The sequence below is a fragment of the Chromohalobacter sp. HP20-39 genome, from assembly GCF_033052815.1.
In the GTDB taxonomy this organism is placed as follows: Bacteria; Pseudomonadota; Gammaproteobacteria; order Pseudomonadales; family Halomonadaceae; genus Chromohalobacter.
Genome location: NZ_JAWHTP010000004.1, coordinates 55,146 through 170,488 on the forward strand (window position 1 = coordinate 55,146; position 115,343 = coordinate 170,488).

At 60.3% G+C, this 115,343-nt stretch carries 95 protein-coding genes, 1 pseudogene and 1 riboswitch (2 of these 97 cut by a window edge); of the genes and pseudogenes, 62 read left to right on the top strand and 34 right to left on the bottom strand.

Features of this window, described 5'->3' with window-relative positions:
• A protein-coding gene (gene pncB, locus RVY79_RS09870; protein ID WP_317463969.1) for a nicotinate phosphoribosyltransferase crosses the window boundary here: on the bottom strand, positions 1 to 580 show its 5' portion. 593 nt of this gene lie to the left of the window's left edge; the window shows 580 of its 1,173 coding nt (coding positions 1–580); it begins with the start codon at positions 578 to 580; its stop codon lies beyond the left edge, outside the window.
• A 102-nt stretch (positions 581 to 682) separates the two neighbouring features.
• The gene (locus tag RVY79_RS09875) at positions 683 to 982 is read right to left on the bottom strand and encodes a DUF4190 domain-containing protein (protein WP_317463970.1); all 300 of its coding nucleotides are present in this window, start codon (positions 980 to 982) and stop codon (positions 683 to 685) included.
• Between the two features lie 77 nt (positions 983 to 1,059).
• Between RVY79_RS09875 and RVY79_RS09880 the strand changes: the two genes are divergently transcribed.
• The 3 genes from RVY79_RS09880 (at position 1,060) to RVY79_RS09890 (ending at position 5,009) form a co-directional block, all read left to right on the top strand.
• The gene (locus tag RVY79_RS09880) at positions 1,060 to 2,202 is read left to right on the top strand and encodes a GNAT family N-acetyltransferase (RefSeq protein ID WP_317463971.1); all 1,143 of its coding nucleotides are present in this window, start codon (positions 1,060 to 1,062) and stop codon (positions 2,200 to 2,202) included.
• A gap of 65 nt (positions 2,203 to 2,267) precedes the next feature.
• Positions 2,268 to 4,097 (top strand): monovalent cation:proton antiporter-2 (CPA2) family protein, encoded by a 1,830-nt coding sequence (locus RVY79_RS09885; protein WP_317463972.1) that lies wholly within the window; start codon positions 2,268 to 2,270, stop codon positions 4,095 to 4,097.
• Positions 4,098 to 4,175: 78 nt separating this feature from the next.
• Positions 4,176 to 5,009, top strand: a complete 834-nt coding sequence (locus RVY79_RS09890; RefSeq protein ID WP_317463973.1) for a fructosamine kinase family protein — start codon at positions 4,176 to 4,178, stop codon at positions 5,007 to 5,009.
• Here the strand turns inward: RVY79_RS09890 and RVY79_RS09895 are convergent.
• Both RVY79_RS09895 and RVY79_RS09900 read right to left on the bottom strand, forming a co-directional pair.
• Positions 5,006 to 5,914, bottom strand: a complete 909-nt coding sequence (locus tag RVY79_RS09895) for an alpha/beta hydrolase (RefSeq protein ID WP_317463974.1) — start codon at positions 5,912 to 5,914, stop codon at positions 5,006 to 5,008. The two genes, RVY79_RS09890 and RVY79_RS09895, sit on opposite strands and share 4 nt — an antisense overlap.
• Before the next feature lie 62 nt (positions 5,915 to 5,976).
• Positions 5,977 to 6,594 carry a TetR family transcriptional regulator gene (locus tag RVY79_RS09900; RefSeq protein WP_317463975.1) on the bottom strand — a complete coding sequence of 206 codons (618 nt, stop codon included), beginning with the start codon at positions 6,592 to 6,594 and terminating at the stop codon, positions 5,977 to 5,979.
• A 130-nt stretch (positions 6,595 to 6,724) separates the two neighbouring features.
• Here RVY79_RS09900 and RVY79_RS09905 point away from each other — a divergent pair, with 130 nt between their 5' ends.
• The 10 genes from RVY79_RS09905 to cyoE all read left to right on the top strand — a co-directional run bounded on the left by RVY79_RS09905 (position 6,725) and on the right by cyoE (position 20,479).
• Positions 6,725 to 7,999: an efflux RND transporter periplasmic adaptor subunit gene (locus RVY79_RS09905; protein WP_411161721.1), complete on the top strand. Its 1,275-nt coding sequence runs from the start codon at positions 6,725 to 6,727 to the stop codon at positions 7,997 to 7,999.
• A gap of 3 nt (positions 8,000 to 8,002) precedes the next feature.
• On the top strand, positions 8,003 to 11,206 hold the full coding sequence (locus tag RVY79_RS09910) for a multidrug efflux RND transporter permease subunit (RefSeq protein ID WP_317463976.1): 3,204 nt from the start codon (positions 8,003 to 8,005) through the stop codon (positions 11,204 to 11,206).
• 133 nt (positions 11,207 to 11,339) lie between these two features.
• Positions 11,340 to 13,625: a mechanosensitive ion channel family protein gene (locus RVY79_RS09915; RefSeq protein WP_317463977.1), complete on the top strand. Its 2,286-nt coding sequence runs from the start codon at positions 11,340 to 11,342 to the stop codon at positions 13,623 to 13,625.
• Between the two features lie 154 nt (positions 13,626 to 13,779).
• Positions 13,780 to 14,790: a J domain-containing protein gene (locus RVY79_RS09920; protein WP_317463978.1), complete on the top strand. Its 1,011-nt coding sequence runs from the start codon at positions 13,780 to 13,782 to the stop codon at positions 14,788 to 14,790.
• The gene (locus RVY79_RS09925) at positions 14,783 to 15,205 is read left to right on the top strand and encodes a hypothetical protein (RefSeq protein WP_246921622.1); all 423 of its coding nucleotides are present in this window, start codon (positions 14,783 to 14,785) and stop codon (positions 15,203 to 15,205) included. The genes RVY79_RS09920 and RVY79_RS09925 overlap by 8 nt, the downstream gene beginning before the upstream one ends.
• Positions 15,206 to 15,742: 537 nt before the next feature.
• Entirely contained in the window at positions 15,743 to 16,648 is a 906-nt protein-coding gene (gene cyoA / locus RVY79_RS09930; RefSeq protein ID WP_224113643.1) for a ubiquinol oxidase subunit II, read from the top strand.
• A 4-nt stretch (positions 16,649 to 16,652) separates the two neighbouring features.
• Positions 16,653 to 18,632, top strand: coding sequence for a cytochrome o ubiquinol oxidase subunit I (gene cyoB, locus RVY79_RS09935; protein WP_035411125.1), 1,980 nt, complete (start codon positions 16,653 to 16,655; stop codon positions 18,630 to 18,632).
• 2 nt (positions 18,633 to 18,634) lie between these two features.
• A complete protein-coding gene (cyoC, locus tag RVY79_RS09940; RefSeq protein ID WP_035411122.1) occupies positions 18,635 to 19,252 on the top strand; it encodes a cytochrome o ubiquinol oxidase subunit III in 618 nt (205 codons plus the stop codon).
• The gene (gene cyoD, locus RVY79_RS09945; protein ID WP_035411119.1) at positions 19,252 to 19,581 is read left to right on the top strand and encodes a cytochrome o ubiquinol oxidase subunit IV; all 330 of its coding nucleotides are present in this window, start codon (positions 19,252 to 19,254) and stop codon (positions 19,579 to 19,581) included. Before cyoC ends, cyoD (RVY79_RS09945) begins: the two co-directional genes overlap by 1 nt.
• Before the next feature lie 10 nt (positions 19,582 to 19,591).
• On the top strand, positions 19,592 to 20,479 hold the full coding sequence (gene cyoE, locus RVY79_RS09950; protein ID WP_246921625.1) for a heme o synthase: 888 nt from the start codon (positions 19,592 to 19,594) through the stop codon (positions 20,477 to 20,479).
• A gap of 128 nt (positions 20,480 to 20,607) precedes the next feature.
• Here the strand turns inward: cyoE and RVY79_RS09955 are convergent, their stop codons facing one another.
• On the bottom strand, positions 20,608 to 21,363 hold the full coding sequence (locus RVY79_RS09955) for a ZIP family metal transporter (protein WP_246921628.1): 756 nt from the start codon (positions 21,361 to 21,363) through the stop codon (positions 20,608 to 20,610).
• The gene (gene lnt / locus RVY79_RS09960; protein ID WP_246921630.1) at positions 21,356 to 22,852 is read right to left on the bottom strand and encodes an apolipoprotein N-acyltransferase; all 1,497 of its coding nucleotides are present in this window, start codon (positions 22,850 to 22,852) and stop codon (positions 21,356 to 21,358) included. The genes RVY79_RS09955 and lnt overlap by 8 nt, the downstream gene beginning before the upstream one ends.
• A gap of 169 nt (positions 22,853 to 23,021) precedes the next feature.
• On the opposite strand from lnt, the gene RVY79_RS09965 reads away from it, so the two are divergent.
• Positions 23,022 to 25,376, top strand: a complete 2,355-nt coding sequence (locus tag RVY79_RS09965) for a heavy metal translocating P-type ATPase (protein ID WP_317463980.1) — start codon at positions 23,022 to 23,024, stop codon at positions 25,374 to 25,376.
• A gap of 100 nt (positions 25,377 to 25,476) precedes the next feature.
• Here the strand turns inward: RVY79_RS09965 and thiC are convergent, their stop codons facing one another.
• Positions 25,477 to 27,411, bottom strand: a complete 1,935-nt coding sequence (thiC, locus tag RVY79_RS09970; protein WP_317463981.1) for a phosphomethylpyrimidine synthase ThiC — start codon at positions 27,409 to 27,411, stop codon at positions 25,477 to 25,479.
• Positions 27,412 to 27,493: 82 nt separating this feature from the next.
• Positions 27,494 to 27,623, bottom strand: a riboswitch (TPP riboswitch).
• Positions 27,624 to 27,709: 86 nt separating this feature from the next.
• Between thiC and RVY79_RS09975 the strand changes: the two genes are divergently transcribed.
• Positions 27,710 to 28,627, top strand: a complete 918-nt coding sequence (locus tag RVY79_RS09975; protein ID WP_317463982.1) for an NAD(P)-dependent oxidoreductase — start codon at positions 27,710 to 27,712, stop codon at positions 28,625 to 28,627.
• 11 nt (positions 28,628 to 28,638) lie between these two features.
• Here RVY79_RS09975 and RVY79_RS09980 read toward each other — a convergent pair whose 3' ends face one another.
• The 3 genes from RVY79_RS09980 to RVY79_RS09990 all read right to left on the bottom strand — a co-directional run bounded on the left by RVY79_RS09980 (position 28,639) and on the right by RVY79_RS09990 (position 31,337).
• Entirely contained in the window at positions 28,639 to 29,817 is a 1,179-nt protein-coding gene (locus RVY79_RS09980; RefSeq protein ID WP_317463983.1) for a sugar dehydrogenase, read from the bottom strand.
• A 63-nt stretch (positions 29,818 to 29,880) separates the two neighbouring features.
• Positions 29,881 to 30,816 (bottom strand): lysophospholipid acyltransferase family protein, encoded by a 936-nt coding sequence (locus RVY79_RS09985; protein ID WP_411161722.1) that lies wholly within the window; start codon positions 30,814 to 30,816, stop codon positions 29,881 to 29,883.
• A gap of 101 nt (positions 30,817 to 30,917) precedes the next feature.
• Complete coding sequence (locus RVY79_RS09990) at positions 30,918 to 31,337, bottom strand: VOC family protein (RefSeq protein WP_317463984.1); 420 nt, start codon at positions 31,335 to 31,337, stop codon at positions 30,918 to 30,920.
• A gap of 184 nt (positions 31,338 to 31,521) precedes the next feature.
• On the opposite strand from RVY79_RS09990, the gene RVY79_RS09995 reads away from it, so the two are divergent.
• Together RVY79_RS09995 and RVY79_RS10000 are read left to right on the top strand one after the other, a co-directional pair.
• On the top strand, positions 31,522 to 32,121 hold the full coding sequence (locus RVY79_RS09995) for a class I SAM-dependent methyltransferase (protein ID WP_317463985.1): 600 nt from the start codon (positions 31,522 to 31,524) through the stop codon (positions 32,119 to 32,121).
• A 341-nt stretch (positions 32,122 to 32,462) separates the two neighbouring features.
• On the top strand, positions 32,463 to 32,750 hold the full coding sequence (locus RVY79_RS10000; RefSeq protein ID WP_317463986.1) for a hypothetical protein: 288 nt from the start codon (positions 32,463 to 32,465) through the stop codon (positions 32,748 to 32,750).
• A 102-nt stretch (positions 32,751 to 32,852) separates the two neighbouring features.
• Here RVY79_RS10000 and RVY79_RS10005 read toward each other — a convergent pair whose 3' ends face one another.
• From RVY79_RS10005 to folB, 4 genes are all read right to left on the bottom strand, one after another.
• Positions 32,853 to 33,536 carry a response regulator gene (locus tag RVY79_RS10005; protein ID WP_317463987.1) on the bottom strand — a complete coding sequence of 228 codons (684 nt, stop codon included), beginning with the start codon at positions 33,534 to 33,536 and terminating at the stop codon, positions 32,853 to 32,855.
• Positions 33,533 to 35,035: an ATP-binding protein gene (locus RVY79_RS10010; RefSeq protein ID WP_317463988.1), complete on the bottom strand. Its 1,503-nt coding sequence runs from the start codon at positions 35,033 to 35,035 to the stop codon at positions 33,533 to 33,535. Before RVY79_RS10010 ends, RVY79_RS10005 begins: the two co-directional genes overlap by 4 nt.
• A 137-nt stretch (positions 35,036 to 35,172) precedes the next feature.
• Entirely contained in the window at positions 35,173 to 35,691 is a 519-nt protein-coding gene (gene folK, locus RVY79_RS10015) for a 2-amino-4-hydroxy-6-hydroxymethyldihydropteridine diphosphokinase (RefSeq protein ID WP_317463989.1), read from the bottom strand.
• Positions 35,688 to 36,041, bottom strand: a complete 354-nt coding sequence (gene folB / locus RVY79_RS10020) for a dihydroneopterin aldolase (protein WP_317463990.1) — start codon at positions 36,039 to 36,041, stop codon at positions 35,688 to 35,690. Before folB ends, folK begins: the two co-directional genes overlap by 4 nt.
• Before the next feature lie 153 nt (positions 36,042 to 36,194).
• On the opposite strand from folB, the gene RVY79_RS10025 reads away from it, so the two are divergent.
• Entirely contained in the window at positions 36,195 to 36,812 is a 618-nt protein-coding gene (locus tag RVY79_RS10025) for a glycerol-3-phosphate acyltransferase (protein WP_317463991.1), read from the top strand.
• Here the strand turns inward: RVY79_RS10025 and tsaD are convergent.
• Positions 36,793 to 37,824 (bottom strand): tRNA (adenosine(37)-N6)-threonylcarbamoyltransferase complex transferase subunit TsaD, encoded by a 1,032-nt coding sequence (gene tsaD, locus RVY79_RS10030; RefSeq protein ID WP_317463992.1) that lies wholly within the window; start codon positions 37,822 to 37,824, stop codon positions 36,793 to 36,795. The genes RVY79_RS10025 and tsaD overlap by 20 nt on opposite strands.
• Before the next feature lie 233 nt (positions 37,825 to 38,057).
• Between tsaD and rpsU the strand changes: the two genes are divergently transcribed.
• The 3 genes from rpsU to rpoD all read left to right on the top strand — a co-directional run bounded on the left by rpsU (position 38,058) and on the right by rpoD (position 42,329).
• The gene (rpsU, locus tag RVY79_RS10035) at positions 38,058 to 38,273 is read left to right on the top strand and encodes a 30S ribosomal protein S21 (RefSeq protein WP_040244373.1); all 216 of its coding nucleotides are present in this window, start codon (positions 38,058 to 38,060) and stop codon (positions 38,271 to 38,273) included.
• 151 nt (positions 38,274 to 38,424) lie between these two features.
• Complete coding sequence (dnaG, locus tag RVY79_RS10040; protein WP_317463993.1) at positions 38,425 to 40,266, top strand: DNA primase; 1,842 nt, start codon at positions 38,425 to 38,427, stop codon at positions 40,264 to 40,266.
• Positions 40,267 to 40,484: 218 nt separating this feature from the next.
• Positions 40,485 to 42,329, top strand: coding sequence for an RNA polymerase sigma factor RpoD (gene rpoD, locus RVY79_RS10045; protein ID WP_317463994.1), 1,845 nt, complete (start codon positions 40,485 to 40,487; stop codon positions 42,327 to 42,329).
• A gap of 74 nt (positions 42,330 to 42,403) precedes the next feature.
• On the opposite strand, the gene RVY79_RS10050 is transcribed toward rpoD, so the two are convergent.
• Positions 42,404 to 43,045, bottom strand: a complete 642-nt coding sequence (locus RVY79_RS10050; RefSeq protein WP_317463995.1) for a hypothetical protein — start codon at positions 43,043 to 43,045, stop codon at positions 42,404 to 42,406.
• 176 nt (positions 43,046 to 43,221) lie between these two features.
• On the opposite strand from RVY79_RS10050, the gene RVY79_RS10055 reads away from it, so the two are divergent.
• Together RVY79_RS10055 and RVY79_RS10060 are read left to right on the top strand one after the other, a co-directional pair.
• Complete coding sequence (locus RVY79_RS10055) at positions 43,222 to 45,129, top strand: DUF294 nucleotidyltransferase-like domain-containing protein (RefSeq protein ID WP_317463996.1); 1,908 nt, start codon at positions 43,222 to 43,224, stop codon at positions 45,127 to 45,129.
• 7 nt (positions 45,130 to 45,136) lie between these two features.
• Positions 45,137 to 45,862 (top strand): 3'-5' exonuclease, encoded by a 726-nt coding sequence (locus tag RVY79_RS10060; protein ID WP_317463997.1) that lies wholly within the window; start codon positions 45,137 to 45,139, stop codon positions 45,860 to 45,862.
• Positions 45,863 to 45,976: 114 nt separating this feature from the next.
• On the opposite strand, the gene RVY79_RS10065 is transcribed toward RVY79_RS10060, so the two are convergent.
• Together RVY79_RS10065 and RVY79_RS10070 are read right to left on the bottom strand one after the other, a co-directional pair.
• A complete protein-coding gene (locus tag RVY79_RS10065; RefSeq protein WP_317463998.1) occupies positions 45,977 to 47,620 on the bottom strand; it encodes a BCCT family transporter in 1,644 nt (547 codons plus the stop codon).
• A gap of 175 nt (positions 47,621 to 47,795) precedes the next feature.
• Positions 47,796 to 48,719 (bottom strand): LysR substrate-binding domain-containing protein, encoded by a 924-nt coding sequence (locus tag RVY79_RS10070; protein ID WP_317463999.1) that lies wholly within the window; start codon positions 48,717 to 48,719, stop codon positions 47,796 to 47,798.
• A 138-nt stretch (positions 48,720 to 48,857) separates the two neighbouring features.
• On the opposite strand from RVY79_RS10070, the gene RVY79_RS10075 reads away from it, so the two are divergent.
• The 3 genes from RVY79_RS10075 to RVY79_RS10085 all read left to right on the top strand — a co-directional run bounded on the left by RVY79_RS10075 (position 48,858) and on the right by RVY79_RS10085 (position 53,071).
• Positions 48,858 to 50,237 (top strand): L-serine ammonia-lyase, encoded by a 1,380-nt coding sequence (locus RVY79_RS10075; protein WP_317464000.1) that lies wholly within the window; start codon positions 48,858 to 48,860, stop codon positions 50,235 to 50,237.
• Between the two features lie 517 nt (positions 50,238 to 50,754).
• On the top strand, positions 50,755 to 52,143 hold the full coding sequence (gene ltrA / locus RVY79_RS10080) for a group II intron reverse transcriptase/maturase (RefSeq protein WP_317464001.1): 1,389 nt from the start codon (positions 50,755 to 50,757) through the stop codon (positions 52,141 to 52,143).
• Between the two features lie 190 nt (positions 52,144 to 52,333).
• The gene (locus RVY79_RS10085) at positions 52,334 to 53,071 is read left to right on the top strand and encodes a Crp/Fnr family transcriptional regulator (protein ID WP_317464002.1); all 738 of its coding nucleotides are present in this window, start codon (positions 52,334 to 52,336) and stop codon (positions 53,069 to 53,071) included.
• 28 nt (positions 53,072 to 53,099) lie between these two features.
• Here the strand turns inward: RVY79_RS10085 and RVY79_RS10090 are convergent, their stop codons facing one another.
• Positions 53,100 to 53,984 (bottom strand): LysR family transcriptional regulator, encoded by an 885-nt coding sequence (locus RVY79_RS10090; protein WP_317464003.1) that lies wholly within the window; start codon positions 53,982 to 53,984, stop codon positions 53,100 to 53,102.
• 146 nt (positions 53,985 to 54,130) lie between these two features.
• Here RVY79_RS10090 and RVY79_RS10095 point away from each other — a divergent pair, with 146 nt between their 5' ends.
• From RVY79_RS10095 to RVY79_RS10140, 10 genes are all read left to right on the top strand, one after another.
• Positions 54,131 to 55,240 (top strand): S-(hydroxymethyl)glutathione dehydrogenase/class III alcohol dehydrogenase, encoded by a 1,110-nt coding sequence (locus tag RVY79_RS10095; protein WP_317464004.1) that lies wholly within the window; start codon positions 54,131 to 54,133, stop codon positions 55,238 to 55,240.
• Positions 55,241 to 55,351: 111 nt separating this feature from the next.
• Entirely contained in the window at positions 55,352 to 56,209 is an 858-nt protein-coding gene (gene fghA / locus RVY79_RS10100; protein WP_317464005.1) for an S-formylglutathione hydrolase, read from the top strand.
• A gap of 225 nt (positions 56,210 to 56,434) precedes the next feature.
• Complete coding sequence (locus RVY79_RS10105) at positions 56,435 to 57,568, top strand: GlxA family transcriptional regulator (RefSeq protein ID WP_411161723.1); 1,134 nt, start codon at positions 56,435 to 56,437, stop codon at positions 57,566 to 57,568.
• Between the two features lie 193 nt (positions 57,569 to 57,761).
• Positions 57,762 to 58,739 carry a dipeptidase gene (locus RVY79_RS10110; RefSeq protein ID WP_317464006.1) on the top strand — a complete coding sequence of 326 codons (978 nt, stop codon included), beginning with the start codon at positions 57,762 to 57,764 and terminating at the stop codon, positions 58,737 to 58,739.
• Positions 58,740 to 58,852: 113 nt separating this feature from the next.
• The gene (locus RVY79_RS10115) at positions 58,853 to 59,398 is read left to right on the top strand and encodes a DUF5943 domain-containing protein (protein WP_317464007.1); all 546 of its coding nucleotides are present in this window, start codon (positions 58,853 to 58,855) and stop codon (positions 59,396 to 59,398) included.
• Between the two features lie 10 nt (positions 59,399 to 59,408).
• Positions 59,409 to 61,493, top strand: a complete 2,085-nt coding sequence (dgcA, locus tag RVY79_RS10120) for a dimethylglycine demethylation protein DgcA (RefSeq protein WP_317464008.1) — start codon at positions 59,409 to 59,411, stop codon at positions 61,491 to 61,493.
• 104 nt (positions 61,494 to 61,597) lie between these two features.
• Positions 61,598 to 63,649, top strand: a complete 2,052-nt coding sequence (locus tag RVY79_RS10125) for a (Fe-S)-binding protein (RefSeq protein ID WP_317464009.1) — start codon at positions 61,598 to 61,600, stop codon at positions 63,647 to 63,649.
• Complete coding sequence (locus RVY79_RS10130) at positions 63,646 to 64,914, top strand: electron transfer flavoprotein subunit alpha/FixB family protein (RefSeq protein ID WP_317464010.1); 1,269 nt, start codon at positions 63,646 to 63,648, stop codon at positions 64,912 to 64,914. The genes RVY79_RS10125 and RVY79_RS10130 overlap by 4 nt, the downstream gene beginning before the upstream one ends.
• Positions 64,904 to 65,707, top strand: coding sequence for an electron transfer flavoprotein subunit beta (locus RVY79_RS10135; RefSeq protein ID WP_317464011.1), 804 nt, complete (start codon positions 64,904 to 64,906; stop codon positions 65,705 to 65,707). The genes RVY79_RS10130 and RVY79_RS10135 overlap by 11 nt, the downstream gene beginning before the upstream one ends.
• A 155-nt stretch (positions 65,708 to 65,862) precedes the next feature.
• Positions 65,863 to 66,789: an ABC transporter substrate-binding protein gene (locus RVY79_RS10140; protein ID WP_411161726.1), complete on the top strand. Its 927-nt coding sequence runs from the start codon at positions 65,863 to 65,865 to the stop codon at positions 66,787 to 66,789.
• A 15-nt stretch (positions 66,790 to 66,804) separates the two neighbouring features.
• On the opposite strand, the gene RVY79_RS10145 is transcribed toward RVY79_RS10140, so the two are convergent.
• Both RVY79_RS10145 and RVY79_RS10150 read right to left on the bottom strand, forming a co-directional pair.
• The gene (locus RVY79_RS10145) at positions 66,805 to 67,626 is read right to left on the bottom strand and encodes an alpha/beta hydrolase fold domain-containing protein (RefSeq protein WP_317464013.1); all 822 of its coding nucleotides are present in this window, start codon (positions 67,624 to 67,626) and stop codon (positions 66,805 to 66,807) included.
• A 25-nt stretch (positions 67,627 to 67,651) separates the two neighbouring features.
• Positions 67,652 to 68,836: an MFS transporter gene (locus RVY79_RS10150; protein WP_317464014.1), complete on the bottom strand. Its 1,185-nt coding sequence runs from the start codon at positions 68,834 to 68,836 to the stop codon at positions 67,652 to 67,654.
• A gap of 269 nt (positions 68,837 to 69,105) precedes the next feature.
• Between RVY79_RS10150 and fdhA the strand changes: the two genes are divergently transcribed.
• The 9 genes from fdhA to RVY79_RS10195 all read left to right on the top strand — a co-directional run bounded on the left by fdhA (position 69,106) and on the right by RVY79_RS10195 (position 82,009).
• The gene (fdhA, locus tag RVY79_RS10155; RefSeq protein ID WP_317464015.1) at positions 69,106 to 70,299 is read left to right on the top strand and encodes a formaldehyde dehydrogenase, glutathione-independent; all 1,194 of its coding nucleotides are present in this window, start codon (positions 69,106 to 69,108) and stop codon (positions 70,297 to 70,299) included.
• A gap of 158 nt (positions 70,300 to 70,457) precedes the next feature.
• Positions 70,458 to 72,176, top strand: coding sequence for an NAD(P)H-dependent oxidoreductase subunit E (locus RVY79_RS10160; protein ID WP_317464016.1), 1,719 nt, complete (start codon positions 70,458 to 70,460; stop codon positions 72,174 to 72,176).
• 12 nt (positions 72,177 to 72,188) lie between these two features.
• On the top strand, positions 72,189 to 75,050 hold the full coding sequence (gene fdhF, locus RVY79_RS10165) for a formate dehydrogenase subunit alpha (RefSeq protein WP_317464017.1): 2,862 nt from the start codon (positions 72,189 to 72,191) through the stop codon (positions 75,048 to 75,050).
• Between the two features lie 141 nt (positions 75,051 to 75,191).
• A complete protein-coding gene (locus RVY79_RS10170) occupies positions 75,192 to 76,442 on the top strand; it encodes a sarcosine oxidase subunit beta family protein (RefSeq protein ID WP_317464018.1) in 1,251 nt (416 codons plus the stop codon).
• Between the two features lie 176 nt (positions 76,443 to 76,618).
• Entirely contained in the window at positions 76,619 to 77,029 is a 411-nt protein-coding gene (locus tag RVY79_RS10175) for a sarcosine oxidase subunit delta (protein WP_317464019.1), read from the top strand.
• The gene (locus RVY79_RS10180; RefSeq protein ID WP_317464020.1) at positions 77,026 to 80,085 is read left to right on the top strand and encodes a sarcosine oxidase subunit alpha family protein; all 3,060 of its coding nucleotides are present in this window, start codon (positions 77,026 to 77,028) and stop codon (positions 80,083 to 80,085) included. The genes RVY79_RS10175 and RVY79_RS10180 overlap by 4 nt, the downstream gene beginning before the upstream one ends.
• Positions 80,078 to 80,752: a sarcosine oxidase subunit gamma gene (locus RVY79_RS10185; RefSeq protein ID WP_317464021.1), complete on the top strand. Its 675-nt coding sequence runs from the start codon at positions 80,078 to 80,080 to the stop codon at positions 80,750 to 80,752. Before RVY79_RS10180 ends, RVY79_RS10185 begins: the two co-directional genes overlap by 8 nt.
• The gene (gene purU, locus RVY79_RS10190) at positions 80,739 to 81,605 is read left to right on the top strand and encodes a formyltetrahydrofolate deformylase (protein WP_317464022.1); all 867 of its coding nucleotides are present in this window, start codon (positions 80,739 to 80,741) and stop codon (positions 81,603 to 81,605) included. Before RVY79_RS10185 ends, purU begins: the two co-directional genes overlap by 14 nt.
• 155 nt (positions 81,606 to 81,760) lie before the next feature.
• On the top strand, positions 81,761 to 82,009 hold the full coding sequence (locus RVY79_RS10195; RefSeq protein ID WP_317464023.1) for a hypothetical protein: 249 nt from the start codon (positions 81,761 to 81,763) through the stop codon (positions 82,007 to 82,009).
• A gap of 84 nt (positions 82,010 to 82,093) precedes the next feature.
• On the opposite strand, the gene RVY79_RS10200 is transcribed toward RVY79_RS10195, so the two are convergent.
• On the bottom strand, positions 82,094 to 83,380 hold the full coding sequence (locus tag RVY79_RS10200; RefSeq protein WP_317464024.1) for an aromatic ring-hydroxylating dioxygenase subunit alpha: 1,287 nt from the start codon (positions 83,378 to 83,380) through the stop codon (positions 82,094 to 82,096).
• Between the two features lie 288 nt (positions 83,381 to 83,668).
• Between RVY79_RS10200 and RVY79_RS10205 the strand changes: the two genes are divergently transcribed.
• Complete coding sequence (locus RVY79_RS10205) at positions 83,669 to 84,775, top strand: hybrid-cluster NAD(P)-dependent oxidoreductase (protein ID WP_317464025.1); 1,107 nt, start codon at positions 83,669 to 83,671, stop codon at positions 84,773 to 84,775.
• Positions 84,776 to 84,860: 85 nt separating this feature from the next.
• On the opposite strand, the gene RVY79_RS10210 is transcribed toward RVY79_RS10205, so the two are convergent.
• The gene (locus tag RVY79_RS10210; RefSeq protein WP_317464026.1) at positions 84,861 to 85,514 is read right to left on the bottom strand and encodes a cation transporter; all 654 of its coding nucleotides are present in this window, start codon (positions 85,512 to 85,514) and stop codon (positions 84,861 to 84,863) included.
• Positions 85,515 to 85,680: 166 nt separating this feature from the next.
• Here RVY79_RS10210 and RVY79_RS10215 point away from each other — a divergent pair, with 166 nt between their 5' ends.
• Complete coding sequence (locus tag RVY79_RS10215) at positions 85,681 to 87,984, top strand: CehA/McbA family metallohydrolase (protein ID WP_317464027.1); 2,304 nt, start codon at positions 85,681 to 85,683, stop codon at positions 87,982 to 87,984.
• Positions 87,985 to 88,316: 332 nt separating this feature from the next.
• Positions 88,317 to 89,048 carry a tellurite resistance TerB family protein gene (locus tag RVY79_RS10220; protein ID WP_317464028.1) on the top strand — a complete coding sequence of 244 codons (732 nt, stop codon included), beginning with the start codon at positions 88,317 to 88,319 and terminating at the stop codon, positions 89,046 to 89,048.
• A 12-nt stretch (positions 89,049 to 89,060) separates the two neighbouring features.
• Here the strand turns inward: RVY79_RS10220 and RVY79_RS10225 are convergent, their stop codons facing one another.
• Entirely contained in the window at positions 89,061 to 89,699 is a 639-nt protein-coding gene (locus tag RVY79_RS10225) for a LysE family translocator (RefSeq protein WP_317464029.1), read from the bottom strand.
• 272 nt (positions 89,700 to 89,971) lie between these two features.
• Between RVY79_RS10225 and RVY79_RS10230 the strand changes: the two genes are divergently transcribed.
• Positions 89,972 to 91,693, top strand: a complete 1,722-nt coding sequence (locus RVY79_RS10230) for a thiamine pyrophosphate-dependent enzyme (RefSeq protein ID WP_317464030.1) — start codon at positions 89,972 to 89,974, stop codon at positions 91,691 to 91,693.
• A gap of 136 nt (positions 91,694 to 91,829) precedes the next feature.
• On the opposite strand, the gene RVY79_RS10235 is transcribed toward RVY79_RS10230, so the two are convergent.
• Together RVY79_RS10235 and fdhF (RVY79_RS10240) are read right to left on the bottom strand one after the other, a co-directional pair.
• A complete protein-coding gene (locus RVY79_RS10235; protein ID WP_317464031.1) occupies positions 91,830 to 92,321 on the bottom strand; it encodes a DUF1641 domain-containing protein in 492 nt (163 codons plus the stop codon).
• Positions 92,321 to 95,287, bottom strand: coding sequence for a formate dehydrogenase subunit alpha (fdhF, locus tag RVY79_RS10240; RefSeq protein WP_317464032.1), 2,967 nt, complete (start codon positions 95,285 to 95,287; stop codon positions 92,321 to 92,323). The genes RVY79_RS10235 and fdhF (RVY79_RS10240) overlap by 1 nt, the downstream gene beginning before the upstream one ends.
• A 486-nt stretch (positions 95,288 to 95,773) precedes the next feature.
• Here fdhF (RVY79_RS10240) and RVY79_RS10245 point away from each other — a divergent pair, with 486 nt between their 5' ends.
• The 4 genes from RVY79_RS10245 to cyoD (RVY79_RS10260) are packed head-to-tail and all read left to right on the top strand — an operon-like array spanning position 95,774 to position 99,742.
• On the top strand, positions 95,774 to 96,676 hold the full coding sequence (locus RVY79_RS10245; RefSeq protein ID WP_317464033.1) for a ubiquinol oxidase subunit II: 903 nt from the start codon (positions 95,774 to 95,776) through the stop codon (positions 96,674 to 96,676).
• Positions 96,673 to 98,778 carry a cbb3-type cytochrome c oxidase subunit I gene (locus RVY79_RS10250; RefSeq protein WP_317464034.1) on the top strand — a complete coding sequence of 702 codons (2,106 nt, stop codon included), beginning with the start codon at positions 96,673 to 96,675 and terminating at the stop codon, positions 98,776 to 98,778. The genes RVY79_RS10245 and RVY79_RS10250 overlap by 4 nt, the downstream gene beginning before the upstream one ends.
• Positions 98,775 to 99,398 (top strand): cytochrome c oxidase subunit 3, encoded by a 624-nt coding sequence (locus RVY79_RS10255; protein WP_317464035.1) that lies wholly within the window; start codon positions 98,775 to 98,777, stop codon positions 99,396 to 99,398. Before RVY79_RS10250 ends, RVY79_RS10255 begins: the two co-directional genes overlap by 4 nt.
• The gene (cyoD, locus tag RVY79_RS10260) at positions 99,395 to 99,742 is read left to right on the top strand and encodes a cytochrome o ubiquinol oxidase subunit IV (RefSeq protein WP_317464036.1); all 348 of its coding nucleotides are present in this window, start codon (positions 99,395 to 99,397) and stop codon (positions 99,740 to 99,742) included. Before RVY79_RS10255 ends, cyoD (RVY79_RS10260) begins: the two co-directional genes overlap by 4 nt.
• A gap of 252 nt (positions 99,743 to 99,994) precedes the next feature.
• Here the strand turns inward: cyoD (RVY79_RS10260) and RVY79_RS10265 are convergent, their stop codons facing one another.
• From RVY79_RS10265 to RVY79_RS10280, 4 genes and pseudogenes are all read right to left on the bottom strand, one after another.
• A complete protein-coding gene (locus RVY79_RS10265) occupies positions 99,995 to 100,831 on the bottom strand; it encodes a Crp/Fnr family transcriptional regulator (RefSeq protein ID WP_317464037.1) in 837 nt (278 codons plus the stop codon).
• A gap of 60 nt (positions 100,832 to 100,891) precedes the next feature.
• Positions 100,892 to 101,095: a hypothetical protein gene (locus tag RVY79_RS10270; RefSeq protein WP_317464038.1), complete on the bottom strand. Its 204-nt coding sequence runs from the start codon at positions 101,093 to 101,095 to the stop codon at positions 100,892 to 100,894.
• Between the two features lie 520 nt (positions 101,096 to 101,615).
• Positions 101,616 to 101,960 (bottom strand): hypothetical protein, encoded by a 345-nt coding sequence (locus tag RVY79_RS10275; RefSeq protein ID WP_317464039.1) that lies wholly within the window; start codon positions 101,958 to 101,960, stop codon positions 101,616 to 101,618.
• A 29-nt stretch (positions 101,961 to 101,989) separates the two neighbouring features.
• Positions 101,990 to 102,681 (bottom strand): annotated as a pseudogene (locus RVY79_RS10280) (transposase).
• An 85-nt stretch (positions 102,682 to 102,766) separates the two neighbouring features.
• Between RVY79_RS10280 and RVY79_RS10285 the strand changes: the two are divergent.
• From RVY79_RS10285 to RVY79_RS10295, 3 genes are all read left to right on the top strand, one after another.
• Positions 102,767 to 103,087, top strand: coding sequence for a DNA polymerase ligase N-terminal domain-containing protein (locus RVY79_RS10285; protein WP_317464040.1), 321 nt, complete (start codon positions 102,767 to 102,769; stop codon positions 103,085 to 103,087).
• 84 nt (positions 103,088 to 103,171) lie between these two features.
• Positions 103,172 to 103,327 (top strand): hypothetical protein, encoded by a 156-nt coding sequence (locus RVY79_RS10290; RefSeq protein ID WP_317464041.1) that lies wholly within the window; start codon positions 103,172 to 103,174, stop codon positions 103,325 to 103,327.
• 229 nt (positions 103,328 to 103,556) lie between these two features.
• Positions 103,557 to 104,768 (top strand): zinc-dependent alcohol dehydrogenase, encoded by a 1,212-nt coding sequence (locus RVY79_RS10295; protein WP_317464042.1) that lies wholly within the window; start codon positions 103,557 to 103,559, stop codon positions 104,766 to 104,768.
• Between the two features lie 251 nt (positions 104,769 to 105,019).
• Here the strand turns inward: RVY79_RS10295 and RVY79_RS10300 are convergent, their stop codons facing one another.
• Entirely contained in the window at positions 105,020 to 105,877 is an 858-nt protein-coding gene (locus RVY79_RS10300; RefSeq protein WP_317464043.1) for a LysR family transcriptional regulator, read from the bottom strand.
• Between the two features lie 98 nt (positions 105,878 to 105,975).
• On the opposite strand from RVY79_RS10300, the gene RVY79_RS10305 reads away from it, so the two are divergent.
• The 3 genes from RVY79_RS10305 (at position 105,976) to gstA (ending at position 108,571) form a co-directional block, all read left to right on the top strand.
• Entirely contained in the window at positions 105,976 to 106,938 is a 963-nt protein-coding gene (locus tag RVY79_RS10305) for a permease (RefSeq protein ID WP_317464044.1), read from the top strand.
• A 172-nt stretch (positions 106,939 to 107,110) separates the two neighbouring features.
• Entirely contained in the window at positions 107,111 to 107,920 is an 810-nt protein-coding gene (locus tag RVY79_RS10310) for an MBL fold metallo-hydrolase (RefSeq protein ID WP_317464045.1), read from the top strand.
• 45 nt (positions 107,921 to 107,965) lie between these two features.
• Positions 107,966 to 108,571 (top strand): glutathione transferase GstA, encoded by a 606-nt coding sequence (gene gstA, locus RVY79_RS10315; protein WP_317464046.1) that lies wholly within the window; start codon positions 107,966 to 107,968, stop codon positions 108,569 to 108,571.
• A 28-nt stretch (positions 108,572 to 108,599) separates the two neighbouring features.
• Here the strand turns inward: gstA and RVY79_RS10320 are convergent, their stop codons facing one another.
• Both RVY79_RS10320 and RVY79_RS10325 read right to left on the bottom strand, forming a co-directional pair.
• Entirely contained in the window at positions 108,600 to 109,766 is a 1,167-nt protein-coding gene (locus RVY79_RS10320) for an HlyD family secretion protein (RefSeq protein ID WP_317464047.1), read from the bottom strand.
• Positions 109,767 to 109,829: 63 nt separating this feature from the next.
• On the bottom strand, positions 109,830 to 111,383 hold the full coding sequence (locus RVY79_RS10325) for a DHA2 family efflux MFS transporter permease subunit (protein ID WP_317464048.1): 1,554 nt from the start codon (positions 111,381 to 111,383) through the stop codon (positions 109,830 to 109,832).
• A gap of 495 nt (positions 111,384 to 111,878) precedes the next feature.
• On the opposite strand from RVY79_RS10325, the gene mtgA reads away from it, so the two are divergent.
• Both mtgA and RVY79_RS10335 read left to right on the top strand, forming a co-directional pair.
• The gene (gene mtgA, locus RVY79_RS10330) at positions 111,879 to 112,583 is read left to right on the top strand and encodes a monofunctional biosynthetic peptidoglycan transglycosylase (protein ID WP_317464049.1); all 705 of its coding nucleotides are present in this window, start codon (positions 111,879 to 111,881) and stop codon (positions 112,581 to 112,583) included.
• A gap of 55 nt (positions 112,584 to 112,638) precedes the next feature.
• Complete coding sequence (locus RVY79_RS10335; protein WP_317464050.1) at positions 112,639 to 113,565, top strand: Gfo/Idh/MocA family oxidoreductase; 927 nt, start codon at positions 112,639 to 112,641, stop codon at positions 113,563 to 113,565.
• Between the two features lie 36 nt (positions 113,566 to 113,601).
• Here RVY79_RS10335 and RVY79_RS10340 read toward each other — a convergent pair whose 3' ends face one another.
• The gene (locus RVY79_RS10340; protein ID WP_317464051.1) at positions 113,602 to 114,540 is read right to left on the bottom strand and encodes a LysR substrate-binding domain-containing protein; all 939 of its coding nucleotides are present in this window, start codon (positions 114,538 to 114,540) and stop codon (positions 113,602 to 113,604) included.
• Between the two features lie 157 nt (positions 114,541 to 114,697).
• On the opposite strand from RVY79_RS10340, the gene RVY79_RS10345 reads away from it, so the two are divergent.
• Positions 114,698 to 115,343, top strand: the 5' portion of a protein-coding gene (locus RVY79_RS10345) for an arabinose ABC transporter substrate-binding protein (RefSeq protein ID WP_317464052.1). The gene runs 362 nt beyond the window's last position; the window shows 646 of its 1,008 coding nt (coding positions 1–646); its start codon is at positions 114,698 to 114,700; the stop codon falls past the right edge of the window.

Here is a 115,343-nt window from a genome sequence, read left to right on the forward strand (position 1 = left end):
TGCTCGAGCCGGAAAAGGTATCGCCACCGTGGTGGCATAGCGATGCCACGACACGGTCGTGGACGTCATAGGAATAGCGCCGACGGGTGCCGAACTCGGCAATCTTGAGGCCCAGGCGCTTGTAATGCTCGATCTTGTCGCGGGTGCGGGTATCGATGAGCGCATCGGAATCGCGCTGACCGTCCCCCATCTGATACCAGATCTCGCTGATCAGCGCCATTAGGGGCACCTCCCACAGGATGGTGCGGTACCAGAGTCCTTCGATGCGCAGCGTAAAGTGCCCGCCTTGCTGGACGATCTCGACCTCGCCGGGGTCGTAATGAAACCCCGAGAGGAAATCGAGGTAGGTTGGGTCGAGATAAGGGCAGGTACGTTCCAGGTAATGCTTTTCCTCGAGGGTCAACGATAAATTCGCCATGGCGTCCACTGCCTCGCGCAGTCGCTCGGCAAAGCCGGGGGGGAAGGCATGGTCGCCCCGGTTGATGAACGCATAGCGAGCTCGCGCATAGGGAAAGCGCTTGATGACCGCGCTTTGCATGGTGAACTTGTAAAAGTCGTTGTCGAGGAGCGAATCCAGCATCGTGCATCCTATACGGCGAGGTTCCGGAACAGGGGCGCCAGCTTAGCGCAGCTACGCGGCAGGCACCACTGTTGCCAGGCTGGACGTCGGTCGGAGAGGTGTCTACATGAGGGCCATGACACCGAACATGGTGATCATGAAACCACCGAACAATAACAAGCCTGCGATCGATAGCAGAAGCAGCAAATAGCCGAGGATGAGCGCCGCCAGGGCCCAGGCGTCGCCCTGTTCGCCCGTGCGACGGATCTGCCGGCGTGCCAGATGGCCGCAGACGACGCCCCCCAGTACGCTAGGCAGCACGAAGATGCCCAGCACGCTGAGCGCAAAAGCGGCGATAGCCATAGTATTGAGTTGTGGCGGCGTTGGGGGCGGCGTGGATGGCATGGGCGTGTCGCGGGGCATCGCTTGCTCCAGAAAGGGGTTGGCCTCACCCTAGCATGAGCCGTGATGTTCGGGAATCCGCTTCGGGAGACGTGACGATGGGCTTGACGATACGGGAGCTGCAGCGGGTTGCCGACATTCCCTGTGAGACGTGGAATGCGTTGGTGGGCAGGCAATATCCCTTCCTGCGTCATGAGTTTCTGGATGCCCTGGAGTGTACCGGCTGTGTGGCCGCCGAGAATGGATGGATAGCGCGTCATCTCGCGTTGTGGCAAGACGAGCGGCTGGTCGGTGTGTTGCCGCACTATCTCAAGACACATTCCTTCGGCGAATATGTCTTCGACTGGAGTTGGGCCGATGCCTGGGAGCGTGCCGGTGGCCGATATTACCCCAAACGGCTGAGTGCCATTCCCTTCACCCCAGCCGTTGGGCCGCGCCTGGCCGTGGCATCCGACACTTCGTCCGCCCAGGCCATACAGGCGGTGGCGGCTTTTCTCGAGGAGCGGGGCGACGATTTGTCGAGCTGGCATTTGCTGTTCGCCGATGAGCGTGAAATCACACAGTGGCAAGCACAATGGCCGGCCTTGCTGCGGCGTGAGGCAGTGCGCTTCGAGTGGCGCGATGCCAGCTACGGCGATTTCGAGGGCTTTCTGGCGTCGATGGTGGGGAAACGGCGCAAGGAGATTCGCCGTGAACGCCGCAAGGTCGCTGAACAGGGGTTGAGTCTGCACCGACTGAATGGGAGCGACATCGATGCCGCTGCATTGGCCCACTTCTATCGCTGCTACCGTATCACCTATCTCGAGCGCGGGCAGATGCCCTATCTCAGCGAAGCGTTCTTTACCCGGTTGTGCGCGACGATGGGGGAGTCGCTCATGCTGGTGCAGGTGCGACAGGGCGAAACGCCGGTCGCCGCGGCACTCTATTTGCGAGGCGGTGATACGTTGTATGGACGCTACTGGGGCAGTGAAGTCGTTGCCGACTGCCTACACTTCGAAGCATGTTATTACCAAGGCATTGAATACTGCCTGGAACAGGGCCTGCAACGTTTCGACCCCGGTACTCAGGGTGAGCACAAGTTGATTCGCGGCTTCTCACCTGAACTGAGCACTTCGCTGCATTATTTGCCGCATGCGGGGTTTCGGGAGGCGGTAGAGCGGTTCTGCGTCGAAGAGCGCCAGGCCATGGGTGCGTATCGAATGGCATGCCGCGAGCGTCTGCCGTTTCGCCATGCGCAATGAACGGGCATAGCGTCAAGGGTTGACCATGGGGGCGACCGGAAATGTGACATGAGGAACGCTAGCGAATGAATTTTTTCCATGAGGCAGCGGTACTGCTAGGCGTAGCCATCATCGCTGTGCCGTTGTTTCAACGTCTGGGATTGGGCTCGATACTCGGCTATCTGGCGGCGGGGCTACTGCTGGGGCCGTCCGTGTTCGGCTTCATTTCAGAGCCTGAAGAGGTGCTGCATTTCTCCGAGTTCGGCGTGGTGATGTTGTTGTTCCTCATCGGTCTCGAGATGGAACCCGCGCGTTTGTGGCGCATGCGCAAGAAGCTGTTCGGGTTGGGGGTCTTGCAGCTACTGGGGTGTGGCGTGCTGTTGACGCCCATCGGGCTGGCATTGGGGCTGACATGGGAGCTTGCGGTGCTGCTGGGGCTGATCCTGGCGTTGTCTTCCACGGCGTTCGCCCTACAGCTTCTCAATGAACAGCATCGTCTGGCGACACCTCACGGCCAGACGGCGTTCTCCATCCTGCTCTTCCAGGATCTGGCGGTCATCCCGTTACTCGCCTTGTTGCCGTTATTCGCCGGCGACCTGAGTGGCCACGGTAGTGCGGTATGGCTCGATATCGGCAAGGCCGTGGGCATGGTGTTGGGCGCGATTGTTTTCGGGCGTCTGGTCTTTCCGCGCGTGTTGGCGCTCATCGCACGCAGCGGTGTGCACGAGGTATTCACCGCCGCGGCGTTGTTCTTGGTGCTGGCCCTAGCCCTGGTCATGGAATGGGCGGGTCTTTCCATGGCGCTGGGGGCCTTCCTCGGGGGCGTCATGCTGGCGGATACGGTTTATCGGCACGAGCTCGAGGCCAACATCGAGCCCTTCAAGGGCATCCTGCTGGGGCTGTTCTTCATTGCGGTGGGCATGTCGGTCGATCTGACGCTCGTCTTCGACAACGTAGGGTGGGTGCTGGGCATTACCTCCGGGCTATTAGTGGCCAAGCTGGTCGTCATCACGCTGGTGGGCATGGTGGCACGTCTGCCGCGTCAGGAGATCCCGCGCTTGGCGACGGTGATCGCCCAGGGTGGCGAGTTCGACTTCGTGTTGCTCAGCGCGGCGGTCAGCGCGGGAGTGTTCGATCAACGCATCGCCAGCCTGTGTATCGCAGCGGTGACTCTGAGCATGGCGCTCACGCCGTTTCTCTATCGTGGCGGTAACCGGCTCGCCTCCCGCATGGGGGAGAGCCGCCCCTACGACAAGGACTTTGGCGACGAGACGCCGCCGGTCCTGATCGCGGGGCTCGGGCGCTTCGGTCAGATGGTGGCGCGCGTGCTCAAGTTGCAGGGCATCAACTTTACCGCACTCGATCCCAATATCACCCAGGTGGAATTCATTCGCCGCTTCGGCTCGCGCATCTATTATGCCGACGCCGCGCGTCTCGACGTCCTGCGCTCAGCGGGCCTCGGCCAAGCCAAGGTGCTTGTGATCGCCGTCGATGACGAGGAGGCGGCACTGACCATCGCGCGGATGGTGCGTAACCATTACCCGCAGATCAAAACTTTCGCCCGCGCGCGCAATCGTCATCATGCCTGGCAGTTGATGGAGCTTGGCGTCGATACCGTCGTGCGTGAGACGTTTGCCTCGAGCATGGAAATGAGCGTGGAAGTACTCAAGGGCTTGGGCTATCCCGGTTCCAATGCGTTGGAGGCCGTGCGCACCTTCCGAGACTTCGACAACCAATTGCTGGCAACGTCCTACACGCATCGCCATGATGTGGAGACCTTGAGGAAGACCGAGCATGAAGCCATTGCTGAATTCCAGGCCCTTTTTCAGCAGGAGTTGAAGCAGCGCCGAGGCAAGGAAACAGGCGCCGATACGGCATCGGACACGGCAAGCACATCCACGTCGGACGAACGTTGATTACGCGCCGCCCTCCATGGCGTTACGGGCAGGGCGTGCGCGGTTCAGGAAAGGGACACCGGTTAATGGGAGGTCAATATGCAGGAGTCGCTGCGTGCCCTGCTGGCATCGCAACATCTCGTCGCTCGGGGTGAGCCTCGGGCTTTGGCGGGGGGCGATATTGCCGAGGTCGCCTGGCTGGAAACCGATCAGGGTGCAGTGGTGATCAAACACGACGCCCCCGAGGCCTTGGCCGCCGAAGCCGAAGGTTTGCGCGCCCTGCACCGGGCGAACACAGGGTTGAAGGTGCCGACGGTGATCGTCCAGGAAGGGGAATGGTTGATCATGGAAGCCTTGGCATCGGGCGGTAAGCGCGATGCGGCGAGGTTAGGTGCAGGCCTGCGCGCGTTGCACGCCGTTCACGGCGAGCATCATGGATGGCCGAGTGATAACCGCTGCGGGCCCACGGCGCAATGCAACACGCCCTGTGATGATGGTCGCGTGTTTCAGCGCGAGCAGCGGCTGATGCCGTTGGGCACGGCCTGTGTTGAACGCGGCTTGCTGCCCGCTACGATGTTGGACGCCCTGGGTGATGTCGCTGGTCGGCTCGAGACATGGTTGCCTGACGTATCGCCACGCCTCGTGCATGGCGATCTGTGGTCCGGCAATGTGTTCACCACGCCCGAGGGTCCGGCCATCATCGATCCTGCTGTCTATTACCATTACCCGGAGGTCGATCTGGCGATGCTGACGCTGTTCGGCGCGCCGGGCGAAGCGTTCTTCGAGGCATATTGGGATGGCGCTCGCCCCCATGATTGGGAGCGCCGCGAGACCTTGTTCCAGTTGTACCCATTGCTCAATCACTTGCTGCTGTTCGGTGGTGCCTACCGGGCGGGGGTCGAGCGGGCTATTGCGCGCTTGCAATCGACTTAATGCCGTCGGGACCACATGCGTTGCCACCATGTGATGCCAGCAGGAGGCGGGACACACCGTTCACGTACCCGACGCGTGTCGAGAAACGCGGCGATCGGGGCGCTTTGGGAAGGCTTGTCGAGCATGGGGGCATGGCCGCACCCAGGCACTTCGAGGATACGGGTGCTGGGTTGGTGGTGACGCATGATCGATAGTGTCTGGCGCGACAGGATATCGGATTGCATGCCACGTATCGTCATCAAGGGACAAGTCAGAGCTTTCCAGGCGGCCCACAGGTCGCGGGGTGTGTCGTGCACGAATTGCTCGGCGATACGCGGATCGAAATGGTGACTCCAGCTACCATCGGGTAAACGCCGAGCACTGTCCAGGAGCAGGCGTTGCCATACCGCTTCGCTGTCGATGCCGAAGCTTTGGTAGTGATCGCGGAGTTCCGACTCCAGCGCCTTCAAGGTCGTGAAGCGCTGCGTCGAGATGAAGTGATTCGCCAGGCGTTGCAGGCCCTTGGTTTCGATGGTGGGACCGACATCGTTGAGAATAAGGGCCGCTACGCGGTTGCCGTGCGACGCGTCGGCGGCCAATAGTAGCCCCAGTAGCCCACCCATCGACGTGCCTAGCCAAGGAACGCTCGTGAGTTCGAAGTGATCGAGGACGGCGATGGCAATACGCATGTAATGTGCGTAGAGATAATCGTAGGCAGGAAAGAGCGACCAACTGGAAAGGCCGCGCCCTGGCGTATCGGGAGCGATCAACCGCCAACGGGGGCCCAGCAGGCGCGCCAGGAACTCGAAGTCACCGCCATGGCGCGACAGGCCATGCCAGGCGATCAGTGTCCGAGGGGCGTCGGGATGCCAGACGCGCACGGCGATCTCGAGTTCACGGTGCTGGAGCAGAACAAGCTCATCCACGGCATGGTCCTGAAAATCGACACGTCACCAGTATAGACGTGATGCTGCAATGCAGCAGGACCTTAGGCGTGCCGCGTGATGAGGTAGAACAAACTGTCTATGGCCTCGCCACCGCTTTCGCGCAGCGAGAAACTATCGGGCGCTCGGAGCCAGTCGTGTACCAGACCGCCGATCATCGAGTGCAGCATCAGGGTGGCAACGTCCGGTGCGATCGCGTCGATGAGTAGACCCTCGTCGTGGGCCTGCTGAAAACAGCGCCGCACGACCTCACGGCAATCCGAGGCCAGCCGGTTCTGAAGCTCCACCGGGTTGATGTCGCTGATGAATTCGCAGCGATGGATCAAGATGGTGTGAACACGACACGAGCGAGGACGCTCGAGCATATCGAAAGCGTGCAGTGTGGCAAGACGCAGCGTATCCAGCGGCCCTGTGGCCTGGCGCTCGGCGGTGATGTCGTCGATGATCTGCTGGAGCGGCATCTTGACCCGGTCGAGCATGGCATGGAACAGGTCGGCCTTGTTCTTGAAGTGCCAATACACGGCGCCGCGCGTCATGCCGGCATGGCGCGCAATATGCTCGAGGGAGGTGCGTGAGACGCCCTTTTCGAGGAAGACGTCTTCGGCGGCATCGAGCAAGGCTTCTCGTGTGGCCTCGGCTTCGGCTTTGGTTCTGCGGGGCATGGCGTGATCTCGTTGATGAATCCAGCTAGACGATGGGGTGTAAGCACCGAAAGGCGAGACTTTTTAGTCATCATACCCCAAGTGAATGGCATTTACATTCATGTATGTATGCGTGTAGTCTTGGCCATCATTGATCTCGATCAAACAAGGTAAAATACCAATGGTATCCACGACAGGGAATGAGCGCCGGGGCCTTGTGGCCGTGGCGTTGGCGGGTGTTCTGTTGATGGGCTGCGGCAGCGATGACGCCGGCCAACAGCAGGCGAAAAGCGCTTCCCCTCCGCCCACGAAGGCTCAGGTCATGGAAATGACCAAGCGCGATATCACGCTCGAGAAGTCCTATCCCGCCATGTTGCGTAGCGATCACGATGTCACCGTGGTGGCGCGGGTAAGTGGGATGTTGGAGGAGCGCCACTTCGAGCCTGGCGAGCAGGTAGAGAAAGGCCAGAGTCTTTACACGATTGAGCCAGAAGTCTATGAGGCCATCGTGCGACAACGTGAGGCGGACCTGGCGAGTGCCAAGGCCAATGCCGAGTTGGCACAAGCCAATGCGAATCGCTATCAGCGTTTGTTGAAGCAGAATTCGGTCAGTGTCCAGCAGCGCGATCAGGCGCTCGCTGACCTGAAGGTCGCGCGTGCCAATGTTGCGCAAGCCCAGGCGGCTTTGGATAGCGCACGTATCGATCTCGACTACACGGATGTTGAAGCGCCGACATCGGGCATGATCAGTCTGAGCGAAGTAAACCTTGGCAATCTCGTCAACGATGGTACCGAGCTGGCGACGATTACGCCGCTTGATCCTCTCGAAGTGCGTTTTCAGCTTCCCCAGGAAGAAGCCTTCCAGCTTCGTCGTCAGCGACATGAAAATGGTCAGCAGACGGTAACGGCCAACCTGCAAATTCCTGGATTGCCGAAAGATAGCCTGACCGGACGCATCCAGTTTTTAGGTTCTCGTGTCGATGAGAACACTAGCACCGTCCAAGCCAATGCTTTTTTCGATAATCCCGATGGGTTTTATCTGCCCGGCCAGTTCGTGCGCGTCACGCTGGAAGGTTTGAAGCGCTATAACGTGTTCGCAGTACCCGAAATTGCCGTGACTCAGGGGTTAATGGGCCCTCAAGTCTATGTACTGGGCAAAGATAACAAGATACGCACACGTACCGTTCAGTTGGGTGATACCGCAGGGGCGTGGATGATCATCAAATCCGGCCTCGATTCAGGTGACCGTGTCCTGGTGAGTGATATTGGTAACCTTAGCCCGGGAGCGGCCGTCGATCCCCAGCCTTTTGATGGCGAAGCTGAGACAGTTCCCGGCACCAGTGGCGAGTCGCAGGCAGCTCAGAAACAGTCGAATGCCAAGTCTTCGTCCTCGACGAGCCAAGCCAAGCAGGCGAGCGGAGCCTGACGGATGAATATTTCCAATTTCTTCATCAAGCGACCGATCTTCGCCACGGTCATCTCGATCATCATCGCGCTGATCGGGATAATGGCGATGCGTGTCTTGCCCATCGAGCAATATCCCAGTGTGGTGCCACCGACGGTATCGGTACAGGCAACCTATCCTGGGGCCGATGCCGAGACGGTTTCTAAGACCGTTGCTGCGCCGCTCGCCGAGGCGATCAATGGTGTCGAGAACATGATCTACATGACCTCGACCAGTGCCGATAATGGCTCGATGCAGATGAACGTTTCATTCGAGATCGGTACCGATGGCGATATCAATACCATCAATGTCAATAATCGCGTTCAGCAGGCGTTGTCCCAGTTGCCCGAGTCGGTGCAGTCGCAGGGCGTTACGGTCGAGCTTAGCTCGAGCAGTATCCTGATGTTGGTGGCGTTGACTTCGCCGAGTGGTGAGTACGGCAGCATTTTCATGCAGAACTATGCCACGCTCAACATTCTCAATGAGCTGCGCCAGGTGCCGGGCGTGGGGTCGGCCGAGGTGCTGGGCGGTGGCGAATTCGCCATGCGTATCTGGCTTCAGCCGGGTAAATTGGCGCAATACGATATCACCACCGCCGAGGTCACGAGCGCCATTCGCGCACAGAATACCGCGACCCCGGCGGGCGCCTTGTCGCAGGCGCCCCAAGATGATCCGCGTGCCTATACCTATACGGTGACGGCACCGGGTCGGCTTTCTACGGCGGATGAGTTTCGCAATATCATCCTGCGCACCAACGCCGACGGCTCGACGTTGCGCCTGAGTGATGTGGCACGTGTCGAACTAGGGGCATCCTCCTATTCGATCAATGCCAACATGAACGGCAATACGATGACGCCGATCATGATCAATCAGCAGCCGGGCGCCAATGCGCTGGAAACCGCCGAGGCCGTCAAAAGCAAGATGGACGAGCTGTCCAAGCGTTTCCCGCCGGGGCTCAAATACGAAGTGCCCTATGACACGACATTGTTCATCAGTGCTTCGGTAGATTCGGTATTCCATACGTTTATCGAAGCCTTGTTGATCGTGGCGGTCATCGTGTTCATCTTCCTGCAGAACTGGCGCACCACGATCATCGCCATGTCGGTGGTGCCGGTCTCGGTGGTGGGGACCTTCGCCGGACTGTACATGTTCGGTTTCTCGATCAACCTGCTATCGCTGTTCGCCATGGTATTGGCGATCGGTATCGTGGTCGATGACGCGATATTGGTAGTGGAAAACGTCGAGCGATTATTGGAGGAAGACCCCAATATATCCATACGCAAGGCGGCCATTACGGCCATGAAGGAAGTCAGTGGCCCTGTTATTGCGACCTCGTTCATCATGGCGGCGGTATTCATTCCCGTAGCATTCTTGGGCGGGTTTACCGGGCAGATCTATCAGCAGTTCGCGTTGACGATCGCGATTTCCGTAGCGATCTCGGCAGTCGTGGCGTTGACCTTTACGCCGGCGATGAGTGCGCTTTTCGTCAAGCACAAGTCAGAGATAGGCACTTCCAAGCTCGCGCGTGCTGTCTCGACGCCCTTTCGGTTGTTCGATCGCTTCTTCGATTGGGTGACGCGGGGTTACATGGCGGTCGTGCGTTTGCTGGTAAAGGCCTGGGTACTGACGCTGGTGTTGACGGCGCTAATCATTGGTTCTTCTTACTGGCTGTACCAAAGCAATCCGTCGACATTGGTGCCGGAAACGGACCAAGGGATTGCCATTGCCAGTGTGAATTTGCCTGCGGGAGCTTCTCTGGCGCGCACGACGGCCTTCATGGACAAATTGAGCAACAAGATCGAGCAGGATCCGGCAGTGGCGTATTCCACGGCGGTCGCGGGCTACGACATGCTGACCAGTGCGGTCAATACGTCGAAGGGCGTGATGTTCATCACCATGAAACCATGGGGCGAGCGTCAGGAAACCGTCACGGAGATGATCGCCAAGATCAACCGGATCGCTGCCGGGCTAGAGGGCGGTACCGCCATGGCTTTCAATATGCCGCCGATCATCGGGCTATCGACCACCGGCGGCTTCACTGCCTATCTGCAATCCTACGGCGGAGCCGATTCCAAGGAACTGATGCAGGCGGCGGGCAAGATCATGCAAGCCGCCAACCAGCGCCCGGAACTGGCCCGTGTGTTTACGACGTTCAGTGCCTCTACACCCGTGTATCGCGCTCAAGTGAATAGAGAGAAGGTACTTAGCTACGGCGTGTCTCTCAGCGATCTCAATACGACGCTGTCGAATACGCTGGGTAGTGGTTTCGTGAACTATTTCACGTATCAGAACCGTAACTTCCAAGTTTACATGCAAAACGAGGACGAATATCGCCAGACACCCGATGATCTTGATCAAATCTTCGTGCGTGGCGGCGATGGTCAACGCATCCCGATCTCCGAGTTCGTGACCCTGGAGCGGCAATCGGCGGCATCGGTGGTAACGCGTTACGGTGTGTACCCGTCGGCACAATTTCAGGGCCAGCCTGCGCCGGGCTATAGCTCGGGCCAGGCGATTGCCGCGATGCAAGAAGTGGTGCAGCAACAGCTCGGCAACGAGTGGGGCATGGGCTGGACGGGTACTTCCTTCCAGGAAGTCAATGCCGGCAATGCCGCGTTGATTGCCATTACCTTCGGTATTTTGATGGTCTTCCTGATCCTCGCGGCGCAGTACGAAAGCTGGGCGCTGCCGCTGGCGGTCATCACTGCAGTGCCATTCGCCTTTATCGGGTCCATTGGCGGGATCGTGCTGCGTGGGTTGGATACCAGTGTCTATGTCCAGGTAGGTATGCTGGTGGTGGTCGGGTTGGCGGCCAAGAATGCCATCCTGATCGTCGAGTTCGCCGAGTTGCAGCGGCGCGAACTCGGCAAGTCGATCAGAGAGGCCGCGATCACCGCTTCCGAGCTGCGTTTCCGGCCGATCGTGATGACCTCGCTGGCGTTCATCTTCGGCACCTTGCCACTAGCCATCGCGAGTGGCGCCAACGATACCAATAGCCATCACATCGGTACCACGGTGGCGATGGGCATGGTCTCGGTGGCCGTGTTGGCGAGCTTCTTCGTGCCGGCGTTCTACACGATGATCGCCAATGTGCAGGAGTGGCTGCAGCGCAAGCGGGGTGTATCCTCCCATCACGAGGATGACGACGAGGCGTCGGCGGCGTCCGCACCACCGGCCAGCCGCCACTGATCGCCGATTGAATCGTATTATGGCCAGGGCCTCGCGCCCTGGCTTTTTTTATGCGCTTGGTTGAGGTCTGTCGGTTGGTTGCAACGTTCGGTTAGGGCACTCTGTGACGATGGAAAGACAAGGCGAGGTGAGCATGACGAACAGAGCGGCGCATTGGGGCCGATGGCTCGTACTCTTATGTGCGCTACTGGTGTTTTCCGGCGCGGCGTGGGGGCAAAGTGCATCGCCGCTGGCGGCATTGTCCGGGGGTGGCAGTAGCCCAGGTGAGCAAGGAACGACGCCATCGAAAGAGCAGGCACGTGAATCGCTGGATAGTGTTATCGCGCTGCTCGAGGATCAAGGGCGTCGAGAGGCCTTGCTCACGCAGCTACGTGAATTGCGGGCCTCGTTGGAAGTCGCCGGTGCTGATGCGAAGCCCGAGTCACCGCGTGGATTGCTGGGTGCCATCGCCGACTCGCTGACCTCGCTGAGTGACTCCGGCGAGGTCATGACTCCGCTCGAGTATTGGCAGCACTTGGGTGAGCGGGCAGGCGATACCCTGATGCAACGCGTCGCATCGCTGGAGTCGCTGCTGCACCTCATCGGCGACTTCGCCTGGGTGCTGGGGTTGTGGGGTGGTAGCGCGGCGCTGATGGTGGTTGGCGGGCGTCGTTTAGCCAAGCGCATGGACATGCAGCTCACGCTCAGCGCTGAACCGAGCACCTGGATGCTGGTGCGTCACATGCTGCGGCGCCTGCTCCCTTGGGGGCTCGCTTTCGGGATAACCCTAGGCGTCGTGCATGGCATGACGACGTCCACGTTGGGGATGACGCTGGCGATGGTGATCGCTTATATCACTCTGTGCGGTATTTTGTTCACCGCCGTCTGCGAAGTCGTCTTTTCGTTGTTCGCCAATGGCCATCGTCGTGTCGCCCTGCGTATTCTGCATCGCCGCGCCGCTCGATGGCTGTTCATCATTGGCGCGCTGGTCGCGTTGGGCGATGCCGCGAATTCTGCGGAACTGCGCTCGGCTCTGGGGGCATCATTGGCTGAGATGATATCGATGCTGGCCAACGTCACGGCGGCCTTGTTGACAGGGGCATTCGCGATCCGTTTCAAGCGTCCCATCAAGCATCTGATCCGCAATCGGCCCTATCGTTACCGGCGTGATAAGCGTGCCAGCAGTGAGTTGATTCGAGTGATCGGTACATTGTGGCATGTGCCGGTCCTGTTCATGGTCGTGGTTTCGCTTATTGCCATCTTGACCTCCGAGGGGGATTCGCGCAGCGCCTTTGCCAAGGCCATCGTGACCGCCGGCTTGCTGGTGGTGACCCTGATCGTCAATGGCTTGATTCATCGTCATGCCGAACAGCCTTCCAAGCAGCGTCGACAATCGCAGTATCAACGCCGCCTGGTGCGCTTTGGCTATACCTTGGCGCATCTGATCAGTTGGCTGGCTTTCGCCGAGTTGGCGATGCGCGTCTGGGGGTTGTCGTTGCTGGCTTTTGGCGGGGACGAGGGGATCAGTCAGCGTATCGGGCAATCGCTGATCAGCATCGGCATGACGTTGTTGCTGGCATGGTTGATATGGATCCTTGTCGATACCGCGATCGAGCGCGCGTTACTGTCTTCGAAACGGGGGCGTGGCGCGCGGGCGCAGAGTACGCGGGCTCAGAGCACGCGTGCGCAGACCATTACCCCGCTGATTCGCAAGGTGGTCTTCGCCACTATCGTGATCATCGCGGTTATCGTCGCGTTGGCCAATCTGGGGGTCAACGTCACGCCCTTGCTGGCCGGTGCCGGGGTGATCGGTCTGGCGGTGGGCTTCGGCGCTCAGACGCTGGTACAGGACCTGATTACGGGGCTGTTCATCCTGATCGAGGATTCGTTGGCCATCGACGATTTCGTCGACCTGAGTGGGCACACAGGAACGGTCGAGGGGTTGAGTCTGCGCACCGTGCGCTTGCGTGACCTGGATGGCATCGTGCATACGCTCCCCTATAGCCAGATCAAGGGAATCCAGAATTTTTCACGGGAATTCGGTGTCGCCCTGATGCGCATTCGCGTGGCGCATCACATGAAGATCGATGAAGCGATCGCCATCGTACGTGAAGTAGCCGAGGAGCTGCGCCGCGATCCAATGATGCGGCATTACATCTGGTCGCCGCTGGAACTCCAGGGGGTCGAAAGTTTCGATGCCGGTGCGGCGATTCTGCGCATGCGCATGCGTACGGCACCGATCATGCAGTGGGACGTGGCGCGGGCCTTCAACCTTCGGCTCAAAAGGCGTTTCGATGAGCTGGGTGTGGAGCTCGCCATGCCGCGCATGAGCGTGAGTCTCGAGCAGGCAACTGGTGAGGCCGCGAATTTGCCGACTGCGACCGGGCGTGCCACGACAGCCAGTGGTGATGCCAGCGATGCGCCATCCGATACGAACTGATGGCGCCTGTGGAGATGGTTATCTAGCAATAAGGGGATGACTCATGTCATGGCGTTGCCGTTAAAGGTATGCAAAAAGCGGCCGATGCTCATAGGATGCTCGCACACCACGCGGCGATCACCTATAACGAACAACCCGCAAGCCAGGAGCTGGCATGGCATCATCGCGTTTTACGCCTTTCGAGCGCTTGTTGCTCAGCAGCCGTAACGAGGCCGATACGGCCGCGTTGTTGTTACTGGCCTGGCTGGCGATGAGCGATGGTCAAGGTACGTTGAGCGACCGCAAGCGCGCCTTGCTCGATGAGCTCACCGGGGACTTTCGTCATGACCATGGCTATCAGTTGATCGTCGATCTGGCGAGTGCACCGGATTTCGTGGCCTTGCAGCTCGCAGCGGAAGTGCTGCAGCGCTATTATCGTGGGCCGCGCCGAGAAACCTTTCTTCGCCAGGCGATTCATGTGGCAACCCACGAAGGGGCATTGGCGGCTGGCCAGCATCATGTACTGCGTTTTCTGGCTGACCTGTTGAGCGTAGCGCCTGAGAGATTCGAGGTCTTGTTTCGGGATGTCGCCGGTTACCCGCTGGCGGTGCCCGAGGATCCTAGTGCCGCGCATTACTGGCGGGCTCGCGAGAGTGCCGATCATCGGCATTCTTCCCGACAAGATCATGACGGTGCGCGTGGCGCACATTCGCGAGAACGCACGACCGGGGAGGAGGGCAATGCGCAAGGCTCGCGAGAGCATCACCGGCAGGAGCGGCGCTATCGTCAGAGTGAGCATGCCAAGGAAGAGCGTGAAGAAACTCGGCGACGTCGCTGGCGTTGGCGGCGTGAGGACACCGGGCAGCGTGAGCAGACGAATGACGGTCAGCATTCAGGCGAGGAAAAGCGGCACCGCGAGGGCTTCTCTCATGAGGGCTTTTCCCACGAAGGTGCACATGCCAAGGGGCATGCTGCGGGTAATGAAAAGGCCCAGCGGGCATTGGCTGTGCTGGGGTTGATGGAAAACGCACAGAAGAGCGATATCAAGCGCGCTTATCGGCGTCTAGCTCAAAAATACCATCCCGATCGCTATCATGCGCAGAGTCAGGAGGCGATGGTCACGGCCTCGCTGCGCTTTCAGCGAATCAAGAACGCCTATGATTATTTGATGCGCCAACATGCGTGATCTTTATCGACGATTGGATATCCACGTCTCGGCGAGTGACGCGGACATCGCACGGGCCATTGCGCGTTGCGAGAATCAAGCCGTCAAGACGGATGCCGAAGACGTCCTGCGCGTCGAGTCCCGCAAGCGTGAATACGACCAACTCTATGGCACTTTGACGGGCATCGGGCTGCTGCGCGCACGCATGGGGTTGAGTCATGCGCCGTATTGGAACGGTAGCGTGGCCAATGACTTCTCGATCAGCGCCGATGATGAGTACGCCCGCTACGCTGAGCTAAAGGTCAAGGTGGCGCGTGCCGTACGCGTCCACGATACCTGGCAGCAAGTGCGCAGGATGATGCTATGGAGCGGCGGAATTTCGCTGGTCACGGGCGCTGGCGTGGCGTTGCTGGTGTTTGCGCCGGATCTTTTCTGACTGCATGCCATGGTGTCGTTGAGCGCCCCCGTGCTACCCCCTACAATCGTATGAGCGTCTGCTCAGTCAAGAGGCTTAATGTGCGACATGGCTGCGGCAATTGGTCGCTTCTATTTCGCCTGATTTTGCTTCAGAATGCCGCCCCGTCGGTACTCCCTGCCTGCTGCTCGTGTTCGACCGGGTGGCGGTCCCTTGGCAGACAGGCTAGGAGCGAGATGGCGTAAGCGGGTGTGCTCGTTCATGGCGGAGATATACGTCATTGCCTAGCATGCGCGTTACGCCCAATTTTCAGAGTGCACCACACTCGTGACATTGGCAGCCAGGAAACCGGTGGTTGGTCGAGATGCATGCCATGGGGCGTTTCCAAGTGGTCAGCAAGGAAAGTAGCTGACCTTTTGGACACGCTCCAAGTCGCTGATGTTCCGTTGGCGAATGTGTCGTTCCATTTTGACCGTCGGGCCTAAGGGTCGCCAACGGAGGAAAGCATTCAATGAGCAAGCGCTGCAACGTCTTCCCATGCTTGAGTGAGGCCATGCAATGAGAATGAAGAAGAACCTGGGATGGCTCGGTATCCTGCCCTTGATCGCAGTGCTGCTTAGTGGCTGCGGCTCGGCGCTGATGGATCCCAAGGGTCAGATCGGGGTGGAACAGAAATCGCTGATCATTACTGCCTTCTGGCTGATGATGATCGTGGTGATCCCCGTCCTCATCATGACGGTGGTTTTCGCTTGGAAATATCGGCATAGCAATCATGCCGCCAAGTACATGCCGGACTGGGCGCACTCCAACAAGATCGAAGTCTTCGTGTGGCTCATACCCTGCGTAATCATCCTGTTTCTGGGGATCATTACCTGGAAAACGTCACATTCGCTGGATCCGAACAAGCCAATCGAATCCGACGCCGAGACCATGGAAGTACAGGTCGTCTCCTTGGATTGGAAGTGGCTGTTCATCTACCCCGAACAAGGCATCGCAACGGTCAACGAAGTGGCCATGCCGGTCGATGTGCCGGTGCATTTCAAAGTGACCTCGGCATCGGTGATGAACTCGTTCTTCATTCCTACCCTGGGCAGTCAGATCTATGCCATGGCGGGCATGGATAACGACGTTTATCTAGTCGCCAATGAAGCAGGCGTCTACGCCGGCAAATCTTCCAATTATAGTGGCGAGGGCTTCTCGGAGATGACCTTCGATGCACGCGCCATGTCGCAGGATGATTTCGATGCCTGGGTCGACAAGGTGGGGCAGTCATCCGAAACGCTCTCTTACGATGGGAGCTACCAAGAGTTGGCGGAACCGTCCACGGACCATCCTGTGGAATATTTCTCCGACGTAACGTCAGGCCTGTACCGCGACATCATCGAGAGTTTTAAAGACGGTAGCGGTGAAGGTGGACAAGATGGTTATGGCGAGTCGTCCATGAGCGCAGAGGCAGCGGAGTAAGATTATGTTCGGAAAACTCACCCTTGAGGATATCCCTTACGATGTGCCCATCCTTGTTGCGACGGCTATTGTCGTACTGCTGGGGGGCTTGGTCGTCGTCGGGGCTCTGACGTATTTCAAGAAGTGGAAGTGGTTATGGACGGAGTGGTTGACCTCCGTCGACCACAAGAAGCTGGGTATCATGTATTTCCTCGTGGCATTGGTCATGCTGCTGCGCGGTTTCGCCGACGCCATCATGATGCGTACCCAGCAGGCCTTGGCCGCCGGGGGCTCCGAGGGCTATCTACCGCCTGAGCATTACGATCAGATCTTTACCGCGCATGGTGTGATCATGATCTTCTTCGTGGCCATGCCCATGGTTATCGGCCTGATGAACCTGGTCGTGCCACTGCAGATCGGCGCGCGTGACGTCGCCTTCCCGTTCATGAACAACCTGAGTTTCTGGCTGTTCATCGCGGGTGTGGCACTGACCATGGTATCGCTGTTTATCGGTGAATACGGCAAGACGGGCTGGTTGGCCTATGCGCCATTGTCGGGGATCAAGTACAGTCCTGGAGTCGGGGTTGATTACTGGATATGGGGACTGCAGATATCGGGGATCGGGACCACTCTGACCGGTATCAACTTCTTCGTCACCATCCTGAGGATGCGCACCAAAGGCATGACGTTGTTCCGCATGCCGATCTTCACCTGGACGTCGTTGTGCGCCAATGTACTGATCATTCTATCGTTCCCGATTCTGACCGCGACCATCGCGCTGCTGACACTCGATCGTTACCTGGGGATGCACTTCTTCACGAACGATATGGGCGGCAACATGATGATGTACGTCAACCTCATCTGGGCCTGGGGCCATCCTGAGGTGTACATTCTCATCCTGCCGGCGTTCGGGGTGTTCTCCGAGGTCATCGCGACCTTCGCCAAGAAGCGCTTGTTCGGCTACAACACCATGGTCTGGGCGACTGTGGCTATAGCCTTCCTGTCATTCACGGTATGGTTGCACCACTTCTTCACCATGGGTGCCGGTGCCGATGTCAACGCGTTCTTCGGGATCGCGACGATGATCATCGCCATTCCGACCGGGGTGAAGATCTTCAACTGGTTGTTCACCATGTATCGCGGTCGGCTGGAGTTCACGTCGCCGGTTCTGTGGACACTGGGCTTTATCATCACCTTCACCATCGGTGGCATGACCGGGGTGATGTTGGCAGTGCCCGGCGCTAACTTCGTGCTGCATAACAGTCTGTTCGTCATCGCTCACTTCCATAACGTCATCATCGGCGGTGTGGTGTTCGGTATGCTCGCGGGTCTGACCTACTGGTTCCCGAAGGCCTTCGGCTTTACGCTTGACGAAAAGTGGGGCAAGCGTTCCTTCTGGTGCTGGATTATCGGCTTTTACCTCGCCTTCATGCCGCTCTATATCTTGAGCTTTTACGGTGCGGTGCGCCGCATGCAGTCCTACGCCAATGCCGATTGGCAGCCGCTGATGATCGTGGCATGGTTCGGTGCCGTCCTCATCCTGTGCGGTATCGCCTGCACCGTGATTCAGTTCATCGTGAGCATTCGCGATCGTGAGAAGAATGCCGACATCACGGGCGATCCGTGGGATGCACGGACGCTAGAGTGGTCGACGTCTTCTCCTGCACCGTTCTACAACTTCGCGCATCTGCCCAACGTCGGCTCCATCGATGCCTTCTGGGAAGCGAAGAAAGAGAAAGGCATGGCAGCGGACAAACCGACCCAGTACGAAGACATTCACATGCCGAAGAACACCGTGGCGGGACCGATTATCGGTCTGATCAGCATCGTGTTCGGGTTCGCGCTAGTCTGGCATATCTGGTGGCTGGCCGGTGTAAGTGCCATCGGCATGTTCGTAGCCTTCATGTTTCGTGTCTTCAATGACGATATCGACTATTACGTCCCTGCGGCGGAAGTCGAGCGTATCGAACGCGAGCACCATAAACGGCTGGAGATGCAGGCGTAATCATGACGACGCAAACTGTTAATCAACATGACGCTCATGCCCATGACGGGCATGAGCACCACGATGCCAGTGGCATGAAGGTATTCGGCTTCTGGATCTACCTGATGAGTGACCTGGTCATCTTCGGGAGCCTTTTTGCCACTTATGCCGTGCTAATGAATGGCACGGCGGGCGGCCCCTCCGGGGCCGATATCTTCGAGCTCCCGCTGATTTTGATCAGTACTTTCCTGCTGCTATTCAGTAGTTTTACCTATGGCATGGCTGTACTGGCCATGCATGCCGATCGTTTGGCGCAGGTGAAAGGATGGCTGGGCATCACCTTCTTGCTGGGTGCCGGCTTCATCGGGTTGGAAATCTATGAATTTTATCATCTGATTGCCGAAGGCTTCGGACCGGATCGTAGTGCTTTCCTATCCTCCTTCTTCACCCTGGTCGGCATGCACGGTCTTCACGTGGCCTTCGGCCTGATCTGGATGCTGGTGATGATCGTCCAGCTTTACACGAAGGGTCTTAACGACAAGACGCGGCCGCGTATCATGTGCCTCAGTCTGTTCTGGCACTTCCTGGATATCGTGTGGATCTGTGTCTTCACCTTCGTCTATCTGATGGGAGTTCTGTAATGAGCGACACACATGCTTCCCACGACAGTGGCAACCACGGCAGCGTCAAGACCTATGTAATCGGCCTGATTCTATCGATCATACTGACGCTCGTGGCCTTCGGCGTGGTCATGCTGGGTGGCTTCGGTACCACGGCGACAATCGTCACAATCATCTTTATGGCCGTTTTGCAGATCTTGGTCCAGTTGATCCTGTTCATGCATCTTGAATTGAAAACGCAAGAGGGACGTGAATCGGGAGGATTCTTCTTCTTCACTGCGGTAATTCTGGGGCTAATCATTGGAGGGTCTATATGGATCATGCACAACCTGCGCCTCAACTTGATGTGATCGCCAGGTGATGTACAAGGCCTACCTGTCGCTGACCAAGCCGGGGATCATCTTCGGCAACCTGATCTCCGTGGCCGGGGGCTTCTTCCTGGCCTCGCAGGGCAGCGTGGACGTCATGCTCCTGCTGGCCACGGTGGTGGGGATCGCGCTGGTGATCGCTTCCGGCTGTGCGTTCAATAACTATATCGATCGCGATATCGACCGGCTGATGCAGCGCACCCAGGATCGGGTGCTGGTCCAGGGCCTGGTGTCGCCCCGGGCGACGCTGGTGTTCGCCACGCTGCTGGGGGTGGCCGGCTTCGGCGTGCTGTACGTCGGCACCACGCCCACCGCCCTGTTGTTCGCGGCGATCGGCTTCGCCATCTACGTGGGCGCTTATAGTCTCTACCTGAAGCGCCACTCCGAGTACGGCACGCTGATCGGCAGCCTGTCGGGTGCGGCGCCGCCGGTGGTTGGCTATTGTGCGGTCAGCGGTCAGTTCGATCTCGGTGCGCTGACGCTGCTGTTGATCTTCTGCTTGTGGCAGATGCCGCACTCCTACGCGATCGCCATCTTCCGCTTCAAGGACTATCGCGCCGCTTCGATTCCGGTGCTGCCGGTGATCCGGGGCGTGAAGACCGCCAAGCACTATATCGTTGGCTATATTGTCGCGTTTCTCGTCGCAACGCTATTGCTCAGCTTCGCCGGCTATGCCGGTTATGGCTACTTTATCGTCGCCGCAGCGATGGGTGGCTACTGGCTATACATGGCGTTGACTGGTTTCCGCACGACTAATGACGAGGCGTGGGCAAAGAAGGTCTTCATCTTCTCGATCTTTACCATTACCGCCTTGAGCGTGATGATGGCGATCGATTTTCAGCTACCCGGTCCGCCGGTGCTGTGGACCTCGTTACGCTGACTTCGTTGCGCTACGAAGCGCCAGCCTATGGCAAGATGCTGCCATCGAATCAAGCCACACGCTCGCGTGTGGCTTTTTTGGTTCACTGCACTTTGCTAGCGGCCCGACGCCCAGCTCGGTGTTGATGATCACGATGGGGTCATCCAGGCCTCCAACCCTGCCGAAACCAGCACGAACAGAACGAATCCACCGACGAAGGCCAAGATCGAGCTACGCGTGTCTTCCTTGCTTTCGTGCGCTTCGGAGAGCATCTCCTCCACGGCTGCAACCATCAGTAGCCCGGCAGTGAACGTCAGCGCGGCCAGCTTGAAGAACTCGGGCTGATTACGCAGCAGGAAATACGCCAAGCTGGCCGCCAGCAGCACGGGAACCACGAAGGATGCCGACAGCAGCAGACGCTTGCTGCGCGACACGCCCTTGCTCTTCATGTCGGCAATGGTGGCGTAGCCCTCCGGAAAATCGGCCAGTACCTGACCGGCGGCCAGGATCAAGGCCACGGAGGTGGCCACGGCGGAGCCGGCACCGATCAACAGGCCGTCGCTGAACAGGTCGATGGACACGGCGATGTAGATCATCCACATCGCCGTACGGCCTGAAGCTGCGCCCTGTTCGGGCTTCTGTAGGCGGTCGACCAGTTGCTCGATACCTATATAGGCCACGCCGCCCAAGGCGAATGAGGCGGCAATCGCCCACGCCGACAGGCTCTCGAGCACGCGTGGCATGATCTCCACGGCGACAATGGCGATGACCAGCCCTGAAGCTCCATGCAGCGCCAGGTTGAGGCGCCGTGGGGTGGTACGCGATAGCTCGGCCAACAGGCCGCCACAGAAGTTGCCCAGCGCCGGCAACAGGGCCAGTCCCAGGGTCAGCCAAAGGTTATCCATGACACATCATCCTTGAGTAGGTCTTGCCGTTTGCGCTTCGCCAACGCGCCCCAAGCAGGATAAACAACGAGGCTAGCAGCCAGGTAGGCCAGCTCCCCGTTCGAGTGAACGGCGTCTGCCCTTGCATGGCTCGAACGTCTTCGCTGAGGCTGCCTATTTTGAACTGTGGTAAGCGGGCGATGACTTTACCTTGCGGATCGATGACGGCTGTCACGCCGTTGCTGGTGGCACGCAAAAGGTAAAGGCCGTTTTCAAGTGCGCGCAGTCGAGCCATCTGCAGATGCTGAAGCGGCCCGATAGTGTCGCCGAACCAGGTGTCGTTGGAGACCGTTAGCAACAAATTGGCGTCTTTGGCGCGTTCTGCCACGAGCTCGGGGAAAATGATCTCGTAGCAGATCGCAATGCCGATACTCAGGCCGGCGGCACGGATCGGTGCCTGTTTAGTGTCCCCTGCCGTGAAGTCGGACATGGGTAGATCAAAAAAGGCGATTATGCCACGTAAAAGCTCCTCCAGAGGTATGTACTCGCCGAATGGCACCAAATGCGCCTTGCGATATGTGCCTGTCGCTTCGCCAGCCCCTATCACCGCATTGTAGTAGCGCCCCGCGTCATCGCGCTGAACGATACCGGTAAGTAATGCGGTCTCCGTTGGAAGCTTCGTCAGCACATCCTCAAGGAGCGGCGTGGCTTGGGCCTGATTCATAGGAAGCGCGGTTTCCGGCCAGATAACCAAGTCGACGTCATTGCTCAGTTCACGAGATAAGCGGGCATAAGTCTTGGCGGCATTGCGGCGCCCCTCGCTCGTCCATTTGGTTAGTTGCGGCAGGTTGCCTTGTAACAGGCTGACTTCTACGCGCTCTGCACTGGCCGTGGTCCACTGCAAGGGCAGCAGCCAGGGAACTAGCCAGAGAGCAGCGACCATTACGCCGGCCCACCAACGGCGACGCAAGAATTCTATCCCCAGGGTGCCCGTCAGCGCGGTCACCAGAGTGAGCAGGTAAACGCCGCCCACAGGGGCCAATGGTGCCAGTGGCGAGTCGACATGGGCGCTGCCCAGCAATAGCCAGGGGAAGCCAGTGAACAGATAGGTGCGCAGCACTTCTATTAGCACCCATAGGCCGGCAAAGCTGAGAAAAGTCAGGCGCTGACCAATAAAACGCCGATAGAGCCAAAATGGGATGGCGTAGAACAACGCCAGAAGAACAACGAATAAAGCTGTCAGCAACACCGCCAGCGGGACGTCGGTGTAACCGTATTCATGGATCGATACATATACCCATGATGTGCCGGAAGCGAACAGCGTTACCCCATAGCACCATCCGCTCAGGGCCGCCTGGCCCGGTGACAGATCATGCAGTCCTATGTACATGAGGCCAATCGCGATCGGTCCAAGCCACCACAGTTCGAAAGGGGAAAAGGTTAAGGTTGTCAGAGCGCCGGCGAACAGCGCGAACAAATAGTTCATCCAAGGGCGATAGGAAGACAGCATCAGGTACTCCTAGTCGAGAGGCTTACTTTTTATCAGCAGCAGAAAGAAAAGGCGAACGGTGAGATGAGCCCAATTAGCGAACAATGTGAAGGCACTGATAATTGCTGCTTGACCTTGAAGTGAACTCCAGACTTTAAGATGGAGAAAAGTCATCGAAAGGTACGACAGTATGCGACATTCGACTTCCAATCATCATGACCACGACCACGACCACGACCACGACCACGACCACGACCACGACCACGACCACGACCACGACCACGACCACGACCATGACGGTGGCTGCTGTGCGGGGCATGATCACGAGGCGGACGAGAACGCCGCAGTCCCTGGTGAGGGCCAGTGGGTCTGGTCGGTGGGGGGCATGGATTGCCCAAGCTGTGCCGCGAAGATTCGCGGCGCAGTGGAGCGTCTGCCCGGCGTCGACGATATTCGCGTGTCGGTGATGAACGAGACACTGTCGCTGTCGCTGGACGAAACACAGACGCCTACCGAGACGATCTCGACCAAGGTGCGTCAGTTGGGCTATGAGGCGACACTGCGCGACGCGGCGTCGAACAACGATGATGCTGCGTCGGATGAACGGGCGCGCCCGCGTTGGTATGCCACCGGCAAGGGGCGGTTGGTGCTAATGAGTGGCGCCGCGCTGGCCGCCGCAACCCTGCTGCGCCTGGCCACCACCGAGTCGGTGGCGTACTGGGGCTTTCTCGTCGCCTGCCTGATAGGGTTGGCGCCGATCGCTCGGCGGGCGTTGACCGCCGTACGGGTCGGCATGCCGTTTACCATCGAGATGCTGATGACTATCGCAGCGGGCGGTGCGCTGATCATCGGCGCCGTGGAGGAGGCGGCGCTGGTGGTGTTTCTGTTCTCGATCGGCGAGATCCTTGAGGGCGTGGCCGCCGACCGGGCCCGGGCGGGCATCCGCTCGCTGGCCGATCTGGTCCCCAGGAGTGCGCTGCTCGAGACGGACGCCGGCGAGACCCGCTCGGTCGATGCGTCGCGACTGGCGGTCGGCCAGGTCGTGGTGGTGCGTCCCGGCGATCGCATTCCCGCCGATGGCCGCATCCTCGAGGGGCATTCGGCAATCGATGAATCGCCGGTGACCGGTGAATCGGTGCCCAAGAGCAAGGCGACCGACGAGGACGTCTTCGCAGGCTCGATCAACCAGGACGCCGTGCTACGTATCCAGGTGACCCGCCCGCCCCAGGACAACACCATCGCCCGAATCATTCGCCTGGTCGAGGAGGCTCAGGAAGCTCGCGCGCCCACCGAGCGCTTCATCGACCGCTTCAGCCGGATCTACATGCCGGCCGTGGTGGGAGTGGCTCTGCTGGTCGCCCTCGTTCCACCGCTGGCCTTCGGCGGTGAATGGAGCGTATGGACCTATCGTGCGCTGGCGCTGCTGTTGATCGGCTGCCCTTGCGCACTGGTGATCTCGGTGCCGGCGTCGATCGCTTCGGCGCTATCGGTGGGCACACGTCGCGGCCTGCTGCTCAAGGGGGGCGCGGTGATCGAGGCGACCGCCAAGGCCAGCATGGTGGCCTTCGACAAGACCGGGACCCTAACCGCCGGGCGCCCGGTAGTCACCGATGTCGTCCCCGCTGACGAAACGAAAGATGCCGATGCCGTCGTCACGCTGGCTGCGAGTCTCGAGCAGGGGTCCAGCCACCCGCTGGCCGAGGCGATCCTCCAGCGCGCCCAGGAGCAAGGGCTGGCGTTGACCCGGGTGAGCGAGGCGAAGGCCATTGCCGGGCACGGCGTCGAGGCGCGTATCGACACACGGCGGGCGTTTGTCGTCTCCCCGCGCTATGCCACTGATCTAGGGGTGCTTCCCGAGTCCCTGGCGGCATCCATCGCCGCTCTCGAGGAGTCCGGCAAGACCACCGTTGTGGTAATCGACGGCGACACGGCGACGGGCCTGATCGCGCTGCGCGACGAGCCCCGTGAGGATGCCACGGCGGGGGTGCGCGCGCTGTCGGCGATGGGAGTGCGCTCGGTGATGCTGACCGGCGACAACCCGCGTACCGCCGCGGCGATCGCCGATACCATCGGCCTCGAGTATCGTGCCGGGCTGCTGCCCGATGACAAGGTCACCATGATCCGCGAATTCACCGAGCGCGAGCGCGTGATGATGGTCGGCGACGGTATCAACGATGCCCCGGCACTGGCCACGGCACACGTCGGTGTGGCAATGGGCTCGGGGACCGATGTAGCGCTGGAGACCGCCGATGGCGCGTTGCTGCGCAACCGGGTGGGCGACGTCGCGGCGATGATCGGTCTGGCCCGCGATACCATGGCCAACATCCGTCAAAACATCACCATCGCGCTGGGCCTGAAGGCGGTTTTCCTGATTACTACGGTACTGGGAATCACCGGGCTGTGGCTGGCGATCCTCGCCGACACCGGGGCGACCGTGTTGGTCACGCTGAATGCGTTGCGCCTGATGCGTGCCCGGCCCGATGCCAAGACGTCGAAGACACAGACGCCGACGCAGACACTCGCCGGCTCGTCGGCCGGTGTCTGAACAGGGACTCGCTGCCAGGTACGGCAAAACGCGGTAAAAAAGGAGAACGCTCAATGAGCGTTCTCCTTGCTGTGTGGGCTGGACCAGCGCGCCCCGACGATCACACCTTCCGGTAGAGTTCGGCCCCCTCGCGGCGGAACTTCACGGCCTGCTCCTCCATACCTTTCATGGCCGCCTCCACGTCGCCCTCGAGGTCGTTGTCCCTGGCCTCGTCCTTCAAGCTGGCCCCGTTGTTCAAGAAAGAGTCGCGAACCTCATGGCTGATCTTCATCGAGCAGAACTTGGGCCCGCACATCGAGCAAAAATGCGCGACCTTGGCGGAATCCTTGGGTAGTGTCTCGTCGTGGTATTCCCGCGCGGTATCCGGGTCGAGCCCCAGGTTGAACTGATCCTCCCAGCGGAATTCGAAACGCGCTTTGGACAGCGCGTTGTCGCGGCGCTGGGCGGCCGGATGCCCCTTGGCCAGGTCGGCGGCATGCGCGGCGATCTTGTAAGTGATGATGCCGGTCTTGACGTCGTCCTTGTTGGGCAGACCGAGGTGCTCCTTGGGCGTGACATAGCAGAGCATGGCGCAGCCGTACCAGCCGATCATCGCCGCGCCGATACCGGAGGTGATGTGGTCATAGCCCGGCGCAATGTCGGTGGTCAGAGGACCTAGGGTGTAGAAGGGGGCCTCGTCGCACTCCGAGAGCTGCTTATCCATGTTCTCCTTGATCAATTGCATCGGTACGTGGCCGGGCCCTTCGATCATCACCTGAACGTCGTGCTTCCAGGCAATTTTGGTCAACTCGCCCAGGGTTTCGAGTTCGGCGAACTGGGCTGCGTCGTTGGCGTCGGCCACCGAGCCGGGGCGTAGGCCATCGCCCAGCGAGAACGCCACGTCATAGCGCTTACAGATCTCGCAGATATCCTCGAAATGGGTGTAGAGGAAACTCTCTTCATGGTGGTAGAGACACCATTTGGCCATGATCGAGCCGCCTCGGGAAACGATACCGGTGACGCGCTCGGCGGTGAGCGGCACGTAGCGCAGCAAGACACCGGCATGAATGGTGAAGTAATCCACACCCTGTTCGGCCTGTTCGATCAGAGTGTCGCGGAAAATCTCCCAGGTCAGATCTTCGGCGACGCCGCCGACCTTCTCAAGGGCTTGGTAGATGGGCACGGTGCCGATGGGCACCGGGGCGTTGCGGATGATCCACTCACGGGTTTCGTGAATGTTGGCGCCGGTGGACAGGTCCATGATGGTGTCCGCGCCCCAACGGATGCCCCAGGTCATCTTGTCGACCTCGTCCTCGATGGCCGAACTCACTGCCGAGTTGCCCAGGTTACCGTTGATTTTCACCAGGAAGTTGCGGCCGATGATCATCGGTTCGGTTTCCGGATGGTTGATGTTGCAGGGGATGATCGCCCGCCCTGCGGCCACCTCATCGCGCACGAACTCCGGAGTAATCTCCTCCGGGAGGCGTGCGCCGAAGCCTTGACCGGGATGCTGCTGGCCGAGGATGCGCTCGACTTCCTGGTTGCCTGAGTACGCTGTAGAGAGGGCCTGGCGGCGCTGATTCTCGCGGATGGCGATGAACTCCATCTCGGGTGTGATGATGCCCTGTCGAGCGTAGTGTAGCTGGGTCACGTTGTTACCCGATTTGGCGCGTCGCGGTGTGCGGGTCAGCTCGAAGCGTAACGGGGCGAGCATGGGGTCGTTGGCGCGGCGCCGACCGTATTCGGAAGTAGGGCCGTCGAGGCATTCGGTGTCGCCACGCGTATCGATCCAACGGCGGCGTAACTCGGGGAGCCCCTTGCGCAGGTCGATTTTCGCCTCAGGATCGGTGTAGGGACCTGAGGTGTCGTAGACCAGCAACGGCGGGTTTTTCTCATCCTGGCCGGAGGTGCGGGTCGGCGATAGCGATATCTCGCGAAAGGGCACACGGATGTCCGCACGTGAGCCTTCCACGTATATCTTGCGCGAGCCGGGTAGCGCCTGAATGGCGGCCTCGTCGACGCGGGCGGTGTCGGAAAGAAATTGCGGTGATGTCATATGTGCTCCAGGTCATGACGCAAGTCAGGCCGGCGCACAGCGTAGGCGGGAGAGGTGAGCAACGGTGAATGCATCTTCAGGTGTTGCGCCCCCGCTTGATCCCTACGCCGGTACTAGCCGGATCAGGTTCGTCGGGATCCGTCGTGGCGTCCGCCTTGATGGCGAGCGCAGGACGATCTCAGCCGGTTCCACCGGCACCCCGTCAAGCTGTCGTCTAGAGTCTAGCAAGGTATTGCCCGAATGAAATCCCTGTGCGATGTACGGACCAGAGGGACGTCAAATCCTCGTTTGCGTGCTAATGTCCCAGGGAAAACAAAGCAAAGGAGCGTTGAACATGAAAGTTGGATTCATTGGCCTGGGCGCCATGGGGCGTGGCATGGCGCAGCAGTTACTCGAGGCGGGGCATGAGGTCACGGTATGGAATCGCTCCCCCGAGGCGGCCGAAGCGCTCGCCGAACAGGGCGCCAAGATCGCCAAGACACCGGCCGACGCGGCGCGATGTGAGGTGCTGGTGAGCATGTTGGCCGACGATCAAGCCGCGCATCAGGTGCTGGTGGAAAGCAAGGCCATCGAGGCGATGAAGAAGGGCAGTGTTCACATCAACATGGCCACGGTGTCGGTGGCTTTCGCCCGTGGCATGGCGGCGCTTCACGAACGCCTGGGCGTAGGCTATGTCGCCGCGCCGGTGCTGGGGCGTCCGGACGTCGCGGCGGCGGGCAAGCTCAATATCATCGCTGCCGGCGACCCGGCACAACTCGAGCGGGTCAGACCCGTGCTCGACGCCATGGGTCAGGCTGTCTGGCCGTTGGGTGAATCACCCGAGCGTGCCAATGTGGCGAAGATCGCCGCCAATTTCATGCTCGCCAGTGCCATCGAATCGATGGCCGAGGCTTCGACACTAACGCGCGCGTACGGCATCGAGGCCAGCGATTTTCTGGATATCGTCACCAATACGTTGTTCGCCTCGCCGGCTTATCAGGGCTACGGCAAGATGATCGCCGAAGCGCGCTTCGAACCCGCCGGGTTCACGATGCGTCTGGGTCACAAGGATGTCGGGCTGGCCTTGAGCGCGGGTGATGAGCAAAGCGTCGCCTTGCCATTGGGCAGCGCGGTCCGCGACCGTCTACTCGACGCCCTCGCCAACGGCGATGGCGACAAGGATTGGTCGGGGCTCGCCGAGGTCGCCGCGCGCCAGGCGCATCTGGACAAGCGCTAGGATTTCTCGGATCAGGGCGTCAGGCGATACAACCCGGTATCGCCTTCGTCGGCGGTGAAATAAAGCGCGCCGTCGCGGTAGGCGATACCGGCGGGGCGCGCCCAGCGTTCGCCATTCTCCGCCTGGAAACCGCTGACCAGGTCGATCACCTGTCCCTGGCGGCCGTCGTCCTCGAGTCTAATGCCGACGATCTTTGGCGGCCGGCGGGTAGTGCGACCCCCGGCTGTTTGCGTGGCCCAGCTGCCATGGATGGCGGTGACCATATCCACCTGCCAGGGATTGTCATCAGGCAGAAAGGTCAGGCCGATGGGAGCGCTACGAGCGGCAAACGTCGCCACTGGTGGCGCGAGCGTGTCACGCCCGGCGGGCGGCGCCGAGTCGATGCATTCATCGCGTTGCCACTCGCCCTCATTCCATTGATACCACGGCATGCCGTGGAAGCTGTCGGTCTCGGCGCGTACCAGTAATTCCGGCGGCACCTCGTAGCCCCAGTGGTCGGGGCCGTTGTTGTTGAGATACAGCGTCCCTTCGGGGCTCCAGGCCATGCCGATGGGGTTGCGCAGTCCGCTGACGTAGGGCGTCCATTCAGGCGTCTCGCGCGAGGAATCGAGCGCCATTACCCCGCCTCGCCGGTCCTCGAAAGCCGTGTCCATGGTGATGCGTTGCGCCGAGCAGTTGCCTTGAATGCCGAGCGCGACATAGAGCCTGCCATCGGGTCCCACGGATAGCGAGCGCGAGGCGTGGCCACCCCCGCCGGGCAAGTCGGCGACGCCCTCGAAATCCATCTCTGTGACGTCCTGTCCCGGCGAATACGCAGTGCGATAGAGACGATCGGTGGTCGCTACGTACAAGTAGCCTTCATGCACCACGGCGCTGTGCGGGTAACCGGACAGCGGGATCTCCGCATCGACTCGATCATAAGGCGGTTGCAGGCGATACAGGCGCCCTGCCCGGGAGCCGATGAACATTTCGCCTTCGGGGCCGAAACTGATCAAGCGGGGCGCGCGCAACGAGACTCGTTTATCGAGCGTGGCACCATCGGGCACATTGGCCCGTTCAGCATTGCCGGCAACCTCCACTGACGTCAGCGCTTGGGCCTGGCCGGAGACGATCAACATGGCGCTCAGCCATAGGCTCGCAAGCGCTGGGGCGCTTCGTTTCAGCGTCTGGGTAGCGTGGTGAACGATCATGCACGACTCCTCGAGAAATCCTCTGGAGCAGTGTAGACAACAATCAACGATTCGCCCTGACGCCTAGTAGAGTCGATAGCGCTTGAAATCGGGCCGCTTGGCAGCTTCCTGGCGGGTCTTGCGAAAGCGCTTGTATTCCCATTGATACTGAGCGGGTTCCAGGGCGATGGCATGCTCCACGCTGGCATTGACCCCGGTGGCGGATAGTACCTCGTCGCTCGAGTAGACGCGTTCGTCGGCGGCGAGGAAGTGCAGCGCGAAGCCCCTCCCGTGAGGCAGGCGTTGCGCTACGCCGGTGACGACACGGGCCTCGGTACGCGCCACGAGCTTGGGTAGCAAGGTGGCAGTGTAGGCCGGGCGCTGGAAGAAGTCGGCGAACACGCCGCTGCCCCAGTTTGGCTCCTGATCGGGGAGGATCCCGACTGCCTCGCAGCGCTTGAGTGCCTTGAGCAGTGAGGCGACACCGCGAGGATTGGTAGGGACCAGTTGGGCTCCCATGCGTTCGCGGCCATGCCGGATCACCGGATCGAGTGCGTCGATCTTGGGAGGCTCGTACATGGCGGTGAACGGAAAGTGGCTGGAAAGCCAGAAGTTGAGCACTTCCCAATTTCCGTAATGCGGTGCCAGGACGATGACGCCACGTCCCTGGGCGCGGGCATCATCGAGCAGTTCGCGGCCATGCACGGCGCGGATCGAATCCTCGACGCGCTTCGGTGTAGCCATCCAGGCAAAGCCCAGCTCGAGCATGGTCGCCGAGGAGTGCGTCAGGCTGTCCCGCGTCAGGCGCCGTTGCTGACGTGCTGGCATATCCGGATAGACGTGCCTGAGATTGGTGCGCGTCACGTCACGTTCGCGGCGGCTGAAGGCGAGAATCAGCGGACCGATCAAACGCGCCAGTTGCCACAGCCGGCGCGGTGTCAAGCGTGCCAGAGTGCGCCACAGCAGGGCGATGGCGCGTGCGCGTAAAGGAGAAGAAACGTCTTCGGACATCGAACTCATGGCATCATCGGTTACGGCGGACGATAGGGACCGTATTATACAGATCGTGCGGCGTATGCCTGTCCGCACGTGCGTACAATATCGACGCCCTTTTTGTCAGGTCAGCGGCGCCTGGGTCGTGAAATCTCGATCAGGTTGCCATCCGGATCGCGTACGTAAAGCGTATCGGCGGCACGATGTTCAGCCGGTCCTTTATCCAGCGGCACTCCGAGTGCTTCCAGGTGCGCCTCCACCTCTGCCAGGGATAGTGAGCTGCGAAAGCCCATGGTCTGATTGCCCGGCACGGCAGGGTGCGTTTTGTCGGCGGTTGCCTGGGTGACGTGCAAGCGCAAGGCGAAATCGTCCAGGTAGAGATCGATGCGTGTCGCATCGTGGTAACGTGCCTCGAGCCCCAGCACACGTGTGTAGAAATCGATGCTGCGCTCGAGGTCGGTGACGTTTACCACCAAATGGTCGATGGCATTGAGCATGGCGGATTGTCCAAAAAAGTGACGGTCGGCCCCAAGGGGGAAGGACATCATGCACGCTCGAGGTGGTCTGTATCCAGTCTAAAGATGCGCAAGTGCGTGTCACGAGAGTGCCTGCCGGTGAAATGCTCGCCCGCCGGGTAAATCCATGTGAGAAGTCATGCGAGGCTCAATGACAGAACGAGCAACATCGCCAGCGATTATGCCAGCATGCCCCCTGTGCGCGGCGTCCCAAAGCGTGCCCTCGCCAGGAGCGCCGCCACGCACCTATTATCGCTGCCCGGTTTGCGGCTTGATCTTTGTCGCGCCTGGGGAGCGCCCCTCGGCCAAGGAAGAGCGCGCGGTTTACGATCTCCATGAGAATTCGCCTGACGATCTAGGCTATCGCCGCTTCCTGGCACGCTTGTGTGATCCCTTGCTGGCACGCCTGCCACCTGCTTCACAAGGGCTCGACTTCGGTTGCGGGCCAGGGCCGACCTTGTCGGTCATGCTGGAGGAGGCCGGTCATCGCATGACGGTCTTCGATCCTTTCTATGCGCCGTTTCCCGAACGCTTGGAACGGAATTATGACGTTATCACCGCCAGTGAGGTGATCGAACATCTGCATGCGCCAGGGCAGGTATTGGCCGACTTGATCGCACGACTGCGGCGCGGCGGCTGGCTGGGCATCATGACCCAGCGCAGCGATGGCGTCACTGACCTTACTCGCTGGCGTTACATGCGTGATTCGACGCATGTCTGCTTCTTCGCCAAGCGCAGCTTTGACTACCTCGCCGAACAGCACGGGCTGACGGTGACGTTTCCGCGTAACGATGTGGTGCTGATGCAGCGCCCGTGACGGTAAGCCTGAAGATCCCGCGGTCGTCACCTCAGTGCTCATTGCGCGATGGATACAACCGCGCCTGATCAGGGATCGTCAGCAGGTTTCGATTACGAAAAATATTAGGACTTAAAGGATAAATATGCCCTTTTCTGGGCTTTAGAGGCATTGGTAAGGATGTGCTTGTAATCTCGCATGCAGCACTTCAAGCAGGAAAAATAACTGGAATATGCTTTTTAGAACCACATAGCTTTCGGCTATAGGAGCGATTGTTAGATCTGTTATTGCGTTTATTGTTAGCTAGCTATATAGTTTGCTCAACGTTCGCAAGCGAACATGAACACGCAAGGAGATCCATCATGCAAGTACGTACTCTTATTGCCGCCGTCGCACTCGCCGCTCTGCCGGTTGCCGCTCAGGCCAGCGTCGCTTCCCACGAAGCGTTACAGGTCAATCACGAAGCGCTGCAGACCAGCCAGAGTGCCGATCAGGCATCCGTGAGCTTTCGCGAGCTCGATACCTCGGGTGCGGACAGTGTGGCCATCGCCAAGGCCCAGCACTATATTTCAGTGCACAACACCAAGCAGACCGACCTGCCCAGCGCTACGCAGGATCAACCGAAGATCGGTCATCGCGCTGACTGGTAAGCTATCGATTGGCGGCGTCGCCGAGGCGCCGTCCGATCAGGTATGCAAAAGCCACCCGTCTTTCGAGGCGGGTGGCTTTTTATTGTGCCGGTGCAGGGAGATTCAAGCGTTAGGCTGGTACTTGTACCCGACGCTATAGACGGAGCGGATGATGTCACGCTCGGGATAGGCGTCGGCGATCTTGCGGCGTAATTTCTTGACGTGGCTGTCCACGGTGCGTTCGGAGACGATGCGGTGATCGCGATACATGTGATCCATCAACTGGTCACGGGAGAAAATCCGACCCGGAGCGTGCATCATGACCTTGAGCAACTGAAATTCGACGGCGGTCAGGCCGAGGTCTTGCCCTTCAGCCAGAGCGCGCCAGCCTTCTTCGTCGAGATGCAGGGGCGGGGTAGAGATAGAGTTTTCATGGTGTGGTTGCAAGCGACGCAGTACGGCCTTGACTCGCGCCACGACCTCCCGCGGGCTGAATGGCTTGCAGATGTAGTCGTCGGCGCCGAGCTCCAGGCCGAGTAGTCGGTCGATCTCCTCGACCCGCGCCGTCAACATGATCACCGGCAGCGTGGGATGGCCTTCGTTGATGTGTCGGCACAGCGTCAGGCCATCGGTGCCGGGCAGCATCAGGTCGAGTAGTACCAGTGCGGACGCATTGCCGTTTAGCCAGGGCATGACCTCGTCGCCGTGGGCGAGATGGTGTGTGGTGTAGCCGCTCTGTTGAAGGTAGTCGGCGACCAGATGGGCGATCTTGGGTTCGTCTTCAACGATCAGGATGGGATCGGTCATGTGGGGCTCCGGCTGGCCTTGGGGGCGTCGTGATCGAGGACATGGCGATCGAGGGCGTCGTCGGCGTGGCGCAGTGGAAAGACGAGTGTCCAGCGCAACCCGCCAAGCGGAGAGGAAGATGGGTTCAATGTGCCCCCATGCGCGTCGACGAGCGCGCTGGCGATCGCCAACCCCAGACCGCTGCCGCCGCTGCGACGGTTGCGCGAACCCTCGACCCGATACAGGCGCTCGGTCAAGCGCGGTAGTGCTTCCTCGGCGACGCCGGGGGCGCTGTCTTCCCAGGTCAGGTTCAGGTGTTCGGGATGACGCTCGAGACGTATGCGCAGCTGGCCCGGGGCGTCGGTGTAGGCACAGGTGTTGCTCAGCAGGTTATTCCACAATTGACGCAGCCGCTGCGGGTCGCCGCGAATCGGCGCCGGGGCGGCGCCGATCTCGGCATCCAGCGCGATGCCACGTGTGTTCAGCCAACCGCGTGCCTCGTCGAGTCGCGCCCTCAGCGTATCTGCTAGATCGTGCGGGGCCAGGTAGATCTCCAGGGCGCCCGCATCACTCTGGGCGAGCAGGCGTAGGTCGTCGACCAGACGTTCGAGCTGGGACACTTCCTGGGCGAGCGAGGTGAGGGTCTCGTCGCCAAGCGAGCGCACGCCATCCTCGATCGCTTCGATCTCGCCGCGCAAGACCGCCAGCGGCGTGCGCAATTCATGGGCGATATCGGCGACCCACTGCTGGCGATTACGGCGATTGGCATCCAGCGTCTCGGCGAGAACGTTGAAGTCGGCGGACAGGCGGGAAAGCTCGTCGTGACCGCGCTCGGGAAGGCGTACGGCGAAGTCGCCCTGGGTCATGCGGCGGGTTGCGGCGGTCATGTCGCGGGCACGCCGTCCCAGCCACCAGGCCAGGCCCGCGGCGAGCAGCAGCGAGGCCACCGACAGCGAAGCGACGATGATCGTCATGTTGCGCAACTGGCGCTGCAGGAAGATACGATCCATGCGCGCCATGAGCTGTGCAGGGGGCAGGTAGCCGAGTCGGCCGACGACCTCGCCGTGATGCTCGATGTCGATGAAGCGGGGCTCTGGGGGAGGCTCCGCGTCGGATGGTGGTTTGCCGGCTGGCAGTGGGCGTCCGATGACAACTTCACCCTCGGCATCGAGTACCACGAAATCCCGCGCGTCGCTCAATTCTCGGTCGATGCCGCTGGGTGGCTGACGCTCGCCCGGCCAGAGCTGGTTGCGTACCAGGCGCTGCCAGGCACCAGGGTCATCGCGCAGCCAATGCCAGTTGCCATGTTCCTGCCAGCGTTCGGCGAGGGCGGTGGCCAGGGTGTCGGCGCGATTGGCCTGGGTCCGTTCCAGATAGTCGATGAAGCCCTGGTCGAGGCTGCGGGCGATGAGCAAAAAGCTCATGCCGCCGATCAATACGTTGGTCAGCAGGATGGCGGCGAACAGCTTGAGGCTGATGCGCGCGATGCGGGGACGCTTGAAACGCAGCCAGTGCTTCATGGGGCGACTCTTGATGAACGAAGCGGCCGTGACAAGGGCGCATGACCGGACAATGGCAGCATCATGCTGGACGCTCGCGCAAGAAAGCGTCACGCAATGTGCAAGCAGCGTGCATCACCCGGCCTGGCTGCGGAACGTCAATCCGGGTAAGAGATCGTACGGCCACGCCAGGTGAAAGCCACGGGCCATAGGTGTTGGTCGACGTTCGTGAACGCGGCCCACAGCTCGGCATAGGCGTGCCCTACCTCGGGATGCAGCGTCTCCGGCAGCAACTCGGCGAGTGGCCATAATACGAATGCGTGGTGGAGGATCTCGTCACGCGGGAGGTCGACGCCTTCGATATGGCCGCATCGGTCGCCCACCGTGAGCAAGTCGATATCCAAGGTGCGTGGACTGAACTTGGGGCTCCCCGGGAGACGCCCGTTGTCGGCTTCGATCTGCTTGCACCAGGCTTGCAGTTCGCCGACCGAGAGAGTGGAGTGGAACGCCGCGACGAGGTTGTAAAAATTGCGCCCATCTTCGAAGCCGACCGGCTCGCTTTCGAAGACACGCGATACCTGTACGTCCCCGAAGGCATCGGCGAGGGCGTCGAGACAGGCACGAACGTGTCGCTCACGGTCGATATTGCTGCCAATGCTGATGGTCACCTGCGTCATGCCTGCCCCCGCGTGATGCGTACGCCCACGCTGGCGGCATTGGCGACTGCGCCGGGTTTGCGGACGGTCAGACTGAGCCAGGTGATGGCGAATTCCTGACGCAGGGTCTCGGCCAGGCGTTCGGCAAAGGTTTCGACCAGTGCGAACTGATGGGCCTCGGCGAATGCGCCGATACGCTCGCTGATGGCGGCGTAGTCGAGCGTCAGTTGGATATCGTCCCGTTCCGCGGCGGGGCGAATGTCGGTCGCCAGTTCGAGATCCAGCCGCAGCCGCTGGCGAAGGGTGCGCTCCCAGTCGTAGACACCGATGACGGTGTCCACTTCCAGTGCCTCGATCAGCACGTGATCCACGGCGTATCCTCTCATTAGGTCGGGCGTTCATGCGGCGAAGCCTGGTCAGTGCTTCGCGGCGTCGCAAACCTTAGATTGTACGTCATGGAGGTGGCAGAATCATGGGCGAGGCCCATGCATTGGTGTCGCCCACACCATGAGGGAGTCCAACCCATGTCTCCATTCTTGCCCGTCGCTGCCTTGGTGGTTGCCGGCTATCTGAGCGGATCGCTGCTCGGCGCCATCTGGGTGTGTCGTGCGCTGGGGCGTCGCGATCCGCGTTACGCGGGATCGCGCAATCCCGGTTTTTCGAATGTCCTGCGCGTGCATGGGGCGGTGCCGGCTGCCTTGACGCTGACGGTCGATGCGGTCAAGGCCATGCCGGTGTTGTGGATAGCGCAGCGTGAGGCGTTGCCGCTGTGGATACAGGGTGCAGTGGGATTGTCGGTGCTGGTGGGGCACAGCTATCCAGCGTGGCACCGTGGGCGCGGGGGCAAGGCCGTGGCGAGTGCCTTCGGCGTGCTGCTGATGATCGCGACGCCGGTGGCCTGGGTCTGCGCCCTGTGCTGGGGACTCTTGGCGTGGCGTTCACGTACTGCCGCGGTGGCGTCGCTGGCCGCGGCTTTACTCGCCCCCTTGGCCAGCTACTGGTTGGCGCGCGAGGCGACGCTGGTGGTGAGTGCCTTTTCGGCCCTTGTGCTGGTTCGCCACGCCTGGAACATTCGCCACTTGGGGCAAGGGGGTGAACACGGCTTGAAACGCGAGGAAAGGGTCAAGCCGCCGGAGGAATGAGCGAGGCCAGCGGCCAACGTGGTGTCGCCTGCATGGTCGCGTCGTCGCGTTCACCGGCGAGCAGGCGTTGCGCGCCGACGTAGGCGATCATTGCACCGTTGTCGGTGCAGAAGCGTCCACGCGGATAGAAGGCCTGTGCCTGGCGTTTGGCGGTCTCGCGATCGAGACGCTCGCGCAGGCGATGATTGGCGCTGACGCCGCCGGCCACCACGAGACGCTTGAGTCCCGTGGCGTCGAGGGCGCGGCGGCACTTGATGACCAGCGTGTCGACGACGGCTTCCTCGAAGGCGCGGGCGATATCGGCGCGGTCCTGGTCGCTGAGGGGGCCCGCTTCCTGGAGCTTTCTGGCGGTGGTCAGGGTGTGCGTCTTGAGTCCGGAGAAGCTAAAGTCGAGCCCCGGCCGATCGGTCATGGGGCGCGGGAAGCGGAACCGCGTGGGATCGCCGTGTGCGGCCATTTTGGCCACTTGCGGGCCGCCTGGATAGCCGAGCTCGAGCATCTTGGCGGCTTTGTCGAAGGCCTCGCCCGCGGCGTCGTCGACCGATTCGCCGAGCAGGCGATAGCGTCCGAGGCCGTGCACTTCGACGAGTTGCGTGTGCCCGCCCGACACCAGCAGCGCCACGAACGGGAAGTCGGGAGGCGTGTCCTCGAGCATCGGTGCCAGCAGGTGCCCCTCCATGTGGTGCACGCCGAGTACCGGGATGCCCCAGGCGCGAGCCAGGCCATGTGCGGTCGAGGCGCCTACCATCAGGGCGCCGACCAGCCCGGGGCCGGCTGTATAGGCGATGGCGTCGAGTTCATTGCCGCCGAGCGAGGCCTCGTCGAGGACCTGGCGAATCAGCGGCAGTAGTTTGCGAGTATGATCGCGCGAGGCGAGTTCCGGCACCACGCCGCCGAATTCGGCATGCATCGCCATTTGGCTATGCAGCGCATCGGCGATCAGGCCGCGCTCGGTATCGTAGATGGCGACGCCGGTTTCGTCGCAGGAGGTCTCGATGCCCAATACCCGCATGTGTCGTGCTTTCCCCGCTATCCCGTGAAGCTCGTCATTCTACGCCTTTCGCGGCGGGCGTGGCAGGGGGCAGAAGGTAAAGGCTTTGCAAAGCGCTCGTACGGCGACTAGAATACTGTGTTCTGCAAGACTGGGTCGTGCACCCGTCATGCCGTTCGGCATACGCTGAACACGTGCTGACAAGGTGTGCGTTCAATCCAAACTCATCTTTCTCCAAGGTAGGTGATTGGTTAATGCCTTCTGTAAAAGTACGTGACAACGAGCCGTTCGACGTCGCCCTGCGGCGTTTCAAACGTTCTTGCGAAAAAGGCGGCGTTCTCTCCGAAGTCCGTCGTCGTGAGACTTATGAAAAGCCCACCGCAGTGCGCAAGCGCAAGGCTGCTGCGGCGGTCAAGCGTCATGCCAAGAAGCTGCAGCGCGAGCGCAAGCGTTTCGAACGGTTGTATTGATCGTACTAGAAGCGACTTAGGTCGCTTTTTAGAGGGACGCCAAGCGGCTGCCATCGGGTGGCCGCTTGTTTTTCCCGCCTCGCTGTTTCCGCGATGCCGGGCTCCGTGATTTACGCGATACAGACAACGTTTCGTCGAGCACCTCCCCGCCATGGCTGGACAGATACCCCAACGCTTCATCGATGATTTGCTGGCTCGCACCGACGTGGTCGAGATCGTCGGCGAACGTGTTCAGCTCAAGAAGGCCGGTCGCAACTACTCAGGCCTTTGTCCCTTTCATCAGGAAAAATCGCCGTCGTTCACCGTTAGTGCCGAGAAGCAGTTCTATCACTGTTTCGGTTGTGGCGTGCATGGTAATGCGCTGCGCTTCTTGATGGAGTTCGAGCACCTGCGTTTTCCCGAGGCAGTCGAACAGCTGGCGTCGCGATTGGGACTCGATGTCCCCCGTGAAGGAGGCGACGATCCGCGCGCCCAGCAGCGCGAGCAGCGTCGAGAAGAGGCGGTCAACCTGCTCGAACTGTCGGCGAGCTTCTTCCGCGAGCGTCTGGCGATGGCTGAGGGGAGTGACGCACGTGATTATCTCGAGCGTCGCGGGTTGTCCGAGGACGTCGTGCGCGAATTCGGAATCGGCTTTGCTCCGGACAAGTGGGAGGCGCTCAAGCGCCATTTGGGCGAGCGCGGCATCAGCGATGCGGTACAGATCGAGTACGGGCTGCTGGTGCATCGCGAAGATTCCGGGCGCAGCTACGACCGCTTTCGCAACCGGGTGATGTTTCCGATCCGCGACTGGAAGGGGCGGACCATTGCGTTCGGTGGACGTGTACTCGGGGACGCCAAGCCCAAGTATCTTAACTCCCCCGAGACGCCGGTGTTCCACAAGGGGCGCGAGCTATACGGTCTCTACGAAGCGCGTCAGGCCAACGCGCGGCTGGAACGCATGCTGGTCGTCGAGGGTTACATGGACGTCGTGGCGTTGGCTCAATTCGGGATTCGCAACGCCTGCGCGACTCTGGGTACCTCGCTTAGCGAAGATCATTTGCAGCGTCTGTTCCGCCTGGTGGGCGAGGTGGTATTTTGTTTCGACGGCGATCAGGCAGGGCGTCAGGCAGCGCGCCGCGCGCTGGAAACAGTGTTGCCGTCGATGATCGACGGACGCCAGGTGCGTTTTCTGTTTCTCCCCGAAGGCGAAGATCCGGACACCCTGGTACGGCGTGAAGGCACCGAGGCCTTCGAGAATCGAGTGCTGTGTGCAGCGCCGCTTTCGGAGTTTCTCTTCGACCAGGCGGCCGAGGGGCGCGATCTCAAGCACATCGAAGAGCGTGAGCGTTTCGTGACCACGGTGTTGCGCGCCTTGGAGCGTCTGCCCGAGGGCGTGTTGAAATCGCTGTTGCTGCGCGAACTCTCGCAGCGCACGGGCGTCGAACAAGCGAACTTTCAGGCATTGCTGGCGCGTGCCGATAAGACACAAGAAAGCCAGGCGCTCGTTCCTCCCGAGGCGGGGGCTGCCTCTGCCGAGGCGGCGCCTCCCAGAGGCGTTTCGTCGCCTGGTGGGCATGGGGCTTTGAATCTCGTTGGTCGCTTGCTGCATTTGCTGGTGCATGAGCCCGGCCTGGTGGAGCGTTTGCCCGAGTCGCTCGACTGGTGCCCGGACGACGAGGGCGATGGTGCACTGTGTCTCGAAGTGGTGCGCTTGATCCGCGCGGGTGGCTATCGCAACGCCCAAGTGTTGCTGGCGCATTTTCATGGTACGCCCGAAGGTGAGCGACTCGCTTGGCTGGCGCGTCGGGAGCTATTGATGCCACGCGACGCACGCGCCGCCGAGGTGGAAGGTCTGGTCGACGGATTGCGTCAACGCCATTCGCAGCGTTCGCCGCAGGAAGAGTATGACGCTCTGTTGGCCCGGATGCAGGCCGGGGAGTGTCTATCCAGGGAAGAGCGCCAGCAGTTGAACGAGCTGTTGATGGAGCTCAAGGGAGGCACGCGTCCAACATGACGGTCGTGGAGAAGATGCCTGCCGCGACGGGTTGAATTGGCGCAAAACGTCGCCATCTACTAGGCAATATCGAAAGGATAGCCGAACACACTAGCACACCTGGATGACAAGACAAATACGACACTGGCAGGAAAAAGCCCTTAGCGGCTATACTGGCAGGCTTAGCAGCGTTTCGATCCGTTCGCTTCCAGGTGCTCCATTGTCGAGATAGGGTTTCTATGGCTGGAAATACGCAGCAGTCACGTCTGAAGGAGTTGATCGCCCAAGGTAAGGAGCAAGGCTTCCTGACCTATGCGGAGGTCAATGACCACCTTCCCGAGGATATCGCCGATCCCGATCAGGTGGAAGACATCATCGCGATGATCAACGACATGGGTATCAGCGTCGTCGAGGAAGCACCTGACGAAGATACCCTGATGATGTCCGATCAATCTACCGATGAGTCGGCGGCGGAAGAAGCCGTTGCTGCCTTGGCGGCAGTCGAGAGCGACGTCGGGCGTACCACCGATCCCGTGCGCATGTATATGCGCGAGATGGGCACGGTGGGGTTGTTGACGCGCGAAGGTGAGATCGAGATCGCCAAGCGCATCGAGGAAGGCACCCGTGAGGTGATGTCTTCGCTGGCTTATTTGCCAGGGGCCGTGGACTCCGTCCTCGATGCCTATGACGCCACCCAAGACGAGGAAGCGCCGGGGCGGCTTTCCGACTTGTTCTCGGGCTTCATCGATCCCGACGAGGGGATCCCCGGTGTGGCCGAGGCGGACGTTCCGGAACCCGAGCCCGAGCGGGCTGACGTGGATGGTGAGGCGTCCGAAGACGATGACGACGCCGAGGAAGAAGAAACCGGCGGCGGTCCGGACCCCGAAGAGGCACGAGCGCGTTTCGAGCAGATTCGCGAGCAGAACGAGCGTGCCAAGGCGGCGATCGATACGCATGGCCTGGGCTCGTCGGAAGCGAACCAAGAGCAAGCACGTCTTGCCGAGCTGTTCTCGCCGATCAAGTTGGTGCCCAAGCACTTCGAGCGTCTGGTGGGGCAGGTCCGCATCAGCATCGAGCAGATCCGTGGCCAGGAAAAGGCCATCATGCAGGTCTTCGTGAAGCAGGCTAAAGTGCCGCGCAAGACCTTCATCGGCTCCTTCCCGGGTGCCGAGTCCGACCTCGAATGGCTGGATCGTTTCAAGGCCAAGCATACCAAGTATGCCGAGCGTATCGAGCCGTTCCGTGCCGATATCCTGCGTGCCCAGCGCAAGATCGGCTTCGAGGAAGAAATGGTGCGTTTGCCGGTCACGAACATCAAAGAGGTCAATCGCCGGCTGTCGATTGGTGAGGCCAAAGCGCGTCGTGCCAAGAAGGAAATGGTCGAAGCCAACTTGCGCCTGGTGATCTCGATCGCCAAGAAGTATACCAATCGCGGCCTGCAGTTCCTGGATCTCATTCAGGAAGGCAACATCGGGTTGATGAAGGCGGTCGATAAGTTCGAATACCGCCGTGGCTACAAGTTCTCGACGTATGCCACTTGGTGGATTCGCCAGGCGATCACACGCTCCATCGCCGACCAGGCACGCACCATTCGTATTCCGGTGCACATGATCGAGACCATCAACAAGCTCAACCGTGTCTCACGGCAGATGCTGCAGGAGATGGGCCGCGAGCCGACGCCGGAAGAGCTGGGCGAGCGTCTTGAAATGCCGGAAGACAAGGTTCGCAAGGTGCTCAAGATCGCTAAAGAGCCGATCTCCATGGAGACGCCGATCGGCGATGATGACGACTCGCACCTGGGTGACTTCATCGAAGACGGCACTATGCTGCTACCGATCGATTTGGCCACCGGTGAGGGCCTGATCGAGGCGACCCGCAACGTGCTGGGCGGTTTGACGGCGCGCGAGGCCAAGGTGCTGCGCATGCGCTTCGGGATCGACATGAATACCGACCACACGCTGGAAGAGGTCGGCAAGCAGTTCGATGTGACGCGTGAGCGCATCCGCCAGATCGAGGCCAAGGCACTGCGTAAACTGCGTCATCCCTCGCGTTCCGAGCCGTTGCGCACTTTTCTCGACGAGTGAACGAGGCGCGAGCCAAAAAAACCCGCGAGATGACTCGCGGGTTTTTTTATGCGCCATACATGAAGGCGACCATTTCAACCATGAGACCGGAGGCGCCGACGCACCAGTAGCACCAGCTCGATACAGGCGAGGAAGAGCAGCATGTAGCCGGCAAGCTCGGTGACCTCCTCGGCGGCATCCTTGATGACGCGTTGAAAGCTCTCGCCGAGCATGGCCTCCCAGAAGGCAGTGCGGCCATAAAGGCGCGAGAAGACATACGTCATGAGGAAGCCGGCGGCGAACATTCCGAAGCCAAGGCTGTTGGAAATCGACTTGAACTCCTCGACGAAAGCATGCCGGTGGCGAATCACCACGAACAACGTCGGTAGCACGATCAGCGTCACGATGACCTGCCAGGCACCGTCGAAGACATAGCGATCCAGCCAAGCGTCGTTCTCCCGGACGAAGGACGCGAACAAAAAGGCGCCGAGCAACAGGCTGACATTGGGAATGGCGTCGGGACGGCGGTATAGGTAGACCATCAGTAATGAGCTGAGCAGCAGTAATGCCGACTGTGTGAGTTCGGTCAATGACATCTCGGAAAACCGGCCGACGCCGGATTGAGCGTCCAACATGACCAGCTGCATGATGCTGACGATGATCAGGATATAGCAAAGTGCGCGAAGGCAAGTTGCCTTGAAGCCGATGGCTTCGGGGGGCGGAGGCGAATGCGTCATACGTGGTCTCTGGCGTGCGTTGCGGCGGCGGTGACTAGAAGTTGGTTAATGCTTAATTTTAGCAAGAAAATTAATTTTGAGAAACGCTGTTTCCTATCTGCCAGGTAGTGCTTTACAGAAGCTGGAGGGGATTTCAAACTAACGATGTCGTCCTACCATTGTCGGAGAGCGGTTGCATGCAAGCAGAATTGCTGGAGATTCGTCAGCACATGGCGCAGTACCCGCCTTTCGAGCAGTTGTCCGACGACTTGCTCGATGAGTTGGCCGGTCAGGTCGAGGTCGGGTACTTTCAAGCCGAAACCGATATCTACCGTCATGGAGATGCCGTCGACTACCTTCACTACATTCGTAGTGGAGCCATCGACCTGTATCGTCGCAACGGCGATCTATACAACCGACTCAGCGAAGGTGACATCTTTGGTCAGTTCGACTTGCTTAGGGATCGTCGGGTGCGTTTTCCGGCGCGCGCGATCGAAGACACGCTGATCTACTTCATTCCTCATGCAGCGTTTCAACATCTGTGCGATGCAGACGACAATTTTGCCGATTTCGTCGAGGTCGAGCGTCCGCGCCTAGAGTCTACCGTCGATCAGCAGCGCAAGGGTCATGAGATGCTGATGACGCGGGTGCGTAAGCTAGCCTCGCGCGCCCCGGTGATGGTGGAAAGCAACGCCACGGTACAGGAGGCGGCGCAGCGCATGGGCGAGCACAGTGCTTCTTCGGTGCTGGTTCTGGCGGCGCCACAAGCGCCGGATGACTCGCATGCCTTTATGCATGAAGATGGGCAGCCGCGCCGTATGATCGGCATCCTCACCGACCATGATTTGCGTAACCGCGTTCTGGCCGAAGGCCTTCCGGCGAGCACGTGTGTCGGCGGCCTGATCGATGCGCGTCCGATTACCATTCAATCCGACGAGTCGGTCTATGAGGCGATGTTGCGCATGCTGCGCAACAATATTCATCACCTGCCGATCCTGCATCGTCGGCGCCCGATAGGTGTGTTGCATCTGTCTGATATCGTGCGCTATGAAACCCGCAGTAGCTTGTACCTGGTCGACAATATTTTTCGTCAGCCCAGTGTCGATGGTCTCGCCGCGATGAAGAAGGACGTGCGTGGCGCCTTTGTCCGTATGGTCAGCGAAGACGATAACTCACAGATGGTCAGCAGTTCGCTGTCGACTATCGGGCGGGCGTTCACACGGCGCTTGTTGGAGCTGGCTGAAGAAGAGCTGGGGCCGCCCCCGGTGCCGTATTGCTTCATGGCGCTAGGCTCAATGGCGCGCAACGAGCAATCCATTGTCACCGATCAGGACAACGCTCTGGTGCTCGATGATAGTTTCGATCCCGAGCAGCATGACGCCTATTTCCTGACATTGGCACGCCGCGTCAGTGATGGGCTGGCGGCCTGTGGTTATAGCTATTGCAAGGGCGACATCATGGCCACCAACCCGCGTTGGCGGCAGCCACTGCGCGTATGGCAACAATACTTCAGCGACTGGATCGACAATCCTAGCGCCGAACGCCTGCTGCACAGCTCCATCTTTTTCGATCTCGACAGCGTGTATGGCGATGAGGCATTCGTCGAGCGCTTGCAAGACCTGGTCGCTGAGCGTGCCTCCCAGCGTCCGCGCTTTCTGGCCGCGATGGCGCGCAATGCGTTGAATCGTACGCCTCCGCTTGGTTTTTTCCGCACTTTCGTGATGGAAAAAGACGGCGAACAGAACAACACGATCAATCTCAAGCGTCGCGGCACGGCGCCCTTGGTCGATCTGATCCGCGTGCATGCGCTGGCCTGCGGCTCACGGGCGCAGAACTCCTTCGAGCGTCTCGAGGAGATCAACAAGACTCGCTTGCTCGCGGGGCATTCCGGGGAACGGATTCGCTACGCCCTGGAATTCATCGCCATGGTACGTATTCGTCACCAGGTCATCGATATTCAGGAAGAGCGTGAACCTGACAATAACATCGAGCCCGAAAACGTCTCGGATAACGAGCGCCACAATCTCAAGGATGCCTTCCAAGTCCTGAGTAATGCCCAAAAGTTCTTGAAGTTCCGTTACCCCATGCCTTCCCAAAAGCGCTGATATTTGAATGAAGCCATTGCTTGCACGCCGCTCCCCGACGCAGCCTACATGGGCGGACCATTTTATGGCACGTCGCGAGCAAACGCGTGATACGGCATTGAAGCGCTACTTCGATGTCGGTGTACCCACGCCGCAGACGCCTATCAGTGACGTGCCGATGCTGGCCATGGACATGGAAACCACCGGCCTCGATGAGCAACGTCACGCCATCGTCAGTATCGGCGTGGTGCCTTTCGACCTGAAGCGTATCCGGCTCGCCGAGCGGCGTTACTGGATCGTGAGACCGCCGCGCCCTCTCGATGAGCGCTCGATCACCTTTCACCATATTACTCATAGCGAGATCGAGCAGGCCCCCGACCTTGATGATGTTCTCGATGAGCTATTGGCCGTGATGGCCGGGCGTATCGTCGTGGTGCATTATCGTCATATCGAGCGCACCTTCCTGAATGCGGCCGTCAAGGCACGGCGTGGCGAAGGAATTCACTTCCCGGTAATTGACACGATGTCGCTGGAGGCGCGTCTGCATCGTCAGTCGTGGTGGGCGCGTCTGCGGCGCTGGTCGGGGCGTCCGCCGGCGTCGATTCGCCTGCCCGATAGCCGCACGCGCTATGGTTTGCCGGCCTACCAGGCGCATCATGCCTTGATCGATGCTCTGGCGACGGCCGAATTACTGCAAGCCCAGGTCGCGCATCGTTACAGCCTCGACACGCCACTGAGCGAGATCTGGAGCTAAGCTAATAGGCGAGCGTTTCGTTTTGTACGGAGAGCGTTGTCGCAAGAGAGGTCCTGAAAACGAAGAAGGCGGCCCATGGGCCGCCTTCTATGTGTCGCGAATTCAGGAATTCGCTTAGTTGCTGCGCGGTTCGCTCATCAGGCCTTTGACGATGGCGTAGCAAGCTGCCAGCAGGACCAGCGTGAAGGGCAGACCTGTGGTGATCACTGCGGTTTGCAGAGCAGTCAAGCCGCCGCCCAACAGCAGGGCGATAGCGATCGCGCCTTCGATCAGGGCCCAGAAAACACGCTGGGGCTTGGGTGCGTCGACCTTGCCGCCGGCGGTGATCGAGTCGATGACCAGTGAGCCCGAGTCCGAGGAGGTGATGAAGAACACCATCACCAGTACGATCCCCACGAACGAGGTGATCGCGGTCAGTGGTAGTTGGCCGAGCATGGTGAACAGCTGCAGCTCCAAAGCGGCGTTCTGGACGCCTTCGAACCCATTGGCAACGACCTGGTGGATGGCGGTGCCGCCGAAAGCGGTCATCCACAGGATCGACACCAGTGTCGGCACCAGCAGCACGGCAATCAGGAATTCACGCACGGTGCGACCACGGCTGACGCGAGCGATGAACATCCCTACGAACGGTGACCAGGAAATCCACCAGGCCCAATAGTACGCCGTCCAGCCTTGCGTGAAGCCAGTGTCTTCACGGCCGAAGGGGTTGGAGAGGGCGGGCAGGTTTTTGACGTAACCCCACAGGTTCTCGAAGAAGCCGGTGGCGATCAGTAGTGTCGGGCCGACGAAGATCACGAACATCAGCAGCAGGAAGGCCAGCGCCATATTGACCTGCGAGAGGCGTTGCACGCCCTTGTCGACACCGGCGAGTACCGAGCCCAGCGCCACCAGCGTAATACCCAGAATCAGGATCACCATGGTGACGTTGGTATTGGGCGTATCGAACAGGTAATGCAGCCCCGCAGAGGCTTGAGAAGCGCCCAGCCCGAGAGAGGTCGCCAGACCAAAGAGCGTGGCGAACACCGCCAGGATGTCGATGAGGTGGCCTGGCCATCCCCAGACGCGCTCACCCAGAACCGGGTAGAAGATAGAGCGCATGGTCAGCGGCAAGCCCTTGTTATAGGAGAACAGCGCCAATGACAGGGCCACGATGGCGTAAATGCCCCAGGGATGAAGCCCCCAGTGGAAAATCGTCGCGGACATGGCGAGTTGCATGGCCGCTTGCTCATTGCCTGCGGCGCCGCCTAGTGGTGCACTCGATGCGCCTTGCATCGAGGTGCCGAAGTGCGTCAGCGGCTCGGAGACGCCATAGAACATCAGACCGATGCCCATCCCCGCCGCGAACAGCATGGCGAACCAGCCGGCGTAGCTGAAGTCAGGGGTAGCGTTGGCGCCCCCCAAGCGGACTTTGCTCAGCGGAGTGAAAATCAGTACGACGGCGAGTACCACGAAAATATTGGCAGCCAGAATGAAGAACCAGTCCATGCTGCCCGTCAAGAACGAGAACATGACATTGAAGACCGGTGCCACCTGGTTCTGGAATGCCAGCGTCACGATGACGAAAAACAGGATCACCAGTGAGGAGATCGTGAAGACCTTGCCATGAAGGTCAAAGTCGATGCCGAACTTCGTCGAGGTTATGTTGTCTTGACCAATGACGTAGTCGGTATCGATCAGGTTGGCCGGCCCATCCGGAGCCGGTACGCCCTCGGAGCCCTCATTCGGCTCTTGCGTATCGTCCTGCGAACGTTTGTCCATGAGAATTCTCCGTCTCAGGTAAGCGTCGATTGCGTCGTTGACGCGAGATATGCCTTATTGGCGGTTAGCGCATTGTACTTAAGAAGTTTTCAGAGTTGAGTCATTTTTGCCATCTAAACCTTAAACGTTTCGTCAGGCGCAGCGCAAAAAAAGCGTTACCCGGTGATCGAGTCTTTCAGTGATCACTGTCGCGGGCCGCTTCCTCGACGATCCAGTCATGCACGGCGCGTACCCGCCGATCGTCCAGTGCGCCGGGGTGGTAGACTAGGCCATAGGTCTTGCCGGTGGACACGGCGCCGGCGAACGGTGCAATCAATGCGCCGGTATCGAGCTCGTCGGTAATCAGTGTGCGTCGTGCAATCGCCACCCCCATGCCGGCGATAGCCGCCTCCACGGTCAAGTGATTGCGATTGAACGTATAGCCACGTCGCACGTTGACCGATTCGTCGCCCAACGCATGCAGATAGTGCTCCCATTCGGCGTAATCGTGGCTACCGCGCCACGCGGTAACGTCATGCAACAGCGGGTAGTAGCCCAGATCTTCCGGGCGCACCAGCGGCGGACGTCGTCGCAACAGCTGTGGCGAGCATACCGCAAAGATCTCCTCATCCATCAGTGGCGTGATCTGGAAGCCGGCGTAGCGTCCGTCGTTGAGGTCAATGGCCAGCTCGAACTCGCCCTCGCGCAGTGACAGGTTGCTGTCCTCGGAGGCGACATGCAACTCGATGTCGGGAAAGCGTGCCTGCAATCGCGTCAATCGCGGCATCAGCCACTTGGCGAGAAACGAGGGCACGCAGCGCAAACGCAAAACGCCGCTCATCACCCCCGTACGCAGTCGCCGAACCTCCATCCCCACTGCATCGTAAGCTTGGTCGACCACTGTGGCTAGGCGTTGCCCTTCATCGGTGAGCTCCAGGCGTCGTGGTAGGCGGCGGAAGAGCTTGAAACCCAGTCGCGCTTCGAGCTGCTTGATCTGCTGACTGACCGCACCGGTCGTCACATGCAGTTCTTCAGCGGCTCGGGTAAAGGAAAGGTGCCTCGCGCTGATGGCGAAGACTTTCAGCCAGGCATGGGTTTGGGCGTGCAGGGTACGGCTCATGATTTAGAAATTCTAAAGCTTGGTCGAATTATTCTCCGTTGCCCAGCGTTCAGGCTGGCACCAAGCTAGAGTTAAATCGAGTGACTGACAAGCTCGTTTAGAAAATTTGATTCATGAAGACTGCTCGAGGTGACACGCATGGCAATCAGTGTGTTCGATCTGTTTAAAGTGGGGATTGGACCGTCCAGTTCGCATACGGTCGGCCCCATGCGTGCGGCCTGCGACTTCATCGATGTGCTGCGCGCACATGATTGGCTGACGCGTGTCACGCGCATCGAAGTGCATCTGCATGGCTCGCTGTGCGCCACTGGCAAAGGACATGGCACTGACCAGGCTGTGATCATGGGGCTCATGGGCGAACGCCCCGCATGCATCGACCCGGAGATAGCCCCCGCCTGCATGGAAGAGCTACGCGAAGCGCAGACGTTAATGCTCGCCGGCCAGCATCCTGTCTCATTCCCCTGGGCACGCGACATGCAATGGCATGAAGAGCCGCTTGCCTATCATCCCAACGCATTGCGTCTCATCGCTCATGCCCACGACGAAGAGTTGTATCGCAACACCTATTACTCCGTGGGCGGCGGCTTCGTCGTTGACGAGTCGCAGGCCGCCAGCGGCGCACTGGATTCCGATACTACCGCGTTGCCCTATGATTTCGCCACGGCGGAAGAGCTGCTCATGCTGTGCCGCACGCATGGATTACGTATCAGCGAGTTGATGCTCGAAAACGAGAAGGCTTGGCGCGACGAGGCAAGCGTTCGCGACGCGTTGTGGCGTGTCTGGGAGGCGATGAAAGACTGCGTTGACAACGGCTTGCGCCACGATGGCGTGTTGCCCGGTGGGCTCAATGTCAAACGCCGGGCCAGCACGCTGCATCGGCGCCTGCAGGCGGCCAGTGACAATACCAGCGTGATCGCCTCGACCTTTTCGGCGATGGATTGGGTCAATGTCTTCGCCCTGGCCGTCAATGAGGAAAACGCCGCCGGTGGGCGCATGGTGACCGCGCCGACCAACGGTGCAGCGGGCATCGTGCCGGCGGTATTGCACTATTACATGCAGTTTCAGCCGGATGCTTGTGAACGTGATGTCGTCGACTTCCTGCTCACGGCCGGCGCGATCGGCATCCTGTGCAAGAAGAATGCCTCGATTTCCGGTGCCGAGGTCGGGTGCCAAGGCGAGGTCGGCTCGGCCTGCGCGATGGCTGCAGCCGGGCTCGCCGAGGTAATGGGTGGCACGCCCGCACAGGTTGAGAACGCCGCCGAGATTGGCCTTGAGCACAACCTGGGATTGACCTGCGATCCCATCGGCGGACTGGTACAGGTGCCGTGCATCGAGCGCAACGCCATCGCCTCGGTGAAGGCGATCAACGCCGCACAGATGGCGCTGGGCGGTGACGGTGAGCATTTCGTGTCCCTCGACCGCGTCATTCGTACCATGCGCGATACCGGTGCCGACATGCAGGATAAGTACAAGGAAACCTCGCGCGGTGGCCTGGCGGTGAATGCCATCGAATGCTGATGTCGAATCGTTCGATCAACCCTTTGGGACGCCCGTGTGGCGTCCTTTTTTTGGTGCGCCAGGCATGGCGCGCAGCGCCTTGAATGGCGCTGTTCCCGAGGGTGGTGCCTCGGGATGACTTGGGGGTGAAAGTCCCCTGCACGCCCGGCAAGGGGAAGTGCTAGCCGACGGCAAGGGTGTCCCCCGCGAGGGGGAATCTGAAGGCAGCCCGAGGCAAAACGCTGGCCTGACGAACAGGAAGCGGATACGAGGCGTCATGGCGGGGTGAGGTGGCCAAAATCATCAAAGCCCGGTACTTGCACGGAACGCCATGACGTATATCCGACAGGCATAAGCGGGAAGGTCGCGCGTCTTACCCTGGGAGGTCTGGTGGTCTGCCACGGGGCTACCGGCGTCGAGAGGCGACGGGACGGGCCACCAGACGTCAGCAGAGGCCATAGTAAGTGCCGGTTCACCGCGGCACCAAGGGCCGAACATGAAGAACCGCGAGTAGGCGATGACGCCTCGAGGATCGATCATGAAGACAGAAACTGGCGCTGATACCGCCACCCACCCAGAGGGGCAGGGGCAGACCCCCGAGCCCCAGCCGGTGGGCGTCGAGACGGTCCCGGCGTCGTCATCGTGGACGAAAGCGGAGCCAGCCCCGCTCATGGAGGCCGTGCTTGATAAAGCCAACATGGCGCGGGCTTACCGTAAGGTGGCTGCTAATAAAGGAGCACCGGGTGCCGATGGCATGACGGTGCAACAGTTGGTCGACCATCTGAAGGTGCACTGGCCAACGCTGCGCGAGCGGCTGCTGGCCGGTGAGTACCACCCCAACCCGATCCGAGCCGTCGAGATTCCCAAGCCCAAGGGCGGGACGCGGCAGCTCGGTATTCCCACGGTCAGCGACCGGCTGATCCAGCAGGCGCTGCTCCAAGTGCTGACGCCGATCTTCGATCCGGACTTTTCCGAATCAAGTTACGGCTATCGCCCCAAGCGCAGCGCCCAGCAGGCCGTCTCGGCCATGAAGGCCCATGTCACTGCCGGCCACCGCTGGGTGGTCGATCTTGACCTGGTAGCCTTCTTCGACCGAGTGAACCACGACCTGCTGATGGCACGGGTCGCGCGGCGCGTGCGCGACAAGCGAGTGCTACGCCTGATCCGACGCTATCTGGAAGCCGGCATGTTCCAGAATGGCCTGACCACGCCACGCCGGCAGGGAACGCCCCAGGGCGGGCCACTTAGCCCGTTGCTGGCCAATATCCTGCTGGACGACGTGGACAAGGAACTGGAACGCCGGGGTCACCGCTTTTGCCGCTACGCCGACGACATGCAAATCTATGTGCGGAGTCGGCGAGCGGGCGAGCGCGTCATGGCCAGCCTGAGTGATTTTCTCGAGAATTCGCTTAGGCTCACGGTCAATCGCGACAAAAGTGCGGTGGACCGGCCCTGGCACCGTGGGTATCTAGGCTACACGCTGACCCGGCACAAGCTACCGAAGCTAACGCTGGCCAAGGCCAGTCTGCAGCGCCTGATGCAGCGTGTTCGTGAGATCCTCAAACGCGGCAGGGGGCGCCACATTCGACGCGTCATTGAAGAGATGGTCCCCGTCCTCCGGGGCTGGGCCAGCTATTTCAGCCTTGTCGATGTTAAACGCCCACTGGAAGCGCTGGATCAATGGATACGCCGCCGACTGCGCTGCATGATCTGGCGACAGTGGAAACGACCCAGCACCCGGCGCCGCAAGCTCCTGGCGCTAGGTCTGGGCGCCCACCAGGCGTCGAAGTCGGCGGGGAATGGGCGAGGCCCCTGGTGGAATGCCGGCGCCTCACACATGAATCAGGCCCTGCCGAATAAGTGGTTCGTTCAGCGAGGCGTGATTTTGGTACTCGATACGGTAAGATGGCTTAGTCGTTCTTCATGAACCGCCGTATACGGAACCGTACGTACGGTGGTGTGGGAGGGCGTCGGGGGTGACCCCGGCCCCTACCCGATATTCGGGATCGCACCGCGAAGCCTTCTGTGGTTTTATTCCCTCGCAAAATAGCGCGTATGGTGTTGCCGGGATATACTCGGCGCCCGTTCAGGACTCCGACGAGATAAGAAGGTCGCTCATGAGCGAGACAGATAGCTGTATCATCCGCCATTTCCGGCATTACGCCAATCTCACCGAGAGTGACGAGGCTCTGTTGGACTCGCTCGAGCGCGAGCCGCGCGAGGTCGAACGCGGTGAGGCTCTATGGCAAACCGACGATCCGGCGGGGCGTTTTTGTACGCTTTCCAAGGGCTGGGCGTACTCCTTCCGTGACATGGAGGATGGCTCGCGCCAGATTCTCGAGATATTGCTTCCAGGGGATGTCATCGGCCTGCGCGAATTCGCCTTCCATGAGCGCCTCTCCGGGGTCATGATGATCGATGATGGCGTCGTTTGCGATTTCCCGCATCGTCGCCTGGTCGAGGTGTTTCGCGAATCCTCTACGCTGTCGATGATCTTTTTCGCCGTGTCCTCGCAACAGCAGGCCTTGTTGACAGAGCGTTTGATCAATCTAGCACGGCGCAGTGCGCGCCAGAAGCTGGCTCACCTGATCTACGAGATGTACATACGCCTGCAGCGCACCATGCCTCATGCCACGCGGCGTTTCCGTCTGCCGCTGTCGCAACAGCAACTGGGCGATGCGCTGGGCCTTACCTCGGTGCATGTCAGCCGTACGTTGAGCGGGTTTCGTGAGGATGGGTTGTTGATCCGCGAGCGCCAGTGGGTCGAATTGCTCGATCCCGATGCCTTGGCCCGAGAGGCTGAATTCGCCGGGCGATATCTGCGTGATGGGCTATGGCCTATCTCGGGGGAATGAGCCACGAGATTGTCGTAATAGGCACGCGTCAGGCTTGTAACATGTCCGGCAAGCGTGCGACCAGGAAGTCCACGAACTGACGCACCTTGGGTGAGAGGTGCCGGTGACGCGGATAAATCGCCCACACTGCGGTGTCGGCGAACTGATAGGCATCCAGCACCGACACTAGTTGCCCCTGCGCCAGATACGGCGCCACGTAGTAGTCGGGTAGCTGCGCCAGCCCCAGGCCTTTCAATACTGCATCGAGCAATGCCGGTCCTGAGTTGGCGCGCCAGCGGCCCTCGATACGTACTTCCCGGCGCTGGCCGTTGACCTCGAACAGCCAGCTATCACGGGAGCCGCGCAGGCAGTTGTGATGAGGCAGCTCGGCCAACGAATGGGGCGGCGCGGCACGCTCGAAGTATTCCCGCGCGCCGACGACGTATTCGCGACGCTCGCACAGCCGCCGCGCGATCAGGCTCGAGTCACGCAGCACGCCCATGCGAATGGCGACATCGAAGCCCTCCTCGATCAATTCGACCTGACGGTTGGTGAAGTGCATGTCGACTTCGAGCTGCGGATGCAAGCGCTGGAAGTCGTTGACCAGTGGGGCTATGTAGCGCTCGCCGAACGTGGTAGCACAGGTCAGCCGCAATGTGCCCTTGGGTCGCGACTGGAAGTCGACGATGGCTTCCTCGGCCTCGCGAAAGCCATCGAACAAGTGGCGGCAATGCCGGTAGTAGAGCGCGCCGGCGTCGGTGAGACGCGTCTGGCGCGTGGTGCGGTATAGAAGCGTCGTGCCCAACTGGCTTTCGAGCTGGCCGACAAGACGGCTCACATGCGAAGTGGAAACCTTCAGATGCCGCGCAGCGGCGGAAAACGTGCCTAAGCGAGCGACTTCGATGAAAGCCTCGATGCGATCCCAGCGCTGCATTGTTGCTCCACGGCAATAATGTTGTGATGTCGTAAGCATTTATCCAAGCGCGCCCACTGCCTAGACTGGTGGGGTTAACCACGCGCGCCTAGACTGCCTTTGCTGGCGCATCGGGCGCCGCCACGATCGACGAAGGAGAATGCCTGATGAAATCACGCGCCGCCATCGCTTGGGAAGCCGGCAAACCGCTGGAGATTGCCGAGATCGACGTCGAAGGGCCCAAGGCCGGCGAGGTACTGGTTCAGATCAAGGCGACCAGCGTCTGCCATACCGATGCCTATACCCTTTCCGGGGCCGATCCGGAAGGCAACTTTCCGGCGGTGCTAGGCCATGAAGGGGCAGGCGTCGTCCAGGAAGTCGGCGAGGGCGTCACCGGCCTCGAGCCCGGCGATCACGTCATCCCGCTGTATACTGCCGAGTGCGGTCAGTGCAAGTTCTGCCTCTCCGGCAAGACCAACCTGTGCAGTTCGGTCCGTGCAACCCAGGGCAAGGGCGTGATGCCCGACGGCACCTCGCGTTTTTCCAGGGACGGCCAATCGCTGCATCACTACATGGGCTGCTCGACGTTCAGCGAATATACCGTGCTGCCGGAAGTCTCGCTGGCGAAGGTGTCTTCTGCAGCGCCACTGGACAAGATCTGCCTGCTGGGCTGTGGCGTCACCACCGGCATCGGCGCGGTGATGAACACTGCCAAGGTCGAGCCAGGTGCCACTGTCGCCGTGTTCGGCCTGGGGGCCATCGGCTTGGCGGTCATTCAGGGCGCACAGATGGCCAAGGCGAGCCGTATCATCGCCATCGACGTCAATCCCGACAAGTTCGAGCTGGCGCGTCAGTTTGGTGCCACCGACTTCGTCAACCCGAAGGACTACTCGGACCCCATCCAGCAGGTGATCGTCGACCTGACCGATGGCGGCGTCGATTACTCCTTCGAATGCATCGGCAACGTCAACGTCATGCGCAGTGCACTGGAGTGCTGTCACAAGGGCTGGGGCGAATCGATCATCATCGGCGTGGCCGGCGCCGGTGAAGAAATTTCCACGCGGCCGTTCCAACTGGTGACCGGGCGCGTCTGGAAGGGCTCCGCCTTCGGTGGCGTCAAGGGCCGCAGCGAACTGCCGGGTTACGTCGACGATTACATGAACGGCAAGCTCAAGATCGATGAGTTCGTCACCCAGGATATGGCGTTCGAGGAGATCAACGAGGCGTTCGAGTTGCTGCACGCCGGCAAGAGCATTCGTACCGTGTTGCACTTTTGACACGCGCCCGAAGCTGCGAGAAAAGCGTTTGATTGATCGCGCCCGATGCCGCGCGATTGATATGCGGGCGCCAATATCGGCGCCCGCTCCGGCATGATACAAGGAGGATACATGACCATATCCGAATCGTTGGAGCTGGTCTCCGCCACCAAGTCGTTCGGCGGCTGGCTGAAGCGTTACAAGCATCACTCGCGCGCGCTCGACTGCGAGATGGTCTTCGCCATTTACCTGCCTCCCCAGGCGGAAACCGACAAGGTGCCGCTGCTATGGTGGCTCTCGGGGCTGACCTGCAACGACGAGAACTTCATGCAGAAGGCCGGCGCGCATCGCGTGGCCGCTGAGCTGGGCATGGCCATCATCTGTCCGGATACCAGTCCGCGTGGCACCGATCTACCCGGCGAGCACGACAGTTACGACTTCGGGTCGGGGGCAGGCTTCTACGTCAATGCTATCCAGGCGCCGTGGTCCAAGCACTACCGCATGTACGACTACGTCACGGAAGAGCTTCCCTCGGTGGTGCGCCAACATTTTCCGCTCAACGGGCGGGAAGCTATCAGTGGGCACTCCATGGGCGGTCATGGCGCGCTGGTGTTGGCTCTGCGTCAACCTGGTCGTTACGCTTCTGTGTCGGCGTTCGCCCCGGTGGTCAACCCCATCGTCTCGCCTTGGGGGCAGAAGGCCTTCACTGCCTATCTCGGCGAGGATCACGGCAAATGGACGCAATACGACGCCTGCGAACTGATCGCTAAGGGGGCATCACGCCAGCCGCTGTTCATCGATCAGGGCGAGGCGGATAACTTCCTCGATGAACAGCTCATGCCCGAGCGCATCGAAGCCACCTGCGAGAAGCATGACCATCCGCTGACCCTGCGCCGTCAGCCGGGTTATGATCATAGTTATTTCTTCATCGCTACCTTCATCGAAGAGCATCTGCGCTATCACGCCGAGCATCTGCAGCGAAAGCGTTAGACGCCACGCCGGACTCATGCCCCGCCCAGATGAATTGGTGTGGGGCATTTTTTTGAAAGCGTCATAAATATGTCGTTTTTGATAGCGTGAAACGACGCTTTTAGATACGTTGAGGGGGCGTCATCTCGTCACACTCAAGACGTTGAAACCAACTTCCTACAATGACAATACACCCCTGGTGAAGCACTACCAGTGGCTCCGACCGTGACCCGAGGAGAACCGCTGATGGCCATGACGAGCGATCGTCCCGCGCCGCCTACCGCCCCCGATGCGCCGCTGCGTTTAGGGTTCTTGTTGATGGATAATTTCACGCTGATCTCGTTGGCCTCGGCGGTGGAGCCGTTGCGTATGGCCAACCAACTGGCCGGGCGTGAACTGTACCAGTGGACCACGCTGAGTACGGATGGCGAGGCGGTACGGGCCAGCGATGGTTTGCTGATCACGCCCGATAACGGCATGCACGAGCCGCTGGCGCTCGATATGGTGTTCGTGTGTGGCGGTGTCGGCATCCAGTGTCATGTCACGCGTGAACATGTGCTGTGGCTTCAGGCCCAGGCGCGCCAGTCGCGACGTATAGGTGCGTTGTGCACCGGCAGTTGGGCGCTGGCCAAGGCGGGGCTGCTCGACGGCTACGAATGCAGCATTCACTGGGAATTCCAGGCCGCCGCACAAGAGGCCTATCCGCGTGCCACGCTGACCACCCGGTTGTTCTCGATCGATCGTGACCGCGCCACGGCGTCTGGTGGGACCGCGCCGCTGGACATGATGTTGACGCTGATTGGCCGTGACCACGGCCGCGAGCTGTCGGCGGCGATCTCCGATATGTTCATCTGCGACCGCGTGCGCGGCGAACAAGACCAACAACGTGTGCCTCTGCGGCATGTGCTGGGTACCAGCCAGCCGAAGCTGCTCGAGATCGTGGCGCTGATGGAAGCCAACCTGGAAGAGCCCATTGCCCTTGACGAGTTGGCGAACTACGTACATGTCTCGCGCCGCCAACTCGAGAGATTGTTCCAGAAATATCTGAGCTGCTCGCCGTCGCGCTATTATCTCAAGCTGCGTCTGACTCGCGCCCGGCAACTGCTACGTCAGACCTCGATGTCGATCATCGAAATCGCCTCGGTCTGCGGGTTCGTCTCCACACCGCATTTTTCCAAATGCTATCGGGAATACTTCGGTACGCCGCCGCGCGACGAACGGCAGATGCGTCTGGCGAGCGCCAGCGTGACGCTGACGCCCGCCAATCTGAGCACGGGCAATGAAGACGACGCCTATGTTGCGCCGCGCGCCTCCAGTGCGATGCAGGCCCTGGCCCAGGCGCAGGGTGAGCCCACCTACGCGAGTGTGCATTTGGGATAGCGCGTGTTTGCGTTATTCATGCGGCCGAGATGCCGCTTCTTCCGGGGCCGTCCGATCATCGGGTGGCCTCGTTGCGTTAAGGCCGATGACAAGGCGTGACGCATTTGGAATTTTCCTCGTCGCTTCCAAGCGTCGGCGGTCTCGGGGACGGGGCTAAGCTGGCCGCATGACGCCATCCCCGGGAGCGAGACCCATGACCGCGCAAGCGCTGCACGACGACGCCATCGTTATCGATGGCCTGATCATCGCCAAATGGAACCGTGAACTGCTCGAAGACATGCGTCGGGGCGGTTTGACCGCCGCCAACTGTACCGTCTCGGTGTGGGAAGGGTTTCAAGCCACCGTCGACAACATCGTCCAGACCAATGCACTACTTGCGGCGTGCGATGATCTGGTGCGACCCGTGCACACCACCGTCGATATCACCCGCGCCAAGGAAGAAGGCAAGACCGGCATTATCTACGGCTTCCAGAACGCCCACGCCTTCGAGGATCAGATCGGTTACGTCGAGGTCTTCAAGCGCCTTGGCGTGGGTATCGTGCAGATGTGCTACAACACCCAGAATCTGGTCGGCACCGGCTGTTACGAGCGCGACGGCGGGCTTTCCGGCTTCGGTCGCGAGATCGTCGCCGAGATGAATCGCGTGGGTGTGATGTGCGACTTGTCCCACGTCGGCGAGACCACCTCCCGCGACGTCATCGAGACGTCTGAGAAGCCGGTCTGCTACTCCCATTGCCTGCCGTCCGGCCTCAAGGAACACCCCCGCAACAAGTCCGACGCCGAGTTGCGCTTCATCGCCGAGAATGGCGGTTTCGTCGGCGTGACCATGTTCACCCCCTTCCTGCGTGCAGGTGTCGACGCCACTGTCGACGACTACGTCGAAGCCATCGAATACGTGATGAACATCGTCGGCGAGGACGCCATCGGTATCGGCACCGATTTCACCCAGGGGCAGGATCAAGCCTTCTTCGAGTGGCTGACCCACGACAAGGGCTACGCCCGGCGCCTGACTAACTTCGGCACCATCATCAACCCCGAGGGCATTCGCACCATCGGCGAGTTCGGCAACCTCACCGAGGCGCTCTTGCGACGCGGCATGAGCGAGCGACAGGTGCGCAAGATCATGGGTGAGAACTGGATGCGAGTGTTGAAAGAGGTCTGGGGAGAATAAGTCACGAGCGGCGAGCCACGGGCCGCGAGCCATCATGCCGCTCGAAGCTCGAAGCTCGAAGCTCGAAGCCGCGCCAGGGCCATAACAATCAGCAAGATTTGAGGAATACGACCGTGACCAAGATGCCTCCCGAATTGCCCATCGAGGTGGATAGCGAGACCGGCGTGTGGACGACCGATGCGCTGCCCATGCTCTATGTGCCGCGCCATTTTTTCGTCAACAACCACGTCGCCGTGGAGCAGGCGCTAGGCATCGAGACCTACGCCGAGATTCTTTACCAGGCCGGTTACAAGAGTGCCTGGCACTGGTGCGAGAAAGAAGCCGAATGCCATGGCCTGGAAGGCGTGGATGTCTTCGAACATTACATGAAGCGGCTCTCGCAACGGGGCTGGGGGCGCTTCTTCACCGAAGCGTTCGATCTCGATGCGGGCAACGCCCGCGTACGCCTGGAAGATAGCGCCTTCGTCTATCAGCAGGGCAAGGTCGGCCACAAGGTGGATTACATGTTCACTGGCTGGTTCGCCGGGGCGATGGATCAGATTCTCGCCGCGCAAGGCAGTGAATTGCGCACCGTCGCCGAGCAGACCCAAAGCGCCGCCGAGCCGGGCTGCGATGTCGGCTACTTCCAGGTCACGCCCCGCTCCCCAACTGCCGGCTGAGGTTTCCACGATGGCATTCGACGCACTTTTCCAACCCATCGAAATCGGCAAGCTGACCATTCGTAACCGCGTGGTCAGCACCGCTCATGCCGAGGTTCATGCCACCGATGGCGGCATGACCACCGATCGCTACGTCAAATACTACGAAGAAAAGGCCAAAGGCGGCGTGGGCCTTTCTATCTGCGGCGGCTCGTCGCCGGTGTCGATCGACAGCCCCCAGCCCTGGTGGAGTTCGGTGAATCTGACCACCGACCGCATCATTCCGCATTTCCAGAACCTCTCGGCTGCCGTTCACAAGCACGGCGGCAAGATCATGATCCAGATCACCCACATGGGGCGTCGCTCGCGGTGGGATGGTCACGATTGGCCGGTGCTGCTGTCGCCCTCGGGAATTCGTGAGCCAGTGCATCGCTCGACCTGCAAGACCATCGAAGAAGAAGACATCTGGCGGATCATCGACGATTTCGCCCAGGGCGCGCGGCGTGCGAAAGAAGGCGGTCTGGACGGCGTCGAGCTGTCCGCCGTGCACCAGCATCTGATCGACCAGTTCTGGAGCCCGCGCGTCAACAAGCGTACCGATGAATGGGGTGGCAGCTTCGAGGGCCGCATGCGCTTCGGCATGGAAGTGCTCAAGGCGGTACGTGCCGAGGTCGGCGACGATTTCGTGGTTGGCATGCGCATCTGTGGCGACGAGTTTCACCCGGATGGCCTGACCCACGATGATATGAAGGACATCGCCGCCTACTACGATGCTACCGGTCAGATCGACTTCTTCGGCGTGGTGGGGTCGGGCTGCGATACTCACGACACCCTGGCCAACGTGATCCCCAACATGGCCTACCCGCCGGAGCCGTTCCTGCACCTGGCGGCGGGTATCAAGGAGGTGGTCGGCGCGCCGGTGATCCACGCCCAGAACATCAAAGATCCCACTCAGGCCAACCGTATTCTCGAAGGCGGTCATGTCGACATGGTGGGCATGACCCGGGCACACATCGCTGACCCGCACCTGATCGCCAAGGTCCAGATGGGACAGACCGACCGGATCAAGCAGTGCGTGGGCGCCAACTACTGCATCGATCGCCAGTACCAGGGCCTCGACGTGTTGTGCATCCAGAATGCGGCGACCTCCCGCGAATACATGGGCCTACCGCACGAGATCGAGAAAAGCGCCGGCCCTCAGCGGCGCGTGGTGGTCGTAGGCGGCGGTCCGGGGGGCATGGAAGCGGCACGCGTCGCCGCCGAACGCGGCCACGCGGTGACGCTCTTCGAAGGTGCCGAAGCGTTAGGAGGGCAGGTTACGCTGGCCGCCAAGGCGCCGCAGCGCGATCAGATCGCCGGCATTACGCGCTGGTTTCAGCTCGAACTGACGAGGCTCAAGGTCGATGTCCGCCTGGGTGTGCACGCCGACGAGGCGACGATCAATGATCTGCGTCCCGATATCGTCGTCCTCGCCACTGGCGGCCAGCCGTTTCTGACCCAGGTACCGGAATGGGGGTATGCACAAGATCGCGACGAAAGCTTGGTCGTCAGCGCTTGGGATGTCCTCGGTGGTGACGTGGCGCCGGGCAACAACGTGCTGGTCTACGACACCATCTGCGAATTCACCGGGGTCTCGGTGGCCGACTACCTGGCCGACAAAGGCGCCCAGGTGGAGATCGTCACCGATGACACCAAGCCCGGGAGCGCGGTCGGCGGCACGACCTTCCCGACCTACTACCGTAGCCTTTACGAGAAGGAGGTCATCATGACCTCGGACCTGGCGCTGCATAAGGTCTATCGCGAGGGCACGTCGCTGGTGGCGGTGCTGGAGAACGAATACACCGGCGTCCAGGAAGAGCGCGTGGTCGATCAGGTAGTGGTCGAAAATGGCGTGCGCCCGGATGAATCGCTTTATTACACGCTCAAGGAGCGCTCGCGCAATCACGGACAACTCGATCTCGAAGCGCTCTACGCCGCCGCGCCGCAACCCAGCCTGGCGACGCTGGACGACGACGCACAATCCGGCTTCCTGCTATTCCGAGTGGGCGACTGCACGGCGCCGCGCAATACGCATGCGGCGATCTATGATGCCCTGCGGATCTGCAAGGATTTCTGAAGGCGCTTCGAGTCAGCCACGAGCTTCGGGCAACGAGCCGCGAGCAACACTGTAGCTCGAAGCCCGCAGCTCGTAGCTCGTAGCCCCAAAGTGAGGTGGTTAATATGCTCGATATCCTCTTGCCGATACTGCTCTTCGCTGCCTTGGCATTGGCGGCGCTCGGCGCCTGGCGGCGTGTGCGCCTGTGGCGTCGGGGACGAGCGTCGCAGGTATCTATCTTCCGCGGCTTGATCGCGATGCCACGCCGTTATCTGGTCGACCTGCACCATGTGGTGGCGCGCGACAAGGTGATGGCCAACACCCACGTGGCTACTGCCGGCGGTTTCGTCGCCGCGATGGGGCTGGCGATCGTCGTCCATGGCCTGGGCCTCGGCTCTGGCTGGGTTAGCGGCGTCTTGGGCTGGTTGCTGCTGGCGGCGAGCGCGACGATGTTCGCAGGCAGCCTGTTCGTTGCCCGGCGTCGGCGCGATCCACCGGCGCGCCTGTCGAAGGGCCCCTGGATGCGTCTGCCCAAGAGTCTGATGGCTTTCTCGCTGGGCATCTTCGTGGTGACCCTGCCGGCGGTGGACATGCTGCCCGCCGACGCTGGTGGCTGGTTGGTCGCACTGGTGCTGGCCGCCGTGGTGGCCTGGGGACTGGCGGAAATGGTGGTAGGCATGACCTGGGGCGGGCCGATGAAGCATGCCTTCGCCGGTGCCTTGCATCTGGCCTTTCATCGCCGTCCCGAGCGCTTTTCCGATACGCAACACGGTGGCTATCCACCCACCGGTCTCAAGGCGCTCGATCTCGACGATACCGAGGCGCCATTGGGTGTTGGCCAGCCCACCGATTTCACCTGGAACCAGTTGCTGGGCTTCGATGCCTGCGTGCAATGCGGGCGCTGTGAAGCGGTCTGCCCGGCCTTCGCCGCGGGTCAGCCGCTCAATCCCAAGAAGCTTATTCAGGACATGGTGGTGGGCATGGCCGGGGGCAGCGACGCCCAATATGCCGGTTCTCCCTACCCGTCACCCGAGCTCGGAGACAAGCCGGTCGGCGAGCACCAGGGCTCACCGCATGGTCCTATCGTCTCGCCGGCTTCCACAAAAGATGGCAAGGCGTTGGTCGATGCCGAGACGCTGTGGTCCTGCACCACCTGCCGTGCCTGTGTCGAGGAATGCCCGATGATGATCGAGCACGTCGATGCCATCGTCGACATGCGCCGTCATCTGACCCTCGAAGAAGGCGCGACCCCCGGCAAGGGCGCCGAGGTGATCGACAATCTAATTGCCACCGACAACCCTGGCGGTTTCGATCCCGGCGGGCGGCTCAACTGGGCGGCGGATCTCGAGCTACCGTTGATGGCCGACGTCGAGCGTGCCGAGGTGTTGCTGTGGTTGGGTGACGGCGTCTTCGATATGCGTAACCAACGCACGTTGCGTGCCCTGGTCAAGGTGTTGCGTGCTGCCGATGTCGATTTCGCCGTGCTTGGCAATGAAGAGCGTGATAGTGGCGATGTGGCGCGCCGTCTCGGGGATGAGGCAACCTTCCAGTCGCTGGCGCGGCGCAACATCGCCACGCTTTCCCAGTATCGCTTCGGTTGTGTCGTCACCTGCGATCCGCACAGCTTTCACGTGCTCAAGAATGAATACGGTGCCTTCTATCCAGAAGGGCAGGAAGCGGGCTACCCGGTCTGGCATCACAGCACTTTCATCAATCAGTTGATCGAGGCGGGTCGGTTGCGACTAGCGCCGGGTCAAGCGGCGCGCGTGACCTATCACGACCCTTGCTACCTGGGCCGCTACAACGGTGAATACGAAGCACCTCGCGCGGTGCTGCAAGCGCTGGGTGTCGAGCTGGTCGAGATGCAGCGCTCGGGCTATCGCTCGCGTTGCTGTGGCGGCGGTGGCGGGGCGTCGGTCACCGATGTTCCCGGCAAGCAACGTATCCCTGACATGCGCATGGGTGACGTGCGCGAGACCCAGGCCGAGCAGGTCGTGGTGGGTTGCCCACAATGCACGGCCATGTTCGAAGGTGTCGTCCCACCAGCGGGCGACGAAGAGGTCGCGGTCAAGGACATTGCCGAGATGGTCGCCACCGCACTGGATACCACGCCGGAGGCACCGCTTGCGCCGCGTGATGCCTCGACTGCGCAGGCCACCGAGGAGGTCATGTCATGAGCGATCTTCCGCGTCGCGATCCCCGCCAGGAATGGATCGCCCGCAATCGTCTGCATCCGCGCCATGCTGAAGTCCTCCTGGCGACGGGCCAGGGGGCGACCAGTGAATGGAGGGGTCCGAATGGTCTCGTGCGCAAGAATCCGCATGCGGTGGGCTTCGTCGGCCCCAATGGCGTGAAGCGTATCGACCGCAGCGGCACACAACAGGGCGCGGGTAGTGGCGGTGCGGCGACACCGCCTGCCGAGCGCAAGCCGTTGGTCGAGATCGAAGCGCCGGACTTCATGATCGCCGTGGTGCCGGACATGGCCGGCGGCCGCTTGAGCGGGCATGACCGGGATCTGCTTGGCCTGGCGCGCCAGCTCGCCGATGCCGATCCTGCCGCTCGGGGCGCGGTGGTGGCCGTGGTGTTCGGTCCCCACAAGGAGGCGAACTTCGGTGAAGCGGGTATCGACCGACTGCTGCATCTCGATTCACCGGAAGTTGCGGGCTATGCCCCCGAGACGTGCCTGGGAGCGCTGGTCATGGCCGAGGAGGCCTGGGCACCACGTCATTGGCTGCTGCCGGATTCCAAGTTGGGCGGCGGCGAGCTGGGACGGCGTTTGGCGGTGCGTCTCGGCGAGCGACCGGCGACAGGCGTCTGGCAGGTCGACGCAGATGCCGAGGCTGTCATGGGCTGGCATTGCACGGCGCGGGGCGCGGCGGGGTCGCTTGACATTCGGCGCCCATTGCCGCGAATCGCCCTGGCCTTGGCCGAATGTGCTGAGCCGGTCAGCGAGACGCGTCACGCTGCCGCCGAACTGGTCTTGCCTCAGCCGTTGCCGTCGACCTTGTCGCGTATCCAGGATCTCGGTCAGGTGAGTGTCGACCCGTCTGGCGTGGCGCTGTCCGAGGCGGAGTTCATTCTCTCCGCCGGCAATGGCGTCAAGGACTGGCCAGGCTTCCATCATGCCGCCGAGGTGTTGGGGGCTACCGAAGGCGCCTCACGTGTGGCGGTGGATGATGGTTTCATGGCCCGTGACCGTCAGGTAGGCGCCACCGGCACCTGGGTGACGGCACGGGTCTATGTGGCCGTGGGCATCAGCGGTGCCATCCAACATCTACAGGGTATTCAGACCTGCGACAAGGTGGTGGCGATCAACATGGACCCTGGGTGTGACATGATCAAACGCGCCGATCTCGCGGTGATCGGGGACTCGACTCAAATACTCGAGGCGCTGGTCGCCCTGGTGGCACAGGCACGAGAGGAGAAGCGCGATGCAGCCTGAATCCGCCATGACGCCAGGACTCGAAGTGACGGTGCTGGTTTCCGTCGGCCGTCACCCGCTGACTGGTCGGACGCGGCGTGCCGACCAGGATGCCCGGGGTGTGGAGCTGGCGCGCTCCCTGGGGGATGCCCAGGTGCGTCTGCTGCATGCCGGCCTGCAGGATGAGAGCAGCGAAGCGGCATTGCGCGGCTATCTGGGCATGGGCTTCACCGAATTGTCGCTACTCGAGCAGCCCGAGGGCGCCGATGTGCTGCCTGCGCTTGCCGAGGCCCTGGATGCGACGTCGCCGCACCTGGTGATTGCCGGCGAACGTGCCGAACGGGGCGAAGGATCGGGGCTGTTGCCCTATCTGCTTGCCGAACGCCTTGGCTGGCCTCTGGTGAGTGGCCTGGCGGCGGTGGAAAGCGTCGAGGACGGTGTGGCGACCTTGCTCCAGGCCCTGCCGCGAGGTCAGCGGCGGCGACTCAAGGTTCGCCTGCCGGCCATCGTTACCGTCGACGATGCGGCCCCCACGCCGCGCCAGAGCGCCTACGGGCCGGCCCGACGCGGCGCGTTCGAGATGACGACAGGGCCGGTGAGCGATGATGAAGAGTGGGCTGCATGGCAAGTGCAACCCGCGCGCCAGCGTCCCAAACGCCTCAAGATCGTCAAGGCCGCCTCGGCACGGGACCGCTTCAAGGCCGCCGCCGCCAAGTCCGAAGGTGGCGGCGGGCAGGTGCTGACGGACGTGACCCCGACCCAGGGCGCCGAGGCGATCCTCACGCTACTGCGTGAAGAAGACGTATTGCGGTGAGGGACTCGTTGTTGAGAGGGCTGGGGAAGCCATCGGTGTAAACGCATGTGGGGCGCTTTGCGCGTATTTTCCGTCGCCTTATGGCAAAGCTTTGCAGCGAAGTAGCGCAGAGTAGGAGAATCGCAAATAATCGATGGAGTCCTCGCATGCGCAAGATGTCATTTCGTTCTTCGCTCACCTTGTTGCCGTTGGCGTGGCTTGCTGCCGGACCGGCACAAGCCGATCTCGACACCGTGCGCTTCGGAGTACCGCCGTGGCCGGGGGTAACGGTCAAGTCGGAGGTCGCGTCACAACTTCTCGGTGCCATGGGGTATCGCACCGAGCAAAGCGAGCTGGCGGTGGGCGTCATTCTCAATGGCTTGACCAGCGACGACCTCGACGTCTATCTCGGTGGCTGGTATCCCATCGAAGAGGAAATGATCGAACCGCTGGTCGCCGATGACAAAGTCGTCAAGCTCGCGAAAAACATCGATGACGCCAACTCGGGGCTGGTGGTACCGGAATATGTCCACGAGGCGGGCGTCGACAGCGTCGCCGATCTCGATCGATACCGGGAGCGGTTCGATGGCGAGATTCAAGGTATTGAAGCTGGCACTGGCATCAACGACGCCATTCTGGCCGCCATCGACGAGAATAAAGCAGGACTCGGCGACTGGGAGCTGCGCGAGAGTTCGACCTCGGCGATGCTTGCCTACGCCGAGCAGAAGATCGCCAACCGAGAGTGGGTGACGTTCGTCGGTTGGGAACCGCACTGGATGAACGTCAGCTACGATCTTTATTACCTGAAGGATGCCGACAATAGCGGCGTTGCCGATATCAAGAGCACGGTCTGGACCGTGGTGCCGGCCGGTCTAAAAGCGGAAGATGCCAACCTCTATCGTTTCCTGTCGCAGTATCGGGTCGCGATCGAGGATCAGAACGCGTGGATCTACGAGTACAGCTATGAGGAGCGACCCGCCGACGAAGTCGCCAGCGAGTGGATCCGCAACCACTACGATACCGTGGCGCAGTGGCTGGAGGGTGTGACCACCAAGGCGGGTGAACCGGCCATCGACGCGGTCAAGGCACAGCTAGGAAACTGACGGTCGCGCGACGTTTCAGGCGTCGCCAAGGCGAGTGTGCATCGCCTGACAGAAATCCTGCCAGGCGGCGGCCATGTCGGGCAGTTCGGCGTGGCCGTGCAGTGCCGAATGAACCATGTTCGGCGCGCATCGGTAGCCGACCGAGGCGCCGGCCGCACGCCAGCGTTCGATGGCCTGCTCCAGCGGCCGCGTCAGTGGGTCGTGCTCCACTGCCAACGCTTCGATGCGCATGGCGGGCGGGGTATGTGGGTCGAGCTGGGGCACGTCGTGGGCGGCCATCTCCCACAACGAGAGAATATCCGCGCGCGACAGTAGCGGTGCGTCCGAGCCAAGAGTCTCGGCTGTCGGCGTGCCTACCACCGGATAGATCACGCCCAGGAGTCCCGACCACTGGCTCGCGCCCGTGATGTCGAGTGCCAGTCGACCGCCGGCGCTGTCACCGATCACGGCGGCGGGCGCGAGCGCCTCCACCACCATGCGGCAATCGTCCAGCGCTTCACCGTAGTGCGCTTCCGGCAGTAAGCGGTATTCAACGCTGATGACTTCGCGTTCGAGCCGCTCGGCGAGATCGGCGGTGATCCCGTGGTGGCTCTTCGCCGATCCCAGGTTCCAACCACCGCCATGCACATAGACGAGGCACTCGCCCATGGTCTGTGCCGGCAGGAAGCGGCGTACGGCGACACCGGCTACAACGTCGTCGCTGACCTGCATGCCTTCCGGATCGGCCGGACGATATTCGGCATGCAGGGCTTCATAGAGGCGTCTACGTTCGCTGAGCGGGGCATCGGCGTGATCGTCGATCGGCGCCAGGCGTTGAATGAACGACTCGATCTGCATTCGAAAGCTCCTCCTATATCTCAACTCATGCTATCCCTGACCGAGGTTTCTTTTCCATGTGCTCGGGCAGGCCGCTGACCAGGAAGATGCTGACCACACCGCCGCCCAGGGCGATCCACAGTGGCGCGGCGGGCGCCCAAATCGCGGCGACCGGCCCTAGCAGCATTACGCCGAGGGCCGCCAGCGCGTTGGCCAGGCCCAGCGCCATGCCCGATCCCAGCGAACGATTCTCGGGCAGGATATCCTGGGCGATGAGGATGCCCAGCGGCAAGGTCGCGAACAGGCTGATGCCCAGCACGCCGAGCACGATCCATAGCCAGATGCCTTCGGCCAACAGGAAAGCTGCCAGCATGATGACCGAGACGCTCATGGCGACGCTCAATACCGGGCGGCGACCGAAGCGATCCGAGAGCCGCCCGCCGCCGAGGTTGCCGATTACACCGACGACCATCAGGACGCTGATGAAACTGGCGCCGGTGGTCAGGTCGCCGCCGCCCTGGGCCCACATCAGTGGCACATAGGTCACTACCGAGAGAATCATCAGCGAGCGCAGCGTGGAAAACGCCACCAGCCGCGATAACGGGCCGGCATGCAGACGCCAGGCGATAGGGGTGGCATCCGCAGCGCGTGGCGGCAGACGCGGCGCCCAGTGCAGCATGAACGGCAGTGTGACGAGTGCGGGCAGGGCGAGCAGCCACAGGTAACCCAGGCCCCACTGCACCACCACCCAGCTCGCCAGAGCCGGCCATACGCCGCGACCTACCTCACCGCCGACCATGAAGATCGACATCGCGGTCCCCGGGCGCTCGCCACCCAGACGACGAATGCCGGCCAGTGCCTGGGGGTGGAAGAAGGCGTTGGAGATTCCAATCAACAGCAGGATGCCGAGCAGAGGCCAGAAACCCGAGGCAAAGCCTACCAGGGCGCCGCCCAGCGACGAACCGGCGAGCCCCAGGGCGACCATGACACGACCACCGACACGGTCGGCGAAAATCCCCACCAGTGGTTGCAGTGCCTGGCCCATCAACAAGGCCGCCATGATCGTACCCGCCAGTGCCACGGATAGATTGAGCGAGATTAGAATCGCCGGCAGCACGCCCGGTAGATAATTGGCGGCGCCGTCGTTGAGAAAATGCGCCCAGCTCATGCCGGTCAGGCGAGCGGGGTAGGATTGGGAACGAGATGAGGCGGTGGCGGTCGAGGCCTCCATGGTGAGCTCCGGTGGCGTGTGGGCGGTGGATACGCTTCGGGGTAGGGCGTATTTCGATCACTGCTTGAATAGCATGCCCCTGGAGCCGGAACAAGTCGCGCTTATGGTAAGGGCGCGAACGGTAAGCGAGGCCGCGGTTGGCACGGCAATGTCTCTTTTGAGCATGGCGATGACTCGCTGGGAACAGTACGTGCCGACAAGAGGGCTATGGTCGAAGAGTGGCGTTGACGCCACGACGCCTCTCACTACGAAACCAAAGGACAATAGCCATGAGTGCAGCCAACCGCGGCGTGATCTACATGGGCGCCGGCCATGTCGAGGTCCAACCGATTCCTTTTCCCGAACTGGCGCTGGGCAATCGCAAATGCGAGCACGGCGTGATTCTCAAGGTCATCACCACCAACATCTGTGGCAGCGACCAGCACATGGTACGCGGACGCACCACCGCACCCAGCGGCATGGTACTCGGGCACGAAATCACCGGCGAAGTCGTCGAGTGCGGGCGTGACGTCGAGTTCATCGGCGTCGGCGATGTCGTCTCGGTGCCCTTCAACATCGCCTGCGGGCGTTGCCGCAACTGCAAGGAAGGCCAGACCGGCATCTGCCTCAACGTCAATCCCGCGCGTCCGGGTGCCGCCTATGGTTATGTCGACATGGGCGGCTGGGTCGGTGGCCAGACCGAATACGTCATGGTGCCCTATGCGGACTTCAATCTGTTGAAGTTCCCCGACCGCGATATCGCCATGGACAAGATCCGCGACCTGACGTTGCTCTCCGATATCTTCCCCACCGGCTTCCACGGCTGTGCCACCGCCGGCGTCGGTCCCGGCAGCACCGTCTACATCGCCGGGGCCGGTCCGGTCGGCCTGGCGGCAGCGGTTTCCGCTCAACTGTTGGGTGCCGCCTGCGTCATCGTCGGCGATATGAACCCGCAGCGTCTCGGTCAGGCCGAAAGCTTCGGCTGCGAGACCCTGGACCTGCGCCAGGACACGCCGATGGCGGACATGCTGGAACCCATCCTCGGCGCACGTGAAGTGGACAGCGCGGTGGATGCAGTGGGCTTCGAAGCACGTTGCCACGGCCACAACCACGCGCATGAGCAGCCTGCCACGGTGCTCAATGCCTGCATGGACGTCACTCGGGCAGGCGGTCAGATCGGCATCCCCGGGCTTTACGTCACCGAAGACCCCGGCGCCGAGAGCCAGGAAGCCCAACATGGCAACCTCTCGATGCGTCTCGGTCAGGGCTGGGCCAAGTCACATTCCTTCCATACCGGCCAGTGCCCGGTGATGAAGTACCACCGGCAACTGATGCAGGCGATTCTGTTTGACAAGGTGAATATCGCCGATGCGGTCAATGTCGAGGTCATCTCCCTGGACGAAGCACCGCGCGGCTACGCGGACTTCGACGGTGGCGTGGCCAAGAAATTCGTCATCGATCCGCACGGCAGCGTGGCCGCCTGAGTGGCATTGAATGGCCCCGGCACGAGACCGGGGCTAACATGCAACGAATACCTGTCTCAGGACAGGCCGATCTCCGGGGCTGTTCTCCATGGCGGTCCGTACCGCCGACCAGCTCGCTCCCGGGCAAGTCAGTGCCTACCGATAATAATGAGCACGCCATGACCGTCGAGACTCACACTCCCAAGCGTCGTTTCCGCGGCAAGCTCCGTGGTCGTGATCTGCCCCCCGTCGCCCTGGCGGCGCTTCGCCAGCTCCTCGGCGATGAGCGCGAGGACGGCGAACGGCGCCGCCGCGACCTCCTGATCGAGCATCTACATACCCTCCAGGATGCCCATGGATACTTATCGCTGGTGACGCTCCGAGCGCTGGCCGCCTACATGAACTTGCCCATGGCAGCGGTTTACGAGACGGCGACCTTTTATGCCCACTTCGATGTGGTCCACGACGACCAGGCGCCACCGCCCGAGGTGACGGTGCGGGTTTGCGATTCGCTTTCCTGCCGGCTGGCCGGCGCCGCAGCCCTCAAGGAGGAACTGACGGCCGGGGTCGATCCAGAGGCAGTCAAGGTGGTACGTGCCCCCTGTATGGGCCGCTGTGACACCGCGCCGGTGGTGGAGGTGGGGCATCACCATGTACTTTTCGCCACACACGAAGGGGTGGAATCGGTGATCGATACCGGCCACTACCATCCCGAGGCGATTCTCTGGCAACGCCTGGCGGATTATCGTGCCGAAGGCGGCTATGGGTTGCTTGCCGACTGCCACGCGGGACGCATCACGGTCGAGGCGCTGATGCAGACGCTGGAAGCCGCCAACTTGCGTGGCCTGGGCGGGGCCGGCTTCCCGACCTTCAAGAAATGGTATTTCGTGCGCCAGGAGACAGGCCCACGTTACTGCGCCATCAACGCCGACGAGGGCGAGCCCGGTACCTTCAAGGACCGCGTCTATCTGGAGCGCTCACCGCATCGCTTCCTCGAAGGGGCCCTGGTCAGCGCCTGGGCGGTGGAGGCCGAGGCGCTCTACATCTATCTACGCGACGAGTACCCGGGCCTTCATCGAGTACTGCGCGAGGCCATCGCCGAGCTCGAGGACGCTGGCCTGGTGGCGCCGGGCTATATCGTGATGCGCCGTGGCGCCGGTGCCTATATTTGCGGCGAGGAGTCAGCGATGATCGAGTCGCTGGAGGGTAAGCCCGGCAAGCCTCGTCATCGTCCTCCCTTCGTCGCCCAGAAGGGGCTCTTCGATCGCCCCACCCTGGTCAACAACGTGGAGACTGTCTATTGGATCCCGTTGATGTGGGAGAAGGGCGCCGACTGGTTTGCCAGCCAGGGCCGCCATGGCCGTGTGGGACTGCGCAGCTTCTCGGTCTCCGGCCGGGTCAAGCACCCCGGGGTTCATCTGGCCCCGGCGGGCATCACCCTCAATGAGTTGATCGATGAGTACTGCGGCGGCATGGCCGAGGGTCACCGCTTGGCCGCCTACCTGCCCGGCGGCGCCTCCGGCGGGATTCTTCCGGCGAGCAAGGCCGATATTCCGCTGGACTTCGATACTCTCCAGGCGGACGGCTGCTTCATCGGCTCGGCGGCGGTGATCGTGCTGTCCGACCAGGACGATCTGCGCGGCGTGGCCACCAACCTGTTGGCCTTTTTCGCCGACGAGTCATGCGGCCAGTGCACTCCTTGTCGGGTGGGCACCGAGAAAATGCTGACGCTGCTCGAGGGCGACGAATGGGACGCTGCGACCCTGACGCGCCTCTCCCAGGTGATGATGGATGCCTCCATCTGCGGCCTCGGCCAGGCGGCCCCCAACCCGGTACTGGGGCTGCTCAAGGATTTCCGCGGCGAACTCGCCGCCCAGAACGTAATCATCAAGGGATAAGGGAGACAGAGCATGAGCGAACAGAGCTCAAACGAAAGCTTCACCCTGACCCTGGATGGCGTGACAGTGAGCGCCAATGCAGGGGAGACCCTCTGGCAGGTGGCCAAGCGTGCCGGCGATACCATTCCGCATCTGTGTTTCAAGGACGCCAGCGGTTACCGCGCCGACGGCAACTGCCGCGCCTGCATGGTGGAAGTCGAGGGCGAACGCGCCCTGGCCGCCAGTTGCCTACGCGAGGCGGTCCCTGACATGGTGGTCCATAGCGCCGGCTCCGAGCGGGCCCGCACGGCCCGGGAAGGTGTCATGGAACTGCTGCTCGCCGACCAGCCGGCGCGCGATGATAGTCCCGACCGCTCGAGTCACTTCTGGGCCATGGCCGATCAGTTGGCCATCGATGCTTCTGCGGTGCGCCAGCGGCTACCGGCGCGGGCCGACCGCGCGTCGTCGACCGTGCACCATGTGAACCTTCCCGAACATTCCCTCAGGGCCTCATCGGCCCATGACGCCAGCCATTCGGCGATGAACGTCAATCTAGACGCCTGCATCGAGTGCAATCTCTGCGTGCGTGCCTGTCGCGAGGTGCAGGGCAATGACGTCATTGGATTGGCCCATCGCGGCGGCGCCTCCAAGATCGTCTTCGACTTCGACGATCCCATGGGTGAGAGCACCTGCGTGGCCTGCGGCGAGTGCGTCCAGGCCTGCCCGACCGGGGCGTTGATGCCGGCGACCCTGGTCGACGAGGCGGGACGTGGCGATTCAGCGGTGGCCGACCGTACCGTCGACTCCGTCTGTCCCTACTGCGGGGTGGGCTGCCAGCTCACCTACCATGTCAAGGACGACGCGATTCTCTTCGTTGAGGGGCGCGAGGGACCTTCCAATCAGAACCGCCTGTGCGTCAAGGGCCGCTTCGGCTTCGACTATCCGCGCCATCCGTCGCGGCTCACCACGCCGTTGATCCGTCGTTCCGGGGTGGCCAAGGGGCTCGATCCCGACTTCGACCCTGCTCAGCCGCTGACCCATTTCCGCGAGGCCAGTTGGGAAGAGGCGCTGGATCTGGCCGCCGGGGGGCTTGCCGATCTCAAGGCAAATCATGGCTCCGACGCCCTGGCCGGTTTCGGCAGCGCTAAATGCTCCAACGAGGAAGCCTGGCTGTTCCAGAAACTGGTGCGTACCGGCTTCGGTTCCAACCATGTCGATCACTGCACCCGACTCTGTCACGCAAGCTCGGTGGCCGCGCTCATGGAATGCATCGGCTCGGGGGCGGTGACGGCTTCCTTCATGCAGGCGCTCGAGGCCGAGGTCGTGATCCTCACCGGCTGCAATCCGGCGATCAACCACCCGGTGGCGGCCACCTACTTCAAGCAGGCGGCCAGGAACGGCACCAAGCTGATCATCCTCGACCCTCGTGGCCAGTCGCTGGACGCCTACGCCCACCGCAGCGTGCGCTTTACCCCTGGCGGCGATGTCTCGTTCTACAATGCCTTGCTCAACGTCATCATCAGTGAAGAGCTTTTCGATCAGGCCTATATCGATGCCCACACCGAGGGTTTCGAAGCACTCAAGACGCATGTGCGTGACATGACGCCCGAGGCGATGTCATCCGCCTGTGGTGTCGAGCCCGAGCAGATTCGCGAGATCGCGCGGCTCTATGCACAGGCCGAGCGGGCGATGATCTTCTGGGGCATGGGCATCTCCCAGCACGTGCATGGCACCGACAACGCCCGTTGTCTGATCTCGCTGGCATTGGCCTGCGGTCAGATCGGCCGCCCCGGTACCGGCCTGCATCCGCTGCGCGGTCAGAACAACGTGCAGGGCGCCTCCGATGCCGGCCTGATCCCCATGGTGCTGCCCGATTACCAGCCGGTGGGCGACGCCCAGGTGCGCAGTGCCTTCGAGGAGCTATGGAACACGCCGCTGAACGAAACGCCGGGACTCACCGTGGTCGAGATCATGAATGCTATCTCGGATGGCAGCATCAAGGGGATGTACATTCTCGGCGAGAATCCCGCGATGTCAGACCCCGATCTTGATCACGCACGCAAGGCGCTGGCCAAGCTCGAGCATGTTGTAGTGCAGGATCTGTTCGTCACCGAGACCGCGCAGTTCGCCGATGTGATCCTGCCGGCCTCGAGCTGGCCGGAAAAGGACGGCAGCGTGACCAATACCAACCGCCAGGTGCAACTCGGCCGTGCTGCCGTGCCGCTGCCCGGTGGGGCCAAGCCCGATTGGTGGATCATCCAGGCGCTTGCCAATCGCCTGGGGCTGGGCTGGGAGTACACGCATCCGCGTGAGGTGTTCGCCGAAATGAAGCAGGGCATGGCCTCGTTCGACCATATCTCCTGGGAGCGTCTCGAGCGAGAAAGCTCGGTGACCTATCCCTGTCCCGCCGAGGACGCTCCCGGTGCCGATGTGGTGTTCTCCGACGCCTTCCCCACCGCGAGCGGACGCGCGACGTTCACACCGACCCGGCCATTGCCGCCGGATGAATCCATCGATGACGACTATCCCACGGTGTTGATCACCGGCCGACAGCTTGAACACTGGCACACCGGCTCCATGACCCGGCGTACCCGGGTACTCGATGACCTCGAGCCCGAAGCGGTGGCAAGCCTCGCCCCGTCGGAGCTGGGCCGCCTGCGATTGTCACCGGGCGAGCCGGTCACCATCACCACCCGCCGCGGCAGTATCACCCTGAAGACACGTGCCGACCCATTGATGCAGCAAGGCATGGTGTTCGTGCCTTTCTGCTATCTGGAAGCGGCGGCCAATATCCTGACCAACCCGGCGCTTGACCCTTTCGGCAAGATTCCCGAGTTCAAGTATGCCGCCAGCCGGTTGCATCGCGCCGAGGTGGCGACGGTGCTTGATGGCTGATCCGAGTCGGTGTGTCGCAAACGCATCCGGCCGTGACGTTTGCAAGCACTCCGCCCGAGGGGCGACAGGGCTACCATCGCGGCATGTAAAGACACGTCGTCGTGCCAGTCCAGAGCACGGGGGCCGCGGAGGGGAGAGGGTATGCAACGTTATTCAGGCTTCGGGCTCGTCAAGCACGCGTTACGCCACCACGAGGGTTGGCAACGCCAATGGCGCAATCCCACGCCCAAGCCGCGCTACGACGTGATCATCGTCGGCGGTGGGGGGCATGGTTTGGCGACTGCTTACTATCTGGCCAAGGAGCACGGCATCACCAATGTCGCGGTGGTGGAAAAGGGCTGGTTGGGTGGCGGCAATACCGCGCGCAACACGACCATCGTGCGCTCCAACTATCTATGGGATGAATCGGCGGCACTCTACGAGCATGCCATGAAGCATTGGGAGGGGCTGTCCCAGGAGCTCAACTATAACGTCATGTTCTCCCAGCGTGGGGTGCTCAACCTGGGCCATACGCTGCAGGACATGCGTGACATTCAGCGCCGGGTCAATGCCAACCGCCTCAACGGCATCGATGGTGAAGTGCTCGACGCCGAAGGCGTTCAGTCGTTGGTGCCGATCATGGACTGCTCGAAGCGTGCTCGGTATCCGGTCATGGGCGCTTCCTGGCAACCACGTGCCGGCGTGGCTCGCCACGATGCCGTGGCCTGGGGCTACGCCCGCGCCGCCGACGCGCTAGGCGTCGATCTGTTGCAGAACACCGAAGTCACCGGCTTCAAGATTCGCGACGGGCAGATCCAGGGCGTGCATACCAATCGCGGTGACATCGAGGCCAAGACCGTGGGCTGCGTGACGGCCGGCAATTCCAGCGTGCTGGCGGGTATGGCCGGTCTCAATCTACCGCTGGAATCGCACCCATTGCAGGCATTGGTTTCCGAGCCGCTCAAGCCGGTGCTGGATACTGTGGTGATGTCCAATCACGTGCACGGCTATATCAGTCAGTCGGACAAGGGTGACCTGGTCATCGGCGCGGGCATCGACGGCTACAACGGCTACGGCCAGCGGGGCAGCTATCCCACCGTCGAGCACACCTTGCAGGCCATCGTCGAGATGTTCCCGATCTTCTCCCGGGTGCGTATGAACCGCCAGTGGGGTGGCATCGTCGATACCTGCCCGGATGCCTGTCCGATTCTTTCCAAGACGAAGGTCAAGGGGCTCTACTTCAACTGCGGCTGGGGGACGGGCGGATTCAAGGCAACGCCGGGCTCGGGCCATGTGTTCGCCGCGAGCCTGGCCAAGGGCGAGATGCACCCCATCGCCGCGCCGTTTTCCATCGACCGTTTCCACAGCGGGGCGTTGATCGACGAACACGGCGCGGCCGGGGTGGCGCATTGAATGCGCGATTGTCCATTCCTCGAGATGAGTGTCGGTGGCAGGGCGGTGCGAGGGTCTTTTGCCATGGAAGGCAAAAGTAGCGCCCATGGAAGGATTTACAGCGCCCTCGCGTAGCCTTGCCAGCGAAAAAGCTCATCGTCGCCGTATCGTGAAAGACGCTCCAAGGGAGAGCCACCATGTTTCATATTTACTGCCCCTATTGTGAAGAATTGCGCGAGGAAGAAGAATTCCACCCCAAGGGCCAGGCGCACATCGCACGCCCCGAGGAGCCGGACGCCTGCAGCGACGAGGAATGGGGCGATTATCTGTTCTTCCGGGACAATCCGCGCGGCATCCACCACGAGATGTGGCTGCACGCAGTGGGCTGCCGCAAGTTCTTCAACATCACGCGCAATACCGTGAGTTACGAGATCCTCGAAACCTACGAGATGGGCGAACAGCCGACGATCACCGCCGAGCATCTGGCGCGTGAGGAAAAAAAAGCGCGTGAGGAAAAAACCGATAGCGTGCAGGTCGCCGAGGGCGGCCAGCAGACCGTAGGTGCCAGCGACGCCGCCGTGGCGTCGGCCAAGGGAGCGCAGGCATGAGCCAGACAGCATCACAGCCCAACCGCCTGGCGCAAGGCGGCCAGGTCGATCGCACGCAGGCGTTGACTTTTACCTTCAACGGTCAAACATACACCGGCTACCCCGGCGATACCCTGGCCTCGGCCTTGCTGGCCAATGGCGTGGACCTGGTCAATCGCAGCTTCAAGTACTCGCGCCCGCGTGGCATCGTCGCTGCCGGCGCGGAAGAGCCCAACGCGGTGGTCCAATTGGGTGCGACGGAGGCGACTCAGGTGCCCAACGTACGGGCGACCCAGCAGGCGCTGTACGACGGCCTGGTTGCGCGCAGCACCAACGGTTGGCCGGACGCGCAGCGCGACATCATGCGCTGGGTCGGCAAGCTGGGCAGCCCGTTCATGCCGCCGGGGTTCTATTACAAGACCTTCATGGCGCCGGCCTCGATGTGGATGACCTATGAAAAATACATCCGCAAGACGGCCGGTCTGGGGCGCAGTCCGACACAGCCCGATCCGGATATCTACGATCACATGCATCGGCATTGCGACCTGCTCGTCGTCGGTGCCGGCCCCGCAGGCTTGAGCGCGGCGTTGACGGCGGCGCGTGCCGGGGCACGGGTGCTCCTGTGCGATGAGCAGGAGGCGATGGGCGGCTCGCTGCTCGACACGCGCGAGGCGCTGGACGATCAACCCGCCGCGCAATGGCTGAAGACGACGCTGGCGGCGCTGGCGGAACACGACAATGTCACTATGCTGCCGCGTACCACCGCGCATGGTTATCACGATCATCATTTCGTGACGCTCCACGAACGCCGCACCGAGCATCTGGGCGATAGTGCGCCGTCTCAGGCCGGTCATCGCCAGCCGCGCTCACGGCTGCACCGGGTACGTGCCGGTCAGGTGATCCTGGCGACCGGCGCTCATGAGCGTCCGCTGGTGTATGCCAACAACGATGTCCCCGGCAATTTGCTGGCAGGGGCGGTGTCGACCTACATTCGCCGCTACGCCGTGGTACCTGGCGAGAAACTGGTGCTCTCCACCAGCAACGACCATGCCTACCGAGCCGCATTGGACTGGCAGGAAGCTGGACGCGAAGTGGTCGCCATCGTCGATGCCCGCACCGCGCCCCAAGGCGATCTCGTCGCGCAGGCCAAGGCGGCGGGCATTCGAGTCATCACCGGCAGCGCCGTGCTCGAGGCCAAGGGAACGCAGCGCGTTTCGGCGGCACGCGTGGCGGCCATCGACGTGGACGCCTTCAAGGTCACCGGCAAAGTCGAGACCCTCGAGTGCGATACCATCGCTAGCTCCGGCGGCTACAGCCCGGTAATCCATCTGGCCTCGCATACCGGTGCGCGTCCGGTATGGAACGACGCCATCATCGGCTTCGTGCCCTCGACCGTGGCGGGTGTCACCGCGAGTGGCGGTGCGCGTGGCGTCTATCCGCTGGGTGAAGTGCTGGCGGATGGCGTCGAGACTGGCGTGAACGCGGCGACGGCGCTGGGATTCGACGTCACCGTGGACGATGCGGACCTGCCGCGGGTCGCGTCGCGCCATGAAGGCCCGGCCTGCGCGCTGTTCCAGGTGCCGCATGAGAAAGCCACGCTGCGTGCGCCCAAGCAGTTCGTCGATCTGCAGAATGATGTCACCGCTTCCGCCATCGAGGTGGCGACGCTCGAAGGGTTCGAATCCATCGAGCACGTCAAGCGCTACACTGCCATGGGCTTCGGCACCGACCAGGGCAAACTGGGCAATATCAATGGCATGGCGGTCGCCGCGCGCTGCCTGGGGCAGAGTATCCCCGAAACCGGCACCACGGTATTCAGGCCCAACTACACGCCGGTGACCTTCGGTGCCGTGGTCGGTCGCCACTGCCGCGAGCTCTTCGACCCCGAGCGCTACACGCCGATGCAGGCCTGGCATGTCGCCCGAGGCGCCGAGTTCGAGGACGTCGGCCAGTGGAAGCGCCCCTGGTACTATCCACGCAAGCGTGCCGATGGCGAACTCGAGAGCATGGCAGAAGCAGTGGCCCGCGAGTGCCGTGCGGTTCGCGAGGGCGTGGGCATTCTCGATGCCTCGACGCTGGGCAAGATCGATATTCAGGGGCCGGATGCCCGCGAGTTCCTGGGCCGCATCTATACCAACAAGTGGCAGAAGCTGGCGCCTGGTCGCGTGCGCTACGGACTGATGTGCGGCGACGATGGCATGGTGATGGATGACGGCACCACCAGCTGCCTGGCCGAGAATCACTTCTTGATGACCACCACCACTGGCAACGCCGCGCCGGTGCTGGAATGGCTCGAACTCTGGCACCAGACCGAATGGCCGGAACTCGAGGTGTATTTCAACTCGGTCACCGATCACTGGGCGACGATGACCGTGACCGGTCCCGAGGCGCGCAAGCTGCTCACCGACTTGACCGATATCGACCTCGACCGTGAGGCGTTCAAGTTCATGGACTGGCGCGAGGGGCATGTGGCCGGGGTGCCTGCGCGGGTGTTCCGTATCTCCTTCACCGGGGAACTGGCCTTCGAGATCAACGTTCAGGCGCATTACGCCATGTACGTCTGGGAGGCGTTGTTCGCCCGTGGCGAGGCCTTCGATCTGACCCCCTATGGCACGGAAACCATGCACGTCCTGCGTGCCGAAAAGGGATTCATCATCGTCGGCCAGGACACCGATGGTTCGGTGACGCCCGAGGATCTCGGCATGCACTGGGCCATTGGCTACGACAAGCCGTTCCCGTGGGTCGGCAAGCGGGCGCTGACGCGTTCCGACACGCGCCGCGAAGGGCGCAAGCAGCTCGTCGGCCTCAAACCCAAGGACGCGAGCGTGGTACTGGAAGAGGGCGCCCAGATCGTCTTCGAGCCGAATCACGCCATTCCCATGCCCATGGTGGGCCATGTCACCTCCAGCTATTACAGCCCGACGCTGGAAAGCGGCTTTGCGCTGGCGGTGGTCAAGGGCGGGCATCAGCGCCTTGGCGAGAGTGTCTACTTGCCCATGGCCGATGGCCGCGTGCATGAAGCCGAAATCGTCGGTACCCAATTCGTCGATCCCAAGGGAGAGCGCCAGCATGTCTAACTCGGTCCATGTCTACGACGCCCGCGCCGATCACGCCACCGTCACGGCTGAGTCGCCGCTGGCGTACTCCTTCCAGCGCAGCGGTATGCCCGCGCCCGGAGAGGCGTCTGGCGAGAAAAGCCATGCGGTGATTGGCGAGCGGGCATTTCTGGGACATCTCATCCTGCGCGGCGGTGCCATCGTGCTCGACGAGGCATTGCGCGAGGTGCTCGGCATCGGCCTGCCCGGCCGCCCTAATTCGCTCACCGTCGACGCCGATGGTCAGCGTTCCGTGCAATGGTTATCGCCCGACGAGTGGCTGCTGATCGTTCCCGGCGACGAGACCTTCGGCCTCGAGACGCGGCTGCGCGCGCATCTCGGCGGGGCGCATGTCGCCATCGTCGACGTCAGTGCGGGGCAGACGCTAATTGAACTCTCCGGAGAGGCGGCGCAGGAAGTCCTGATGAAGTCGACGGTCTACGATGTCGACCCGCATGCGTTTACGGTGGGCAAGGGCGTGACCACGCTCTTCGCCAAGACCAACGTCATTCTGCGTCGCCCGGACGAGGCGCGCTGGGAACTCATTGTGCGGCGCAGTTTCGCCGACTACGTGTACCGGTGGCTGCTGGATGCAGGGGAAGAATATGGTATCGGTGTCGCTCGAGAAAGCCGCCATGAGCCGCAGTGACGATACCTGGATCCTCGCCGCACAGTGCCCCAGCCGCCTGGGTACCGTGGATGTCGTGACCCGCTTCCTCAAGGAGCGCGATTGCTACATCACCGAACAGCAGTCGTTCGACGACCGCTTGGGCGAGCGTTTCTTCATCCGTACCGAATTTCGCCCTCTGGCCGCTGATTTCGACGCAGAGGCCTTCGAGGCCGACTTCGCGACCCGGGCCCTCGAGTTCGAGATGGATTTCGAACTGACCCCGCCAGAGCGTCGCACGCCGGTGGTAATCATGGTCTCCAAGGCCGATCATTGCCTTCATGATCTGTTGTATCGCTACCGCACCGGTCAGTTGCCGCTGGAGATTCGCGCGGTGATCTCCAATCACCCTGATCTCGAATCGTTGGTAGCCGGGCACGGGTTGCCATATCATCATTTTCCGGTCACGCCCGAGACCAAGTCGGCACAGGAAACTCGCGTCCGCGAAGTGATTGAGGCCACCGGCGCCGAGCTGGTGATCCTGGCGCGCTACATGCAGGTGCTCTCCAGCGAGATGTGCGCGCGTCTCAGTGGGCGCGCGATCAACATCCATCACTCTCTGCTGCCGGGATTCAAGGGTGCCAAGCCTTATCACCAGGCCTATGAAAAAGGCGTCAAACTGGTCGGTGCCACTGCGCATTACATCAACGACGACCTCGACGAAGGCCCCATCATCACCCAGGGGGTGGAGCCGGTCAGTCATGCCGATTATCCCGAGGACCTGGTGGCCAAGGGCAAAGACATCGAATGCTTGACCCTGGCGCGGGCGGTATCGCTTCATCTGGAGCGCAGAGTGTTTCTGCATGCCAGGCGTACCGTGGTGTTCACGCGTTGACGACACGGGAGCGGGCATTTCGCCTCCCGCTCTCCTAAACTTTGAATAATGCCGATGGCGATAGGCGTTCACGGCAGTGATCGCCCACAACGACGACCATCGCGGCCGCGACCGGCGACACATACCGGCGCGCCGTCACTCGAGGAGGGGAAGACATGATGCTCGCGGAACTGATCGACGGCGACGACTTTCGTCAACGCCTACAAGCGCTGGGCGTGCGCATTCCCGACGGTGCTTGCCCCGAAACCTGTGCCCGTATGGCGGCATGCAAGTACAACGAAGTCGGCGTGGAAGGCTTGCCTGAAGCCATTCACGACATGTTGCAGCACAGCGATGAAATGCTGCCCTCGGTTCGTCAGGCAATCGACACACATTTACTGCCTCGCCTGCGCGCGGACGAATAAGTAAAGCCTTTAACGCCCAATATGCCCAACGCCGCGCTGATTTCAACGCGGCGTTGGTGTATTACTAGTACATGACGTTAGAGGTCAGCCCCGCACGACCTGCAACGAAGGCGTCTCCGATTCCAGGTACGAGAGCAGGGTTTCGCTGTACCAGTCGACGAAGTCGATTACGCCGAATTCATAAGTCTCGGAGTAGGGGCCGGGCTGGTAGGCGATGGAGTTGATGCCGCGCTGGTTCTCCTCGGCCAGTTGCCGGTCCTGATCGTTGGTGGCGTCCCATACCTTGCGTAGCCATTGCGGATCGTAGTCGACGCCTTCCTGGGCGTCCCCACGGACTAGCCACTTGGTGGTTACCAAGGTCTGTTGCGGGCCCAGCGGCAGCACCCGGAAGACCACGGCATGATCGCCCATGAAATGGTTCCAGGAATTGGGCAGATGCAAAATGCGCAGCGAGCCCATGTCCGGGCTCTGGAGGCGCCCCATCAACTTTCCACAGCCGGGCTTGCCGTCCATCGTCATTGACATGACGCCGTCGATCATCGGCGTGCGGGTCAGGCGTTGGCGCTTGCCGAAGTACTTGAGCGCCCAGGGCACCTGCAGGCTTTCCCAATGCGCCTGCTGGCGAGCGACCAGCTCCCGGTAGGCGGGTGTGGCGCGCGGATCGTCGGTATCGTCGAACTCGATCAGCGAGTTGAGTAGCTCCGGGTGAGCACCGTTGCAGTGATAGCACTCGCGATTGTTCTCGATGACCAGTTTCCAGTTGGCCTGCTCGACGATGTTCGATTCCGCCGCGACCTTGACGTTGTCCATCTCGTAAGGCGCCAGGTACTCGTCGAGTGTCGCCAGGAAGTCGTCGATGGCCGGTGGCTGGTCGGCGAGACTGATGAAGATGAAGCCGCCGGCGCTCTTCACTGCCACCGGCTTGAGGCCATGAGCGGAAAGGTCGAAATCTTCGCCCATGTCTTGTCCGGCGAACAGCAGGCGGCCGTCGAGTTCGTAGGTCCATTGATGATAGGGGCAGACCAGCTTGGCGACCTTGCCTTTCTCCTGCGTGCACAACCGTGACCCGCGATGTCGGCACACGTTGTGGAAGGCATGCAGAGTGCCCTGGTCGCCGCGTACCACGATGATGGGGTTGTCGCCGATCTGCGCGGTCAGGTAATTGCCCTTGGCGGGTAGCTCGCAGGTCATGCCGACGAACAGCCACTCATGGGTGAAGATTTCCTGCATATCCAGCGCGAATACGCGCGGGTCATTATAGAAGGGTTGCGGCAGCGAATACGTGCGCCGACGCTGGCGAAGCATGTCGGCGGTCGCGTCACGCGCGGCGGCCAAGGGATCGTCGAGTGCGGATGTAGCGAGCAGATCCATGAAGGCATCCTCTTCCTCTTAGTGCGCCGTGTCGGGTAACGGGGGCGCCATGACATTGGGTGAGTGAGCGTGAGAGGCGTGTATGTCGAGCAGTGTGGCGTATCGCCACTAGTGTGGATTGTCTGCCCGCGACATCGGCCGATGCGGTGACGACGTCAGTTCGCGATTGCTCTCGTGATGGTGGCTGGAGCAGGCATGCGCGTGTCGTTGGCAGGCAAGTGGTCGATGCAAGGCACAACCACAATGCGCTAACAGTCAGATACCGCCGCGCGACCAGGTAGCCATCTCATGAGCTTGAACTTCTTCAATCCCGTTACTACCCAGACCTGGACCAACGGGCGCCATAACGTGCGTTGCGTGAAGATCATCCAGGAGACCTGGGATGTTCGCACCTTCTGCTTCATGGCCGATCAGCCAGTGCTGTTCTTCTTCAAGCCCGGGCAATTCGTGACGCTGGAGCTGGAGATAGATGGCGAGCCGATCATGCGCTCCTACACGATTTCCAGCTCGCCCTCGGTGCCCTACAGCTTCTCGATCACGGTCAAGCGGCTTCCCGATGGGCGCGTTTCCAACTGGCTGCATGACAACCTGCAAGTCGGGAGTGAGCTTGTCGTTCACGGTCCGGTGGGGGATTTCAACGTCATTGACTATCCCGCCGACAAGGTGCTCATGCTCTCCGGTGGCGTCGGCGTCACGCCGTTGATGTCGATGACGCGCTGGTTCTTCGATACTAACGCCAACGTCGACCTGCAGTTCGTTCACAGTGCGCGCGAGCCACGCGACATCATCTTTCACCGCGAGCTGGAACATATCTTCTCGCGGATCCCCGACTTCCGGCTGCATATCGTCTGTGAGCGCGGCGATGAAAACGGTGTGGCCTGGGCGGGATTTCGCGGCTATCTGGCGCAGGCGATGCTCGAATTGATGGTGCCGGATTACCTGGAGCGCGAAATCTTCTGCTGCGGGCCCACACCGTACATGAAGGCCGTCAGGCAGGTGTTGAAGAGCAACGGCTTTGATATGAGCCACTATCACGAGGAGTCGTTCGGGGCCACGCCCGCCGATGTCCGGGCGGATGTGGAGGAACTCGCCGAGCAGGCCGAAGCGGAATTGGAAGCGGTCGACACCGCCGACATGCTGCAGGTCGAATTCAGTAATAGCGGCAAGAGTATTCGTATTCTGCCTGAGGAGACCGTGCATTCCGCCGCCGCCAAGCTCGGCCTGCATATTCCCAAAGCCTGCGGGATGGGCATCTGCGGGACCTGCAAGGTCAAGAAGCTCTCGGGCGACGTCAACATGGAACACAACGGCGGCATTACCGAGGACGACGAAGCGGAAGGCTACATTCTGAGTTGCTGCAGCACGCCCAAGAGCCATGTCGCCATCGAATTCTGAGAATACTGGGCACCAATGGTCTCGATGAAAGGCCCCGGCGAGTCGTCGGGGCACCTCTTCCATAATGCTTAGTATTACATCGTGCTCAATGCGACTCGGCGGCGGTTGCTCCAGAACGTTCGGCCTCGCGCGCTTGACGCAGTTCACCGCGTGCTTGGCGGGCGATTTTCCAGCCGCCGGAAAGTGAAAGAAACGCGAAGACCCCGCCGACGATCAAGTCGGGCAGGGCGGTGCCGCTGCCGAACACACCCAGCGCGGCGAGCAGCACCGCGCCGTTGCCGATGACGTCGTTACGCGTGCAGATCCACACGCTGCGCATGTTGCTGTCGCCTTCTCGATAACGCATCAACAGCAGCAGTACCGCGAGGTTGGCGAATAGCGCCAATAACCCTACCGCACCCATGGTTGGCGCATCCGGAGAGCTGCCCGTCAACAGGTTATGCAGCGTCACCCCCAGCACCACGACACCGAATCCGGCCAGGGTCGCGGCCTTGACCAGAGATGCACGAGCGCGCCAGATCAGACCCATGCCCAGTACGCCGAGGCTGATGGCGTAATTCGCTGCGTCGCCGAGGAAATCGAGCGAGTCGGCCATCAGCGAGGTTGAATCGGCCTTCATCCCCGCCAGCATCTCGACGCCGAACATCACCGCGTTGACCAACAGTGCTATCCACAGCACGCGCCGGTAACGCGATGTCGATTGCGGCGAAGGGGAAGAAGGACCGCAGCAGCATGCCATTAGAGACCTCGTCTCGTTTGTCGGAGTGTGTTTCTTGAGTCTACAACCCTAGAGTGCGCTCCAGGGCAAGCATCGTGCGAATATGACAGTAATTTGAACGCACAATCAAAATTATGAATAATAGAAAAGTTAGGTTTAGATAAAAAATCAACATAAGAGGGATCTCATGACACATTTACGATGGCATCTCGCGCCGCTGGCGGCGCTTGCCTTGAGCGCGGCGTCGCTGGCGCAGGCTGAGGTCAGCGTCACGCGCGGTGCGACGAATATTCCGGATGGCGAGGCTATCAACGCCCAGGACATCACCGTCGCCAACGATAAGCTGGCCTTTGCGCTGGCCGTCGAATCAAGTCCGCCCTGGGGCGTGCCGCGCGGCACCTTGGTCGACCTGGCGGCGGTAAAAGGCGGCGAGATCGATCTTGATCGCGTCGCCTTCGCCGATTTCATTCCCAACAACTGGTCTGCTTGGCCCAACGACGGCAAGAAGGTCGAGGTTGTCGAGAAGTCGCCCGAGCGCGCGGTGATCCGCGTAAGCCGCAACTTCGGCGAGGCGATGGTCACCACCACCTACACGTTGGAAGCCGGCAGCGACCGCGTGCAACTGGAAACCGTGCTCGACAACCAAGGTGATGAGCCGCTGGAAGCCATTCGCTCGGGCTTCACTCTGTGGCCGGATACCGGCTACCTGTTCGGCGTCCCCGGCCTGGGCGACGCCAAGGAAACCGAAGCCAGCGCCGCTTTGACCGATCGCGTGGTGGCCTACGATCAGAACTGGGCCTTCGCCCTGCATGCGCCGTATTTCGATCGCATCAACTATCAAGGCAAGGACATGTACCTGGAGCATAGTCTCAAGGCGGGCGAGTCGCGCCGCTTCGAGGGCTGGCTGCAGGTAGTGCCGGATGGTGACTTGGCCCCGGTGGTGGCCAACGAGATCAAGCGCAAGCACCTCGAGAGTGGCGAAATTCACGGCCAACTGAACAATGGCAATGACCAGGCACCGCACAACGGCCTGGTAGTGATCGAGAAGAACGGGGTGCCCTATGCCTGGACACTGGCCGACGAGGGCACTTTCTCGATGCAACTGCCGGTGGGCGAGTACCAGGCATATGCCACGGCGGAAGGCTTCGCCAATTCCGAGCCGGTCACGCTCAACATCACCGATGGCAGCGAGCGCACGCTAGCCTTCGATGGCATGCAGGGGCCCGGCACGCTGAGCCTGGATATCCGCAGCGAAACGGGCGACATGCCGCGCGATGCGCGACTGACCATCCTCGAGGGCCAGCAGCCGCTGGTGGAGTTCCTCGGCAAGCAGACCTTCTTCACCGAGCTGGACCCGGCCGGGCATGCCGAGCTCAAGCTGGCGCCCGGCGATTACCGCCTGGGCATCAACGCCGGTGCCGGCTTCACGGCCCGCGAGGAAACGTTGAACGTTAGCCTCGAGACCGGGGAAGAGATCGACAAGAAGGTCGAGATCGAGCGTCTCATCGAGCCCAACGATGCACACTGGTACGGTGCCGACCTGCACCATCACGCCAATGTGCTGGAAGGCACCACACCGCCGGATGTCGTGGTGCGTGCGCAATTGGCCACGGATCTTGATCTGACCTTCATCAGCGATCATGACTCCACCGCCAACCACGACACGTTCCGCAAGCTCTCCGCCGAGCGCGGTGTGCCGTTCATCCCATCCATCGAGATTTCACCTTCATGGGGTCACATGAATCCGTTCCCCATCGAGATGAGCGGCGAACTCAAGGTCGATCCCGGCACCGCTGACGTGCAGGACATCATCGCCGACGCGCGCCGCCTGGGCGCCGAGGTAATTCCCCTCAACCACCCGTACAATGCCTACGGCTATCTGCAGAACCTGGGCGATGGCAAGGTGCCCGGCGGCTTTACACCGCATTTCGACCTGCTCGAACTCAACGCTGAGGTGGACAACGCGCCCACGCTGAAAGCCGCGCATCGTCTGTGGGATCAAGGTACACGGGTCTACTTCACCGCAGGCACGGATACTCATGACGCCTGGAACGACCTCACCGGCCGCATCCGTATGATGGGCCACGTACCCGGCGAGCTGACCCCGCGCGCCTTCGCCCGTGCCCTCAAGGATGGCCATGGCTATGCTACTCAGGGGCCGTTACTGTTCCCCGAGGATCACATGTTCGGCGATAGCCTGCGCTTGATCGAGGACGCCAAGGGGAAATGGACGGTGAACGCAACCGCCGTCAACGGCCTCAAGGAAGCGCGCCTGATCGGTGAGGGCGGTGAGGTGCTCGCCACGCAATCCCTCGACGGCACTGACGCGACATTGACCTTCGAGATTCCCGGCGACGCCCACGGCTGGGTCGCGCTGGAAGTCGACGATGCCGATGGCGATACTGCCTGGACGAATCCGCTGTGGCTTGAGCGCTCCAGCAAGGCCGACTATCTCGGTCATAAAGACGGCGATGATGAGGAAGACGCCTGATCGCGCGATCCGGCCCTCGTCACCACAACCACGATAACGCGCCGTCACGCCCTCTGTTCAAAGGGGCTTCAAGGGAATGCCACGCCTTCGGGCGTGGCTTTTTTGGGCGCGGAAAACGGAGTAGCGATTTCGCTAAAAGCCATTGTGTCGACTGGTGTCAGGACGGTCCGATTCGTTGAGGCTGCGTTGAGCATGTTATTGCTATGCTTAGCGAACCCAAAGAGCAAATGCCGGTCCGTGTTGATGGGGGCGCAAACTGCTAGGAACGCAACGTTGAGAAAAGAGAGTGCGCTTTGGACATCGTTGTCAGTAACCACTGAAGGAGTCAATGGATGAACGCCAGCAAAATACTGCAGCAGTTGATGCAACAAGCCGGTGGCAGTCAGAAGAGCAGCGGTGTCGATGTAAAAGGCATGCTGGGTGGCCTCTCGAAACAGCTGGGCGGCAAGGCGTCAGGTGACAATTCCAGCGGTAGGTCTTCGGGCGGCTTCGATATGAAAAGCCTGCTCGGCGGTGGTGCCATGGGCATGCTGGTTGGCTCCAAGCGGGGCCGCAAGCTGGGCGGTAAAGCACTGAAATACGGTGCTATTGCCGGTGTCGGCGTATTGGCCTGGAAAGCGTGGCAAAGCGCTCAGGCAAACAAGAATGCGGGCAGCGAGTCGCAGGACGCTAGCGAAGGCGAACGTGTTGAAGCGCTAGAAGGTGAATACCAGGAGCGGCGGAGTCTGGAATTATTGCAGGCAATGATCATGGCGGCCCGTGCTGATGGTCATATCGACGAGCAAGAGCAGGCGATGATCACCGAGCAGATCGATGCGTTAGGCGCTGACGACGAGATGCACCGCTGGGTCGAACAACAGCTAAATGCGCCGTTGGATGCCAAAGCGCTGGCCCGTGAAGCGGACTCGCCCCAGGCGGCGCGGGAAATGTATTTAATCAGCGTCGCCGTGATCGATGAACAAAATCCCATGGAACGCGCCTGGCTCGATCAATTGGCCAGCGCCCTTGATTTACCCCAAGAGATGACCGCTGAACTTGAACATCAGGCACAGCAGGCCGATTAATACGCAGGTCTTTCAGCGATGCGAGGCCGCCAAGGTCCCCCCGGCGGCAATGAACAAGCTGCCGGTGGTGCGATTGAACAGCTTCACGCGGCGCGGGCTATGGAACCAGCGACCGATTCCCGAGCCCATCGTGGCGTAGCTCGACATGGTGGTGAGGTCGATGGCCAGCCAGGTCAGCGACAGAATCGCAAATTGCGGCAGTTGCGGGGTACCAAGGTCGATGAAGCCGGGAAACAATGCGCCGAAGAAGAGCAGGTCCTTGGGGTTACTGATACCCACGGTAAAACCGCGCCGGAAGAGGGCACGGGTGCCGGTACGCTCGACGGACTGCGGGCTATGCGTAGCATCGCTCATCATCGACGCCGTGACCGGCGCGCGCCAGGCCTGCACACCCAGATAGACCAAGTACGCCGCGCCTACGCCCTTGAGCAACGTGAAGGCAAGCTCTGACGTGGCCAGGATAGCCCCCAGCCCCAGCGACGACAGCCCCATGAGCACCAGCGATGCCGTCGCCCCACCGATCACCGTCGCCAGCGCACGTTGGCGACCATGGCGCAGCCCATGATGCATGCACAACAAGGCCACCGGGCCGGGAAAGGCGATCAGTGCGGCGATAACGCCGACATAGGTTAGCCACGTCGTCAGTTCCATGGAGCGAATCTCCGTTCATGAGTGAGCAGCGTTTATGAATGGGCGCGCGTAGCCGCCGGATATTCGTGACGGCTGATCAAACGATGATATATCAATTTACTACGATAAAAAGCGCCGTGCTCCCGTCGCGTCGACACGCTGAAACCATCCAGCAACACCACCGGGCTTGGAGAGCGACCTTCGTCAGGCATAGAGTGAGAGCGGGACGTCACGCATCGGCGTGGCGATCACGTTTACGCGCCTCACAAGGGCGCCGATGCGGAGGGAATCGCATGAGCAGTCACCGTAACGTGGCCGATATCATCGTCGAAACACTGGCGGACGCGGGCGCCAAACGCTGTTACGGCGTCGTCGGCGATACCATCAATCACTTCACTGACGCTATTCGGCGTAGTGATGTCTTGGAATGGGTGCATGTGCGCCACGAGGAAGTCGGTGGCTTCGCGGCGGGTGGCGAGGCCTATATGACCCGCGAACTGGCGCTTTGCGCCGGTACCTGCGGCCCTGGCAGCCTGCATTTCGTCAATGGGCTGTTCGAGGCACATCGCAGCGGCTCGCCGGTGGTGCTGATCGCCTCTCAAGTAGCCACCAAAGACGCCGGCGTCGGCTTTCCGCAGGATGTCGACCCCATACCGATCTATGAGCAGTACAGCGTGTTCTGCGAGTCGATCATCAATCCCGATCAGGCGCGGCGCATGGCGGCCTTGGCCGCTCAAGCCGCCCTGACCAAGAAAGGCGTTGCGGTGCTGGTCGTGCCTGGCGACATATTCACCCAGAAGCCTAGCCAGGATCTGCCGTTCCGTGCGCATCGTTTCGACCCGATCGTGCGGCCCAACGCCGAGGAATTCGTCCCCGCCGTCAAACAGCTCAACAAGGGCGGCAAGATTTCCATCTTCGCCGGATCCGGCTGTGAGAATGCGCGTAGTGAAGTCATGGCGCTGGCGGCCAAGCTGAACGCCCCGGTGGCCTGGACTTCACGCGCCAAGGATTTCATCGAACCCGACAACCCCTTCCAGGTAGGCATGACCGGCGTGTTCGGCCTGGCGGGCGGCTATCATGCCGTGGCTGAATGCGACACGCTTCTGTTGCTGGGCTGCAACTTCGCCTGGGGGCAGTTCTATCCCGAGAAGGCGGCCGTCATCCAGGTAGATATCGACCCGCAACAGATCGGCAAGCGTTACCCGGTGGATATCGGGCTGGTTGGCAGCGTGCGCGATACCTGCCTGGCGCTGGCGAAGATGGTCGACGAGCAGACCGACACCCGTTGGGTGGATAATTGCCGCAAGCAGTATCTGGACGCTTTGGGGAATGACGCTCACGAATCCAAGGACGATGCGCTGATCCATCCGCAGGCGCTGACCCTGGCGCTCGATGAGCAGGGCGCCGACGACGCCTTTTTTACTGCGGACACCGGTAGCCCCATGGTCTGGATGTTGCGTCACATTCACGCCAACGGCCAGCGCCGTACGCTTTCCAGCCTCGCTCACGGCACCATGGCCAACGCCTACCCACAGGGCATCGGCATTCAGAAGGCGTTTCCCAAGCGGCAAGTCATCGCCATGTGTGGCGATGGCGGCCTGACCATGCTGATGGGTGATCTTCTCACCCTCAAGCAAGAGAAGGTGCCGCTCAAGATCGTTGTCTACAACAATAGCTCGCTGGGCTTCGTCGAACTCGAACAAAAGGTCGAAGGCCTGCTCGACAGCTATACCGGCCTCGAGAACCCTGACTTCGACAAACTCGCTCAGGTCATGGGCATCTGGGGCAAACGCGTTGAAAAAACCCACGAACTCAAACCCGCCATCACCGAATGGCTTAACCACGACGGCCCTGCATTGCTCGACGTCCAGGTCAACCGCATGGAGCTTGTCATGCCGCCCAAGGTGGCTGCCGGAGAAGTAGCCTCCACCGCGCTCTACTCCACCAAAGCCGTCCTCAACGGCCGTATGGAAGACGTCGTCGACCTCGTCAAAAGCAACTTCTTAAAACGCTAAGCCATCAAAAAGTTAGTGCTCACTCTCAACCGGGCGCTGACAAACGCCCGGTTTTTTCGTGCCTACGAGAAGTGGGAAGAATAAGAAGTGAGTCGTTACTTACAAGACGGGTTGGCCAGGTAAGCCTGAAAAAAAGTTACTCAAATGCGCTAGATTTTCCTGTTCGATCGGAAACCGGCCGTTCGACCTCTCGGTCAAGGCGCTCGGTAAACGTTTTCAATCCGCTTACCATTGGTGACATCGCTTGCCACAGTTCATCATCCTTGAGCAGACGGAAGACGCCGCTGACCCCAGAAGTCTGCTGCCGTTTCTTATCGTCATGAGCTTCTTTCTCCATGGCGATAAAAGCATCACGAGCAGCGTAGACGGTTTTATGAAACTGCCCGGGGGGGATACTGGAAATCGCTATCAGCAGCGTTGAGAGGTTTTGTATGGCATTCAGCGATCCCTCTCGACTGAGGGCATCAGTGAGGTTTTGTGCCAGTTGGGTATTGCTACGAACGAGGTCGTCTGCAAAACGAAGGAAACCATGCTCGTGCAGTCCTTGCAGTAGTCGTTCTAGCTCCTGCTGCGCGCTGGGCTCGAGATCTTCATTGGGCGGTGGCGTGTAATCGATACGCTCGGCCATTAGTTCTTCTCCGGATGCGCTTGATGTTCTGGTGGCTGGCGGTAATCCTCCTGCATCCATTTGACCTCGACCGGGACGCCCTCAATCGGCGTGCGATGGCCGTAACGAAAATTGTTGTGGGGGAGAGGAAGCTGCCCCTTTTCCTTGGGAAGGCGTTCCAGCCTGACGGCCGTCTCCTTATAGGCGGGCGTGTCGACATCAGGGTCGTGATGTTCCCCCGTCAACAGGTTCAGCCCTGGCTTGCCTTGGTGAATAGGCATGAATAGCGTGTAGCCGCTGACCCGGTCAGTCACACAGACCTTGACCTCCAGGCTACCCCGGCGCGACGTTACCCGAACCCAACTGCCGTCTTCCAGGTTCATCTGCTGGGCCATATCCGGACCCACTTCGACGAACCAGTCGGGAACTTGTTCTAGAATACCCTCTGTCTTGCCGCTCTGATTCAAACCCTGAAAATGTTCCAGCAGCCTGCCATTATCCAGCATGAACGGATAGTCTTCATCGTTGGCTTCCGCAGGCGGCTGCCATTCGACCGGGTGGAGTTGTGCTTTGCCGTTCTCTTTAGGAAAACTGTCGCGATAAAGATAGGGAGAATCGTTGCCCTCGGCGTCGACAGGCCAAAGCAATGAATTCCAGCCCTCTAGCCGCTCGTAGCTGACTCCGGCGAAGAGTGGAGAAATAGCGGCGCATTCGGCCATGATCTCGGCGGGGTGCTGGTAATCCCATGCGTACCCCATACGTTGTGCCAGCTTAGTCAGAATTTGCCAATCGGGGCGGCTCTCCCCCAAGGGCGGCATGACTTCGTAGAAGCGTTGGATGCGCCGCTCGGTGTTGACGAAAGTGCCTTCCTTTTCGACGCTGGCGCAGGCGGGCAAAACGACATCGGCGAACTGTGCAGTACGACTGACGAACATATCCTGGACGACTAGAAAGTCGAGCTTGCTGAAAGCATCATGCACGTTGTTGGTATCCGCATCGGAAAAGGCGGTTTCCTCGCCAATGACAAACATCGCCTTGAGATCACGCTTTTCCGCGGCTTGCACCATCAGAAAGTTGCCTTCCCCGACTTCACCGGGGAGTGTCTCCTTATCGACTCCCCAACCTTTGGCCCAGCGCTCGCGGACTTCATCGTCGGTCACCGGGTCATAGCCAGGATAGGTATGGCGCAAACAACCGAAATCGCTTGCGCCTTGTACGTTGTTGTGCCCTCGCATGGGGTAGCCACCCGTCCCTGGACGGCCAAAGTTACCCGTGGTCAAAAGCAGGTTGGAGAACGCCGTACTGGTATCGGCGCCGTGAGCATGTTGGGTGATCCCCATCGCCCACACGATACACAGCCGCTCGGCTTTACCGATGGTCTCTGCCAATTCCGTCAGCGTTTCTACCGAAAGCCCCGTTACCTCGGCAGCAAACTCGAGCGTATAAGGTTCCAGCGAGCGCCGGAACTCGTCTACTCCTGCCACGCGCTCTGCCAGAAACTTCGTATCGGCATAACCGTGATCGAACTGGTAACGCGTGACCGCCAATGTCCAAGCCAAATCAGTGCTGGCATTCGGACGCAGGAATCGGTCGGCGCGCTCGGCCATTTCGTGCTTCCGTGTATCGACGACGATGTGCTTCTGATGTCCATGCTTGTGTGCAGCCTTGAGGCGTGAGGCGATAACGGGATGGCTCTCGGCCGTGTTGCTGCCGACGATAACGACCACGTCAGCATGCTGAAGATCTTCGATGCGACCTGCATCGGCCCCGTAACCGGCGGTGCGCTTTAGTCCCGTCGAAGCTGGGCTCTGGCAATAACGCGAGGAGTTGTCGATGTTATTGGTGCCGATGATCTGACGGGCCAGTTTCTGGGCCAGATACGCCTCTTCGTTGCTTGCCTTGCTGGAGCCGATGATACCGATGCTGTCGGGGCCGTGGGTATCACGTACTTCGAGCAGGCGTCTCGCTACCAGCGACAGGGCTTCGTCCCAGTTGGCTTCACGGAAGGCTCCGTTTTCACGGATCAACGGAGTCTTCAATCGCTGGTTGGAATTGACGAAGTCCCAGGCAAATTTGCCCTTGATGCAGGTGGATATGCCGTTGACCGGCGCCTCTTCGACCGGCTGAATCTTGAGAATCGTTCGGTCTCTTGTCCACATCTCGAACGAACAGCCCACGCCACAATACGTACAGACTGTCTTGGTACGCTTGATTTCGGGCTGCCGCCAGTTCATGTCCATGACGGAAATGCCGGTAATCAACTGCGCGCCCGTGGTTTTCTCGATCTGCTTGGTGAGATCGATCATCGAACGCTTGAGCTGCTTCGGCATGAAGGTGAACGGCCCGGTATTCTCGTCCATGCTGTTTTCCAGCAGGGCGTTACATGGGCAGACGGTGACGCAATGGCCACAATGCACGCAGCTCGACTCGTCGATCGGCTTACCGCCATCCCACAGCACGCGTGGGTTTTCCATACTGTAGTCAATGGAAAGGGTCTCGTTGACTTCAATGTTCTGGCAAGCTTCGACGCAGCGGCCACATAAAATGCACTGGTCGGGGTCATAGGTATAGAACGGGCTCGACGTATCCTTTTGATAGGGCTTGCGCTGGTAGTCGTAGCGTTGGATATCGATACCCATATCGGCAACCGTGTTGTGTAGCGTGCAGTCGCCGTTGTTGTTCTCGCAGACCGTGCAATACAGTTCGTGCTTGGAGAGCAGGCGATCCATGCCTTCTTCGCGAGCTTCCCTGGCCAATGGAGAGGCGCTTTTGATGTCGAGTCCTGAAGCGCTTTTTACCGCGCAGCTGCGCTTGAGTTCTCCATCGATCTCTACCCAGCAGGTATCGCAGGTCTGCAATGGCCCCAATGTCTTCAAGTAACAGACATGAGGGAGACTGATGCCATTTTTTTCGAAAAAGTCAATGAGCGGAATATCCTCCTCCCCGCTCAGTCTTTTACCATCCAAAAGGAGCTCGCACTGACTCATTGCCCGTTTCCTTGTCTCGGTCAATTATTATTTTATTAAATAAGATGTTTGTATATCTATGCGTGTTTTCCTTAATGGTAGCTTACGCTTCCTTGATGCGTTAATGAGAATATGGTCTGTATTGATGTAGGTTAATATCCATGGCATTAAAAGAGCCTGTGGGCTGGAGTTTGCGCGAAGATGAGCGCATCTTGTATGTGGCTTGTGTGAGGTGGATGGCATCGGGTTCAATGAATTTACCAAAGGTCGAATACGGATAATGTTTAAATGAAAAGAGGTACCAATAAGAAGTATCAGGGCTCAAGTTGCAGCGTTTAGAAACACGACAAGGCAATCGATATTGCTTATAGATTGCTCTGACCTTTAGTGAGCTCCTACATGATGAGCCGAAGACAGTTCGCATGGGTATCTCCCCTTGTACAGCGCTATCAACTCGGATTGCTATTGTGCCTAATCGTCACGCTGGCGGGGTGCAGTGGGAACCATTTGAGTTTCTTGGACCCACAGGGACCGATCGCGGCGGCACAACGCGGCCACTATTGGTTTGTAGTGGCGCTGTCGATGATCGTAGTGCTGCCCGTCCTCGTTTTAACGCCTTGGTTAGTGTGGCGCTATCGCTACGGCGGCACGGCCATCTATCGGCCCCACTGGACGTTTTCCAGGAAGATGGAGTGGCTTATATGGGGGATGCCCTTTTTGATCGTAGCCGTGCTGAGCTATGTACTATGGTCGGAAACGCATGCTCTTGATCCTTATCAGCCGTTGCCTTCCGACAAGGAGCCGTTGCGTGTTCAGGTCGTAGGTTATGACTGGAAATGGCTATTCATCTATCCCGAGCAAGGTATCGCCACCGCCGGGAAACTGAGGTTTCCCGCCGACCGCCCGCTGGCCCTCGAGCTGACGTCAAACACGGTGATGCAGTCATTCTTCATACCGGCACTGGGTAGCCAGATCTATGCCATGAACAACATGGTTACCAGGCTGCATCTGGCTGCGGATGGACCAGGCACGTTTCGTGGCTTGAATGCTCAGTACAACGGCAAGCATTTTCACGAGCAGCGCTTCACCGCCGAGGCGCTCGAGCCCCATGCGTTTAGCGATTTCGTGGAAGCGACGCATGAAACGGGCGTGCCATTGAGCCGCGAGCACTATGTGATTTTTGCGCGTCACAGCACGCTCCGGGAGGCGGAACTGTCGCTTGGCGACGAAGCTTCCGATGACCTGATCCGTTTCTCTCAAGTGCCCGAAGGACTGTTCGAGGCAATCGTCGATGGTCCACTGATTGCCCAGCTCCTGCTGGCTGCCAACCCCGACACCATGACCTCCGAGAATATACCCGCCACGCTCGAGGCACCGACCGTCCCATTCAGGAAGGAGGTAGTGCAGTGAGCCATTTCCTCGATATTCTTCTCGGTAGACTCGGTTGGGATGCCTTGCCATTCTGGGAGATGCTTCAGGAGCCCACGACCTTCAATATCATCAATGGCACGATCGTTACCGGGGCAGCCTCCATGGTCGTGTTAGGGGGGCTGGCGTTGGTGGCTCTGATCACTTGGTTCGGCAAATGGCGCGTGTTGTGGACCGACTGGCTGACCAGCGTGGACCACAAGAAGATCGGCATTATGTTCATTGTGGTCGCCTTCATCATGCTCACTCGGGCGATTATTGAGGCTGTCTTCATGCGTGCCCAGCAGAGCGTAGGGCTAGGGGGCGGCTTCCTGTCGGCCGAGCATTTCGGCGAATTCTTCTCCACTCACGGCACGATCATGATCTTCTTCATGGCCATGCCGTTTCTCACCGGGGTCATCAATTACATCATGCCGCTGCAGATCGGGGCCCGCGATCTGTCCTTTCCGGTGATGAACTCGATTAGTCTCGCCCTCACCGCAGCCGGCGCCGTACTGGTCATGGTATCGCTAGTGCTAACCCCGTTTTCCACTGGTGGCTGGAGCGGCTACCCACCCTTCACCGAAAGCCCCTATAGTCCCGGCGCCGGGGTCGATTACTGGATCTGGGCGGTCACGCTATCGACGCTCAGCTCGACCATGACCGGTATCAATTTCGCGGTGACAATCTACAAGAAGCGTGCGCCGGGGATGCACCTCATGCGGATGCCACTGTTCTGCTGGACCGCGCTGACCACGGCGATCCTGATGATCTTCGGCATGCCGCCGCTGACCGTGGCCACTGCGCTGTTGGCACTCGATCGTTACCTGGACTTCCACTTCTTCACCACCGACCTCGGTGGCAACATGATGAACTACGTCAATCTGTTCTGGGCGTTCGGCCATCCCGAAGTCTATATCCTAATCCTGCCCGCTTTTGGAGTGTTCTCCGAAGTCTTTTCGACCTTCTCGGGTAAGCGCATCTACGGCTACAAGACGTTGGTGATCGCCACCATCAGCATCTCGGCACTTTCCTTCACCGTGTGGCTGCATCACTTCTTCACCATGGGGCAAGATGCCAGTATCAACGCTGTCTTCGGTATTGCCACCATGCTGATCGGTATACCTACCGGCGTAAAAATCTACGACTGGATGCTGACCATGTACCGTGGCCGGGTGCGTCTTACTATCCCCATGGTGTATGCCATCGGGTTCATCATGCTGTTCGTTATCGGCGGGCTGACGGGCATCATACTCGCTAACCCGAGCATCGATTACCAGGTGCACAACACGCTGTTCCTGGTAGCACACTTTCACAACATGCTAGTACCGGGAATGCTGTTCGGCATGTTGGCGGGGTATAACTTCTGGTTTCCTAAGGCTTTTGGCTTTCGTCTTGAGGAGCACTGGGGCTACCGTGCCGCGTATTCTTGGATCATCGGTTTCATACTGGCGTTCTTTCCGCTCTACGCGTTGGGGCTGTTGGGCATGCCACGACGCACGGTCGCCTTCCTCGAACCGGCTTACCTTCCTTGGACGATCGTCGCTGGCATCGGCGCACTGGTGGTGTTGTTCGCGCTGTTCAGTCTGGTTATGCAGCTCGGCGTGAGCATTCGTCGACGCGTCGCCTATGCGGTGCCCGTCGGCGATCCCTGGGATGGGTTCAGCCTCGAATGGTCGACGTCATCACCGCCGCCGGAATACAACTTTCCGGTGATTCCCGAGATCGCCAGTCGTGACCCCTTCCTGAATGAGAAGGAAAGTGGCCGGGCCTACCAGCGACCGGTGAGCTATGCGGATATCGAAATGCCCGCCAATAGTGCCTTGGGGCCGATTCTTGCCGTGGTGAGCTTCCTGATGGCCTTCGGTCTGGTGTGGTACATGTGGTGGCTGGTAATCGGCGCTGGGCTGGTCGGGCTGGCAGCGTTGATCGCGCGTAGCTTCGTACGCCGTACCACCCGGACCATTGGCGCCGACGAGGTTCGCCGCGCCCACGAGCGTTGGCTTGACCAGGTGGCCCGCGCGAAGGCCATCACGCGCGCTGACGAGCGTGATGCGGCCAACCAGGGGCTTGCAGTATCCCCCTTGGAAGGAGCCGTGCAATGACCTCCACACTCAACAGACACCCAGGTATCAATCTCGGCGATATGCATGAGGAGGCCAACAACGCCTGTGAAAGCATGATCTTTGGCTTCTGGGTATTCATGATGAGTGATCTCATCATTTTCGCGCTGCTGTTTGCCACCTACGTGGTGATGCTAGGCGGCACGGCCGGTGGGCCGGAGCCCCATGAGCTCTATGAGATGAAAAGCGCCTTTCTCGAAACGATGCTATTGCTGATGAGCAGCTTTACTTTCGGCATGGCGTCGTTAGCGCTCAAGTACAATCAGGCCAAGGGACAGCTACTCGGGTGGTTGGTAATCACCTTATTGCTTGGCCTCGCCTTCATTGGACTTGAGTTGCGTGACTTTCACCTGATGGCGGCCAAGAACGGTGTGCCGAGCCGTAGCGGCTTCCTCTCCGCTTTCTATGCGCTGGTTGCTTTGCATGGTCTCCACGTGACGGGTGCCTGCCTTTGGTTATTCGTGCTATTCGGTCAGATAGCGGTTCATGGTGTGGATACTGGGGTCAAGACTGGGTTACTGCGTCTCGGCATTCTCTGGCACTTCCTGGATATCATTTGGATCGGGATTTTTTCCGTCGTCTACCTGGGAGGGCTCGTATGACGCGTCAACATTTATCAGCCCAGCAGCAAAGCGAGCGTACGAGCGAGCTACGCTCGTACGTGATTGGTTACGCGCTTGCGCTGATATTAACGCTGATCCCCTTTACGGTTGTCGCCTTTAGCGACCTGGCGCGCATGACACAGTGGCTAGTGATCGGGGCTTGCGCGCTGATACAGGTCGTCGTTCACTTTCGCTTCTTCCTGCATGTCTCATTAGCCAAGCAAAAGCGCGAAGACCTTCATTTGATACTGTTTACCACTCTTATTCTTGTCATCATGGTTGGCGGAACACTATGGATCATTCTCAATCTTTATACACGCATGATGCCCTCAATGTTGCCCTAGATGTTACATTGATCCTAGGTTGAGTTATAGGGTAATAAATACACTAATGGAAATGTTGGTAATTCACCTTGTGATCGATTGCAATCATATCTAAAGCGGTAGCCAGGTGGGTCAGAGTAATTCGCGTTCCGTATATTATAAAATATAAATAATACATGTCTTTTAGTCGGGTGGCGGCAAAAGAATCGACTTGCTTTGTCACGCACAAACTCCAGACGTAGTCATATTGTGTAAAGCTCCCAAACCGTTTAGTTAGTGAGTTTTAGGAGTCCTGTAAAAACCATGGAAAGCCTTTTTGAAAAAGTAGGAATAAGCCGTACTGAAGCCAGAAAATTCTATTAAGTCTTCATATTTTAAGATGTGTATATTATGGCTTGTTTTGTTTCGCATTAAAAATTCTTTCGCCTCAAGAATATTCAAGCAGCGACAAACATGTACGTTTGTCATGCTCAACAAGTCTCCGATAGTTTGTTGTGATATAGGTAGCGAAAGATCTTGTGATTCTAGTCGTGATAAATTGAGGCGAGCATGCATTTCTAAAATGAAATAAGCAAGCCGAGTAGTGGCGTCATGGCTTATCAGGTTGTTGAGACGATCGGTCATAAGATTACTTTGATGTACCGCAGCAGCTAGCACAGCATTTACTAGATGAGGTCCTTTCTGAGTTACTCTATCAAGATTTGATTTAAGCATGGGGATAACGAGACCCTCAGTCAACATTATGATTTCATCAGAATGCCTGCCCGCATGGTGGTCCCGCAGCCCAATGATATCGCCGGGTAAATAGAGGTCAATGATCTGACGTTTACCTTCCTTTGTTACACGACAGGAACACGCCCATCCATTTTGGATGGCGAGTAAATAGTTAGCGTTAATATCATGGCTCTTGATAACCTTCCCTTTGCGGACTCGCCGAGGTGGGTCTTGAATTTTCAATAATAATTCACGGTCTTGTGAAATAAGAGAGGCATGGCGTGAAAATATTTCATAATATAAGGAATAAGCGTCACGAGGCGGGGTGCTATTACCTAAATTTAGCTTTAGGTTGGCATTTAAATGACGATCAATCTCTACGGAGTGCGACGACATAGGAGCCACCTTTAAGTAAGGGTTTTGCCAAGCACTTAAAGTGCTTGGCAAAAAGTTACACTATAGCCGTTCTTTGAGAATCGACTTGGCGTTGTTGGCCATATCTTCGTATCGGCCAGCGATATCTTCGAAGAGCTCTTGGCACGCTTGGTCGCCGTTGGACTCGGCATCCTTGCGGTACTGTTGGCTAAGTTCCGCGCCCTGTAGAGCATGATAAAGCGTACTTACGAGATCGAAATCCTTATCCTTTACTGGACTATTCATGGGACGTTTCCTTTTCGTCTTAAAAATATAAGATGAATAGTTAACCTGGTTTCTGACAGGACCGTAACCTTTTAACGGCCCTGTCGCTTGCCACTCTTATGACTAGGCTTGGCAGCTTTCTCGTGGACGTTCTGGAAGTTACCCAGATTGGGATTAGCCATTTCTATGCTCCTCTTGGTCTTGCTTGCGATGAATCCTTTCGCTAACGATGGGTTAACCATCACGAAATAATGTAGGTGGGTAAGTAGAATGGTGTCTAGCTAATTGAGATTAAAAATGTGTAGGTGTGTAATTAAAGACGGATTTTTATGGCTTTCAGAGGTAACCAAATCAGCCTGTGTATTTTTAGGTCATTGAATTGGTTGGAATATTTTTGTTGTTGATGCAGGTTATTGTTTATTATTGTTACATTTGGCGATGATTTGTATGTTCGTAGGTGTGGCTTCAAAGGGTTCCAGCCGTTAACGGGTGTTTGATTATATTTTTTAAAATGCGTAAAGGGATGCTTACACGAGGACGATCAATTGGTGATCAGACGACAAAAGTCCAGAATAATGAGGAGCTTAGTCAACGGTGCCCGGCAGCCGGGCACCGGGGCATACACTACATTTGCTCTTTTTTGCGTGCCTGAGCCTTCCCGGGCGTTGGGCAGTGTGGGCTCTTGGCCCAAGGGTTCGGGTTGTTCTTTGACCGAATACTCGTCTCGCTTATCCAACGATGGCTCTTGGCTCCAGCGTCCTTGTGGCACAGGTTTGTCGGTCAACATGTTAAGGTAGTAATAGGAGTGTTCGGTTGCTTCGTGCGCTTCTGGAGTCGAATTAGGAATCGGTAGGTTTTTCTCAAAACCGCCAAGCTCTTCGACCACGGCGAGCCATTGTGGCCGATGATAAGTGGTTATTCATAATTAATCGTGTATTCCGTTCCGTAACCACCGAGTAGACGGTGTACCTCATCACGGAGGCGGTTAAATGAGAGGTAGGCGTTCAAGGGCAGCCAGGCGTACTTCATTCGCCGCCACAGAGTCTCGATCAGGTTCAATTCTGGCCAGTAGGCCGATAGATACACTAAGTGCACGCGATGCGCCATCCACTCCAGTATCTTGCGCTTGAAGGCCTTGGGGCGATGCATGCGGGCATTATCGAGCACCACGATGGCTAAGGTATCGGGATGCTTCTGGGCGACAAGCTGATCAAATGCTTCAATCACGGTCTCCGTGGTCACCGTATCGGGGGTGGTGTGATAGATCAGCTTGCCGGTCTCTTCCTGTAAGCGAGTCTGCACGGATCGAATCTGATGAGGATGCTCAGCGACCAGTTCTTGCAGTTTCTCGTGGTGGTGTTCATCGAGGATCGGCATCCGCCCACTGCGCGGCTTGTCGATCAGCCCGTCGAGGCCCGAACTTCCCACTGTTTGAGCCATCGTGAGACAGCATCGCGGCGAACCTGCAGTATCTTACTGATCTGGTTGATGGTATGGCATTGATCACTCAACAAGGTGGCATGCGCACGCCGACGTAAGGCGCGCTTCTCACCATGCTGATAGGCCGATGTCAGCGTCAGTGAGAGGGGTACGAAGCGTCTAGCCAGATTCCACCCGTGTCAGAAATCCTGACATGGATAGTGCACGAAAATTTTCGATCAGGCACTTAGTTCGACTTGGCAGGGGTAGCGGATGGCTAACCTCGACACCTATCACCGCAAGCGTGACTTCACGCGGTCCCCGGAACCTCGGGGCGACAGCGGACAATGCCGTGGCACGTCTTGGTTCGTGATTCACAAGCATGGCGCCAGTCAACTGCATTACGACCTGCGTCTCGAAGAGAACGGCGTATTGCGAAGTTGGGCACTGCCGAAAGGGCCGAGCCTTGTTCCTGGAGAGAAGCATCTGGCAGTACAGGTCGAAGATCATCCTCTTGATTACGGTGATTTCGAAGGTGCGATTCCCGAAGGGTATGGCGCCGGTACCGTGATGATTTGGGACCGGGGGGAATGACATGTCACCGACAAGCATGATGACAATCAAATTGATTTCGAACTCGATGGCAGCAAGCTTAAAGGTGCCTGGACCCTCAAGCGCATGCGTGGCCGAAAACGCGATCCCCGGCAATGGTTAATGATCAAGCGTCACGACGACGATACCGCCCTTGTGCCCACGCGACTCGACGATATCAGCGTCGAGTCGGAGCGCTCGATGGCGCAGATCGCTGACGGGAAAAATGACAAACGCAATTAATCAAGGCGATTCAGCAGCAAGGATGATGCCACTATGCCCTCCATGTTTAAAAATTTATCCAAGCCATTAGGAGAGCTGTGGAATAATTAGTTGCGAATTTGTACACGGTTAAAGTTACCGACCATTTTATGGTGTAAGGCAGTACCGAGCTTTCTACGCTTGACGTTGTACCCTCGCTAAACTTGTAAGCTCCTGACCCAGCTGAGGGTGCGTAACCAAAGGAGGCATCATGAAAGCTGTCGTTTACCATGGAATCGGTGACATACGACTCGACGACGCTCCCGAGCCGGCCCTTAAAGAACCCACCGATGCGATCGTCCGGCTCACCTCGTCGGCTATCTGCGGTACCGACCTGCACTTCATTCGCGGCACCTTCGCCGATATGCAGGAGGGGCTGATTCTCGGTCATGAGGGTGTTGGCATCATCGAGGCGCTGGGCGAGGACGTACGCAACCTGTCCGTCGGCGACCGCGTAGTGATTCCCTCGACCATCGCTTGCGGCACCTGCTCGTATTGCCGCGCCGGCTATCATGCCCAGTGCGATAACGCCAACCCCAATGGCAAGCAGGCCGGTACGTCGTTCTTCGGCGGCCCTAAACCGACCGGTTCCTTTAATGGGCTGCAGGCCGAAAAGGCGCGCATTCCATTTGCCAACGTCGGTCTGGTCAAGTTGCCCGACGCAATCAACGATGATCAGGCAATCGCCATGTCGGATATCTTCCCCACCGGCTACTTCGGCGCTGAGTCGGCCGAGATAAGCGACGGCGACAGCGTGGCGGTGTTCGGTGCAGGCCCGGTCGGGCTATTTGCGATCGCTAGCGCCTTCTTGTTCGGCGCAGGTCGAGTATTCGCCATCGACGGCCATCAGGACCGTCTGGACATGGCCCGCGAACTCGGTGCCGAGACCATCAACTACGAGCGCGAGCCGCCGGTGGAAACGCTCCATCGGCTGACGGGGGGAATCGGCGCGGACCGTGCCATCGATGCCGTCGGTGTCGATGCTGAACACGCTCATCACGGCCAGGCGGCCAAGCGCAGCGACGTCGATGAGCAAGAGCAGGAGGCTCGCGAGACTGCGCCGCAGACCAACCCATCCGGCGATACCTGGCGTCCCGGCGATGCCCCCAGCCAGGCGCTGCAATGGGCGGTCGAGGGGCTCGCCAAGGCCGGTACGTTATCGATCATAGGCGTCTATCCACCCGATTTCCGCTACTTCCCCATCGGCATGGCGATGAACCGTAGCTTGACGATACACATGGGCAACTGCCATCACCGCAAGTACATCCCCAAGCTCATCGCACTGACCTTGGCCGGCAAGATCGACCCGGCCAAGATACTCACCCAGCACGAGCCGATGCCCGATACGCTGAGTGCCTTTGAAGCCTTCGATCGGCGTGACGAAGGCTGGGTCAAGGTGGCGTTATTGCCACACACCAGCTGAGTTGGTGCATCGACCAACTTGGCTTGCTATCGACAGTACCGATGCCCGGCCGGAGTGGTTTGATTAACGTTATTGGGTGACGGTTTGAATGTTAATGGCAATTTTTACGGAGATTAAAAAAGAAATCCCAGTCAGTGCTACTTGAAGATCAGTCCCCATCTTTTCCCGGTCGCCCCGGCCGGGATTTTTTTCTCTATAGGCGCCAATATATCGCGGGATTCCGTCGACTATTCCCATGCTGGAAAAACAATCTATACCGAGAAATGACGCCTCATCAGCGCGACCATGTCTTGTGCGCCTGGGGCGTCGGGTTTTTTGAGTTGCAGCATGAGTTGGGAGCCTGGCAAATTCGGTAGCTTCTGTTCCTTGGGGACCGCGCGAACACCTTTGGGGATCGTGCTTTTCCCGAGCACGCCGATACCGAGTCCTGCCTGGATGGCGGCTGCGACCCCCGCGATGCTGTCACTGGTGTATGCGATGCGCCATTCGCGTCCCGTCTCGTTCACTTGGTTCAACGCACATTGTCGCCACCAGCATGCTTGATCGAATAACACTAGGGGCAATGGGCCCGTGGTAGATAGATCGATGTTGTCGGCGACCACCCACCACGTTGGATCATATAGCAGCACTTCACCGCTATGGCGCTCATTGTCGTCCGCCACGAGAAGCGCCAGATCCAGGGCGTCTTCCTCGATGGCCGCTGCCAATCTATCACTACTGGCACTCTGCACGAGAAGCTCGACGCTCGGCTGGCTACGTTGGAAATGACTCAATAGCTGGGGCAGTTCGGAGCCGGAATACTCTTCTGGGATGCCGATGCGTAGGGGGCCTGACGCCATCTCGTCACTATTGAACATGGCGGCCGCGTCGCGAAGAGCATCGGCGGTACGTCGGGCGTGAGGTAAGAGCTTCTCTCCCGCTTCGGTGGGAATCACGCCAGTCCGCTCACGAACGAGCAGCGACATGCCGGCCACCGCTTCGAGTTGTTGGATCTGCATGCTGATCGCCGACTGCGTACGGTGCAGGCGTTTCGCAGCGCCCGTGAAACTACGTGCCTCCACGACAGCGGCGAAGGTCACCAGCCATTCACCTCGCATGTGCTCCATCATCAGGTTTCCTGATATTTAAGATAATATAAATTCGTTTTATTTATTATAGGCCCTCCACCACCCTGACTGCTATATCAACGATTCAGGGAGAAAACGATATGCGCCGAGTTGTTTCAGGCGTCTGGTGGCTGACTGCCCTCATGCTGTTACTGGGCTCTGTATGGCCCACGCCTAGTCTTGATCTGGCGATATCCGTGGCGGTGGAGATCATCACATTATTGCCTTTGATTGTGCTGGTGGCGCTGATGGCAGGATGGCTTGCGGTGAGCGCGATGGCGGAACGGTTTCGCGGTGTTATGAATAGTCGCCCGTGGCAGGCCATTTTCTTCGCGGGGTTGATCGGGACGGTAACGCCAGTGTGCGGCATTGCCAGTGTTCCGCTTGTCGCGGCGTTGTTGCGCCAAGGCGTTCCTATCGCGGCGGCGATGGCCTTCTGGCTGTCTTCGCCGATCACGGACCCGGGCATGTTGTTATTGACCGCCAATATATTGAGCTGGCCGTTCGCCATCGCCTTGTTGATCGCAGCCATGCTGCTGGGGCTTACGGCAGGTGCTGTCATGCACGGCTTGTGTCGGTGGCGGCCACAAGCGCAATGGGTACGCGAGGAGATATTGCAGGATACGGCGGCGCCGACTTGCGAGGCATCGACGCGCGAGCCTTTCTGGATAGAAACGCTCGCGACCTTTGCGCTTGTCCTACGCTGGCTGGCGTTCGCCTTGACGGTCGAAGCCTTGGTGCGCATGCATCTCGGGGAGGCGGGTTATTCACTACTGACAAACGTGGATAGTTTCTGGGCGGTGCCGTTGGCCGTAGGTATCGGCGGACCACTTTACATCGAGGGATACGCAGCGCTGCCCCTGCTGCGCGGGCTGATGGACATGGGGCTGACCCCGGGGGCGGCCATGGCGTTTCTGATTTCGGGTGCGGCGATCAGCCTTTACGCCGCCATGGCGGTATGGAGCCTGATGCGACCCGTCATTTTCGGGCTTTATCTGGCGTTGGGAATCGTTGGCGCCCTGGTGGCGGGTTGGGCGACGGATATCGTGGTCAACTTAAGCTAAGCGTGCCGTGGCTTCTTCGCGCGAGCAAGACAGTCAGTCTGTTGAGCTGCGTTAAAGGAGGGATTCAGAGTCGCCCTGCTTGGGGAATGAATTGTACGGGATACCATGCCTAGCCCCAACCTCCTCCCTGATGCACACTCATTCCAAGCGCTAACGCGTGGGAGGGGCGTGGATGATGTTACCGGGATTTCTATGTGCGACATGCGGGGTGCAGTATTCCGCGAGCGAGGCGCCGCCGTCGCGGTGTCCGGTGTGCGAGGATGAACGGCAGTATGTGCCGGCATCGGGCCAGCAGTGGACGACACCGGGGGTGTTAGCGGCGGGGTATACCAATACCTTTCGCGAGATGGCGCCGGATCTACTGGCGCTGGGCACGGTACCGAAATTCGCCATCGGCCAGCGGGCGTTCTTGCTGCGCACGCCTCACGGCAATGTGCTGTGGGATTGCCTGAGCTTGCTGGATGCGGCGACGGTCACGTTGATCGAGGCGCTGGGCGGGTTAAAGGCCATCGTCATTTCGCATCCACATTACTACAGTACCATGGCGAGCTGGGGGCGCGCGTTCGAGTGCCCGGTGTACGTGCACGCGGCGGACCGCGAGTGGATCATGGTGCCGGATGAGACGCTGCACCCATGGGAGGGTGAGACGTTGGAGGTACTGCCGGGGATAACGGCGCACTGCCTGGGCGGGCATTTCCCCGGCGCCAGCGTGCTGCATTGGGAGGCGCGTGGGCTATTGCTGACGGGGGACACGTTACTGATAACGCCGGATCGCATGGCGTCGTTCATGTGGTCGTATCCCAATAATATTCCATTGCCTGCCGATGAGGTGGCTCGTATCGGTGAGCGCTTGCGCGCACTGGCATTCGAGGCCGCCTACGCGGCATTCTGGGACAGCGAGATCACCGCCGATGCCAGCGCCATGGTGGCGTTGTCGGTAGCGCGTCATTGCCAGGCGCTGGAAGGCGGTAGGGAGAAGTGAACGCACGCCCGTGCAACACAATATGACAATCATGGAGCGCATGACATGAAGCTGTATCTCAAGCCGGGTAGCTGCGCGATGGCCGTGCAAATCGCGTTGGAAGAGGCCGAGTTGATCTACGAGATCGAGAAAGTGGATCTGGCCGCCAAGAAGACGGAGAGCGGCGAGGATTACCTGACGGTTAATCCCTGCGGTTACGTGCCCGCTCTGGTGCTGGACGACGGCGAGGTAATGACCGAGGCGGTGGCGGTGCTTCTCTACGTCGCTAACCTCGCACCGGAGGCCGAGATGGCGCCTTCTCCGGGCAGCAAGGCGTATTTCGAGCTATTGAGCCAATTGGTGTTCATCTCCACCGAGCTGCACAAGAACTTCAGCCCCTTCTTCAAGCCCAACAGCGGCGATACCTGGCGCAGCATCGCGCAGAAGAACCTCGAGACGCGGCTATCGCTGATGAACGAGCGTCTGGCGTCGCGTGACTACGTGGTGGGCGAGCGCTTCAGCGTGGCGGATGCCTACCTGTTCACGGTGCTCAGTTGGGGGCAGGTGGTGGATATCTCGCTGGACGCGTGGCCCCATCTGCAGCGTTTCGTAGCGCGCATCGCCGAGCGGGACTCGGTTCAGCGCGCGATGCAGGCCGAAGGCTTGAAGTGAGCGATCACTTGCGCTCGGCCCGTTGCGTTCAGCCGTGAACGCGGGGCTCGGCGTCGCTGACGTCGATATCCACCTCGACCATCATCCCAGGGCCGATCAGCTCGGTCGGCCCATCGTCGAATTGGATGCGCACCGGCAGGCGCTGGGCGATCTTGGTGAAGTTGCCGGAGGGGTTGGGATCCGGCAGTAGCGCGAACTGGCTGGTGGCGGCACGGCCGATGACGCTGACGTGGCCCGTGAAGATGGCGTCCGGGAAGGCATCGACGGTGATCGCCACCGGCTGACCGACGCGTAATTCGGCGATATCGGTTTCCTTTATGTTGGCTTTGACCCACAGCTTGTCGGGATCGTGCATCATCAGGATCGGCTGTCCGGCACTGACGTACTCGCCTTGATCAATCAGCGTCTTGTTGATCACACCGTCACTGGGGCTGGTGATGCTCAGGTCGTTCAGGCGCAGGCGCTCCTCGTCGCGTTTGGCTTGGGCGGTAGCAAGCTTCTGTTCGGCGATGCGCACTTGCTTTTTCAACACGTCGGGATTGGGCAGTGGCATCTGCGAGCCGTTGATGAAGCCCACCTGGGCGTTGTCGGCCAGGGCCTGGCTGACTTCCACTTCCTGCTGTGCCTGGGCGTGCTCGGCCTTGGACGCCTGATACGCATAGTAATCCTGATCGCGGCGTTGTTCGGATACCGACTTCTTCTTGTACAGCGTGTCAGCTCGCTTGAACTCGCGTTTGGCCTCGGTTAATCGTGCCTGGGCGGCTTTTTCGGCGGCCTGGCTGGCCTCGAGTTCCTGATGGGTCAGGTTCATACCGCCCTGTAGCTGCTTCTGAGCCATCGCCAAGCGTGCTTTTTCGTAGTCGAGCTGGGCGCGCTGTACGGCGACGTTGGCTTTGAGCGATGCCATCTTGCGCTCGTCGGGTTTGCTATAGAGTGCCGCCACGGCGTCGCCTTTCTTAAGCGTATCGCCCTCGGTGAGCGTGAAGTCGGTGACCCGGCCGTTCAGGCGGCTGCTAACCGTGATTTGATCGGCCATCACGCGGGCGTCCTGAGCACTGACGTGTGTCAGGCGATGGGCGATGGCGAAGCCGATCCAGATCAGGCAGAGCACGACGAGAAGCGCCAGCATCAGCCATTTTACGAGTGGCGGCAGGTAGCGTTTATGGATTTCCTGAGGTGTTGTGTCGTCGGTCATGAGGCAGTGTCCTTGGGTCGAAGCGAGCGTCGCGTAGATGTCGTGGTCACTTGGGATTCTTGGTCACTTAGGCGTCGTGGCGCGCCAGCGGCTGAGCAGAAGCGAGGGGATAGCCACTACGAACAGGCTTCCGGTCAGCACCCAGAAGCCATCTTGATAGGCGAGGATCGAGGCCCAGATGGTCTCGATGCGCTCCATGAGATACCCGGCCATGGCGCCTTGCTGGGTCGATGAGATGCCGAGATGGCTGGCCACCTCGGCGAGCTGGTGGAGTTGCTGCTGAGCGAGAGCGTTATCGGCATTGACGCCGGCGTTGAGCGATTGGCCGTGTTGCGCCGTCTGTCGGTCGAGCAGGATCACCAGCCCCGCCGTGCCCAGCGCGCCGCCGAGCTGGAGTGCGAAGTTGATGGCCCCGGAGCCGTGACCGGTCAGGTGCCGGGGCAGCCCGGCGATGGCGTTGGAAAGCGTCGGCGGAGGAAACGAGGCCATGCCGATGGAAAGAATGGCCATCGCTGTCGCCAAGTACGCGAACGAAGTATTCCAGTCCATCTGCGCCATCAGCCACACCGCATACATGGTGCAGGCCAGCCCCGGCAGCGTGAGACGATGCGGCGGATGGCGATCGCTCAACCAGCCGACCAGCGGCACCAGTATGCCCAGCACGGCGGTTGAGGGCAGGAAGATTTGCCCGGCGGTGATGGGACTGTAATGCAGCACCGACTGCACGAATTGCGGCAGCAAATACATGATGCCGTAGAACGTACCGCCGAAAAGGAACATCGCCAGCGTGCCGACCACGAAGACGCGGTTGCGGAAGATCGCCAGATCCATCAACGGATGCCGGGAGCGATTCTGCCAGACCACGAAAGCGGTGCCGCAGAGGAGGGCGATGAGAATCAGCGTCGGCACGCGCGGGTCGTACCATCCCCAACGCTGGCCGTTGGAAAGCGCCGCCAGCAGAGAGAACACCGAGACAAACAACAGCACGACGCCGGCCCAGTCGAAGGGCGGGCGCGGACCCTTCTGCTCGCGTGAGGGCAGGAAGAAATAGCCCATGACCGCCGCCGCTACGCAGATCGGCAGGGTAACGAAAAACACATATCGCCAAGTGAAATGCTCGACCAGCCAGCCGCCGATCACCGTGGCCAGCGTCAGCGGCAGGCCCAGGCACATGCCGTACATGGCGGTCGCCATGCCACGCCCTTCGGGCGGATAGGCCGCAAAGAGTGCCTGCATGGCCACCGGGCGGATTAGCCCCGTCATCCCGCCCTGGATGACGCGCGCGGCGATGAGCATGCCCATGCCTTGCCCCAGACCACCCAGAATTGAGGCGGCGATGAACACCATCAGCAAGCCAATGAAGGTGGCGCGCTGGCCGACGGCGGAGACCAGCCACGGTGCGACGAGCAGGGAAACGGTCGTCGATGCCAGAAAGCCGGTGGACAGCCACTGTACCTGGGAGTCGCTCATGCCGAAGGCGCCCTTGATATAGGGAATCGCCACATTGACGATGGTGATCGACATGCCTAGCGCCACGAGCCCCAGCATCACCGTCAGAGTGACCCAGAGGCGGTAGCGGGGACCATAACGTTCGAAAAGTTGATCGACCTGCGTCATGCATGACCGCCGATAAAGCGGAAACGGCGTCCCCTTGACGAGGGTGCCAACAAGAGAGAATGCAAAGCCTTGTCCTTGTGAATCGTGAGCGTTACGTATGCCAAGCGTGCTGTCATGAAAACCGCAAGCAGGCAAATCGATAACGTGACGATATTTTGTTAGCTAATCGATTATCGCGTGTTTGTATGACGTCTTTCAACGTGCCGGGGTGCGACAAAGACACGTCATGCGGCAGCCATCGCGGGCTCAGACGCGATATCGCGCCGAGCTGCAGACTTTGGTTTAACGCCTTTGGTCGTAGGGTGGGGATTCGGTGCCCGATCTTTCGGAGGTGTACGAGTCCAATAACTGAATAGCTATCACTTTTAGCCACAACACGCATTAGATGGCTATCGTTTCACGGATTAGGTTGGCGTTGGGCGGTGTGGCAGTCTGTTGACGGGCAGGCCTGATATACTCTTTCGTCATGATGCTGCGACCCAATAAGGCTAACGCATGACGCAGGATTGGCTGCGCAGGGGACTGCGCTTTTTGCTGTTCGTGATACTCGGCTTCGTGGGGCTATCGGTGCTCCTGGTGCTGGTGTTTCGCGTGGTGCCGGTATTCGGTTCGATGGTGATGCTGGAGCGTAAGGTCGAGTCCTGGGTGAGTGGTGAACCGATCACGATTCAGCAGCAGTGGCGGCCGTGGCCGTCGCTTTCCGACAATGCCAAGCTGGCGGTGATCGCGTCTGAGGATCAACGCTTTCCCATGCATTACGGCTTCGACTTCAACCAACTGCAAAAGGCGCTCAATGCCTGGTTCCATGGCGATAGCCTGCGCGGTGCCAGCACCATCAGCCAGCAGACCGCCAAGAACTTGTTTCTGTGGACTGGTCGCAACTGGATTCGCAAGGGCTTGGAGGCCTGGTTCACGGTGTTGATCGAGCTGCTGTGGCCCAAGGAGCGCATCCTTGAGGTGTATCTCAACATCGTCGAGTGGGATAGCGGCGTGTTCGGCCTTGAAGCCGCCGCTCAGCATTATTTCGGCGTGAGTGCCGGCCGTCTCTCGGTGGTGCAGGCCAGTCGCTTGGCGGCTATTTTGCCCAACCCGCGTGAGTGGAGTGCGTCGCGGCCGTCGGCGTACATTCAGCAGCGCAGCCAGTGGATCCGGCAGCAAATGCGTCAACTGGGCGGGAATGCCTACCTCGAGCGCTTATGAGCGAGCGACGCGATGTTGCCTCGTTCTCGCGGATACCATCGGATAAGGAACCTTCATGACTCCCATCTCCATTGCCATCGTCGGATTCGGCAAGATCGCACGTGACCAGCACGTGCCCGCCCTGCATGCGAATACGGCGTTCACGCTCGACGCGGTGGCCAGCCGCAATGCTTCTTTGGAAAGTGTCGCGCATTTTCGCGACATCCAGACCCTGCTCGATGAGCGCCCGGATATTCAGGCGGTCTCGCTGTGCGCCCCGCCGCAAGTGCGTTATCGCCAGGCGCGTGCGGCCATCGCTGAAGGCAAGCATGTGATGCTGGAAAAACCGCCGGGCGCGACCCTGAGTGAGGTGGAAGATCTGCGTGCCCAGGCCGAGCGCGCCGGGGTGACGCTGTTCGCGACCTGGCATTCGCGTTACGCGGCGGGGGTCGCTCAGGCCCGTGAGTGGCTCAGCGCGCGTCGTGTAACCTCGGTCAATGTGCAATGGAAGGAGGATGTGCGGCGCTGGCACCCTGGGCAGGAGTGGATCTGGGAAGCCGGTGGTCTGGGCGTGTTCGACCCTGGTATCAACGCGCTGTCCATCATCACTGCGATTCTGCCCGAACCGTTCTTTCTCACCCAGGGCGAGCTGGAGGTGCCCTCCAACCGGCAAGGTCCGATCGCGGCGACGCTGGCGTTCCGCGATGTTCATGATGCCGATATTCGGGCTGAATTAGACTGGCGCCAGGCCGGACCACAGACGTGGGATATCCACATCGAGACCGATGCCGGGCCGCTGTCGCTGACCCAGGGCGGCAGTCGCTTGACTATCGGCGATGAGGTGCTGCTGGAAGGCGGCGACGCCGAGTATCCCGGGCTCTACGCACGTTTTGCCGAACTCATCGGCAAGGGCGAGAGCGATGTCGATGTGGCGCCGCTTCGTCATGTTGCCGATGCCTTCCTGCTTGGCAAGCGCGTCGAGGTCGAGGCCTTTCGTGAGTGAGTCTTGGCATGATGAGTCCTGGCATGGGCAAGCGTTTCAGCGCTCGCGAATAAGCTCGCGCAGTGTCGACATTAACGCCGCCGCGCCAGGCGAAAGCCGCTGCTCGCGCAGGCTGACCAAGCCGTAGGGCTGCACGCTCAGTGCTTCAGGGAACGGCAGGATGCGAAAGCGCGGCTGGTCGCAGAGTAGATCCGCAACTTGCCGCGTGGTGACCGTCACGGTATCCGATTTATCGACCATGGCCAGCGCCACCAGGATGTCCGGCGTGTCGACGATTTGACGCGGCAACGCTACACCATGATGCAGGAACAGATGGTCGACCCGCTGGCGCATCAAGGCACCGGGCGGCTGCAACACCCAAGGGTAGTCGACCATCGCCGCCAGGTTCAGCGAATCGCGCTGGGCCAGTGGATGGTCGGCGCGGCAAACGAAGCACAGCGCCTCCTCGCCGATTTCCTCGAAGACGAAATCGCCCGCCGGAAGCGTCGAGGGAATCCGCGCGATGGCGAAATCGAACTCGCCCTCCATGAGACGAGGGATCAGCGCGTGGCTGACGTCTACGTCGATGCTGACCTTGAGGTTGGGACGGTCGCGATGCACGCGCTCCACCGCACTGGTCAGCAGTGTGACGGCAGGCGCCATCACCGTACCTACCGAGACGCTCCCAGCGCTACCTGCATGCAAGGCATTCAGTTCATCGCCCGCCTGATGGAGTGACGACATGATGCCGCGCGCATGTCGAATCACCGTTTCGCCGTACCAGTTGGGCGTGATGCCACGTGGGTGTCGATCGAACAGCGCGAGACCGAGTTGACTCTCCAGTTCCCCCAGCAGCTTGGACGCCGCTGGCTGGCTCATTCCTAGGCGCTCGGCGGCACGATGCAGATTGCGCAGCTCGTCCAGTGCGATGAATAGCTGTAAATGGCGCAACTTTAGTCGCACCTTCATGAACCAGTCGGTGGGCAAGGAGCTCATGGTGTCTGGCCTCAGGCGAAAGTAATAACAAAATATATATCGTTTTTCCTGTCAAGTGGCATTAGTCGGTTATTTCGCTGATGCCTATTGTTCAGACTGTTAAGAAACCTGTTTCGCAGCACAACAACAACCCCTCGAGGGCTACAGGAGACGCCGAATGTCATTCACGACACCGATGACGCGCAAGCTACTGGGAATGGCCGTGGGCCTGGCGCTGAGCGCCGGACCACTGACGGCACAAGCCCAGAGCGACGATGAAATCACGATGGGTTTCATCGTCAAGAAACCCGAACAGGCGTGGTTTATCAACGAACAAGACGCCGCGACCAAGCTTGGAGAGAAAAAAGGCTTCGAGGTCGTGCGCTTATCGGGCGAGGACGGCCAGCAAGTACTGAGTGCCATCGATAATCTCCATTCGCAAGGTGCCCAGGGCTTCGTGATCTGTCCGCCGGATGTGCGGCTGGGGCCTGCGATCATGAACCGCGCCAAGCAGTACGGCATGAAGGTCGTGACCGTCGATGACCGCTTTATCGGCAGCGATGGCGAGCCTATGGAGAACGTGCCGCACTTGGGGATGTCCGGCTACAAGATCGGCGAGCAGGTCGGCAATGCCATCGCCGCAGAAATGAAACGTCGTGGTTGGGATCCGAAAGAGGTCGCGGCGCTGCGTATCACCAACTATGAATTACCTACCGCGAAAGAGCGTACCGATGGTGCCACGGCCGCATTGCTCGAGTCCGGTTTCAAGAAGGAAAACATCTTCGATGCCCCACAGCAGAATACCGACACCAGCAGTGCCTTTG

Coding starts and splice junctions, on each gene's coding strand:
- RVY79_RS09875 (WP_317463970.1), bottom strand. CDS start 982: ATGCCCCGCGACACGCCCATGCCATCCACGCCGCCCCCAACGCCGCCA.
- RVY79_RS09880 (WP_317463971.1), top strand. CDS start 1,060: ATGGGCTTGACGATACGGGAGCTGCAGCGGGTTGCCGACATTCCCTGT.
- RVY79_RS09885 (WP_317463972.1), top strand. CDS start 2,268: ATGAATTTTTTCCATGAGGCAGCGGTACTGCTAGGCGTAGCCATCATC.
- RVY79_RS09890 (WP_317463973.1), top strand. CDS start 4,176: ATGCAGGAGTCGCTGCGTGCCCTGCTGGCATCGCAACATCTCGTCGCT.
- RVY79_RS09900 (WP_317463975.1), bottom strand. CDS start 6,594: ATGCCCCGCAGAACCAAAGCCGAAGCCGAGGCCACACGAGAAGCCTTG.
- RVY79_RS09910 (WP_317463976.1), top strand. CDS start 8,003: ATGAATATTTCCAATTTCTTCATCAAGCGACCGATCTTCGCCACGGTC.
- RVY79_RS09915 (WP_317463977.1), top strand. CDS start 11,340: ATGACGAACAGAGCGGCGCATTGGGGCCGATGGCTCGTACTCTTATGT.
- RVY79_RS09920 (WP_317463978.1), top strand. CDS start 13,780: ATGGCATCATCGCGTTTTACGCCTTTCGAGCGCTTGTTGCTCAGCAGC.
- RVY79_RS09925 (WP_246921622.1), top strand. CDS start 14,783: ATGCGTGATCTTTATCGACGATTGGATATCCACGTCTCGGCGAGTGAC.
- cyoA (WP_224113643.1), top strand. CDS start 15,743: ATGAGAATGAAGAAGAACCTGGGATGGCTCGGTATCCTGCCCTTGATC.
- cyoB (WP_035411125.1), top strand. CDS start 16,653: ATGTTCGGAAAACTCACCCTTGAGGATATCCCTTACGATGTGCCCATC.
- cyoC (WP_035411122.1), top strand. CDS start 18,635: ATGACGACGCAAACTGTTAATCAACATGACGCTCATGCCCATGACGGG.
- cyoD (WP_035411119.1), top strand. CDS start 19,252: ATGAGCGACACACATGCTTCCCACGACAGTGGCAACCACGGCAGCGTC.
- cyoE (WP_246921625.1), top strand. CDS start 19,592: ATGTACAAGGCCTACCTGTCGCTGACCAAGCCGGGGATCATCTTCGGC.
- RVY79_RS09955 (WP_246921628.1), bottom strand. CDS start 21,363: ATGGATAACCTTTGGCTGACCCTGGGACTGGCCCTGTTGCCGGCGCTG.
- lnt (WP_246921630.1), bottom strand. CDS start 22,852: ATGCTGTCTTCCTATCGCCCTTGGATGAACTATTTGTTCGCGCTGTTC.
- RVY79_RS09965 (WP_317463980.1), top strand. CDS start 23,022: ATGCGACATTCGACTTCCAATCATCATGACCACGACCACGACCACGAC.
- thiC (WP_317463981.1), bottom strand. CDS start 27,411: ATGACATCACCGCAATTTCTTTCCGACACCGCCCGCGTCGACGAGGCC.
- RVY79_RS09975 (WP_317463982.1), top strand. CDS start 27,710: ATGTCCCAGGGAAAACAAAGCAAAGGAGCGTTGAACATGAAAGTTGGA.
- RVY79_RS09980 (WP_317463983.1), bottom strand. CDS start 29,817: ATGATCGTTCACCACGCTACCCAGACGCTGAAACGAAGCGCCCCAGCG.
- RVY79_RS09985 (WP_411161722.1), bottom strand. CDS start 30,816: ATGAGTTCGATGTCCGAAGACGTTTCTTCTCCTTTACGCGCACGCGCC.
- RVY79_RS09990 (WP_317463984.1), bottom strand. CDS start 31,337: ATGATGTCCTTCCCCCTTGGGGCCGACCGTCACTTTTTTGGACAATCC.
- RVY79_RS10000 (WP_317463986.1), top strand. CDS start 32,463: ATGCAAGTACGTACTCTTATTGCCGCCGTCGCACTCGCCGCTCTGCCG.
- RVY79_RS10005 (WP_317463987.1), bottom strand. CDS start 33,536: ATGACCGATCCCATCCTGATCGTTGAAGACGAACCCAAGATCGCCCAT.
- RVY79_RS10010 (WP_317463988.1), bottom strand. CDS start 35,035: ATGAAGCACTGGCTGCGTTTCAAGCGTCCCCGCATCGCGCGCATCAGC.
- folK (WP_317463989.1), bottom strand. CDS start 35,691: ATGACGCAGGTGACCATCAGCATTGGCAGCAATATCGACCGTGAGCGA.
- RVY79_RS10025 (WP_317463991.1), top strand. CDS start 36,195: ATGTCTCCATTCTTGCCCGTCGCTGCCTTGGTGGTTGCCGGCTATCTG.
- tsaD (WP_317463992.1), bottom strand. CDS start 37,824: ATGCGGGTATTGGGCATCGAGACCTCCTGCGACGAAACCGGCGTCGCC.
- rpsU (WP_040244373.1), top strand. CDS start 38,058: ATGCCTTCTGTAAAAGTACGTGACAACGAGCCGTTCGACGTCGCCCTG.
- dnaG (WP_317463993.1), top strand. CDS start 38,425: ATGGCTGGACAGATACCCCAACGCTTCATCGATGATTTGCTGGCTCGC.
- rpoD (WP_317463994.1), top strand. CDS start 40,485: ATGGCTGGAAATACGCAGCAGTCACGTCTGAAGGAGTTGATCGCCCAA.
- RVY79_RS10050 (WP_317463995.1), bottom strand. CDS start 43,045: ATGACGCATTCGCCTCCGCCCCCCGAAGCCATCGGCTTCAAGGCAACT.
- RVY79_RS10055 (WP_317463996.1), top strand. CDS start 43,222: ATGCAAGCAGAATTGCTGGAGATTCGTCAGCACATGGCGCAGTACCCG.
- RVY79_RS10060 (WP_317463997.1), top strand. CDS start 45,137: ATGAAGCCATTGCTTGCACGCCGCTCCCCGACGCAGCCTACATGGGCG.
- RVY79_RS10065 (WP_317463998.1), bottom strand. CDS start 47,620: ATGGACAAACGTTCGCAGGACGATACGCAAGAGCCGAATGAGGGCTCC.
- RVY79_RS10070 (WP_317463999.1), bottom strand. CDS start 48,719: ATGAGCCGTACCCTGCACGCCCAAACCCATGCCTGGCTGAAAGTCTTC.
- RVY79_RS10075 (WP_317464000.1), top strand. CDS start 48,858: ATGGCAATCAGTGTGTTCGATCTGTTTAAAGTGGGGATTGGACCGTCC.
- ltrA (WP_317464001.1), top strand. CDS start 50,755: ATGAAGACAGAAACTGGCGCTGATACCGCCACCCACCCAGAGGGGCAG.
- RVY79_RS10085 (WP_317464002.1), top strand. CDS start 52,334: ATGAGCGAGACAGATAGCTGTATCATCCGCCATTTCCGGCATTACGCC.
- RVY79_RS10090 (WP_317464003.1), bottom strand. CDS start 53,984: ATGCAGCGCTGGGATCGCATCGAGGCTTTCATCGAAGTCGCTCGCTTA.
- RVY79_RS10095 (WP_317464004.1), top strand. CDS start 54,131: ATGAAATCACGCGCCGCCATCGCTTGGGAAGCCGGCAAACCGCTGGAG.
- fghA (WP_317464005.1), top strand. CDS start 55,352: ATGACCATATCCGAATCGTTGGAGCTGGTCTCCGCCACCAAGTCGTTC.
- RVY79_RS10105 (WP_411161723.1), top strand. CDS start 56,435: ATGGCCATGACGAGCGATCGTCCCGCGCCGCCTACCGCCCCCGATGCG.
- RVY79_RS10110 (WP_317464006.1), top strand. CDS start 57,762: ATGACCGCGCAAGCGCTGCACGACGACGCCATCGTTATCGATGGCCTG.
- dgcA (WP_317464008.1), top strand. CDS start 59,409: ATGGCATTCGACGCACTTTTCCAACCCATCGAAATCGGCAAGCTGACC.
- RVY79_RS10125 (WP_317464009.1), top strand. CDS start 61,598: ATGCTCGATATCCTCTTGCCGATACTGCTCTTCGCTGCCTTGGCATTG.
- RVY79_RS10130 (WP_317464010.1), top strand. CDS start 63,646: ATGAGCGATCTTCCGCGTCGCGATCCCCGCCAGGAATGGATCGCCCGC.
- RVY79_RS10135 (WP_317464011.1), top strand. CDS start 64,904: ATGCAGCCTGAATCCGCCATGACGCCAGGACTCGAAGTGACGGTGCTG.
- RVY79_RS10140 (WP_411161726.1), top strand. CDS start 65,863: ATGTCATTTCGTTCTTCGCTCACCTTGTTGCCGTTGGCGTGGCTTGCT.
- RVY79_RS10145 (WP_317464013.1), bottom strand. CDS start 67,626: ATGCAGATCGAGTCGTTCATTCAACGCCTGGCGCCGATCGACGATCAC.
- RVY79_RS10150 (WP_317464014.1), bottom strand. CDS start 68,836: ATGGAGGCCTCGACCGCCACCGCCTCATCTCGTTCCCAATCCTACCCC.
- fdhA (WP_317464015.1), top strand. CDS start 69,106: ATGAGTGCAGCCAACCGCGGCGTGATCTACATGGGCGCCGGCCATGTC.
- RVY79_RS10160 (WP_317464016.1), top strand. CDS start 70,458: ATGACCGTCGAGACTCACACTCCCAAGCGTCGTTTCCGCGGCAAGCTC.
- fdhF (WP_317464017.1), top strand. CDS start 72,189: ATGAGCGAACAGAGCTCAAACGAAAGCTTCACCCTGACCCTGGATGGC.
- RVY79_RS10170 (WP_317464018.1), top strand. CDS start 75,192: ATGCAACGTTATTCAGGCTTCGGGCTCGTCAAGCACGCGTTACGCCAC.
- RVY79_RS10175 (WP_317464019.1), top strand. CDS start 76,619: ATGTTTCATATTTACTGCCCCTATTGTGAAGAATTGCGCGAGGAAGAA.
- RVY79_RS10180 (WP_317464020.1), top strand. CDS start 77,026: ATGAGCCAGACAGCATCACAGCCCAACCGCCTGGCGCAAGGCGGCCAG.
- RVY79_RS10185 (WP_317464021.1), top strand. CDS start 80,078: ATGTCTAACTCGGTCCATGTCTACGACGCCCGCGCCGATCACGCCACC.
- purU (WP_317464022.1), top strand. CDS start 80,739: ATGAGCCGCAGTGACGATACCTGGATCCTCGCCGCACAGTGCCCCAGC.
- RVY79_RS10195 (WP_317464023.1), top strand. CDS start 81,761: ATGATGCTCGCGGAACTGATCGACGGCGACGACTTTCGTCAACGCCTA.
- RVY79_RS10200 (WP_317464024.1), bottom strand. CDS start 83,380: ATGGATCTGCTCGCTACATCCGCACTCGACGATCCCTTGGCCGCCGCG.
- RVY79_RS10205 (WP_317464025.1), top strand. CDS start 83,669: ATGAGCTTGAACTTCTTCAATCCCGTTACTACCCAGACCTGGACCAAC.
- RVY79_RS10210 (WP_317464026.1), bottom strand. CDS start 85,514: ATGGCATGCTGCTGCGGTCCTTCTTCCCCTTCGCCGCAATCGACATCG.
- RVY79_RS10215 (WP_317464027.1), top strand. CDS start 85,681: ATGACACATTTACGATGGCATCTCGCGCCGCTGGCGGCGCTTGCCTTG.
- RVY79_RS10220 (WP_317464028.1), top strand. CDS start 88,317: ATGAACGCCAGCAAAATACTGCAGCAGTTGATGCAACAAGCCGGTGGC.
- RVY79_RS10225 (WP_317464029.1), bottom strand. CDS start 89,699: ATGGAACTGACGACGTGGCTAACCTATGTCGGCGTTATCGCCGCACTG.
- RVY79_RS10230 (WP_317464030.1), top strand. CDS start 89,972: ATGAGCAGTCACCGTAACGTGGCCGATATCATCGTCGAAACACTGGCG.
- RVY79_RS10235 (WP_317464031.1), bottom strand. CDS start 92,321: ATGGCCGAGCGTATCGATTACACGCCACCGCCCAATGAAGATCTCGAG.
- fdhF (WP_317464032.1), bottom strand. CDS start 95,287: ATGAGTCAGTGCGAGCTCCTTTTGGATGGTAAAAGACTGAGCGGGGAG.
- RVY79_RS10255 (WP_317464035.1), top strand. CDS start 98,775: ATGACCTCCACACTCAACAGACACCCAGGTATCAATCTCGGCGATATG.
- cyoD (WP_317464036.1), top strand. CDS start 99,395: ATGACGCGTCAACATTTATCAGCCCAGCAGCAAAGCGAGCGTACGAGC.
- RVY79_RS10265 (WP_317464037.1), bottom strand. CDS start 100,831: ATGTCGTCGCACTCCGTAGAGATTGATCGTCATTTAAATGCCAACCTA.
- RVY79_RS10270 (WP_317464038.1), bottom strand. CDS start 101,095: ATGAATAGTCCAGTAAAGGATAAGGATTTCGATCTCGTAAGTACGCTT.
- RVY79_RS10285 (WP_317464040.1), top strand. CDS start 102,767: ATGGCTAACCTCGACACCTATCACCGCAAGCGTGACTTCACGCGGTCC.
- RVY79_RS10290 (WP_317464041.1), top strand. CDS start 103,172: ATGCGTGGCCGAAAACGCGATCCCCGGCAATGGTTAATGATCAAGCGT.
- RVY79_RS10295 (WP_317464042.1), top strand. CDS start 103,557: ATGAAAGCTGTCGTTTACCATGGAATCGGTGACATACGACTCGACGAC.
- RVY79_RS10300 (WP_317464043.1), bottom strand. CDS start 105,877: ATGATGGAGCACATGCGAGGTGAATGGCTGGTGACCTTCGCCGCTGTC.
- RVY79_RS10305 (WP_317464044.1), top strand. CDS start 105,976: ATGCGCCGAGTTGTTTCAGGCGTCTGGTGGCTGACTGCCCTCATGCTG.
- RVY79_RS10310 (WP_317464045.1), top strand. CDS start 107,111: ATGATGTTACCGGGATTTCTATGTGCGACATGCGGGGTGCAGTATTCC.
- gstA (WP_317464046.1), top strand. CDS start 107,966: ATGAAGCTGTATCTCAAGCCGGGTAGCTGCGCGATGGCCGTGCAAATC.
- RVY79_RS10320 (WP_317464047.1), bottom strand. CDS start 109,766: ATGACCGACGACACAACACCTCAGGAAATCCATAAACGCTACCTGCCG.
- RVY79_RS10325 (WP_317464048.1), bottom strand. CDS start 111,383: ATGACGCAGGTCGATCAACTTTTCGAACGTTATGGTCCCCGCTACCGC.
- mtgA (WP_317464049.1), top strand. CDS start 111,879: ATGACGCAGGATTGGCTGCGCAGGGGACTGCGCTTTTTGCTGTTCGTG.
- RVY79_RS10335 (WP_317464050.1), top strand. CDS start 112,639: ATGACTCCCATCTCCATTGCCATCGTCGGATTCGGCAAGATCGCACGT.
- RVY79_RS10340 (WP_317464051.1), bottom strand. CDS start 114,540: ATGAGCTCCTTGCCCACCGACTGGTTCATGAAGGTGCGACTAAAGTTG.